At 70.6% G+C, this 114,157-nt stretch carries 99 protein-coding genes (1 of these 99 cut by a window edge); 47 read left to right on the forward strand and 52 right to left on the reverse strand.

The window, feature by feature from the left end:
• Window positions 1-77 precede the first annotated feature (77 nt).
• The 3 genes from ACIPY5_RS04675 to ACIPY5_RS04685 all read right to left on the reverse strand — a co-directional run bounded on the left by ACIPY5_RS04675 (window position 78) and on the right by ACIPY5_RS04685 (window position 4,050).
• Window positions 78-1,139, reverse strand: a complete 1,062-nt coding sequence (locus ACIPY5_RS04675; RefSeq protein ID WP_400967259.1) for a hemolysin family protein — start codon at window positions 1,137-1,139, stop codon at window positions 78-80.
• On the reverse strand, window positions 1,136-2,449 hold the full coding sequence (locus ACIPY5_RS04680; RefSeq protein ID WP_400968468.1) for a hemolysin family protein: 1,314 nt from the start codon (window positions 2,447-2,449) through the stop codon (window positions 1,136-1,138). The genes ACIPY5_RS04675 and ACIPY5_RS04680 overlap by 4 nt, the downstream gene beginning before the upstream one ends.
• Window positions 2,450-2,586: 137 nt before the next feature.
• On the reverse strand, window positions 2,587-4,050 hold the full coding sequence (locus ACIPY5_RS04685; RefSeq protein ID WP_400967262.1) for a GuaB1 family IMP dehydrogenase-related protein: 1,464 nt from the start codon (window positions 4,048-4,050) through the stop codon (window positions 2,587-2,589).
• A gap of 227 nt (window positions 4,051-4,277) precedes the next feature.
• On the opposite strand from ACIPY5_RS04685, the gene ACIPY5_RS04690 reads away from it, so the two are divergent.
• Complete coding sequence (locus ACIPY5_RS04690) at window positions 4,278-7,964, forward strand: multifunctional oxoglutarate decarboxylase/oxoglutarate dehydrogenase thiamine pyrophosphate-binding subunit/dihydrolipoyllysine-residue succinyltransferase subunit (RefSeq protein WP_400967265.1); 3,687 nt, start codon at window positions 4,278-4,280, stop codon at window positions 7,962-7,964.
• Between the two features lie 9 nt (window positions 7,965-7,973).
• Here the strand turns inward: ACIPY5_RS04690 and ACIPY5_RS04695 are convergent, their stop codons facing one another.
• Genes ACIPY5_RS04695 through ACIPY5_RS04710 form a run of 4 tightly spaced genes read right to left on the reverse strand, consistent with a single transcriptional unit; the run spans window position 7,974 to window position 11,571 of the window.
• The gene (locus ACIPY5_RS04695; protein WP_400967268.1) at window positions 7,974-9,314 is read right to left on the reverse strand and encodes an APC family permease; all 1,341 of its coding nucleotides are present in this window, start codon (window positions 9,312-9,314) and stop codon (window positions 7,974-7,976) included.
• A gap of 30 nt (window positions 9,315-9,344) precedes the next feature.
• Entirely contained in the window at window positions 9,345-10,652 is a 1,308-nt protein-coding gene (locus tag ACIPY5_RS04700) for a GNAT family N-acetyltransferase (protein ID WP_400967271.1), read from the reverse strand.
• A gap of 59 nt (window positions 10,653-10,711) precedes the next feature.
• Window positions 10,712-10,957: a mycothiol system anti-sigma-R factor gene (gene rsrA, locus ACIPY5_RS04705; RefSeq protein ID WP_309340870.1), complete on the reverse strand. Its 246-nt coding sequence runs from the start codon at window positions 10,955-10,957 to the stop codon at window positions 10,712-10,714.
• Window positions 10,954-11,571: a sigma-70 family RNA polymerase sigma factor gene (locus ACIPY5_RS04710; protein ID WP_233310625.1), complete on the reverse strand. Its 618-nt coding sequence runs from the start codon at window positions 11,569-11,571 to the stop codon at window positions 10,954-10,956. Before ACIPY5_RS04710 ends, rsrA begins: the two co-directional genes overlap by 4 nt.
• Before the next feature lie 118 nt (window positions 11,572-11,689).
• On the opposite strand from ACIPY5_RS04710, the gene aroA reads away from it, so the two are divergent.
• From aroA to bcp, 3 genes are all read left to right on the forward strand, one after another.
• Entirely contained in the window at window positions 11,690-13,027 is a 1,338-nt protein-coding gene (gene aroA / locus ACIPY5_RS04715) for a 3-phosphoshikimate 1-carboxyvinyltransferase (RefSeq protein WP_400967275.1), read from the forward strand.
• Window positions 13,024-14,085, forward strand: coding sequence for a ribosome small subunit-dependent GTPase A (rsgA, locus tag ACIPY5_RS04720; protein ID WP_309340872.1), 1,062 nt, complete (start codon window positions 13,024-13,026; stop codon window positions 14,083-14,085). Before aroA ends, rsgA begins: the two co-directional genes overlap by 4 nt.
• A gap of 94 nt (window positions 14,086-14,179) precedes the next feature.
• Window positions 14,180-14,656, forward strand: a complete 477-nt coding sequence (gene bcp / locus ACIPY5_RS04725) for a thioredoxin-dependent thiol peroxidase (protein ID WP_309340873.1) — start codon at window positions 14,180-14,182, stop codon at window positions 14,654-14,656.
• 2 nt (window positions 14,657-14,658) lie between these two features.
• Here bcp and ACIPY5_RS04730 read toward each other — a convergent pair whose 3' ends face one another.
• A complete protein-coding gene (locus ACIPY5_RS04730; protein WP_400967280.1) occupies window positions 14,659-15,069 on the reverse strand; it encodes a hypothetical protein in 411 nt (136 codons plus the stop codon).
• Between the two features lie 252 nt (window positions 15,070-15,321).
• On the opposite strand from ACIPY5_RS04730, the gene ACIPY5_RS04735 reads away from it, so the two are divergent.
• Window positions 15,322-15,570: a WhiB family transcriptional regulator gene (locus ACIPY5_RS04735; protein WP_045249333.1), complete on the forward strand. Its 249-nt coding sequence runs from the start codon at window positions 15,322-15,324 to the stop codon at window positions 15,568-15,570.
• Between the two features lie 127 nt (window positions 15,571-15,697).
• On the opposite strand, the gene ACIPY5_RS04740 is transcribed toward ACIPY5_RS04735, so the two are convergent.
• The gene (locus ACIPY5_RS04740; RefSeq protein WP_309340875.1) at window positions 15,698-17,188 is read right to left on the reverse strand and encodes a histidine kinase N-terminal domain-containing protein; all 1,491 of its coding nucleotides are present in this window, start codon (window positions 17,186-17,188) and stop codon (window positions 15,698-15,700) included.
• A 61-nt stretch (window positions 17,189-17,249) separates the two neighbouring features.
• A complete protein-coding gene (locus tag ACIPY5_RS04745; RefSeq protein WP_396652892.1) occupies window positions 17,250-17,633 on the reverse strand; it encodes an Rv3235 family protein in 384 nt (127 codons plus the stop codon).
• 136 nt (window positions 17,634-17,769) lie between these two features.
• Here ACIPY5_RS04745 and ACIPY5_RS04750 point away from each other — a divergent pair, with 136 nt between their 5' ends.
• Window positions 17,770-18,366 carry a hypothetical protein gene (locus tag ACIPY5_RS04750; protein ID WP_309340877.1) on the forward strand — a complete coding sequence of 199 codons (597 nt, stop codon included), beginning with the start codon at window positions 17,770-17,772 and terminating at the stop codon, window positions 18,364-18,366.
• A gap of 223 nt (window positions 18,367-18,589) precedes the next feature.
• Here ACIPY5_RS04750 and ACIPY5_RS04755 read toward each other — a convergent pair whose 3' ends face one another.
• On the reverse strand, window positions 18,590-18,868 hold the full coding sequence (locus tag ACIPY5_RS04755; RefSeq protein WP_400967286.1) for a helix-turn-helix domain-containing protein: 279 nt from the start codon (window positions 18,866-18,868) through the stop codon (window positions 18,590-18,592).
• Between the two features lie 96 nt (window positions 18,869-18,964).
• On the opposite strand from ACIPY5_RS04755, the gene ACIPY5_RS04760 reads away from it, so the two are divergent.
• Window positions 18,965-19,582, forward strand: coding sequence for an SAF domain-containing protein (locus ACIPY5_RS04760; protein WP_400967289.1), 618 nt, complete (start codon window positions 18,965-18,967; stop codon window positions 19,580-19,582).
• Complete coding sequence (locus tag ACIPY5_RS04765) at window positions 19,579-20,832, forward strand: CpaE family protein (protein ID WP_400967293.1); 1,254 nt, start codon at window positions 19,579-19,581, stop codon at window positions 20,830-20,832. The genes ACIPY5_RS04760 and ACIPY5_RS04765 overlap by 4 nt, the downstream gene beginning before the upstream one ends.
• Before the next feature lie 17 nt (window positions 20,833-20,849).
• Here ACIPY5_RS04765 and ACIPY5_RS04770 read toward each other — a convergent pair whose 3' ends face one another.
• Genes ACIPY5_RS04770 through ACIPY5_RS04780 form a run of 3 tightly spaced genes read right to left on the reverse strand, consistent with a single transcriptional unit; the run spans window position 20,850 to window position 23,787 of the window.
• A complete protein-coding gene (locus ACIPY5_RS04770) occupies window positions 20,850-22,073 on the reverse strand; it encodes a pyridoxal phosphate-dependent aminotransferase (protein ID WP_309340885.1) in 1,224 nt (407 codons plus the stop codon).
• A 49-nt stretch (window positions 22,074-22,122) separates the two neighbouring features.
• The gene (locus tag ACIPY5_RS04775) at window positions 22,123-22,791 is read right to left on the reverse strand and encodes a GntR family transcriptional regulator (RefSeq protein WP_400967297.1); all 669 of its coding nucleotides are present in this window, start codon (window positions 22,789-22,791) and stop codon (window positions 22,123-22,125) included.
• A gap of 51 nt (window positions 22,792-22,842) precedes the next feature.
• On the reverse strand, window positions 22,843-23,787 hold the full coding sequence (locus ACIPY5_RS04780) for a carbamate kinase (protein ID WP_309340889.1): 945 nt from the start codon (window positions 23,785-23,787) through the stop codon (window positions 22,843-22,845).
• A gap of 145 nt (window positions 23,788-23,932) precedes the next feature.
• Here ACIPY5_RS04780 and ACIPY5_RS04785 point away from each other — a divergent pair, with 145 nt between their 5' ends.
• The 7 genes from ACIPY5_RS04785 (at window position 23,933) to ACIPY5_RS04815 (ending at window position 30,523) form a co-directional block, all read left to right on the forward strand.
• The gene (locus tag ACIPY5_RS04785; protein WP_400967301.1) at window positions 23,933-24,928 is read left to right on the forward strand and encodes a DUF2877 domain-containing protein; all 996 of its coding nucleotides are present in this window, start codon (window positions 23,933-23,935) and stop codon (window positions 24,926-24,928) included.
• The gene (locus tag ACIPY5_RS04790) at window positions 24,928-26,235 is read left to right on the forward strand and encodes a purine-cytosine permease family protein (protein WP_400967304.1); all 1,308 of its coding nucleotides are present in this window, start codon (window positions 24,928-24,930) and stop codon (window positions 26,233-26,235) included. Before ACIPY5_RS04785 ends, ACIPY5_RS04790 begins: the two co-directional genes overlap by 1 nt.
• Window positions 26,232-26,840 (forward strand): ankyrin repeat domain-containing protein, encoded by a 609-nt coding sequence (locus tag ACIPY5_RS04795; RefSeq protein WP_400967307.1) that lies wholly within the window; start codon window positions 26,232-26,234, stop codon window positions 26,838-26,840. The genes ACIPY5_RS04790 and ACIPY5_RS04795 overlap by 4 nt, the downstream gene beginning before the upstream one ends.
• Window positions 26,841-26,858: 18 nt before the next feature.
• Window positions 26,859-28,406, forward strand: a complete 1,548-nt coding sequence (gene fdrA / locus ACIPY5_RS04800) for an acyl-CoA synthetase FdrA (RefSeq protein ID WP_400967310.1) — start codon at window positions 26,859-26,861, stop codon at window positions 28,404-28,406.
• Window positions 28,406-29,827: a DUF1116 domain-containing protein gene (locus ACIPY5_RS04805; protein WP_400967312.1), complete on the forward strand. Its 1,422-nt coding sequence runs from the start codon at window positions 28,406-28,408 to the stop codon at window positions 29,825-29,827. The genes fdrA and ACIPY5_RS04805 overlap by 1 nt, the downstream gene beginning before the upstream one ends.
• Before the next feature lie 144 nt (window positions 29,828-29,971).
• Window positions 29,972-30,229, forward strand: coding sequence for a hypothetical protein (locus ACIPY5_RS04810; RefSeq protein ID WP_400967315.1), 258 nt, complete (start codon window positions 29,972-29,974; stop codon window positions 30,227-30,229).
• A gap of 21 nt (window positions 30,230-30,250) precedes the next feature.
• Entirely contained in the window at window positions 30,251-30,523 is a 273-nt protein-coding gene (locus tag ACIPY5_RS04815; protein ID WP_400967318.1) for a hypothetical protein, read from the forward strand.
• A 70-nt stretch (window positions 30,524-30,593) separates the two neighbouring features.
• Here the strand turns inward: ACIPY5_RS04815 and secA are convergent, their stop codons facing one another.
• Window positions 30,594-33,395, reverse strand: coding sequence for a preprotein translocase subunit SecA (secA, locus tag ACIPY5_RS04820; protein WP_400967321.1), 2,802 nt, complete (start codon window positions 33,393-33,395; stop codon window positions 30,594-30,596).
• Between the two features lie 220 nt (window positions 33,396-33,615).
• Here secA and ACIPY5_RS04825 point away from each other — a divergent pair, with 220 nt between their 5' ends.
• From ACIPY5_RS04825 to ACIPY5_RS04840, 4 genes are all read left to right on the forward strand, one after another.
• Window positions 33,616-34,242 carry a PadR family transcriptional regulator gene (locus ACIPY5_RS04825; RefSeq protein WP_400967324.1) on the forward strand — a complete coding sequence of 209 codons (627 nt, stop codon included), beginning with the start codon at window positions 33,616-33,618 and terminating at the stop codon, window positions 34,240-34,242.
• Window positions 34,239-34,955, forward strand: coding sequence for an ABC transporter ATP-binding protein (locus ACIPY5_RS04830; protein WP_400967327.1), 717 nt, complete (start codon window positions 34,239-34,241; stop codon window positions 34,953-34,955). The genes ACIPY5_RS04825 and ACIPY5_RS04830 overlap by 4 nt, the downstream gene beginning before the upstream one ends.
• Window positions 34,952-37,825 (forward strand): FtsX-like permease family protein, encoded by a 2,874-nt coding sequence (locus ACIPY5_RS04835; protein ID WP_400967330.1) that lies wholly within the window; start codon window positions 34,952-34,954, stop codon window positions 37,823-37,825. The genes ACIPY5_RS04830 and ACIPY5_RS04835 overlap by 4 nt, the downstream gene beginning before the upstream one ends.
• Window positions 37,826-37,927: 102 nt before the next feature.
• Window positions 37,928-39,271: a hypothetical protein gene (locus ACIPY5_RS04840; protein WP_400967333.1), complete on the forward strand. Its 1,344-nt coding sequence runs from the start codon at window positions 37,928-37,930 to the stop codon at window positions 39,269-39,271.
• A 154-nt stretch (window positions 39,272-39,425) separates the two neighbouring features.
• Here the strand turns inward: ACIPY5_RS04840 and hpf are convergent, their stop codons facing one another.
• The 5 genes from hpf to mtrA all read right to left on the reverse strand — a co-directional run bounded on the left by hpf (window position 39,426) and on the right by mtrA (window position 45,203).
• On the reverse strand, window positions 39,426-40,079 hold the full coding sequence (gene hpf, locus ACIPY5_RS04845) for a ribosome hibernation-promoting factor, HPF/YfiA family (RefSeq protein ID WP_400967336.1): 654 nt from the start codon (window positions 40,077-40,079) through the stop codon (window positions 39,426-39,428).
• 178 nt (window positions 40,080-40,257) lie between these two features.
• Window positions 40,258-40,950, reverse strand: a complete 693-nt coding sequence (locus ACIPY5_RS04850) for a ComF family protein (protein ID WP_400967339.1) — start codon at window positions 40,948-40,950, stop codon at window positions 40,258-40,260.
• Window positions 40,951-41,049: 99 nt separating this feature from the next.
• On the reverse strand, window positions 41,050-42,783 hold the full coding sequence (locus ACIPY5_RS04855) for an LpqB family beta-propeller domain-containing protein (protein WP_400967342.1): 1,734 nt from the start codon (window positions 42,781-42,783) through the stop codon (window positions 41,050-41,052).
• Window positions 42,780-44,453, reverse strand: a complete 1,674-nt coding sequence (gene mtrB, locus ACIPY5_RS04860; protein WP_400967345.1) for an MtrAB system histidine kinase MtrB — start codon at window positions 44,451-44,453, stop codon at window positions 42,780-42,782. The genes ACIPY5_RS04855 and mtrB overlap by 4 nt, the downstream gene beginning before the upstream one ends.
• A 69-nt stretch (window positions 44,454-44,522) precedes the next feature.
• Entirely contained in the window at window positions 44,523-45,203 is a 681-nt protein-coding gene (gene mtrA, locus ACIPY5_RS04865) for an MtrAB system response regulator MtrA (RefSeq protein ID WP_045270195.1), read from the reverse strand.
• 201 nt (window positions 45,204-45,404) lie between these two features.
• Here mtrA and ACIPY5_RS04870 point away from each other — a divergent pair, with 201 nt between their 5' ends.
• The 8 genes from ACIPY5_RS04870 to ACIPY5_RS04905 all read left to right on the forward strand — a co-directional run bounded on the left by ACIPY5_RS04870 (window position 45,405) and on the right by ACIPY5_RS04905 (window position 54,950).
• Entirely contained in the window at window positions 45,405-46,820 is a 1,416-nt protein-coding gene (locus ACIPY5_RS04870) for a glycerophosphoryl diester phosphodiesterase membrane domain-containing protein (protein ID WP_400967350.1), read from the forward strand.
• Window positions 46,817-47,518 carry a DUF4129 domain-containing protein gene (locus ACIPY5_RS04875; protein WP_400967352.1) on the forward strand — a complete coding sequence of 234 codons (702 nt, stop codon included), beginning with the start codon at window positions 46,817-46,819 and terminating at the stop codon, window positions 47,516-47,518. Before ACIPY5_RS04870 ends, ACIPY5_RS04875 begins: the two co-directional genes overlap by 4 nt.
• A complete protein-coding gene (locus ACIPY5_RS04880) occupies window positions 47,515-48,765 on the forward strand; it encodes a DUF4350 domain-containing protein (RefSeq protein WP_400967355.1) in 1,251 nt (416 codons plus the stop codon). Before ACIPY5_RS04875 ends, ACIPY5_RS04880 begins: the two co-directional genes overlap by 4 nt.
• 134 nt (window positions 48,766-48,899) lie before the next feature.
• Window positions 48,900-49,823: a MoxR family ATPase gene (locus ACIPY5_RS04885; RefSeq protein ID WP_309357174.1), complete on the forward strand. Its 924-nt coding sequence runs from the start codon at window positions 48,900-48,902 to the stop codon at window positions 49,821-49,823.
• Complete coding sequence (locus ACIPY5_RS04890) at window positions 49,824-51,134, forward strand: DUF58 domain-containing protein (protein ID WP_400967358.1); 1,311 nt, start codon at window positions 49,824-49,826, stop codon at window positions 51,132-51,134.
• 173 nt (window positions 51,135-51,307) lie between these two features.
• A complete protein-coding gene (locus ACIPY5_RS04895) occupies window positions 51,308-51,727 on the forward strand; it encodes a Fur family transcriptional regulator (protein WP_400967361.1) in 420 nt (139 codons plus the stop codon).
• 93 nt (window positions 51,728-51,820) lie between these two features.
• Window positions 51,821-54,034 (forward strand): catalase/peroxidase HPI, encoded by a 2,214-nt coding sequence (katG, locus tag ACIPY5_RS04900; protein ID WP_400967365.1) that lies wholly within the window; start codon window positions 51,821-51,823, stop codon window positions 54,032-54,034.
• 139 nt (window positions 54,035-54,173) lie between these two features.
• Window positions 54,174-54,950, forward strand: coding sequence for an aquaporin (locus ACIPY5_RS04905; RefSeq protein WP_309357154.1), 777 nt, complete (start codon window positions 54,174-54,176; stop codon window positions 54,948-54,950).
• A 34-nt stretch (window positions 54,951-54,984) separates the two neighbouring features.
• Here the strand turns inward: ACIPY5_RS04905 and ACIPY5_RS04910 are convergent, their stop codons facing one another.
• Window positions 54,985-55,977, reverse strand: coding sequence for a stage II sporulation protein M (locus tag ACIPY5_RS04910; RefSeq protein WP_400967369.1), 993 nt, complete (start codon window positions 55,975-55,977; stop codon window positions 54,985-54,987).
• A gap of 16 nt (window positions 55,978-55,993) precedes the next feature.
• On the opposite strand from ACIPY5_RS04910, the gene ACIPY5_RS04915 reads away from it, so the two are divergent.
• Window positions 55,994-56,842, forward strand: coding sequence for an RDD family protein (locus ACIPY5_RS04915; RefSeq protein WP_309357152.1), 849 nt, complete (start codon window positions 55,994-55,996; stop codon window positions 56,840-56,842).
• A gap of 42 nt (window positions 56,843-56,884) precedes the next feature.
• Here the strand turns inward: ACIPY5_RS04915 and ACIPY5_RS04920 are convergent, their stop codons facing one another.
• On the reverse strand, window positions 56,885-57,091 hold the full coding sequence (locus ACIPY5_RS04920; RefSeq protein WP_309357151.1) for a DUF3499 family protein: 207 nt from the start codon (window positions 57,089-57,091) through the stop codon (window positions 56,885-56,887).
• A gap of 106 nt (window positions 57,092-57,197) precedes the next feature.
• On the opposite strand from ACIPY5_RS04920, the gene ACIPY5_RS04925 reads away from it, so the two are divergent.
• Complete coding sequence (locus ACIPY5_RS04925) at window positions 57,198-57,641, forward strand: hypothetical protein (protein WP_400967373.1); 444 nt, start codon at window positions 57,198-57,200, stop codon at window positions 57,639-57,641.
• A 36-nt stretch (window positions 57,642-57,677) separates the two neighbouring features.
• Here ACIPY5_RS04925 and ACIPY5_RS04930 read toward each other — a convergent pair whose 3' ends face one another.
• The 3 genes from ACIPY5_RS04930 to ACIPY5_RS04940 all read right to left on the reverse strand — a co-directional run bounded on the left by ACIPY5_RS04930 (window position 57,678) and on the right by ACIPY5_RS04940 (window position 62,853).
• Complete coding sequence (locus ACIPY5_RS04930; RefSeq protein ID WP_400967376.1) at window positions 57,678-59,078, reverse strand: DUF5719 family protein; 1,401 nt, start codon at window positions 59,076-59,078, stop codon at window positions 57,678-57,680.
• A complete protein-coding gene (locus tag ACIPY5_RS04935; protein WP_400967378.1) occupies window positions 59,075-62,380 on the reverse strand; it encodes a glycosyl transferase in 3,306 nt (1,101 codons plus the stop codon). The genes ACIPY5_RS04930 and ACIPY5_RS04935 overlap by 4 nt, the downstream gene beginning before the upstream one ends.
• A 155-nt stretch (window positions 62,381-62,535) precedes the next feature.
• The gene (locus tag ACIPY5_RS04940) at window positions 62,536-62,853 is read right to left on the reverse strand and encodes a WhiB family transcriptional regulator (protein ID WP_292718093.1); all 318 of its coding nucleotides are present in this window, start codon (window positions 62,851-62,853) and stop codon (window positions 62,536-62,538) included.
• 210 nt (window positions 62,854-63,063) lie between these two features.
• Here ACIPY5_RS04940 and ACIPY5_RS04945 point away from each other — a divergent pair, with 210 nt between their 5' ends.
• The 4 genes from ACIPY5_RS04945 to ACIPY5_RS04960 all read left to right on the forward strand — a co-directional run bounded on the left by ACIPY5_RS04945 (window position 63,064) and on the right by ACIPY5_RS04960 (window position 67,455).
• Window positions 63,064-64,470 carry an O-antigen ligase family protein gene (locus tag ACIPY5_RS04945; RefSeq protein ID WP_400967382.1) on the forward strand — a complete coding sequence of 469 codons (1,407 nt, stop codon included), beginning with the start codon at window positions 63,064-63,066 and terminating at the stop codon, window positions 64,468-64,470.
• Entirely contained in the window at window positions 64,467-65,762 is a 1,296-nt protein-coding gene (locus ACIPY5_RS04950) for an O-antigen ligase family protein (RefSeq protein ID WP_400967385.1), read from the forward strand. Before ACIPY5_RS04945 ends, ACIPY5_RS04950 begins: the two co-directional genes overlap by 4 nt.
• 112 nt (window positions 65,763-65,874) lie before the next feature.
• A complete protein-coding gene (locus ACIPY5_RS04955; protein WP_309357143.1) occupies window positions 65,875-66,849 on the forward strand; it encodes a glycosyltransferase family 2 protein in 975 nt (324 codons plus the stop codon).
• A gap of 6 nt (window positions 66,850-66,855) precedes the next feature.
• Window positions 66,856-67,455 carry a hypothetical protein gene (locus tag ACIPY5_RS04960; protein ID WP_400967388.1) on the forward strand — a complete coding sequence of 200 codons (600 nt, stop codon included), beginning with the start codon at window positions 66,856-66,858 and terminating at the stop codon, window positions 67,453-67,455.
• Window positions 67,456-67,501: 46 nt separating this feature from the next.
• Here ACIPY5_RS04960 and ACIPY5_RS04965 read toward each other — a convergent pair whose 3' ends face one another.
• Genes ACIPY5_RS04965 through glf form a run of 4 tightly spaced genes read right to left on the reverse strand, consistent with a single transcriptional unit; the run spans window position 67,502 to window position 72,277 of the window.
• Window positions 67,502-68,242: an ABC transporter ATP-binding protein gene (locus ACIPY5_RS04965; RefSeq protein WP_400967391.1), complete on the reverse strand. Its 741-nt coding sequence runs from the start codon at window positions 68,240-68,242 to the stop codon at window positions 67,502-67,504.
• Window positions 68,242-69,036: an ABC transporter permease gene (locus tag ACIPY5_RS04970; protein ID WP_309357140.1), complete on the reverse strand. Its 795-nt coding sequence runs from the start codon at window positions 69,034-69,036 to the stop codon at window positions 68,242-68,244. The genes ACIPY5_RS04965 and ACIPY5_RS04970 overlap by 1 nt, the downstream gene beginning before the upstream one ends.
• Before the next feature lie 38 nt (window positions 69,037-69,074).
• Entirely contained in the window at window positions 69,075-71,144 is a 2,070-nt protein-coding gene (locus ACIPY5_RS04975; RefSeq protein WP_400967395.1) for an acyltransferase family protein, read from the reverse strand.
• Window positions 71,141-72,277, reverse strand: a complete 1,137-nt coding sequence (gene glf / locus ACIPY5_RS04980; RefSeq protein WP_309357138.1) for a UDP-galactopyranose mutase — start codon at window positions 72,275-72,277, stop codon at window positions 71,141-71,143. Before glf ends, ACIPY5_RS04975 begins: the two co-directional genes overlap by 4 nt.
• A 252-nt stretch (window positions 72,278-72,529) precedes the next feature.
• Between glf and ACIPY5_RS04985 the strand changes: the two genes are divergently transcribed.
• The 4 genes from ACIPY5_RS04985 (at window position 72,530) to ACIPY5_RS05000 (ending at window position 76,838) form a co-directional block, all read left to right on the forward strand.
• On the forward strand, window positions 72,530-73,420 hold the full coding sequence (locus tag ACIPY5_RS04985; protein ID WP_309357137.1) for a glycosyltransferase: 891 nt from the start codon (window positions 72,530-72,532) through the stop codon (window positions 73,418-73,420).
• Between the two features lie 63 nt (window positions 73,421-73,483).
• The gene (locus ACIPY5_RS04990) at window positions 73,484-74,620 is read left to right on the forward strand and encodes an NAD-dependent epimerase/dehydratase family protein (RefSeq protein ID WP_400967400.1); all 1,137 of its coding nucleotides are present in this window, start codon (window positions 73,484-73,486) and stop codon (window positions 74,618-74,620) included.
• Window positions 74,617-75,720 (forward strand): acyltransferase, encoded by a 1,104-nt coding sequence (locus tag ACIPY5_RS04995; protein WP_309357134.1) that lies wholly within the window; start codon window positions 74,617-74,619, stop codon window positions 75,718-75,720. The genes ACIPY5_RS04990 and ACIPY5_RS04995 overlap by 4 nt, the downstream gene beginning before the upstream one ends.
• 11 nt (window positions 75,721-75,731) lie before the next feature.
• Window positions 75,732-76,838, forward strand: coding sequence for a glycosyltransferase family 1 protein (locus tag ACIPY5_RS05000; protein WP_309357133.1), 1,107 nt, complete (start codon window positions 75,732-75,734; stop codon window positions 76,836-76,838).
• A gap of 52 nt (window positions 76,839-76,890) precedes the next feature.
• Here ACIPY5_RS05000 and ACIPY5_RS05005 read toward each other — a convergent pair whose 3' ends face one another.
• From ACIPY5_RS05005 to ACIPY5_RS05015, 3 genes are read right to left on the reverse strand one after another with little or no spacing between them, the layout of a single operon-like run.
• The gene (locus ACIPY5_RS05005) at window positions 76,891-78,126 is read right to left on the reverse strand and encodes a hypothetical protein (protein ID WP_400967405.1); all 1,236 of its coding nucleotides are present in this window, start codon (window positions 78,124-78,126) and stop codon (window positions 76,891-76,893) included.
• Complete coding sequence (locus ACIPY5_RS05010) at window positions 78,119-78,517, reverse strand: DUF2304 domain-containing protein (RefSeq protein WP_309357130.1); 399 nt, start codon at window positions 78,515-78,517, stop codon at window positions 78,119-78,121. The genes ACIPY5_RS05005 and ACIPY5_RS05010 overlap by 8 nt, the downstream gene beginning before the upstream one ends.
• On the reverse strand, window positions 78,514-79,251 hold the full coding sequence (locus tag ACIPY5_RS05015) for a glycosyltransferase family 2 protein (RefSeq protein ID WP_309357129.1): 738 nt from the start codon (window positions 79,249-79,251) through the stop codon (window positions 78,514-78,516). Before ACIPY5_RS05015 ends, ACIPY5_RS05010 begins: the two co-directional genes overlap by 4 nt.
• A gap of 198 nt (window positions 79,252-79,449) precedes the next feature.
• Here ACIPY5_RS05015 and ACIPY5_RS05020 point away from each other — a divergent pair, with 198 nt between their 5' ends.
• From ACIPY5_RS05020 to ACIPY5_RS05030, 3 genes are all read left to right on the forward strand, one after another.
• Window positions 79,450-80,442 (forward strand): GDP-mannose 4,6-dehydratase, encoded by a 993-nt coding sequence (locus ACIPY5_RS05020; RefSeq protein ID WP_309357127.1) that lies wholly within the window; start codon window positions 79,450-79,452, stop codon window positions 80,440-80,442.
• Window positions 80,439-81,374, forward strand: coding sequence for an NAD-dependent epimerase/dehydratase family protein (locus tag ACIPY5_RS05025; protein ID WP_400967410.1), 936 nt, complete (start codon window positions 80,439-80,441; stop codon window positions 81,372-81,374). The genes ACIPY5_RS05020 and ACIPY5_RS05025 overlap by 4 nt, the downstream gene beginning before the upstream one ends.
• A gap of 116 nt (window positions 81,375-81,490) precedes the next feature.
• A complete protein-coding gene (locus ACIPY5_RS05030) occupies window positions 81,491-83,077 on the forward strand; it encodes a DUF2142 domain-containing protein (protein WP_400967413.1) in 1,587 nt (528 codons plus the stop codon).
• Here ACIPY5_RS05030 and ACIPY5_RS05035 read toward each other — a convergent pair.
• Both ACIPY5_RS05035 and ACIPY5_RS05040 read right to left on the reverse strand, forming a co-directional pair.
• Window positions 83,011-84,852, reverse strand: a complete 1,842-nt coding sequence (locus ACIPY5_RS05035) for a glycosyltransferase (RefSeq protein WP_400967415.1) — start codon at window positions 84,850-84,852, stop codon at window positions 83,011-83,013. The two genes, ACIPY5_RS05030 and ACIPY5_RS05035, sit on opposite strands and share 67 nt — an antisense overlap.
• A complete protein-coding gene (locus tag ACIPY5_RS05040) occupies window positions 84,849-85,781 on the reverse strand; it encodes a glycosyltransferase family 2 protein (protein WP_400967418.1) in 933 nt (310 codons plus the stop codon). The genes ACIPY5_RS05035 and ACIPY5_RS05040 overlap by 4 nt, the downstream gene beginning before the upstream one ends.
• A 59-nt stretch (window positions 85,782-85,840) precedes the next feature.
• Between ACIPY5_RS05040 and ACIPY5_RS05045 the strand changes: the two genes are divergently transcribed.
• Entirely contained in the window at window positions 85,841-87,979 is a 2,139-nt protein-coding gene (locus tag ACIPY5_RS05045; protein WP_400967421.1) for a hypothetical protein, read from the forward strand.
• Here the strand turns inward: ACIPY5_RS05045 and ACIPY5_RS05050 are convergent.
• The 5 genes from ACIPY5_RS05050 to rfbA all read right to left on the reverse strand — a co-directional run bounded on the left by ACIPY5_RS05050 (window position 87,966) and on the right by rfbA (window position 94,903).
• Window positions 87,966-89,162, reverse strand: a complete 1,197-nt coding sequence (locus ACIPY5_RS05050; protein ID WP_400967423.1) for an ABC transporter ATP-binding protein — start codon at window positions 89,160-89,162, stop codon at window positions 87,966-87,968. The two genes, ACIPY5_RS05045 and ACIPY5_RS05050, sit on opposite strands and share 14 nt — an antisense overlap.
• Before the next feature lie 19 nt (window positions 89,163-89,181).
• Entirely contained in the window at window positions 89,182-89,961 is a 780-nt protein-coding gene (locus ACIPY5_RS05055) for an ABC transporter permease (protein ID WP_400967425.1), read from the reverse strand.
• A gap of 192 nt (window positions 89,962-90,153) precedes the next feature.
• Window positions 90,154-92,091: a rhamnan synthesis F family protein gene (locus tag ACIPY5_RS05060; protein ID WP_400968472.1), complete on the reverse strand. Its 1,938-nt coding sequence runs from the start codon at window positions 92,089-92,091 to the stop codon at window positions 90,154-90,156.
• Complete coding sequence (locus ACIPY5_RS05065; RefSeq protein ID WP_400967428.1) at window positions 92,088-93,968, reverse strand: rhamnan synthesis F family protein; 1,881 nt, start codon at window positions 93,966-93,968, stop codon at window positions 92,088-92,090. The genes ACIPY5_RS05060 and ACIPY5_RS05065 overlap by 4 nt, the downstream gene beginning before the upstream one ends.
• A 44-nt stretch (window positions 93,969-94,012) precedes the next feature.
• Window positions 94,013-94,903, reverse strand: a complete 891-nt coding sequence (gene rfbA / locus ACIPY5_RS05070; protein ID WP_309357115.1) for a glucose-1-phosphate thymidylyltransferase RfbA — start codon at window positions 94,901-94,903, stop codon at window positions 94,013-94,015.
• A gap of 91 nt (window positions 94,904-94,994) precedes the next feature.
• Here rfbA and rfbB point away from each other — a divergent pair, with 91 nt between their 5' ends.
• Together rfbB and rfbD are read left to right on the forward strand one after the other, a co-directional pair.
• Complete coding sequence (gene rfbB / locus ACIPY5_RS05075; RefSeq protein WP_400967432.1) at window positions 94,995-95,993, forward strand: dTDP-glucose 4,6-dehydratase; 999 nt, start codon at window positions 94,995-94,997, stop codon at window positions 95,991-95,993.
• Entirely contained in the window at window positions 95,993-97,402 is a 1,410-nt protein-coding gene (gene rfbD / locus ACIPY5_RS05080) for a dTDP-4-dehydrorhamnose reductase (RefSeq protein WP_400967435.1), read from the forward strand. The genes rfbB and rfbD overlap by 1 nt, the downstream gene beginning before the upstream one ends.
• On the opposite strand, the gene ACIPY5_RS05085 is transcribed toward rfbD, so the two are convergent.
• Genes ACIPY5_RS05085 through ACIPY5_RS05095 form a run of 3 tightly spaced genes read right to left on the reverse strand, consistent with a single transcriptional unit; the run spans window position 97,369 to window position 102,275 of the window.
• Complete coding sequence (locus tag ACIPY5_RS05085) at window positions 97,369-98,880, reverse strand: DUF2142 domain-containing protein (protein ID WP_400967438.1); 1,512 nt, start codon at window positions 98,878-98,880, stop codon at window positions 97,369-97,371. The two genes, rfbD and ACIPY5_RS05085, sit on opposite strands and share 34 nt — an antisense overlap.
• 57 nt (window positions 98,881-98,937) lie before the next feature.
• Window positions 98,938-101,250 (reverse strand): hypothetical protein, encoded by a 2,313-nt coding sequence (locus ACIPY5_RS05090; RefSeq protein ID WP_400967441.1) that lies wholly within the window; start codon window positions 101,248-101,250, stop codon window positions 98,938-98,940.
• Window positions 101,202-102,275: a glycosyltransferase gene (locus ACIPY5_RS05095; protein ID WP_400967444.1), complete on the reverse strand. Its 1,074-nt coding sequence runs from the start codon at window positions 102,273-102,275 to the stop codon at window positions 101,202-101,204. The genes ACIPY5_RS05090 and ACIPY5_RS05095 overlap by 49 nt, the downstream gene beginning before the upstream one ends.
• 143 nt (window positions 102,276-102,418) lie before the next feature.
• Here ACIPY5_RS05095 and galE point away from each other — a divergent pair, with 143 nt between their 5' ends.
• Window positions 102,419-103,438, forward strand: a complete 1,020-nt coding sequence (gene galE / locus ACIPY5_RS05100; protein ID WP_400967447.1) for a UDP-glucose 4-epimerase GalE — start codon at window positions 102,419-102,421, stop codon at window positions 103,436-103,438.
• A gap of 51 nt (window positions 103,439-103,489) precedes the next feature.
• Here galE and ACIPY5_RS05105 read toward each other — a convergent pair whose 3' ends face one another.
• The 8 genes from ACIPY5_RS05105 to ACIPY5_RS05140 form a co-directional block, all read right to left on the reverse strand.
• A complete protein-coding gene (locus ACIPY5_RS05105; RefSeq protein WP_396652919.1) occupies window positions 103,490-104,947 on the reverse strand; it encodes an LCP family protein in 1,458 nt (485 codons plus the stop codon).
• Window positions 104,944-105,411, reverse strand: coding sequence for a 5-(carboxyamino)imidazole ribonucleotide mutase (purE, locus tag ACIPY5_RS05110; protein ID WP_045270228.1), 468 nt, complete (start codon window positions 105,409-105,411; stop codon window positions 104,944-104,946). The genes ACIPY5_RS05105 and purE overlap by 4 nt, the downstream gene beginning before the upstream one ends.
• Window positions 105,412-105,533: 122 nt before the next feature.
• On the reverse strand, window positions 105,534-106,658 hold the full coding sequence (locus tag ACIPY5_RS05115; protein ID WP_400967451.1) for a 5-(carboxyamino)imidazole ribonucleotide synthase: 1,125 nt from the start codon (window positions 106,656-106,658) through the stop codon (window positions 105,534-105,536).
• Between the two features lie 135 nt (window positions 106,659-106,793).
• On the reverse strand, window positions 106,794-107,357 hold the full coding sequence (locus ACIPY5_RS05120; protein ID WP_309357104.1) for a PH domain-containing protein: 564 nt from the start codon (window positions 107,355-107,357) through the stop codon (window positions 106,794-106,796).
• Window positions 107,358-107,480: 123 nt separating this feature from the next.
• The gene (locus ACIPY5_RS05125; protein ID WP_400967455.1) at window positions 107,481-108,149 is read right to left on the reverse strand and encodes an O-methyltransferase; all 669 of its coding nucleotides are present in this window, start codon (window positions 108,147-108,149) and stop codon (window positions 107,481-107,483) included.
• Window positions 108,150-108,180: 31 nt separating this feature from the next.
• Window positions 108,181-109,281, reverse strand: coding sequence for a lysostaphin resistance A-like protein (locus ACIPY5_RS05130; RefSeq protein ID WP_400967458.1), 1,101 nt, complete (start codon window positions 109,279-109,281; stop codon window positions 108,181-108,183).
• Window positions 109,278-110,351, reverse strand: a complete 1,074-nt coding sequence (locus tag ACIPY5_RS05135) for a DUF1648 domain-containing protein (RefSeq protein ID WP_400967460.1) — start codon at window positions 110,349-110,351, stop codon at window positions 109,278-109,280. Before ACIPY5_RS05135 ends, ACIPY5_RS05130 begins: the two co-directional genes overlap by 4 nt.
• 13 nt (window positions 110,352-110,364) lie before the next feature.
• A complete protein-coding gene (locus tag ACIPY5_RS05140) occupies window positions 110,365-110,712 on the reverse strand; it encodes a GntR family transcriptional regulator (protein ID WP_400967463.1) in 348 nt (115 codons plus the stop codon).
• A gap of 101 nt (window positions 110,713-110,813) precedes the next feature.
• On the opposite strand from ACIPY5_RS05140, the gene ACIPY5_RS05145 reads away from it, so the two are divergent.
• Together ACIPY5_RS05145 and ACIPY5_RS05150 are read left to right on the forward strand one after the other, a co-directional pair.
• Window positions 110,814-111,284, forward strand: coding sequence for a DUF4442 domain-containing protein (locus ACIPY5_RS05145; RefSeq protein WP_400967466.1), 471 nt, complete (start codon window positions 110,814-110,816; stop codon window positions 111,282-111,284).
• A 69-nt stretch (window positions 111,285-111,353) separates the two neighbouring features.
• The gene (locus ACIPY5_RS05150; protein WP_400967469.1) at window positions 111,354-112,604 is read left to right on the forward strand and encodes an APC family permease; all 1,251 of its coding nucleotides are present in this window, start codon (window positions 111,354-111,356) and stop codon (window positions 112,602-112,604) included.
• Here ACIPY5_RS05150 and ACIPY5_RS05155 read toward each other — a convergent pair.
• Window positions 112,558-113,346: a helix-turn-helix domain-containing protein gene (locus tag ACIPY5_RS05155; RefSeq protein ID WP_400967472.1), complete on the reverse strand. Its 789-nt coding sequence runs from the start codon at window positions 113,344-113,346 to the stop codon at window positions 112,558-112,560. The two genes, ACIPY5_RS05150 and ACIPY5_RS05155, sit on opposite strands and share 47 nt — an antisense overlap.
• A gap of 115 nt (window positions 113,347-113,461) precedes the next feature.
• Between ACIPY5_RS05155 and ACIPY5_RS05160 the strand changes: the two genes are divergently transcribed.
• A complete protein-coding gene (locus ACIPY5_RS05160; RefSeq protein WP_400967475.1) occupies window positions 113,462-113,983 on the forward strand; it encodes a VOC family protein in 522 nt (173 codons plus the stop codon).
• On the opposite strand, the gene ACIPY5_RS05165 is transcribed toward ACIPY5_RS05160, so the two are convergent.
• A protein-coding gene (locus ACIPY5_RS05165) for an SGNH/GDSL hydrolase family protein (protein ID WP_400967477.1) crosses the window boundary here: on the reverse strand, window positions 113,964-114,157 show its 3' portion. It continues 661 nt past the right edge of the window; 194 of the gene's 855 nt are visible here — the last part of the coding sequence; its start codon lies beyond the right edge, outside the window; its stop codon occupies window positions 113,964-113,966. The two genes, ACIPY5_RS05160 and ACIPY5_RS05165, sit on opposite strands and share 20 nt — an antisense overlap.

Below are 114,157 nucleotides of genomic sequence, written 5' to 3' on the forward strand. Positions count from 1 at the left end.
AGCGAGCGCAGCGCCCTTCGTCTCGCCTGCGGCTCGCTCAGGGACCGATCTCAGCACGGTCCCTGGGCGAGCGCAGATCAGCGCCCGAAGCCGCGGCGGGTGATGTCGCGCACCTCGCCGACGAGCTCCTCGATGATGTCCTCCAGGAACAGGATCGCCGTCGTCCGACCGGCCTCGTCGCGCACCTGGGCGAGGTGACGGCCCGCGCGCCGCATGATCGCGAGCGCGTCCTCGAGGTCGGTGTCCTCCTGCATCGGCACCATCTGGTGGATCCGCTTCGCGGGGATCGGCGCGACCGCGCGCGCCGCCGCATCCGGTCCCTCCGCCGAGCGGATCACGTCCTTCAGGTGCACGTAGCCCACCGGCACGCCCTCGGGGTCGACCATGACGTAGCGCGAGAATCCGTGCTTCGCGACGGCTCTCTCGACGTCGTCCGGGGTCGCGCCGAGCGGCAGCGTCACGAGCCCGGCGAGGGGCACGGCGACGTCTCGCGCGTCCTTGTCGGTGAACTCCACCACCGCGCTGACCGTGCCCGCCGAGTCGGCGAGCACGCCCTCGCGCCGGGACTGGTCCACGATCGTGGCGACCTCGTCGAGCGTGAACGTCGAGGCGGCCTCGTCCTTCGGCTCGACGCGGAACAGGCGCACGACGCCGTTGGCCGTGGCGTTCAGGCCGCGGATCACCGGGTAGAAGACCTTGGAGATCCACACGAGCGGTGTCGCGAGGATGAGCACGGCCCGGTCCGGCACCGAGAACGCGAGGTTCTTCGGCACCATCTCACCGAAGACCACGTGCAGGAACGACACGATGATCAGGGTGATGATGAACGCGATCGCGTCGACCGCGCCCTCGGCCAGTCCGAGCGCGCCCAGGGGGGCCGCGAGCAGGTGGTGCATCGCCGGCTCGGAGACGTTCAGGATCAGCAGCGAGCAGACGGTGATGCCCAGCTGCGAGGTCGCCAGCATGAGCGTGGCGTGCTCCATCGCGTACAGCGCGGTGCGCGCGGAACGGGATCCGCGCTCGGCGAGCGGCTCGATCTGCGAGCGGCGCGCGGAGATGACCGCGAACTCCGCCCCGACGAAGAACGCGTTGAAGGCGAGCAGCACGAACAGCCATGCGATTCCGGCCCAGTCGCTCATCGCTCGCCCCCTTCCTCGGTCGCCGCTTCCGGCGTGAAGCGGATCCGATCCACCCGACGGCCCTGCATGCGCACGACGTGCAGGACGCCGCCCGGCACGGGCACCTCGTCACCGGCCTTGGGCAGGCGCTCCAGCACGCTCATCACGTAGCCGCCGACCGTGTCGTACACGTCGCCCTCCGGCACCTCGATGCCGGAGCTGGCGCGCAACTCGTCGGGGCGCAGCTCGGCGGGGAAGGTGATCCCGTCACGGCCCTTCACGACACCGGCCCTGCTGCGGTCGTGCTCATCGGACACCTCGCCGACGATCTCCTCCACGAGGTCCTCGAGGGTCACGATGCCGGCGGTGCCGCCGTACTCGTCGACGACGATCGCGAGCTGGTAGCCGCCGCCACGCAGCTCGGCCACGAGCGCGTCCAGGTGCACGGTCTCCGGAACCCGCAGCGGCTCGGAGGCGAGCGCGCCCACCGGCACCTCGGTGCGCCGGTCGCGCGGCACCGAGACCGCCGCCTTCAGGTGCACGACGCCGGTGATGTCGTCGAGATCCTCGTCGAACACCGGGAAGCGGCTGTGTCCGGTGCGCCGGGCGAGGCCGATCACGTCGCCCGCGGAGTCCGCCGCCGCGATCGCGTGCATGCTGGGCCGAGGGGTCATCACATCGCCCGCGGTCAGCCGGGCGAAGCCGAGGCTGCGATCCAGCAGGGTCGCGGTGTCCTCCTCGAGCACGCCGGCGCTCGCGGAGCGGCGCACGAGCGAACTGAGCTCCTCCGCCGAGCGGGCTCCGCTGAGCTCCTCCTTGGGCTCGATGCCCATCGCGCGCAGCACGCCGTTGGCGCTCCCGTTCAGGACGGCGACGACGGGGCGGAAGACCATCGTGAACGCGGTCTGGAACGGGATGACGACCTTGGCCGTCGCCACCGGCAGCGCGAGTGCGAAGTTCTTCGGCACGAGCTCGCCGAGGATCATCGACAGCATCGTGGCGACCGTCATCGCGACGATCACGGCGATCGTGACGGTGACCGGCTCGGGGATCCCCCATGAGCTCAGCACCGGACGGAGCAGGTTCGACAGCGCCGGCTCCATCGTGAAACCGGTCAGCAGCGTGGTGAGCGTGATGCCGAGCTGCGCCGAGGACAGATGCGTCGAGGTGATCCTGAGCGCGGCGATGGTCATGCCGAGGCGGCTCTCGCCGCGATCCCGTCGCGCCTCCAGATCGGCGCGGTCGAGGTTGACCAGTGCGAACTCGCTGGCGACGAACAGGCCCGTCCCCACGATGAGCAGAAGCCCCACGCCCAACCAGATGTAATCCATCACGGTGTCACCTCCGACGATGCGGAGAGCGGGCAGTGGGGCGATGTACTACACGAGGGAGGGTCGTCCATGGTGCGCACGATTCTACTGTGACGCGGAGGGGATGAAGCTGAACGGATGCCTGATCGCCGTCGCGCTCACCAGCTGACCGGCAGCGCCTTGCCCTCTTCGTACCCCGCGGCGGACTGCAGCCCGACCAGCGCGCGCTCGTGGAACTCCGGCACGGACGAGGCGCCCGCGTAGGTGAACGAGGAGCGCACGCCCGAGGTGATCATGTCGAGCAGGTCCTCGACACCGGGCCGGAGTGGATCCAAGTAGATCTTCGAGGAAGAGATGCCCTCCGCGAACAGCTCCTTGCGTGCGCGCTCGTAGGCGTCGAGGCGGCCGAAGCGCGCCTGCACCGCCTTCGTCGAGGCCATGCCCCAGGACTCCTTGTAGAGGCGCCCCTCGGCGTCGAGCTGCAGCTCCCCCGGCGCCTCGATCGTGCCGGCGAACCAGGATCCGACCATGACCGAGGCGGCACCGGCGGCGAGAGCGAGCGCGACGTCGCGCGGGTAGCGCACTCCCCCGTCCGCCCAGACGTGCGCGCCGAGCGCGGCGGCGGCCTGCGCGGTCTCCAGCACGGCGGAGAACTGCGGGCGTCCGACCGCGGTCATCATGCGCGTGGTGCACATCGCGCCGGGCCCGACGCCGACCTTCAGGATCGACGCGCCGGCCTCGACGAGATCGCGCACGCCGTCGGCCGTGACGATGTTGCCGGCGACGATCGGGATGCCGAGCTCGAGCGCGGACACCGTGCGCAGCGCCCGGAGCATCCCCTCCTGGTGCCCGTGCGCGGTGTCGACCACGAGCACGTCCACGCCGGCCGCGGCGAGGGCCTTGGCCTTGGCGGCGACGTCTCCGTTGATCCCGACCGCCGCGGCCACCGCGAGGCGCCCCGAGGCGTCGACCGCGGGGCGGTACAGCGTGGAGCGCAGCGCACCGCGCGCGGTCTGCGTGCCGACCAGGTGCCCGTGCTGGAGCACGCACACCATCTCGGCCTCCACGGCGGTGATCGCGTCGAACGCCGCACGCGGATCGGCAACGTCCTCGGCGTCGAGCGACGGGGAGTCCGCGCGGACCAGGTCGCCCAGCTTCGCATCCCGCAGCGCGGTCGCGAGGCGGACGGCGGGCAGGATTCCGCGGATGGCGTCGACGTGCAGGCCGTCCGGACCGCCCGGCGCATCGGCGACCACGATGCCGTGACCGTCGGTGGCGGGCAGCAACCGCAGCGCGTCCTCGACCGTGGCGAGCGGCGAGAGCACGAGCGGGGTGTCCCAGGACACCGGCTGGCGCTTGACCCGGCGGATGGCCTCGTCGAGCTCCTGGAGCGGCATGTCCTGCGGCAGCACGCCGATGCCGCCGCGGCGGGCCAGGGTCGCGGCGAGTCGAGGGCCGGTCACCGAGTTCATGTTCGAGGACACGAGCGGGATGGTCGCGGGCGTCCCGTCCTGCGGCGCGAGATCGACCTGGAGCCGGCTCGTCACATCCGAGCGACGCGGCACCAGGAACACGTCGGAGTAAGTGAGGTCGACCATGGGTCCTTCGCCGGAGAACTGCATGCTCTCAGGGTAGCCGTCCGTGCCCCGAACGCCTCGGGATCGCGATGACAGGGCGGTCCGGCGCGGCCTCGATGCGAGGCGTCGGCGAAAGCTCCCGCCCCGCGCCGCGATCCACGCCCGCACCGCACCTCCGACACGTTAGGCTTGACACCCGGATGAGTGGCCATACCCGGAGACCACCGGGGACGGATCCCACCAGATTCAGCGATGAAAGAGGGCGATCGAGCGTGTCGAGCCAGGTGACCGGCGTCGGGACTTCTGGAGATGGAGAGTTCGGGGCCAATTCCTGGCTCGTCGACGAGCTGTACGAGCAGTTCAAAGTCGATCGCAACTCCGTCGACAAGGAGTGGTGGCCGGTCCTCGAGAACTACCGTCCCTCCGAGCCCTCTGCGGCTCCCGCAGTCGCACCCTCGGCCGCACCGGCCGCCGCGGCCGCCGCGCATCCGGTGACGGCGCCGATCCCGGTGATCGGTCAGCAGCCGGTGGCCCGCACCACGACGAAGCCCGCGCGCCAGGCCCCGATCCCCGCCCAGGCGCAGGACCGCGCCGCCGCGGAGGCCGGCACCGAGCAGCACGAGGACGTGGTCACGCCGCTGCGCGGCATGCCGAAGACGCTCGCCGCCAACATGGACGAGTCGCTCACGGTCCCGACCGCGACGAGTGTGCGCACGGTGCCCGCGAAGCTGATGATCGACAACCGCATCGTCATCAACAACCACATGTCCCGCACGCGCGGCGGCAAGGTGAGCTTCACGCACCTCATCGGCTGGGCGCTGATCCAGGCGCTCAAGGAGTTCCCGAGCCAGAACGTCTTCTACGCCGAGGTCGACGGCAAGCCCAGCGTCGTCGCCCCCGCGCACGTGAACCTCGGCATCGCGATCGACATCCCGAAGCCGGACGGCACCCGCGCCCTGCTCGTCCCGAGCATCAAGCGCGCCGAGTCGCTCACCTTCAGCGAGTACCTCTCCGCCTATGAGGACCTCATCAGCCGTGCGCGCGGCAACAAGCTGACCGCCGCCGACTTCCAGGGCACCACGCTGTCGCTCACGAACCCGGGCGGCATCGGCACCGTGCACTCCGTGCCGCGCCTGATGAAGGGTCAGGGCTGCATCATCGGCGCCGGCGCCCTCGAGTACCCGGCCGAGTTCCAGGGCTCGAGCCAGAAGACGATCGACGTGCTCGGCATCGGCAAGACGATCACGCTCACCTCGACCTACGACCACCGCGTCATCCAGGGCGCAGGCTCGGGCGAGTTCCTGAAGAAGGTGCACGAGCTGCTCATCGGCGAGCGCGGCTTCTACGAGGGCATCTTCCGCGCCCTCCGGATCCCCTACGCGCCGATCCGCTGGAACAAGGACATCGCGGTCGACCTCGCCGAGCGCATCGACAAGACCGCGCGCGTGCAGGAGCTCATCAACTCCTATCGCGTGCGCGGCCACCTGATGGCCGACATCGACCCGCTCGAGTACGTGCAGCGCACGCACCCCGACCTCGAGATCGAGACCCACGGCCTCACCTTCTGGGATCTGGACCGCGAGTTCGTCACGAACGGCTTCGGCGGTCAGCGCCAGCTCAAGCTGCGCGAGATCCTCGGTGTGCTCCGCGACTCCTACTGCCGCACGCTCGGCATCGAGTACATGCACATCCAGGACCCGGAACAGCGCCGCTGGTTCCAGGACAAGGTCGAGGTCAAGTACGTCAAGCCCGGCCACGACGAGCAGCTGCGCGTGCTCAGCAAGCTCAACGAGGCCGAGGCCTTCGAGACCTTCCTGCAGACCAAGTACGTGGGTCAGAAGCGCTTCTCGCTCGAGGGCGCGGAGTCGCTCGTCCCGCTGCTGGACGAGATCCTGCAGGGCGCGGCCGGCGCGGGCCTCGACGGTGCCGCGATCGGCATGGCGCACCGCGGCCGCCTGAACGTCCTCGCGAACATCGCGGGCAAGACCTACGGTCAGGTGTTCCGCGAGTTCGAGGGATCCATGCAGCCGGGCAACCAGCGCGGATCCGGAGATGTGAAGTACCACCTCGGCAAGGAGGGCACCTTCGTCGCCGACGACGGCGCCGAGCTGCCGATCCTCCTCGCCGCGAACCCCTCGCACCTGGAGACCGTCGACGGCGTGCTCGAGGGCATCGCCCGCGCCAAGCAGGACCGCAAGCCGATCGGCACCTTCACCTGGCTGCCGATCCTCGTGCACGGCGACGCGGCCTTCGCGGGCCAGGGCGTCGTGGTGGAGACCCTGCAGATGTCGCAGCTGCGCGGCTACCGCACCGGCGGCACGATCCACGTGGTCGTGAACAACCAGGTCGGCTTCACCACGCTGCCCAACGACTCGCGCACCTCCGTGTACGCGACCGACGTCGCCAAGACGATCCAGGCCCCGGTCCTGCACGTGAACGGCGACGACCCCGAGGCCGTCGTGCACGTGGCCCAGCTCGCGTTCGAGTACCGCGAGCGGTTCCACCGCGACATCGTGATCGACCTCGTCTGCTACCGCCGCCGCGGTCACAACGAGGGCGACGACCCGTCGATGACACAGCCGCTGATGACCGACCTGATCCAGGCGAAGCGCTCGGTGCGCAGCCTCTACACCGAGTCGCTCGTCGGCCGCGGCGACATCACCCAGGAGGAGTACGACCAGGCCAAGGCCGACTTCCAGAACCGCCTGGAGATCGCCTTCGCCGAGACGCACGCGGCGGAGACCGGCGCCACGCCGATCGCCCCCGACCTCGCGCCGGTGGATGACCAGATCGGCTCCCCCGACGTCACGGGCGTGCCGCTCGAGGTCGTTCACCTCGTCGGCGATGCGCACGCGAACAAGCCCGAGGGCTTCACGGTGCACCCGAAGCTGCAGCAGGCGATGGACAAGCGCGTCGACATGAGCCGCAACGGCTCGATCGACTGGGGCTTCGGCGAGCTGCTCGCCTTCGGCTCGCTGCTGGTCGAGGGCACCCCGGTGCGCCTCGCCGGTCAGGACTCCCGCCGCGGCACGTTCGTGCAGCGCCACGCGGTCCTGCACGACCGCGCGAACGGCCAGGAGTGGCTGCCGCTCGCGAACCTCTCCGACAACCAGGCCCGCTTCTTCGTCTACGACTCCCTGCTCAGCGAGTACGCGGCACTCGGCTTCGAGTACGGCTACTCGGTGGAGCGGCCCGAGGCGCTGGTGCTCTGGGAGGCGCAGTTCGGCGACTTCGTGAACGGCGCGCAGTCGGTCATCGACGAGTACATCTCCGCCGCCGAGCAGAAGTGGGGCCAGCAGTCGAGCGTCGTGCTGCTGCTGCCGCACGGCTACGAGGGCCAGGGGCCGGACCACTCGTCCGCCCGCATGGAGCGCTTCCTGCAGCTGTGCGCCCAGGACAACATGACGGTGGCGCGTCCGTCCACGCCGGCGAGCTACTTCCACCTGCTGCGCCGCCAGGCGTACGCGCGCCCGCGCAAGCCGCTCATCGTGTTCACCCCGAAGGCGATGCTGCGTCTGCGTGGCGCGACCAGCCCGGTGGAGGACTTCACGCAGGGCCGGTTCGAGACGGTGATCGACGACAACCGCCCGCTGGACCGCAACGCCGTCAAGCGCGTGATCTTCCACTCCGGCAAGGTGCACTGGGACCTGGTCTCGGAGCTCGACAAGAACCCGAACCCCGAGATCGCGCTCGTGCGCGTCGAGCAGCTCTACCCCGTGCCGCTGCGCGCGCTGAAGACCGTCGCCGACACGTACCCGAACGCGGAGATCGTCTGGGTGCAGGAGGAGCCGGAGAACCAGGGCGCCTGGCCGTTCCTCGCGCTGCACTTCCAGACCGTGCCCGGCCCGCGCGTCGTGCGCCCGATCACGCGTCCCGCCTCGGCGGCGCCGTCGACGGGATCCTCGAAGGTGCACGCCGCGGAGCAGGCCGACCTGCTCTCGCGGGCACTGACCCTCTGAACCGTCCGCTCAGCCGATCGACGCGGTGTCCCGGTCCTCCGGGGCACCGCGTCGTCGTTCCCGCGCCCTGCGCACCGCGGTCACGGCGAGTGCGATGACCGCCACCGCCGCCGGGACCACGAGCGCGGCTCCGGCGAGCAGCAGCAGTCCGATCGTGCAGACCGCGGCGATCACCGCCATCCACCAGCCGGGCGTGCGCCGCGGCAGGATCCGGATCGCCGCGATCATGCCGATCGTGTAGACCGCGACCATGCTCGCGGTGTGGATGAGGATGAACGGCTGCAGGTCGAACCCCGTCGCCCACGACACCGCGAAGTAGGCGAGCACGAGCGCCATGGAGAGCAGCAGCGCGCGCCGCGGCACCGCACCGGGCTCGGCGCCCTTCGCGAACCAGTGCGGCAGGTCGCCGTTGGAGGCGAGGGACGCACCGAGCTTGCCGAAAGCGGCGAGGTAGACGTTGAGCACCCCGAGCGCGACCACCGCCGACACCACGCCGATCAGGGTCGGCGCCGCGCGCACTCCGCCCGCATCGGCGAGGTCGAGCAGGACGACGTCCCCGTGCCCGGCGCGCTCTCCGAGGGCTCCGACGGTCACGACCTGCAGCGCGAGATAGCATCCTCCGGCGAGCACCAGGGTGATGGCCGTCGCCAGCGGGATCGTGCGCCGCGGCCGTGCGAACTCCCCGGAGATGTGCGTCCCGACCTCCCAGCCCGCGAACGCCCACACGAACATCACGATCGCGGTTCCCACCCCGCCCCAGCCGTGCGGCAGGAACGGTGTGAAGCTCTCCGGCCGGACGGCGGGCGCCGCGACCGCGACCACCACGACGACGATCGCGAGCAGCAGGCCGGTGAGCACCAGCTGCAGCCAGCCGGTGAGCCGCACGCCGAACAGGTTGGCGACGAACGGCGCCACGAGGAACCCGAGGGCGAGCCACGGGACGCCGGCGCCGTCGATCCCCACCGCGGTCGCGATGTAGCGCGCGCCGAGCACCGACACGACGGGGCCTCCGGCCGCGACGCCGAAGAGGAACCAGTATCCGGTGGCCCTCGCCGCGGTCGGCCCGAGGGCGCGACGCGCGTAGCTCGCGACGCCGCCCGGATCAGGATGGCGGGCCGCGAGGGCGGCGAACGCGCCGGCGAGCGGCACCGCCAGGAGCGTGATCACGCCCACCGCGATGAGACTGGCGGGGCCGGCCGTCTTCGCCGCGAGCCCGGGGAGCACCAGGAGTCCCGTGCCCAGGACCGCGGCGAGGTACAGCGCGATCCCCTGCGCGAGTCCGAGCCCTGACGGCGCGTGCGCGCCGAGATCGGTGCCGTCGGATCCCTCGGCGGGGCGGAGTGCGGTCATGCCCTCACGGTAGCGAGGGCATCGGACATCTCAGTACCAGATGGTGAGCGCGGGCTCCACCGCGGTGCCGAAGGCGTTCTGGATCGTCGCCGCCGCCTCCGCCGAGGCCGAGATCCGGCCCGCCGCGCGCAGCGTCGGCGCGCTCACACCGCCGAGGTACAGGGAGGACAGCGCATCGACGCCGAGCTCGACATCCGGCGCATCCGTCGTGGCGTCCACGACGCCCTTCCCGTCCGGACCGACGCTCAGCCGCCAGGATCCCTCGGCGAATCCGAGCGGATCCGACACCCGCAGCACGAGATCCAGCGGGGCGCGGTATGTGCGCGCGCCGAGCACGGCCGGCACGTCGAGGATCCGCAGCCAGCCGTGATCGTGCACCGTGACCTGCACGGCGCGCTGGTTCGCGACGAGCCACGGCAGCGGATCGTCGACGGGGCGGAGATCCGCGTGCACGGTGCGGATCAGGTCGTGGTTGACCGCGAAGGCCCAGAGCGCGCGCAGGGCCTCGGGCGTCTCCGCGTCGAGGTGGCGGACCGCGAGGTCGGCGCCGAACTCGTCGGGGAGTTCGTCGAGCGTGTACGCCAGGACCCCGCGGGTGGTGCCCTCGGCGTCGACCGCCCTGACTCCGCGGACGGCGCGCGACCTCTCGTCGCCGGGTGCGAGCCCGGCCATCCGACGCCACCGCAGCGGCCAGCCGGGGATGTCGCCCGGCCGATCGAGACGAGCGCGCTCATGCACCTCGCCGAGCGCCGCGAGCAGCGCGTCGGGCTCGAGGTACTCGACCGTCGTCGCACCGTCCGCCGCCGGCAGCGTGACGCCGCCGGCGCGGTGCGCGTCGACGCGCACGCGCGACACGGGGATCGCGGGGCCGAAGCCGTAGCGCCCGTAGATCGTCGCCTCGGTGGCGGTGAGCCCGGCGATCGGGACGCCGGCCGAGGCGGCGGCACGCAGCTCGCCCTCCAGGAGGTTGCGCGCGATCCCGCGCCGACGATGCGTCGCGGCGACCGTGACGATGCTGATCGCCCACATGTCGACATGCGCTCCGGCCTCGCCCGGCACGGTCATCGGCGTCACCCACGAGTCGACGGTCGCCACCGGGATATCGATGCCCGGTGCGTACACGCCGATGTTGCGCCGCCCCGACATCATCTCGCCCATGACGCGGATCGTCTCGTCGTCCGGCTCCTTGTCCAGGAAGCCGCGCGCGTCGGCGCGCGCGAACCCGCGCAGGTGCACCGGATCGGACACGTCGACGATGCGGTACTCGAGGTTCGAAGCGCTCAGGCGCTGCTGCGAGGTCGGGTCGACGGGGACGTCACGGGCGTCGAGGTCTGCCATGCCCCCAGCCTAACCACGACCGCCGACGCTGCGGCGGCCGCAGGAAGCGGTGCGACGCGTCAGTGGACGGCGGCCTGCACGGCGCGCAGCCGCGCCAGGACCTGATCGCGCAGCTCCTCGGGAGCCGTCTCCTTGCACGCCCGCGACACGACCTCGGTCAGCGTGGTCGCGACCAGCGCCTCCTCCGCGCAGGACGGGCAGTTGTCGAGATGCTCGCGGATGTCGGAGTGCTCCGTCTTGCACATCTCGTTGCGGAGGTACTCCTCCAGGTCCTGCCGCGCCTTGGCGCATCCGCAGTCCGTCATTTCGTGCTCCTCGTGCCGGCCGTGGCGATTCCTCGCTCCGCGGCGTAGTCCGCCAGCAGCTCCCGCAGCATGCGGCGCCCGCGGTGCAGGCGGCTCATGACGGTGCCGATGGGGGTCTTCATGATGTCGGCGATCTCCTGATAGGCGAAGCCCTCGACGTCGGCGAGGTACACCGCCAGCCTGAAGTCCTCCGGGACCGCCTGCAGCGCCTCCTTGACGACCGACGCGGGCATCCGGTCGATCGCCTCGGCCTCGGCCGAGCGGCTGTGCGAGGCCGTGGTCGATTCGGCGCCGCCCAGCTGCCAGTCCTCCAGCTCGTCGATCGTGCCCTGATAGGGCTCGCGCTGGCGCTTGCGGTAGATGTTGATGTAGGTGTTCGTCAGGATCCGGTACAGCCACGCCTTGAGGTTCGTGCCCTGCGTGAAGCTCGACCACGAGGCGAACGCCTTCACGAACGTCTCCTGGACGAGGTCCGCGGCATCGGACGGGTTGCGTGTCATGCGCATGGCGGCGGCATACAGCTGATCCATGAAGGGGATCGCCTGCTCCTCGAATTCCCGGCGCGCGGAGGATTCCGCGTCCGGCTGCGCGTCCAGCGGTGCGTGATCGTTCATCGCCAGCCAGTTTAGGCCGATCTCGTCGACCACCACCGGTTCGAGAGTCGCGAGCATGCGCACTGCCTTCCGTCTTCCCGCCCTCCGCTGCCGGAGGCCTTCAGTAGGGTAGGAACCGATGAGCGCCTCCACGTATTCCCCCGCACCGCGCGGACGCTGGTCCGCGCCGCTCGCCGCAGGCACCCTGAGCGCGCGGCTTCGCGTGCCGGGATCCAAGTCGCTCACCAACCGCGAACTCGTGCTGGCGGCGATCGCCGACGGGCCGGGTCTCGTCTCCGCACCGCTGCACTCGGACGACTCCGCCCGGATGATCGACGCGCTGCGCGCCCTCGGCGTGGGCGTCGAGGAGCAGCAGGGCACCGGCGGGTTCGGACCGGACCTCCGGATCACCCCCGCGCGGCTCACCGGCGGCACCACGGTCGACTGCGGTCAGGCCGGCACCGTGATGCGCTTCATCGCGCCGCTCGCGGGACTCGCCCGCGGCGACGTGCTGCTGACCGCGCACGAGACGGCGCTGCACCGCCCGATGGGGGCCATGATCCATGCGCTCCGCGACCTCGGCGTCGACATCGAGGACAACGGCAGCTGGTCGCTCCCCTTCACGATCCGCGGCCGAGGGCACATCCGCGGCGGCCGCGTGGAGATCGACGCCTCCGCCTCCAGCCAGTTCGTCTCGGGCCTGCTGCTCGCCGCGCCTCGCTTCGACGTAGGCCTGCACCTCGTGCACACGGGCGAGCGGCTGCCGAGCATGCCGCACATCGACATGACTGTCGAGGCCCTGACCAGGCGCGGGATCAAGGTCTCCCGCCCTGCTCCGGGGGAATGGATGGTCGAGGGCGGAGTGCCGCGGTCCAGGGAGATCGCGATCGAACCGGATCTGTCCAACGCCGCGCCCTTCCTCGCGGCCGCGCTCGTCGCCGGCGGCGAGGTGTCGGTCGAGGGCTGGCCGGCGCGCTCCACGCAGCCGGGCGCTCTGCTGCCCGAACTGCTCCAGCACCTGGGCGCCGAGGTGCACCGCGCGGACGGCGTGCTCACCGTGCGCGGCACCGGCCGCGTCCGCGGCGGCGAGTTCGACCTGTCCGCGGCGGGCGAGCTCGCGCCGACCTTCGTGGGCCTCGCCGCGCTCGCCGACGCACCCACCACCATCACGGGCATCGGTCACATCCGGCTGCACGAGACCGACCGGATCGCCGCGCTGGCCGGCAATCTCCGCGCGCTCGGCGGTGAGGCGGAAGAGCTCGAGGACGGCATCCGCATCGTGCCCGCCGCGCTGACGGCCGGCACCTGGCCCGCGCATCACGATCACCGGATGGCGACCACCGGCGCGCTCATCGGCCTGCGCGTGCCCGGCGTCGAGATCGACGAGATCGGCACCACGGCGAAGACCCTGCCCGAGTTCACCCAGCTGTGGGAGCGCCTGCTCTCCGTCGACGCCGCGGGGAGCGCCCGCGCGTGAGCTGGCTGGACGACGACGGCGACGACGAGCTCGACGACTTCGACGAGTCCCAGATCCGGATGCGCCCCAATCCGAAGGCCAATCGGCCGCGCACCAAGCGCCGTCCCGCGCACAGCGACGCCGAGATCGGTCGCGTGCTGGGGGTCGACCGCGGTCGCTACACCGTCCTGCTCGGCGAGGGCGGCGACGCGGACGACGAACGCACGATCACCGCGGCGCGCGCCAGAGAGCTGCGCCGCACCCCGATCGTCACGGGCGACGCCGCTCGTGTGGTCGGCGACGTCTCGGGCGAGGACGGGACCCTCGGCCGGATCGTCGGCATCCTCGAGCGCTCCTCCCTGCTGCGCCGCAGCGCGGATGACACCGATCAGGTGGAGCGGGTCATCGTCGCCAACGCCGACCAGATGCTCATCGTGGTCGCCGCGGCGGACCCGGAACCCCGCGAGCGCCTGGTGGACCGCTACCTGGTCGCGGCGCTCGACGCCGGCATCCGCCCGCTGCTCGTCGTGACGAAGACGGATCTGGCGGATCCGTCCGAGTTCCTGAAGCACTTCGAGGGCCTGGATCTCCAGGTCTTCACGAGCGCGCAGGGCGAGATGCCGGTCGACGAGATCGGCCGTGCGCTCATCGGGCACTCCACCGTGTTCGTCGGACACTCCGGCGTCGGCAAGTCCACGCTCGTGAACGCGCTCGTGCCGGGAGCGGGACGCGCCACCGGGCATGTGAACGAGGTCACCGGCCGGGGCAGGCACACCTCCTCGTCGACCGTCTCGCTGCGCTATGTCGCCCCCGCCCCGACCCCCGGATCCGGCTGGGTCATCGACACCCCCGGTGTCCGCTCGTTCGGGCTGGGCCATGTCGACCCGCAGAACATCCTCGCCGCCTTCACCGAGCTCGCCGCGATCGCGGAGAACTGCCCCCGCGGCTGCACGCACCGCGCGGACGCCGAGGACTGCGCACTCAACGAGGCCGCGGCCGACGGAGCGCTCGGCGACGCGGGTCTGGCGCGGCTGGAATCCCTGCAGCGGCTGCTCGCGACCTTCGCGGACAAGCTCTGAGCGGATCGGCTCCAGGCCGGCTCCGCGGCGGACGGGCTCCGAGCGGACGGGCTCCGAGCGGATCCTCTCCCGTGCATGCGGGTAGCCTGGGACCGTGACTGCGCAGCGCCTCGAACCCGGATCCCTCGCCCCCGACTTCACCCTGCAGGACCAGGACGGCGCGTCCGTCTCGCTGCACGATCTGCGCGGCAGGAACGTCATCCTGTACTTCTACCCCGCCGCGATGACGCCAGGGTGCACGACCGAGGCCTGCGACTTCCGCGACAGCCTCGCCTCGCTGCAGGGCGCCGGGTACACGGTGCTGGGCGTCTCCCGCGACGACGTGGCCAAGCTCGCGCAGTTCGCCGAGCGCGACGCGCTGTCGTTCCCGCTGCTGAGCGACGCCGACCTCGCCGTCCATCACGCCTACGGCGTGTGGGGCGAGAAGAAGAACTACGGCAAGGTGATCCAGGGAGTGATCCGCTCGACCTTCGTCATCGACGGGGACGGCGTGATCGCGCACGCCCTCTACAACGTCAAGGCCACCGGACACGTCGCCCGGATCCGCAAGCTCGTGGGGCTCGCGGCGTAACCTCAGTCGTCCCGGTGCTCGGCGTCGGCGCTCCGGCGGGCCTCGGCCCCCGCGCGCCGCGTCAGCAGGAACAGCAGCGCAGCGCCGATCGCGCCGGGGACCACCAGCGCGAGCACGAACACGACCGGGAACGGCCGGACCGTCAGAGCGCTCAGCGCGACCGCGATCGCGAGGGTCTGCACCACCATTCCACCGCTGCGCCCGAACGACCGCCCGCGCAGCACGGCGAAGGACAGCGCGCCGAGCCCGACGGCGCCCACCGCGCTGAGACCGATCAGCCCGAGGGCGGAGGGCAGCGATGTCGCGGCGCCGGAGCTCAGCCCGAACACCTCCATGAGGGTGACCACGAGCAGCGCCAGCGCCTCCAGGGCGAGCACGGCCGCCGCCGCGATGGTCAGTCTCGACGGGCGCATGCGGGGCTCCTGAGGGGGTTTCGGGACGATGGCGTTCGCTCGCGGTTCGCCTCCCGTTCACACGGAGTGCAGAAAATCCTTGATCGTTCGCCTTTCATGTAAGAGAATAGATCACAGCCATGTGCTCCCACAGCGGCGTGGGGCGAGCATCCGCTCGCATCACCGATGGGCGTCGACCCCCCGAACGCCGCCTTCGAATTCCGGGCACGCGAGACTCGCGCGCCCATGACATTTCCACACTGAGGAGCCCCCATGGATTGGCGCGACAAGGCCGCCTGCCTCACCGTCGACCCCGAACTGTTCTTCCCCGTCGGGAACACCGGTCCGGCCGTCGATCAGATCGAGAAGGCGAAGGCCGTGTGCGCCCGGTGCACCGTCACCGAGGTCTGCCTGCAGTACGCCCTCGAGTCCAGCCAGGACTCGGGCGTGTGGGGCGGACTCAGCGAGGATGAGCGCCGCGCCCTCAAGCGCCGCGCCGCCCGCGCCCGCCGCGCGGGCTGACCCCCGCCGGGGTCGAACTCGGGAGGGGCGAGCAGCGCGCAGGCTCCGGCTTGCGCCCGTGCGCGTCCCCGTCCCGCCAGGAGCCGGCACGTCGCAGGTCCGCCGAGCGGACGGACGTCGTGTCGGCTCAGCCGTTCACCCAGCGCATCGGGAGGTCGATCGTGACCCTGGTGCCCTCGCCGTCCGAGCCCTCCCACACGATCGTCCCGCCGAGCTCGCCCTGGATGAGCGTGCGGATGATCTGCGTACCGAGGCCCTGACCGATCCGCCCTTCCGGCAGACCGTGTCCGGTGTCGCTGACGATTACGCGCAGGTTCTCATCGGTGCGCTGCGCCTCGATCGTGACCAGGCCCTCCTGCCCCGCGAGACCGTGTTCGACGGCGTTCGTGACGACCTCGGTGAGGGCGAGCGCGAGCGGGGTCGCGTACTCGCTCGGCAGCACGCCGAACCGTCCCGTCGACTGGGTGCGCGCCCGCGTGTTCGGCGCGGAGGCGACCTCCGCGACGAGCTTCAGCACGCGCGCGAACACCTCGTCGAAGTCGACCTTCTGCGCCAGGCCTCCCGCGAGGGTGTCGTGCACCACGGCGATCGACTCGACGCGGCGCATGGCCTGGGTCAGCGCGTCGCGCGCCTCCTCGGAGTGCGTGCGGCGAGCCTGGATCCGCAGCAGCGACGCGACCGTCTGCAGGTTGTTCTTCACCCGGTGGTGGATCTCGCGGATCGTCGCATCCTTGGTGATGAGCTCCTGCTCCTGGTGACGCAGCTCGGACACATCGCGGCACAGCACGATCGCGCCGATCCGGGTGCCGTGGTCCTTGAGCGGGATGGCCCGCAGCGAGACGGTGACCCCGCGCGCCTCCACATCGGTGCGCCACGGTGCGCGCCCCGTCACCACGACGGGCAGCGACTCGTCGACCTGCCGCGAGGGCGGCACGATGCGCGTCGTGACCTCGACCAGGGACTCCCCCTCGAGCTCCTCGTCGAAGCCCATCCGATTGAACGCGCTCAGCGCGTTCGGGCTCGCGAAGGTGACGACGCCGTCGACGTCGATGCGGATCAGGCCGTCCGAGGCGCGCGGGGCGCCACGGCGCGGCGAGGTCGGCGCGGACAGGTCGGGGAACTCCCCGCCGGAGATCATCCGGAACAGGTCGTCTGCGGCCTCGTTGAAGGTGATCTGCTGCCTCGAGGGCGTGCGCGCCTCGCCGAGGTTCGTGTGCCGCGTGAGCACGCCGACCGGTCGCGGGCGCTCGCCGTCGGTGCCGCTCTTGCGGCTGCGGACGATCGGCACCGCCCGCACCCTCGTCGGCGTCTCCTCGAACCAGTCGGGATTCGCCGAGTCCACGATCTCCGCGGTGTCGAACGCGCCCTGCACCTGGGTGCGCCACTGCGGCCGCACCCGCTCCCCCACGATGTCGCGGTAGAACAGGGTCGCCGCACCGCTCGGCCGGGTGTGCGCGACTGCGATGAAGGATCCGTCGGCGGTCGCGATCCAGATCACGATGTCCGCGGAGGCCAGATCCGCCAGCAGCTGCCCGTCGCTCGCGAGTCGGTGCAGCCATTCGACGTCTTCGTCTTCGAGGCAGCCCTGGGCCTGGGCGAGATCACTGAGTGTCGACACCCTACACAGCCTAAGGCGTATCCCCCGCCCCGCATGCGCGGGCAGGGGCGCGGCAGAGCGCTCAGAGCATCGCCAGCGACGTGGCCCGCCAGCGCCGATCCAGCCCTTCCAGCCGCACCGCCACGGCCCGCGTGCGCCCGGGGGTCTGCACGATCAGCGTGGCCTCGACGACCCCGTCCGCGGGCGAGGACACGTGCGTGGAGAGGATGCGGAAGACCGGCCTCGCCGGCGTCACCCCTCGTGCGCTCCTCGCCCTCGCCGAGAGGTTCGCGCGCGTCGTCAGCACGACGAACGCGTCCTCGGTGAACCAGCGGGCGAGCTGATCCGCCTCGCGCACTCCGGCCAGCACCTCGAGGACGCCGCGCGTCAGGCTCTGCAGAAGCGGAGTCGGATCCGGCAGTTCCGCACTCGGCGTGGGCTGCGGCGCGAAATCCTCGAGCGTCATCATCGGCGTTCTCCCCCTCGAGACTCGGATGGCGTGACTCGCATTCGAGCACGCCCGCCGGCGCTCCGGGGCGTATCCGCCCAGTCATGTGGACAACCCGTATGCCGTCGGCGGCGCATCCCCTAGCCTCGACGGCATGGAGTGGGACCGGCTGTTCGAAGACCTCGAGGACCAGGTGGCCTCGGGCTGGGAGGCGGAGCGCGCGGCCCTGGACGCCGAGTCCGAGCGTCTGCGCATCGCCCGGCTCGACCTGCGCACCCGGCTGGGCGCGCTCACGGACGAGGGCGGGACGGTCGCCGCGGTGCTCGCCGACGCCACCCGCGTGCACGGCCGCCTGCGCGCGGTCGGCGCCGACTGGACGGCCGTGCAGCCGCAGGGCGCGCCGGGGATCGTCCTGCTGCCCGCGCACGCCGTGGAGTCGTGGGCGCTCGACCACGGGGCGCTGCTGAGCAGCAGCGCCGCCACCGCACCGCTCTCGCCCTTGCGCGAGCGGATGACGTTCGGGTTCGTGCTGCGCGACCTCGCGCGGCGCCGCAGCGGGGTCACGGTGCGCACCCGCTCCGGCACGGTGCTGGCGGGGACGATCGACCGCGCAGGCTCCGACCACCTCGATCTCGCGCTGCACGACGCGGGCTCGCCCCGGCGGGCGCGCGCGGTCGCGGGGTTCCGCATCCTGCCGTTCGCCTCGGTGCTCTCGCTCAGCACCGACGCTCTCGCCGCCGCCCTCCGCTGATCCCCCTCCCCGGTTCCTCCTCCGTCCCTCCCCCGTTCCTGCCCGCTCCGCCCCTTTCCGAGTCGTCCCCACCAGCGCACGCCAGAGGCCCCGCTCACAGGGACGCCCCGAACGCGGCGACCCCACCTTTCCGAGTCGTCCCCACCAGCGCACGCCAGGGGCTCCCCTCACGGGGACGATCCGATCGATGCGGCCGGGTCGCGCCGGGCCCGGTCGCCGGGGTTCAGTCGGCGAGGCGGACCGGCGGGCCCCACAGCTCGGGGAAGCTCGCCGCATTCGCCTGCCGCCACAGCGCCCTGCGCCGTGCGTCCTCCGCCTGCTCGGAGAGGTACTCGGCGATCGAGGCCTCCTCGACCCGCCACACGGCGGGAGCACCGAGCCTCGCGCCGCGCAGCCGGCTCTGCATGATGAGCTCCACGATCTCGTCGACCTGCACCCCGAGCAGCTCGGCCACCTGTGCCGGGGCGAGAAAGCGCACGGCATGCGCGGAGGCGTCGGGCATGCCTCCATTGTGCTCCGCGTCGGCGCATCGGCGGCGACGGCCGGGATGCTGTGGATAACTTCCTCGTCCGGATCCGGATTCTGCGACCATGGGCGCATGAGCACCGCACGCGCCGCTCGCCGGCCCTGGACCGATCTGCGCTTCTTCATCGGCCTCGCCCTGATCGTCCTGTCGGTCGCCGGCGTCTGGCTGATCGTGGGGGCGGCGAAGCAGACCCGTCCCGCTCTGCAGGCCGCGCGCACGATCGTCCCCGGGGATCCGCTCACCTCCGCCGACGTGCGCGTGGTCGAGGTCGCGCTCGGCCCTGTCGGCTCCGGCTACCTCACCCCCGCCACGCTCGAGCCCGGCCTGATCGCGACCCGCACGATCGCCGAGGGCGAGCTCGTGCCGGCGACCGCCGCCGCCGGCGCCGATGCCGGGCGCACCACCTCGGTCGTGGTGCGCAGCACCGTGCCGGTCCCCGGCTCGATCGGCCGGGGCTCCGTGGTCGAGCTGTGGGCGGCCGACCCGCGCGCCGAGGGCAAGGGCTTCGAGGCGCCGCACGTACTGCTGCCGGAGGCGATGGTCGCCTCGGTCGATCGAGACGACGGACCGCTGTCGGCGAAGGCCACGACGCTCGAGCTCGTGGTGAGCCGGACGCAGGTCGGCGAGGTGCTCGGGGCGCTGACCGGCGGATCCTCCCTGTCCGTGGTGCCCGTCCGGGCTCGCTCGTGACCGGGGTCGTCCTGGCCCTTCCCGCGGAGCGCGCCGAGACGCTCGCGGGCGAGCTGGAGCTCGCCGGCGTCGCCGTGATCGCGCGCCTGCCGCCGGCCCAGGCCGCGCGCCTGGTCGCACACGCCGAGGAGCTCCGCGATGCCGAGGCGCTGCTGATCCCGGCGGAGCGGGCGTGGCTGAGCCCGGCGCTGCGCGGGGCCTGCGACCGCGCCGGCGTGCGGATCCTGACCCTGGGCGACGGGCCGGCCGCGGCCCGCCTCGCGCACCGCCACGGCCTCCGTGCGCCGCTGCCCTCCTCCGCGAGCGGCTGGCAGGTCGCGGACGCGCTCCACGACGGGGACCCGGACGGCGACGAGGCGAGGGGGAAGCCACCCACCGCAGCAGCCTCGCCGCACCGGCTGATCGCAGTGTGGGGTCCGCACGGCGCGCCGGGCCGCAGCACGGTCGCCGTGCAGCTCGCGGCGCTCCTCGCCGCCCCGGACCGCGGGGTCGCCCTCGTCGACGCCGACACGCACGCGCCGGCGCTCGCGCTCATGCTGGGCCTCACCGACGACGGCCCCGGCATCGCCGCCGCCTGCCGACGCGCGGAGCTCGGCCTTCTCGACGGCGCCGAGCTCAGCAGGCTCTCCCGCCCGGCCGAGTCCTCCGGCGGCACCGTCGACGTGCTGGTGGGCATCAACCGCCCTTCGCGCTGGCCCGAGCTCTCCGCCGCGCGCCTGCACGCGGCGCTCGAGGCCTGCCGGCGCTGGAGCGCGGTCACGCTGGTCGATGTCGCGGCTTCGCTCGAGGCCGACGAGGAGATTAGCAGCGACCTGGACGGTCCCCGGCGCAACGCCGCGACGCTCACCGCCCTGCGCAGCGCGGATCGCATCGTGGCGGTGGCCGCCGCCGACCCGCTCGGGATCGCCCGCTTCGTGCGCGGCTACGCGGAGCTGCGCGCCGAGGTCGGGGACGTCCCCGTCACGGTCGCCGTGAACAAGGTGCGCCCTGGCCCCCTCGGCATCGACGCCCGCGGTCAGATACGGCGCGCCCTGGACCGGTTCTCCGGCATCCACGACGTGCGATTCCTGCCGTACGACCGGCGCGCGCTGGACGCCGCGGCCCTGCACGCCAGGCCTGTGCCGGAGGTGGCGGGACGCTCCGCGTTCACGGCCGCGGTGCGCTCCCTCGCCGCGGCGCTGCTGCGCGACGAGCGCAGCCCCGGGACGCGGCGCGAACGGCGTCTCGGGGCTGCGGCGGCGACGGCCTGACCCGGTCCGGCTCCGGGCTACTGCCGGTAGCTCGCGAGGAAGTTCCCGAGGCGTTCGATCGCCTCGGTGATCACGCGCGGCTCGGGCAGCGTCACCACGCGCAGGTGGTCCGGCGTCGCCCAGTTGAAACCGGTGCCCTGCACGAGCAGGATGCGCTCCGCGACCAGCAGGTCGTAGATGAGCTTGGCGTCATCGTGGATCTCGTGCACGTTCGGATCCAGCTTCGGGAACGCGTACAGGGCCCCCGTGGGCTTCACGCAGCTGACGCCGGGGATCGCGGACAGCCCCTCCCAGGCGGCGTCGCGCTGCAGATGCAGGCGTCCGCTCGGGGCGATCAAGGACTCGATCGACTGCACGCCGCCGAGCGCCGCCTGCACCGCGTGCTGCGCGGGCACGTTCGGGCACAGTCGCGTGGACGCGAGCAGGGTGATCCCCTCGATGAAGCCCTTCGCATGCTGCTGCGGACCCGTGATGACGAGCCAGCCGGACCGGTATCCGGCGACCCGGTAGGTCTTGGAGAGTCCGTTGAAGGTCAGGCAGAGCAGGTCGGGCGCGAGCGTCGCGGTGGGGATGTGCTGCGCGTCGTCGAAGAGGATCCGGTCGTAGATCTCGTCCGACAGCAGCAGCAGGTCGTTCTCCCTCGCGACCTGCACGATGCCCTGCAGCACCTCGCGCGAGTACACCGCACCCGTCGGGTTGTTCGGGTTGATGATGACGATCGCCTTGGTGCGCGGCGTCACCTTGGAGCGCAGATCCTCCAGATCCGGATTCCAGCCGTTCTCCTCGTCGCACAGATAGTGCACCGGGGTGCCCCCGGCGAGGCTGGTCATCGCGGTCCACAGCGGATAGTCCGGGGCGGGGATGAGCACCTCGTCGCCCTCGTCGAGCAGGGCCTGCATGGTCATCGTGATGAGCTCGGAGACCCCGTTGCCGAGGTAGACGTCCTCGGGGTCGACGAGCGGGAAGCCGTCGACCTGCTCGTAGCGGCTGACCACGGCGCGGCGCGCGGAGATGATGCCCTTGCTCTCGCTGTAGCCGTGCGCGGTGGGCAGCGTCGCGAGCATGTCGCGCACGATCTGCTGCGGCGCCTCGAACCCGAAGACCGCGGGGTTGCCCGTGTTCAGCTTGAGCACCGAGTGGCCTGCCGCCTCCAGCCGCGCCGCCTCGACGAGTGCGTTGCCGCGGATCTCGTAAAGGACGTTCTTCAGCTTGGACGACTGGTCGAAGGTTCTCGGTGTCATCGGGCAAGATTACCGCCCGCGCGAGGCCTCCTCGTGCACGCGGGTCGCGCTACTCGACGCCGGCCGCGCCCGCGCGGACCGCCTCGACATGTGCGATGCGCGCCCGGCGGCTGCTCTCCACATGAGCCGCGGCGAGCGCCGCCGCCCGCTCCGCGTCGCGCGCCTTGATCGCCTCGAACAGCTCGACGTGCTCTCCGCTGATGTGCTGCAGGTCGTCGTGCTGGGAGAGCGCCCAGCGCAGCCTGCTGCGGATGCCCTTCATCATGTCGCTCAGCAGCCGGTTCTCGGCGAGATCGGTCACGATCTCGTGGAAGTCGGCCGCAGCGCGACGGGATCCGATGCCGTCCCCCGAGCGGGCGCCCGTCTCCTCCTCCTCGAGCGACCGCTGCAGCAGGGCGAGGCCTTCGCGCCGGTGCCGCTCGGCCGCGAGCCGGAACGCCAAGGGCTCGAGCACCGCGCGCACCTCGTCGAGGTCGGCGAGGTCGGCGTCCGTGAACTCGCGGACCACGGCCCAGGTGTGCGGGCGCAGCTCGACGAGCCCCTCCGCGACGAGCACCTTGAGCGCGTCGCGGACCGGCACCCGGCTCACGCCGAACTCGGCGGCGAGGTCGCGTTCGATCAGGCGCCCGCCGGGGGCGCGCACGCCGTCCAGGATCGCGTCGCGCAACCACGACGCGATCCGCGTGGATTCGAGCTGACGTTCATCCGTGCTGGTCACGGGCCCATTCTTCCATCGCGCGGTCCGTGTCCCGTGACGATGGCGCGCCGGTCAGGCCTTCGCGGTCTCCACCCAGCGGATGCCCTCCTTGAGCGTCGGCACGATCTCGGTGCCGATCCTGCGCGCGAGCAGGTCGTCCAAGCGGTCGAGCGGACCGATGAGAGTGCGGCCCCCGGCCCGGGCGACGCGGATCGCGGCGTCGATCTTCGGCTGCATGGATCCCTCGGCGAAGGACATCGCGGCGACCGCGTCGGCCGACGCCGTGTGGATGTCGCGCTGCTCGGGGGTCCCCCAGTTCTCGCTCACGTAGTCGCCGTCGGTGAGCATGATGAGGGTGTCGGCCTGGATGTCCGCGGCGAGCGCGGCGCTCGCGAGGTCCTTGTCCACCACGGCCTGCACCCCGATGTGGCGGCCCTTCGCGTCCACGCGCACGGGGACTCCGCCGCCGCCCACGCACACAGCGAGGCTGCCGGCCTCCAGCAGACGACGGATGAGCGGCGCCTGCACGATCGAGAGCGGCATCGGCGAGGGCACGACGCGGCGGAACGCGTTGCCGTCCTTCGCGATCGTCCAGCGGTATTCGGCGGCGGCCTCGGCGGCGTCGTGCGCGGAGTACTGCGGGCCGATGAGCTTGGTGGGGCGCACGAAAGCCGGATCCGCCTCGTCCACGACGGTGGTGGTGATGATGCCCGCGACCTCACGCTCGCCGCCCAGCGCATTGGAGAGCTCCTGCTGCACGACGTAGCCGATCATCCCCTGCGTCTCCGCCCCGAGGATGTCGAGCGGGTACGCGGCGACGTCCTGGTAGGCGAGGTTCTGCAATGCGAGCAGGCCGACCTGGGGGCCGTTGCCGTGCGTGATCACGACCTCGTTGTCGCGCGCGAACGCCGCGAGGGCCTCGCACGCGGCCTTGACGTTGGCACGCAGGTATTCCGCCGTCATGGGCTCGCCCCGGCGGGCGAGGGCGTTGCCCCCGAGTGCCACTACGACACGCATCTGGTCTCTCCTTCGCTGGGGCCGCAGAAGCGACCCGCTCGATCTGAAATGGTACTCCATTTGAAACAATGGTATACATTCGAGAGAACAGTTTGATCGCCTTCTCCGACGCCCACCTCGTCCGGAAGGCCTCGGAGAGAAGACGATGACCCCTGTCGCCACACCGATCGCGCTGCGCGCGATCACTTGGGACGCCGCGCTCGCGGAGACGCTCTCGCGCGCCGCCGCCGACGTGCATCCCCCGTCCGTGCTGGCCCGGCGCCGCCCCGACCGGGCGGCGCCGGCCGCCGCCGCCGTGCGGGTGCACTCGGTGCATCGTCGCGCCGTGAACCTCCGCGTCGGCGACGAGCTCGTCGCCCTCGTCTCCGCCGCGCTCTACGACGCACCCTCGACGGTCCGCGTCCCCGTCGAGGACTGGACGGCGCTGGCGGTGCGTCAGGGCGATCCCGCCTCGATCGGTCCGGACGGGTTCCGCATCGAGACCGTCCACGGACCGATCGCCGTGCTCACCTCATCGGCCACCGCATGGGCGCCGTCCGAGATCTGCCTGTGCGCGCTCTCGGGCGCGCAGCTGCTGCGCGCGGAGGAGCGGATCGCGGCGATCCCCGTACCGCCGCCGCAGTCCGCGTTCGGCATCGCCGCCGCCACGCTGCTCGCCGCACGGGTGAGCGCCCTCGAGGACGCGCTGCGGCAGCGGGATCCCTCCGCCGTCACCGCGGCAGCGGCACGGCTGCTCGGACTCGGCGAGGGCCTGACGCCGTCCGGGGACGACGTGCTGACCGGGCTCGCTTTCGTGAGCGCTCACCGCGGGACCAGGCTCCACGGCGCGCTCGCATCGCTCGCGGCGGCACTCGACGACGAGGAGGAGCGCACGACCCTCCTGAGCGTCGCGACCCTCCGCCACGCGCTCGAGGCCCGCGCGCAGCAGGGTCTGCACGACCTGATCCGGGCCGTCCGCGACGGCGACGGCGAACGCATCGGCGACGCGGCGCTGCGCGTCGCGCGGATCGGGCACACCTCCGGCACGGACATGCTCTCGGGCGTCCGGCTCGCCCTGCGCACCGAGGCGGCACTGCGCTCCGCCTCCACACCCCTCCCCGCGACCGCGTCGTCCGGGATCGTTCCGAAGGAGCATGCGTGATGACCGAGACCGTCCCCGCGGAGACCGCAACGGGTGAGTTCGAGCACGAGCCCGTGCCGCTCAGCCACCGGAAGTCGCTCTTCACCGTCTCGGCGGTGTGGTTCGGCTTCCCGATGATCCTCACCAACGCCGTGCCCGGTGGACTCGTCGTCGCGATGCTGGGCTTCTGGCCCGGCGTCGGCGCGATCCTCACCGCGAACGCGATCATGTTCGTCTACGTGAGCCTGCTCAGCTGGCGCGCGGGCCGCACCGGCAAGAGCTTCTCGCTGCAGGCGACCGAGACCTTCGGCACGGCGGGCTACGCGATCGCGTCCGGATTCCTCTCGACCGTGGTGGTCGGATGGTTCGCGTTCAACACGGGCGCGACCGGCGACAGCCTCAGCACGGCGTTCGGATGGAACGAGTCGCTCGTCGCCGCCCTCGCGGGCCTCGTCTTCATCGCGGTGACCTACCTCGGCATCCGCGCCCTGTCCGTGCTGGGTGCGATCGCCGCACCGCTGTTCATCGCGGCCGTCCTCATCGCGATCGGCATCGCCGCGCAGAACCACGACTTCTCCGCCGTCTTCGGCTACACCGGCGTCGGCGGCGGCGCCATGTCGTTCGGCGTCGCGGTGACCGCGATCATGGCGACCTTCGCGGACTCCGGCACCATGACCGCCGACTTCACGCGCTGGGCGCGCACCGGCAAGCAGGCCGTGATCGCCACCGTCACCGCCTTCCCGGTCGCGAGCCTGGTCGCCCAGCTCAGCGGGGCGCTCTTCGTCGCCGCGGGCGCGATCGCGTCCCCGGCCGTGAACGGCGGCAACTTCGCGCCCATCCTGACCGGCACCCGCAATCCGCTGCTGGACGTGTTCCTGCTGCTGTTCGTCGTGATCAACCTCGGATCCGTGTGCACGCACTGCCTCTACAACGGCGCGCTGGGATGGTCCCATCTGACGCGTTCGAAGATGCGCGTGCTGACCCTCATCCTGGGCGTGATCGGCACCCTGGTCGCCGTGCTCGGCGCCTGGCACTACTTCGTGAACTGGCTCGCCCTGCTCGGAGTGCTGGTGCCGCCGCTCGGCGCCGTGCTCATCGCCGACCAGATCATCCTCGCGAAGCGCAATGCCGGCCGGCCGCCGCAGCGGTTCCGGCTCACCGCTCTGGTGGCCTGGGCGATCGGCGCCGGCGCCGCGCTGCTCTCGCACTTCTTCGCCCCCGTGCTGAGCGATGCCGTCGTCGGCCTCGTCGTCGGGTGCCTCGCCTATCTCGCCCTCGAGCGGCTCACCCGCTCGCAGACCGACCTCATGAAGGAGACGATCCGATGAACGCTTCGAACAGCGCCGACGAACGTTACCTCGCCGCCGCCGCGGCGGGCGACCTGGAGGGCGTCCGCGCCGCCCTCGCCGAGGGCGCGGACCGCGACGCCGTGGACCGCGAGGAGGCGACCGCCATCCTGGCCGCCGCGCGCGGCGGCCACCTCGACGTGGTGCGCGCGCTGATCGCGGAGGGCGTCGACATCGACGCCCAGGATCAGACCTGCTCCAATCCGTTCCTGTTCGGCTGCATCGCCGACGACCTCGAACTCGTACGGACCATGACCGAGGCCGGAGCCGATCTCAAGCGGCTCACCCGGATGGGTGGCAACGGGCTCACCCCGTCGGCGGAGAAGGGGCACCTCGAGGTCGTCCGCTACCTGCTGGAGAACACGCGCATCAACGTCAACCTCACCAACAACCTGGGCTGGACCGCGCTGATCGAGACGATCATCCTCGGCGACGGCGGGCCGGTGCGCCAGCAGATCGTCGAGCTCCTGCTCGCGCACGGCGCCAAGCCCGGCATGCCCGACCCGTGGGGCACGTCCCCCGCCGACCTGGCCCGCGAGCGCGGATACGACGAGATCGTCGCCATCCTCGAGCGCCCGCGTGCTTGAGACCCCGAAAGGAACACGATGACCCGGCACATCGAGATCAGGAAGAACACGTACCTCGACTCCGTCTCGCTCATGTCGATGAGCACCAGGGCGAACGCGGTCGACGGCGTCACGCAGGCTCTGCTCGGCATGGCGACGCCGATGAACAAGGAGGTCCTCCTCAACGTGGGCGTGCAGGACGCCGCGATCGACGAGGCCAGGCCCAGCGATCTGATGATCGTGATCGACGCCTCGGACGACACCATCGCCGCGGCGATCGACGCGGTCGACGGCATCCTCGCCCGCAAGGACAAGCGCACCGCCGGCGCCGCCGAGGTGCGTTACCGCACCCTGGACGGCGCCTTCGCGGACATCCCCGACAGCAACCTCGTGCTCATCTCGGTCAACGGCGCGTTCGCGGCCCGCGAAGCGCGCAAGGCGCTGAACGCCGGCAAGCACGTCATGATCTTCTCCGACAACGTGTCCGTGGAGGACGAGCGGGCCCTCAAGACGCTCGCGCACGAGAAGGGCCTGCTCGTGATGGGCCCGGACTGCGGCACCGCGATCATCAACGGCACAGGCCTCGCCTTCGCGAACGCCGTCCGCCGCGGCTCGATCGGCATCGTCGGCGCCTCGGGCACCGGAAGCCAGGAGCTGAGTGTGCGGATCCACGACTTCGGCGGCGGCGTCTCGCAGCTGATCGGCACGGGAGGTCGCGACCTCAGCACCGAGATCGGCGGCATCTCGATGGTCGACGGCATCGCCGCGCTCGACGCGGATCCGGAGACGACCGTGATCGTCGTCGTCTCGAAGCCCCCGGCCGAGGAGGTCGCCGACACGGTGCTCGCCGCTGCCGGGGCCGCGTCCAAGCCCGTCATCGTCACCTTCCTCGGATCGACCCGCACCGAGAGCGGCTACGACAACGTGACGCTCGTGTCCGGGACCAAGCCGACCGCGATCGCCGCCGTGGTGGCGAGCGGCATCGAGGAGTCCGCGCTCGACACGCGTCCGCTGAACCTCCCTCTGATCGAAGAGGTGCGGGCGAAGCTCGCGCCGGAGCAGCTCTACGTGCGCGGGCTCTTCTGCGGTGGCACGCTGTGCGACGAGGCGATGTTCGCGGCCCTCGCCGTGTACGACGACGTGTACTCGAACATCCAGAAGGACCCGGCGCGCATCCTCGGCGCGAGGGACGCCTCCCGCGCGCACACCTTCCTCGACATGGGCGACGACGACTTCACCAACGGCCGTCCGCACCCGATGATCGATCCGACCCTGCGCCTGCAGCGACTGGTGCAGGAAGCCGATGACCCCACCGTGGGCGTGATCGCGATGGACTTCATCCTCGGCTTCGGCTCGCACGAGGATCCGGTGGGCGTCACGATCCCGGCGATCCGGGAGGCCAAGGCGAAGGCCGCCGCCCGCGGGCAGCATCTGGAGATCCTCGGCTACGTGCTCGGCACCGACCTCGACACCCCGGCGATCACCGCCCAGGTCGAGAAGCTCGAAGCCGCCGGCGTGACCATCGCCTCCTCCTCCACCAACCTCGGGCTGCTGGCCCGCGAATTCGTCGCGAAAGGTGCCCACTGATGAGCGTCAACGAACTGTTCGGATCCGCGCTGAAGCCGGTCAACCTCGGCCTCGACATGTTCGCCGAGGACCTCGAGGCGCAGGGCGTGAGCCCCGTGCTCATGGACTGGACCCCGCCGGGCGGCGGGGACCCCGAGGTCATCGCCGCGCTCGGCCGCCTCGAGGATCCGGACGTCGCCGCGAGGATCGACGCCGCCAACCAGGAGGCGCTGAGCCGCATCCTCGCCGCGCAGCCGTTCCTGGAGGGCTTCGGCCAGGCCATCGACGTCATCCCGGGGATGACCGCGAAGACGATCCTGCACGCGGGGCCGCCGATCGCGTTCTCCCGCATGTCCGGACCGATGAAGGGGGCCGTCACCGGAGCCCTGGTCTTCGAGGGGCTCGCCAAGGGCCTGGACGAGGCGTTCGAACTCGCCTCCTCCGGGGAGATCACGTTCTCGCCGTGCCACGAGCACCAGTCGGTCGGATCCATGGCCGGGGTGACGAGCGCGAGCATGTGGGTGCACCAGGTGCGCAACCGCACGCACGGCAACCTCGCGTTCACGAACCTCTCCGAGCAGCTCTCGAAGATCCTGCGCTTCGGCGCCAACGATCAGTCGGTCATCGACCGCCTGACCTGGATGCGCGACGTGTTCGGCCCCGTGCTCGCGGGAGCCATGTCTCTCAACACCGACGGCATCGATCTGCGGCTCATGCTCTCGCAGGCGCTGCACATGGGCGACGAGGCGCACAATCGCAACGTGGCCGGCACGACCCTGCTGATCCAGGCGCTCGCGCCCTACATCCTGGAGACGGACTTCACGACGAAGCAGAAACGCGAGGTGTTCGACTTCGTCGCCTCGTCGGACTACTTCTCCGGCCCGACCTGGATGGTCACCGCGAAGGCGTCGCTGGATGCCGCCAACGGCATCGAGAACTCCACGGTCGTGACCACGATGGCCCGCAACGGCGTCGACTTCGGCATCCGCGTCTCCGGAACCGGCGGCCTGTGGTTCACCGGCCCGGCGCAGCAGGTCGTCGGCCCGATGTTCGCCGGGTACACCCCGGCCGACTCCGGCCTCGACATGGGCGACTCCGCGATCACCGAGACCTTCGGCATCGGCGGCTTCGCGATGGCCGCGGCGCCCGCGATCGTCGCGCTCGTCGGCGGCACCGTCGATGAGGCCATGGGCTACTCGCGCACGATGAACGCCATCACGACGGGGAACAACCCGAACGTGACCATCCCGGCGCTCGACTTCATGGGCGTGCCCACCGGCATCGACGTGCGCAAGGTCATGGAGACCGGGATCCTCCCGATCATCAACACCGCGATCGCGCACAAGGATCCCGGCATCGGCATGATCGGCGCCGGCATCACGCACCCGCCGGTCGAGGCGTTCCAGCAGGCGCTCCTGACGCTCGCCGACCGCATCGCCTGACCCCGGACAGCCGGTGCGGGCGTCCGATCGTCCGCACCGGCCGCCGCCCCGGCTCGGAACGCCGTCCCGGGGGGTCATCACCGCTGCGCGCCGCCTCCCACCCCGCACGTGCGCCGCACACCGTGCCGACAGATATGGATGAGGATGTCCACGACCCCCCTCGATCCCGCCCTGGTGGATCCCGGCGCCGAGCGCGTCGCGGAGTACTCGCGTCGCGGATTTGCAGATGACGTGCTGCCGATCCGCCCGCAGGACCGCACCTGGAGGACCACGCAGTTCCTCACCGTGTGGATGGGCCCGATCCACAACATCCTGATCAAGAACCTCGCGTTCTTCGCCGGGCTGTTCATCGGGTTCGCCGGATACGCGCTGCTCACCCTGGCCGCCCGCCGGCGCGACTGACCCGGTCGAAGGAGAAAAGTCATGACCCCCGCCACTCCCCCGGCCGACCTGCTGGACCGCTACTTCGCGCCCGCCGTCGAGGCCACTCTGGAAAGTCTGCGCGCCGGAGGCGGCGGGCCGTTCGGCGCCACGCTCGCCGACCCCACCGGACGGATCGTCGTCGCGGTCGGCAACACCGTCCTGCGCCGCCATCTCGACGGCAGCGACACCTCCGCCCTCGACATGATCCACCTCACGAGCGGCCGCGAGGACTGCGCGGGGATCTGGACGGAGTTCCAGCGCAGGAAGGCCTGACCAGCACGACGACAGGAGGCCGGCGCCCTGGACGGGCGCCGGCCTCCTGTCGTGTCCCGTGAGGCGGGAGCTACTTCTTCTTGCCCTGGGCGCGACGCTCCGCGCGGTTCGCCGGAGCCGCGTGGTCGCCCTCGACGCGCTGCCCGAAGGCGCCGCGCGCGGCGGGCGCGGCCGGCTCCTCGCTCTCGGACTGGGCGCGCGCAGCGGCCTGACGGAGGCGATCCGTCGCCGCCTGCTGCACCTGGCCGCGGTCGTTGCGGACCTCGACGTCGCCCGCGTCGTTGGGTGCGGAGTACTCGAGGCGCTGATCGCCCGCCGACTCGGCGAGCCCCTTGGCCTCGACCTCGGTGATGCCCTCGTCGCCGGCCTGACGCACCTCGACCTCGAGGTTGTAGAGGTAGCCGACCGACTCCTCCTTGATCTGGCCCATCATGGCCTGGAACATGGAGTAGCCCTCGCGCTGGTATTCGACCAGCGGGTCGCGCTGCGCCATCGCGCGCAGGCCGATGCCGTCCTTGAGGTAGTCCATCTCGTAGAGGTGGTCGCGCCAGCGACGGTCCAGCACCTGCAGCACCACGCGGCGCTCCAGCTCGCGGGTCGCGGCGTCTCCGAGCGACGTCTCGCGCGTCTCGTAGGCGACCATCGCGTCCGAGACGAGCTCGCGCTTGAGGCCCTCCGCCGTGATCCCGCCCTTGCGTCCGCCGGCCTCGGCGACCACCTCGTCGATCGTGACGTCGACCGGGTAGAGCGTCTTGAGCTCGGTCCACAGGCTGTCGAAGTCCCAGCTCTCGGTGTGTCCCTCTGCGGTGTGGTCGTCGACGACGGCGCCGATCGCGTCCTCCACGAAGTGCTTCACCCGGTCGGCGATGTCGTCGCCCTCCAGGATGTGGCGGCGGTCCGTGTAGATCGCCTCGCGCTGACGGTTGAGGACGTCGTCGTACTTGAGGACGTTCTTGCGCATCTCGGCGTTGCGCGCCTCGACCTGGCTCTGCGCGCTGCGGATCGCGCGGGTCACGAGGCCGGACTCGATCGGCATGTCCTCGGGGAAGTTCGTGCGGGCGAGGATCGCCTCGGCGGCGCCCTGCTGGAAGAGCCGCATGAGGTCGTCGGTGAGGCTCAGGTAGAACCGGCTCTCGCCGGGGTCGCCCTGACGACCAGAACGACCGCGCAGCTGGTTGTCGATGCGGCGCGACTCGTGGCGCTCGGTGCCGAGCACGTAGAGGCCGCCGGCGTCGACGACCTTGGCGCCCTCGGTCGCGACCTTCTCCTTCATCGCCTCATAGGTCTCATCCCACGCGGCCTCGTACTCGTCCGGCGTCTCCACCGGATCCAGGCCCTTGGCCTTGAGGTCCTGCACGGCGAGGAATTCGGCGTTGCCGCCGAGCATGATGTCGGTGCCGCGACCGGCCATGTTGGTGGCCACGGTGACCGCGCCCAGGCGCCCGGCGCGGGCGACGATCTCGGCCTCGCGGGCGTGGTTCTTGGCGTTCAGGACCTCGTGCTTGATGCCCTTCTTGCTCAGCAGCCGGGAGAGATACTCGCTCTTCTCGACGCTGACGGTGCCGACCAGCACCGGCTGCCCGTTCTCGTGGCGCACCGCGATGTCCTCGACAACCTGCGCGAACTTGGCCGTCTCGTTCTTGTAGACGAGGTCGGCCTTGTCCTGGCGGATCATCGGCCGGTTGGTCGGGATCGGCACGACGCCGAGCTTGTACGTGGACATGAACTCCGCGGCCTCGGTATCGGCCGTTCCGGTCATGCCGGCGAGCTTGTCGTACAGGCGGAAGTAGTTCTGCAGCGTGACGGTGGCGAGGGTCTGGTTCTCGGCCTTGACCGGAACGGCCTCCTTGGCCTCGATCGCCTGGTGGATGCCCTCGTTGTAGCGGCGCCCGACCAGGATGCGCCCGGTGTGCTCGTCGACGATCATGACCTCGTCGTTCATCACGACGTAGTCGGTGTCGCGCTTGAACAGCGCGAGCGCCTTGATCGAGTTGTTCAGGAACGAGATCAGCGGGGTGTTCGCCGACTCGTACAGGTTGTCGATGCCGAGGTAGTCCTCGACCTTCTCGATGCCGGGCTCGAGCACGCCGACGGTGCGCTTCTTCTCGTCGACCTCGTAGTCCTCGCCCGCCTCGAGCGTGCGGGCGATCTTCGCGAACTCGGCGAACCAGCGGTTCGCCTCGCCCGACGACGGGCCGGAGATGATCAGCGGCGTGCGCGCCTCGTCGATGAGGATCGAGTCGACCTCGTCGACGATCGCGAAGAAGTGCCCGCGCTGGACGAGATCCTCCTTGCGCCACGCCATGTTGTCGCGCAGGTAGTCGAAGCCGAACTCGTTGTTCGTGCCGTAGGTGATGTCGGCGTTGTACTGCTCACGGCGCACCTCGGGCGTCTGCCCCGAGACGATCACGCCGGTGGTCATGCCGAGGGCGCGGTAGACGCGGCCCATGAGCTCGGACTGGTAGGTCGCGAGGAAGTCGTTCACGGTGATGACGTGCACGCCCTGTCCGGCGATCGCGTTGAGGTAGGACGGGAAGGTCGCGACGAGGGTCTTGCCCTCACCGGTCTTCATCTCGGCGATGTTCCCCTCGTGCAGGGCCGCGCCGCCCATGATCTGCACGTCGTACGCGCGCATGCCCAGGGTGCGCTTCGCGGCCTCGCGGACGGCGGCGAACGCCTCCGGCATCAACTGGTCGAGGGTCTCGCCCTTCTCGAACCGCGCGCGCAGCTCGACGGTCTCGTTGCGGAGGTCCTCGTCGCTGAGCTTCGCGAAGTCGTCCTCGAGCGCGTTCACGGCCTTGACGACGCCGTTCAGGCGGCGCAGGATCCGTCCCTCACCCGCGCGCAGCAGCTTCTCAAGAGGATTCGCCACGGATTCCATCTCCCTATGGGTCTGACCCGCGCGCGACGCGCGCACGGCATACGGACCCATGTTACCGGGCCGTGACCTGTCGATCCCCTGCACCCGGCCCGTGGATCGGATCCGAGCCGGCCCACGGCGTTGCAGGCGACGACACACCCCGCGACGGAGACAGACAGATGTTTCCGGGTATGCATATACTCGGAAACAGATTCCGGGAAAGGAAATACCGATGTCCGTTCGCCAGAGCCTCCTCGCCATCCTCGACCAGGGTCCCTGCTACGGGTACCAGCTGCGCGCCGAGTTCGATCGCCGCACCGGCTCGACCTGGCCGCTCAACGTCGGCCAGATCTACAACACCCTCGAGCGCCTGGAGCGCGACGGTCTCGTCGAGCGCGGCGAGGCCGACGAGCAGGGACACGTGTACTGGGCGATCACGCCGGCCGGATCCGTCGAGGTCGCCGGGTGGCTCTCCTCCCCCGTCGAGCGCGGCACGGGCACCCGCGACGAGCTCGCCATCAAGCTCGCGGTCGCCGCGACCCTGCCCGGCGTCGACGTGACGGCCGTCATCCAGTCGCAGCGCAGGGCCTCCCTGGCGCAGCTGCAGGAGCTGCAGCGCACGAAGTACGCCGGCGCCCAGCCGGACAGCCCGCAGGAACTGGCCTGGACGCTCGTGATCGACAGCATGATCTTCCAGGCGGAGGCGGAGGTGCGCTGGCTCGATCACACCGAGCAGCGCCTCGCGCAGCACCCGCGGCATGCATTGGAGCTCGAGCTCTCCACCGAGCACCCGAAGCGCGGGAGGCCCTCCGCCCGATCCCTCAGCGCCCATGCGGCCTCCGGGAGCGCGGACGCATGACCGCCCCGGTGCTGCAGCTCATCGGCGTGTCGCAGCAGTACGGGCAGGGCGCCACCTCGGTCAGCGCGCTCTCCGGCGTGGATCTCACGGTGTCCTCCGGCGAGCTGGTCGCCGTCATGGGGGCCTCCGGATCCGGCAAGTCGACGCTGCTCGCGATCGCCGGCGGACTGCAGACGCCGACCGCGGGCGAGGTGATCGTCGAGGACACCTACCTCAGCTCCGCGTCCCCGAGGGAGGTCGCCGCCCTCCGGCGCCGCTCCCTGGGATTCGTCTTCCAGGACTACAACCTCATCCCCACGCTCACCGCGATGGAGAACGTCACCCTCCCGCTCGAGCTGGACGGGATCTCGGGCAGGGCCGCACGGCGAGCCGCCCACGACGCGCTCGCCGCGGTGGGTCTCGACGTCAAGGCCTCCTCCTACCCCGACGACCTCTCCGGCGGTCAGCAGCAGCGCGTCGCGATCGCCCGCGCGATCGTAGGCGGACGACGGCTGATCCTCGCCGATGAGCCCACGGGCGCCCTGGACTCGGTGACCGGGGAGGCCGTGCTCCGCGTGCTGCGCGAGCGCATCGACGGCGGAGCGGCCGGGATCCTGGTCACGCACGAGGCGCGGCACGCGGCCTGGGCGGACCGGATCGTCTTCCTCCGCGACGGGCGGATCATCGACCAGACCCGGCGCGACGACGCCGCCGATCTGCTGGTGGTGCCGTGAGCGGGACGCGCGCGACCCGGCGCGGCCCGTCGACCCGGCGCGCCAAGGCGGCGCGCCCCAGGCGCCCCGGACCGCGCCGAAGCGACGCCGCGGCGCTCGGCCCACGGCGCTTCTGGCCTCGCCTGAGGGCCGACCTGCGCCTGGCCCGGCGCCAGGTACTGCGGACGAAGGCCTCGTCCATCCTGGTGGCGCTGCTCGTGGCGCTCCCCGTGGCGGGGCTCTTCGGCGCGGCCGTGTTCCTGGAGAGCCGGACCGCGACCGCGGAAGAGGCGGTGACCCTGCGGCTCGGGCACGCGCAGTCGCTGCTCGAGCCGATCTCGCCGCTTCCGGAGGGCTACCGGCAGGCGATCGACGAGCCGTCCATGTCGCAGTCCGAGGGGGTTGTGACGTCGGGCGCCGGGCCTCGTCCACTGGATCCGCCACCCACCGAGATCAGCGCTCGCGTGCCCTCGAGCGCGCACGTGATCCCCGTCGAGCAGGGCACGGTCCGGCTCGCCACGCCCAACGGGAGGGCGAACTTCGCCGTGATGAGCGGGAGCACCTGGGATCCGGCGCTCTCCGGCGCCTTCCGGATCGCGTCGGGCTCCGCGCCGTCGAGCACGCACGAGGCGATGGCCGCCCCCGCGCTGCTGACCAGGCTGGGGATCGCCGTCGGTGACCGGGTGACGCTGCCCGACACCGGGACGACGCTCACCATCACAGGCGCGCTGCAGGAGGTCGACGCGCAGCGGTACGACGAGACCACCCTGTACGCGCCCCTCGGCGCGATCCCCGCGGAGGCCGCCGGTCCGGGGACGCGCTCCTGGTACATCACGGACTGGCAGCCGCGCTTCGAGGACTTCGCCGCGTTCAACCGCGACGGCTACGGCGTGTACGCGCGGGACGTCGTGCTGGATCCTCCGGCCGGAGCCCTCACCGCGAACGACGCCCGCTCGCCGCAGGCGCGCTGGGCCTCGTACGCGGCCGGCGCGGTCTTCGCGGTCGCCAGCGGTTTCCTGGTGACCCTGCTCGCCGGTGCCGCGTTCGCGGTCGCGACCCGGCGCCAGCAGCGCGCCCTCGCGGTCGCGGCGAGCGTGGGCGCCGCACGAGGGGACCTGTTCCGGGTCGTCGTGCTGCAGGGGCTCTCGCTCGGCCTCGTCGGCGGGTTCGCCGGCGCCGTGCTCGGCGGCGCCGCCGTGGCGGTCGCCCTGCGCGTGCTGGATCCCGGCGTGCAGGGGCTCTTCTGGTCGAGCTTCGGATTCCGGATCCCGTGGGACGCCGCGATCGCGATCGTCGTGTTCGCGGCCCTCGTCGGAACGCTCTCCGCGCTCGCCCCCGCCCGCAGTGCGACCCGCGGCGACACGCTCGCGGCGCTCCGCGGAGCGCGGAGGCCCGCCGTGCTGCGCAGGAGGTTCCCGGTCTTCGGCGTCGTCCTCCTCGCCTCAGGAATCGCGATCAGTCTCGCGGGCGGCGTGATCGCCGCCGTGTTCGCCGCCCCGAGGACCTTCGCGGTCTACGTCCCCGCGGACGAGGCGGCGAGCACGGAGGTCCTGCAGGGGGTGCTCCGCGCGGTGTCGCTCTGGATGATGATCGGCGGCCCGATCCTCATCCAGATCGGGATCATCCTGACCGGGCATACTCTTCTGCGCGGCGTCGCCCGGATCCTCTCGCCGATCGGACTCGCACCGCGCCTCGCCGCCCGCGACTCCGCGGCCAACCCCGCGCGCACCGTGCCGGCGTTCACCGCGATCACCGCGAGCGTGTTCATCGCGACCTTCGTCCTCTCCGCCCTCGCCATGACGTCCGCGTCGGGTGCCCGGCAGTACATGTGGACCGGTCCGCTCGGATCCGTCACCGTATCGTTCGGCGGCGACGACGCCCGCCGCGCGCAGATCGAGCAGGACGCGCGGACGCTGCTGGCCGGCACGGATCCGGAGGCGGTGTTCACGATCTCCTCGCCGTCGTCGCCGCCCTACGACCCGGCGACAGGACTGCCTGAACCCACGGATCTGCAGGAGTACCGGGCCTCCGTGCCGGACTGCGCGAGGTGCGCGCCCGGCGGCACCGGGATGCTCGTCATCGCGGAGCCCGAGGCGGCGAACGCGATGTACGGCGACCGGCTCGGCGAGGAGCAGCTGAGCGCCCTCCGCTCCGGAGCCCTGCTCACCCCGATTCCTGACACCGTCGCCACCGTCCCGCGCACGGCGCGCATCGACGCCTACCCCGCCGGCACGTTCGGCGGCGCCGCCACCGGCGGGGAGAAGCCCACGTCCTCGGAGGAGCTCCCGCTCGTCGGAGTGCCGATGGCGCACTCCCGATTCGACGCCGTGATCACCCCGGCCACCGCGGCCCGGCTGGGCATTCCCACCGTCGCCGCCTCGCTGATCGGCGTCTACGACACCCCGCCGGACACGGCGACGATGGACCGACTCACGGCCGACGCCGACGGCATGAGCGGGCGCGGCTCCAGCATGTCCGTGATGCAGGAGAAGGGACCGGCCCCCGCGACGCCATGGCTCGCACTGGTCGCGGGCGTCGCCGGCGGGATCGTCGCCGGCGCCGCCGCGATCAGCCTCGGGCTGAGCCGTTTCGAACGGCGACCGGACGACGCGACGCTGGCCGCCGTCGGCGGGAACCGCATCGTACGCCGCAACGTCAACGGCTGGCAGGCGATCATCATCACGGGGCTCGGCGCGCTCCTGGGGGTCGCGAGCGGACTGGTGCCGGCGTGGAGCATGGCGATCGCCGATCCGCGGAGCGTCTCGCCCGCAGATCTGCCGCTGCTCTGGCTGCTCGTCCTCGCGGTGGGGCTTCCCCTGCTCGTCGCGGCGCTCGCCTGGCTCGTGCCGCCGCGCGCGCCGGAACTGACGCACCGCGCGGCGATCGCCTGACGACTCGCCGGCGGCCCGTGCGCGCGGGCTGCCGGCATTCTGATCGCCCAGGGCGTAGCGGATCCACAGCCCGCGCACGGTCCGGGACCATAGGATCGGCGCATGGCCGGATTCTGGGGCAGACGCAAACGTGAACAGGAAGAGCTGCAGGCGCAGGACGCGGATCTCGCGCGGCGCGCCGAGCAGGCGATCGTCGCCGCCGACGAGCGGATCCGCACCTCCTCCGATGAGCTCGCCTTCGCCACGGCCGAACTCGGCGACGAGATGACCGCGGACTTCCACTCCGCGCTGGAAGCGGTGCGCTCGCACATGGGCGAGGCGTTCCAGCTGCATCAGTTGAACCACGACGAGATCCCGGACACCCCCGAGGAGCTCCGCACCCGCAACGCCCGCATCGTGCAGCTGTGCCAGTGGGCCGAGGACCTGATCGACGAGAAGTCCGCCGCGATCGCCGACGCCGTCGCCCGGGTGCGCAATGCGCCGCAGGTCGTCGCCAAGGTGCGCGCGGACGCCGCCGCGCTGGAGGGCAGGGTTCCGCAGGCGCAGGCGTCCGTGGAGCGTCTCGCCACGCGCTACTCCGACACGGCGATGCAGCGCGTGGCGAAGAGCGCTGAGGAGGCCGCCCAGCTCGTGGTGTTCGCGAACCACGGCGCCGACGTGTTCGAGCGTCGCCGCGACGCCGGCCGCAACCAGGAGGCCGTGCTCGCGCTCGAGACGGCGACCGAGGCCACGCGCCGGGCGTCCGCGCTCCTCGACGCCGTGGACGACTTCGAGATCGAGGCGCTGCGGGCCGAGTCCACGCTTGCGGAGGTCGTCGCCGACTCGCGCGGCGATCTGGCCGCCCTGCCGATGGCGCCCGATGCCCCGGCCGTCGCCGCCGCGGCCAGCGAGCTGCAGCGCGCGCTGAACGCCCTCGCACCCGCCGGGAGCCGCAGCGACCCGTTCGGCGAGCTCACCCGTCTGCGTGCGGCCAACACCGCTCTGGACGCCGCGATCGCTGCCGCGCGCTATCGCGCGGAGCACCCGCTGCCCACGATCGACACCGTGCAGCATGCGCTGGACGACGCGGACCGGCAGCTCGGCGTCGCCCGAGGCCTTATCGAGGGCCACCGCGGCTGGATCGGCGCCGACGCCCGCACCCGCCTCGCCGAGGCCGAGCGGCTCCGCGTGGACGTGCCGGGGATGCTCCCCGCAGAGGAGACCCGCGAGCAGGCGCTCAGCACCGCGCGTCGCGTCGCCCAGCTCGCCGCGGAGGCCCTCCAGCTCGCCCAGCACGACATCGACCGGTCCCGCCCCGACCAGGGCTGGGGCGGCGGCGGAGGGAACGGCTGGGGCGGCGGGAACGGCTGGGGCGGCGGCGGCCGCGGCTCCGGCGGCGGAGACGTCGTGACCGGCGTGCTCGGCGGCCTCGTCATCGGCGGCCTCCTGGGCGACATCTTCGACTAACCGTCTTCGGCCCCACTTATCTTCGAGTCGTCCCTGTGAGCGCACCCTATGGCGTGCGCTCGCAGGGACGACTCAGTTCTGCGGAGGTCGCCGCGGACAGTGCTGCGCCCCGGTCCTCCGGGACCGGGGCGCAGCCTCGTCTGTCCGGAGCGCGTCAGCCGACGAGCTCCTCGGCGGGGGCCGCCTGGGTGGTGAGCGAGATCACGCCGTAGTCCCAGCCCTTGCGGCGGTAGACCACGCTCGGGTGGTCACTGCGCGCGTCCACGAAGAGGAAGAAGTCGTGCCCGACCAGCTCCATGCGATCGACGGCCTCTTCGACGGTCATCCACTCCGCATCGAAGTTCTTGGTGCGGATGACAACCGGGGAGTACTCCTCCTCGACCTCGAGCGTCGGGATCGCGCCGGTGGACACCGCATGCAGCGTGTCCGCGGAGACGGGGTGCACGTCGATGCCCGCGAGCTCGCCGGTGCCCTTCTCGAACCGCGCGCCGCGCGGATGGTGCCGGCCGTCGATGCGGCGCTCCTTGGCGCGCCGCACCTGCTCGATGAGCTTGTCGACGGCGAGGTCCAGCGCCACGAACTTGTCCGCGTCGCGAGCCTCCGCGCGGACCAGCGGGCCCCTGCCGATGAGAGTGAGTTCGACGGTCTCGTCCTCCACATGACCGCCGCGATAGGAACGATGAGTGACCTTCACGTCCAGGCTCTGAGCCTTCGTCGCGATAGTCGCGATCCGCGCGGTCTTCTCCTCGACCACCGCTCGGAATCGATCGCTGATGCCGACTCCGACACCGACGATGTTCGTTTCCATCCTGACCTCCTTGTTCCGGTCCGCCCGGCCAAGGGCGGACCGTGGTCGCCTTTGTGAGTCCCCACCGTAGTCGCCCGACCCCGACATGTCATCCACAATTCATCTGCGTGTCGTGCGGATCCGCTACGAGCCTCCTCAGGCCCCGTGCGCGGGTCCTCCGCGCCCGGCCCCTGACCGCTCACCCGCGTCGCAGGGTGGCGGCGACGGCCACCGCGCCGACGACCGTGAAGCCCGCCGCTCCGAGCGCCCTGGCCGCCTCCGCGCAGGTCGCGCCGGTCGTGATCACGTCGTCGACGATCAGCGCCGACGCTCCCCCTCCGGCGCGGGACGCGATGAGACCGCCGGCGAGGTTGATCCGGCGCTCGCGCGCGCCGAGTCCGCGCTGATCGCGCACCCGGCGCGCAGAGGACAGCGCGCGCAGGAGCGGGATGCCGGTGCCGCGGGCGAGGATCTCCGGCACGCGATATCCCCGCCGCCGGAAGGCCGCTCGCGTGGTGGGCACCGGCACCACGACGTCGATGCGGCGGGGCGCGGACGCCCCCGCGCACAGGTCGTCCACGGCCGCGGCGAGCGCCGGCCGCAGGGTCCGGATGAGCGAGGTCTGCCCGTCCTCCTTGACCGCGCGCAGCACGGACGCTGCGACGCCGTCGAAGGCGAGGCCCGCGCGCAGCGGAACGACGTCGGACCGGGGACGCAGCACGCGCGGCGCGAGCTCGGCCTCGCAGGAAGCACACAACGCCGTCCCCGCGGCTCCGCACCCGGCGCACACCGAGGCGAAGACGAAGTCGGCGATCTCCCGGACGAGGCGGCGCGCGGCGGACCGCGGAGCGACCGGCGCGCCCGTGGCTGGGGGCGGTGTCTTCTGAGGCATCCCGCGAGTATGCGCGCCGCGGCGCACCGTCCGGCGGAGCCTTCCGCGATCAGTGCACATCCGCCCCGGCACGGGGCCGTGCAGGACGATCGCGTCGACTCAGCCGCCGGGCTGCCCGCCGAGCTGCACGGCGAGCACCTTGACGTTCGTGCTGACCTGTGTGGGGGCCGGCCCGCTGCGCACCCACAGCACGCCGTTGCCGAACAGCTGCACGGCGGTGGTCGGCGAGGCCGGCGCGATCGCCTGGGTCGCCTCCGGCACGTCGACGCTCTTCCCCGGTCCGCCGACCTGCTGCTGGCGCAGCAGAGGGGACGACCCGTCGGTCGCGAGCACGCCCACGGTCGTGTCGTCCAGCCAGGCGAGATCGAGCGCCGCAGCGGGCCAGGCGATCACGTTCGGATCCGCCGAGCCGATCGCCGTGGGCGCGCCACGGTCGTCGCGCGTGATCGAGACGACCTCGATGCGGACCTGACCGTTCGCGCTCACCGCCATGGCGAGCCTGGCGCCGTCCCTGCTCACCGCCATCGCCGTGATCTGCCCCGCGTCGGAGGGGCCGGGGATCGAGCGCGACGCGGAAGCCGAGCCCGAGCTGGAATTCGACCAGGCGAGGATCGACGAGGGCGAGGTGCGGGGCACGGTCCAGATGTATCCGAACGGATCCAGGGCCGGCGGGATGAGCCCCGGACGCCCGTCGATCTCGTCGATCCTGCCGTCGCTGACCGCGTAGACGACGCCGCTCGCCCCCTGCACGGCCACGCGCTGCGCACCGCTCGCCGCGCGGATCGCGGCGATCGGCTCGGGGAAGGTCGCCAAGGGCACCGAGACGCCGGCGATCGGGGCGAGCTCGCCCCCGGCCAGATAGCCGAATCCCTTGTCCGTGAGCACGAGCGGGCGCGGGTCGACCGTGGTCGGGGCGACCGGGAAGGATCCCGCGTTCAGATCGCGCCCCGAGGACGTGAGCCTGACCTGCAGCACTCCGACGCCGCTCAGGCTGCGCTCGAGCTGGGTGCGCATGCGCTCGAGCGTGACCGGATCGGAGCTGCCCCCGACGTCGTTGAGCGCGACCTCGGCGACCTGGGAGTCGAGTGTGACCGCATTGCGGCCGAGTGCGACGTCCCCCGTGAAGGCGGTGCGCACGGCCCCGGTCAGCCAGGGACTGGGCTTGCCGCTGACGAGGGACTGCACGATCCGGCTGACGGTGTTCTCCCGTTTCGGGAACCAGCGCACATCGGGCACCAGGTAGGTCCAGGTCGGGTCGAAGTACTGCAGCACGTAGGGGGCGAAGACGTCGACGGCGGCGAACGAGTCCGCGTCCAGCACGATGCCGTCCGGCGCCGCCGAGATGCGCCACTGGCCGTCCTTGTTCTTGGCGAGCGTGAACATCAGCTCCGCCGCGCGGTTCACGGGGGCTCCGGAGTAGGCGCCCGTCTCGTCGACCGCACCGGTCTGCTGCAGCGCGAGGTGCACGCTGGTCGAGGTGGCCTCCTTCGGGACCTCCGGCACGTCGAAGCGGCGCTCGGCGGGTCCGGTGTCGATCGTGACCCCCAGGTCGGGCTTCCACTTCTGCGCTTCGTCGGAGGTGAGGAACTGCCGCGCGATGCCCCAGCTGTCCTTGGGGCTCGAGGCCGCATCGATGAAGCCGCGGACGATGTCCTTGGGATCCATGCCGTTCGAGGGGCCCTGCGGCACGAAGGCGAGATCCGAGCCGCCGTCGCTCTGCTGCGCGGCGAGGCCCGGGCGCACGTCCCCCGTGACCGGCAGCGACGCGCAGGCCGTCAGCCCGAGGAGGGCGAGCGCGATCGCCGCACCGCGCAGGATCCGTCCGATTCTCATGACTCCTCCTGCGGGTCCGCCGGGGGCACCGGCCGTGCATCGCTCGGCTGGACGATCGGCGCCGTCGTGACGCCGATCTCGGCGATCGCCTCGACCGGCTCCAGGGGCACGGGCGACGCCCCGTCGAGCGGGCGGGATCCGCGCGGAAGGGTCAGCACGAAGTTGGTGCCCTCCCCCGGCTGCGACCACACCGTCAGGGTGCCCCGGTGCAGTCGTGCGTCTCCCAGGGCGATCGACAACCCGAGCCCGGTGCCGCCGATCGTGCGCTTGCGCGAAGGGTCGGCCCGCCAGAACCGGTCGAACACGCGCTCCGCGTCCTCCGGGGTCATGCCCATGCCCCGATCCCGCACGCCGACGGCGACCGCGTTCTGGCTGCTGTCGACCGTGATGACGATGGGATGCCCTTCGCCGTGCTCGATCGCGTTCCCGACGAGATTGCGCAGGATGCGGCGCACCCGGCGCGGATCGAGATCCACCGGCGTGTGCCCGCCGGGGGCCACGAAGCGCAGCTCCGTGTCATGCGTCTCGGCGAGCGGGCGCATCTCGTCGACCATGTCCTCCGCGAGGTGCGCGAGGCTCACCGCCTCGGTCTCCAGCTGCACGGATCCGGCGTCGTAGCGGCTGATCTCCAGCAGGTCCGCGAGCAGGGTGTCGAAGCGGTGCACCTGCGTCTGCAGCAGCTCCGCGGTGCGCGCGGTCGTCGGATCGAACTCGTCGCGACGGTCGTTGATCATCTCGGCGGCCAGCCGGATGGTCGTGAGCGGCGTGCGCAACTCATGCGAGACGTCCGAGACGAAGCGCTGCTGCACGAGCGAGAGCTCGCCGAGCTCCTTGATCTGCGCCTCGATGCTGTCCGCCATCGCGTTGAAGGACCGGCCGAGAATCGCCAGCTCGTCCTGCCCGCGCACGGGCAGGCGCACGTCGAAGTCTCCGCCGGCGAAACGGGCGCTGGACTCCGCGGCCTCGGTGATCGGCTGCACCACGGTGCGCAGCGAGAACCAGGCGATCACGCCGATCAGGGCGACGAGCACGATCCCCGCGATCCATAGGCTCGACTGCACGAGCACGAGGGTCTGCTCGGTGTCGGCGAGGTCGTATGCGATGTACAGCGCGTACGCGCCCGCATCCGGCACATTGAGCTGCTGGCCGACCAGGATCCCGGCGTGGACGGCGCCATCGGCATCGCGCAGCGCGACCGGCTGCCACCACTGCTTGGTGGCGTCCTTCGTGACGCGCTGCGTCAGTTGATCCGAGACGAGCTCCTGGCTGAAGCCGGTCTGGGTGAATCCGACGCCGGCCTGCGAGCCGAGCGAGATCACGCCGTACAGCGGGGATGCCGAGACCGACTGCACCTGCACGCTGACGTCGCGCATGAGGCTGGTCAGCGCGGTGCGGTTGCCCTGGGTGTCGGCCGAGTACAGCAGCGACTGCGCGGAGTTCGCCGCGCGCATCGCGTCCTTGAGCGCCTGGTCCTTCCGCGACGCCCAGAGGTTGTTCTGCACCGCGAGCGCCATCGCCACGCAGGTCACCAGCACCGCGATGCTGGTCAGGGCGAGGGCGATCACCATCGTGCGGAACCGCAGCGACTGCCGCCACAGCTGCGCCGTGCGGCGCCCGCCGCCGCGCATTCCGCGCACTGCCGCGTTGGCGAGCGCCACGGTGTTCGTCATCGGCGGACTTTCAGCATCGGCAGGGGCCGCTTCTTCTCGGCGGAGGCGTCGGCGCGACCCGCACGCGGGTCAGACCACGCTCCCCGCGCGGTATCCGACGCCGCGCACGGTCGTGACGATGCGCGGGTTGTCCGGGTCGACCTCGACCTTGGCGCGCAGGCGCTGCACGTGCACGTTCACGAGCCGGGTGTCAGCCTTGTAGTGGTAGCCCCAGACCTGCTCGAGCAGCATCTCGCGGGAGAAGACCTGCTGCGGCTTGGAGGCCAGGGCGACGAGAAGCTGGAACTCGAGCGGCGTGAGCGCGATCGGGGCGCTTCCGCGCCGCACCTCGTGCGCGTCGACGTCGATCGTCAGGTCCCCGATGCGCAGCACCTCGCTGGTCGACTGCGGGGTGGGACGCAGCCGGGTGCGGATGCGGGCCACGAGCTCCTTCGGGTTGAAGGGCTTGACCATGTAGTCGTCGGCGCCGACCTCGAGGCCGCGGACCACGTCGGCGGTGTCGCTGCGGGCGGTGAGCATGATCACCGGAACGCCCGACTCGGCGCGGATCCGGGTGCAGATCTCGATGCCGTCCATGCCCGGGAGCATGAGATCCAGCAGGACGAGATCGGGGCGCTGCGCACGCCACTCGTCCACGGCCTTCGCGCCGTCCGCGCAGAACACGGGCTCGAAGCCCTCCGTGCGCAGCACGATGCCGATCATCTCGGCCAGGGCCGTGTCGTCATCGACCACGAGGATGCGTGAGGTCATGGGCGGGCAGTCGTCTTTCGGATCTCGCGGTGTTCGGATCTCTTGCGGGACGTGGGCGCGCATGAGCGCCCCCACGTCGGTCCAGCGTACTTCACGACCCGTGGAAGTCGGCCGAAGGGCGCCGCACCCGCGCCGTCGCGTCGCCGATCCGAGCGTCGCGGCGGTATGACACGATGGACGCACACGCGAACCGGAGGACTCGTGAGCCAGCACAGTGTGAATGCGCAGGGCTGGACCCCCGCGCCCAAACCCGGACTGATCCCGTTGCGCCCGCTCGGGTTCGGCACGATCCTCGGGAAGTCGTTCGCGGCCCTGCGGCACAACCCCAAGGTGCTCTTCGGCTTCGCTGTCGTCGTGCAGCTGATCGTGATGGTCGTGATGCTCGCGGTCATCGGCGCCGTGTCCTTCGCGACGCTGAGCCGGCTCAGCACCGTGCGCCCCGGCAGCGACGAATGGCTCACCCTCTACCTCGGCTCGATGGCGTTCATCGGCCTCGCCGGCCTGCTCATGGGCCTGTTCTCCGTCGCCTTCACCGCGATCGTGCAGGGCATCGTCGCCGCGGACGTGCGTGCGGCGGTGCTGCGCGAGAGCGCGACGCTCGGCGTCCTCTGGCGACGCGTGCGGCCGGCGGTCTGGCGCCTCATCGGCTACACGCTGCTCTACGGCGCCGCGGGCGTGGTCGCCGCCGTGCTCATCATCGGCGTGCCGTTCGTCGCGATCGCCGTGCCGACGGGCTTCGACGGCCCCGGCATCGCCTTCGCGATCATCGCGATGCTGGCCGGAGTGGCCGGGCTCGTGGTGCTCTCGGTCTGGATCGGCACCAAGCTCATGCTCGTGCCCTCGCTCCTGGTGCTCGAGGGCGCCGGAGTGCGCGCGGCGATCGTCCGCTCCTGGCGGCTCACCCGCGGGCGGTTCTGGTTCGCCTTCGGGATCGTGTTCCTCATCGGCGCGATCATGTACGTCGGAACGCAGGCGATCAGCGGGATCGGCGGCCTGATCACCTCGCTCTTCGGCCCCGTGCTCAACCCCACGGGCAGCACCGAGCTCTCCCTCAGCGTGAGCATGGTCGTGGGCCTCGTGATCACCCAGGTCCTCGTCGTCGTGCTGCAGTCGATCAGCTCCGTGGTGCAGGCCACGGCCGGTGCGCTGGTCTTCATCGACTGCCGGATGCGGTACGAGGGCCTGGATCAGGATCTGATGGCGGCCATGGAGCGCCGTGCGGCCGGCTACGACGACGGGACCGACCCGTTCCGGGTGGATCCCGCCAGGGCCGTGCGCGCCGGCTTCCGCCCCGCCCCGACCGTCGTGCCGTACCCGGTGCCGCCCGGCCCTGTTCCGGGTCATCCCGCACCGCAAGGCTATGCCGGGGCGCCTGCACCCCAGGGCTACTCGACCATGCCCGCGGGCTACCCGGTCGCGCCGCCCGCCTATCCGGCCGCTCCTCCGGCGTATCCGGCCGCGCCGCCCGCCCCCGCTCCGGCCGCGCCGCCGCCGGGTTCCGCCGCTCCGGCGACGCCCCCCGCGCCGCCCGCCCCGATCCCACCGGCGCCGCAGAGCCCTGGGGTCGCACCGGCGCCGGACGAGGGGTGGACCGCGCCGGGATCCGATCGGCCATGATCGGCGGCGCCCTCCGCGTCGCGCTGATCGCCCTCCCTGCGGCGCTCGGCGCGAGACTCTCCGCGACCCCGCTGATCCCCGACGGCGACAGTGCTCGCCGTCTCGCGGAGCAGGAGCTGTCCAAGTCCGCGTATCAGGAGGCGAAGCCCACCCTCATCGACCAGTGGGCGCGCGCCGTGATCGACTGGCTCGTCGCCCTGTTCACCCGGCAGCACGCCGTGGACCTCGGCCCCTGGGCCGCGATCGTGATCGGCGCCCTGCTCGTCGCCGCGCTCATCGCCGTGCTGCTGATCTGGGGACGTCCGCGCCGGTCGCGGACCGGCCGGACGGGGACCGTCCTGCTCGGCTCGGCAGACGATCGCACCGCCGCGCAGCTGCGCGCGGATGCCGACCGCGCCGCGCGCGAGGGCGACTGGACCGAGGCGATCGTGCTGCGCTATCGCGCCATCGCCCGGTCGCTCATCGAACGCGACCTCATCGCCCCGGCTCCCGGCGCGACCGCGCAGACGATCGCCCGCGAGGCGGCGGCGCCGTTCCCCGCCGAGGGAGAGGCGTTGCACGCCGCCGCGGTGGCCTTCGACGATGTGCGCTACCTGGGGCACCCCGGCTCGGCCGCCCGGTACCGCGCCCTCGCGGAGACCGACGACCGCCTGGGCGCCCTGCGCCCGCTGGCGCTGCCCGAGGCGGTGTCCGCATGAGCGCCGCCGCTCCCCCGTCCGCGCCCCAGACCGCGGCCGGCGGCGACGGAACCGACTTCCCCGCTTCCGACGCTCGTGGCGCCGGGACGCTCGTACGCGCGCCGCGCCGGCTGCGCCGTGCACTCGGCTGGGTGCTCGTCTCCGTCCTCGTGCTGGTCGTCGCGGCCGCCGGTCTGCTGCTCACGACCCCCTCGCCCGCGCAGCGCGACGCGCTCGATCCGGAACGCCCGGGCCCCGGCGGCATGCAGGCGCTCGCGGAGATCCTCCGGCAGCAGGGCGTGAGCGTCGACGTGGTGCGCTCCCGCGCCGATGCCGCCGGCCGGCTCGACGCGAACACGACGCTGGTGATGAGCGATCCCTACCCGCTCAGCGACGCGGCGGTCACCGAGCTCACCGACGCGGCGCACGACATCGTGCTGATCTCTCCGAGCGCGCGGATGCTCCGGATGCTGCAGCTCGGCACGTACGGGCCGGCGTCTTCACCCGCGAGCGCGAAGGCCGACTGCGACGTCCCCGCCTTCGCGCACGTCGGAACCATCGCACCGGGACAGCTCTTCCTCCCGGATCAGGGCGTGACCACCTGCTTCGGCGACGCGACCGACGGCGCGGCCGTGCTGATCGCGGAACAGAACGGCGCCGGCCGGGCCGTCGTCGACGGCGCGGCGCTGTTCACGAACGAGCACCTCGCCCAGAATGGCGATGCGGCGCTCGGGCTCGCGCTCCTCGGCGCGCAGCCCCACGTCGTCTGGTACGTGCCCTCGTTCGAGGACTCGGACCGCACCGACATCGACGTACCGAAGAGCCTGGCCGACCTCACCCCCGGATGGGTGACGCCCGTGATCGCCCTCGGCATGATCACCGCCCTCATCGCCGCGGCATGGCGCGGACGGCGCTTCGGGCCGCTCGTGGCCGAGACGCTGCCGGTCACGGTGCGCGCCTCCGAGACCATGCTCGGCCGAGCACGCCTCACGGCGAAGGCCGCCGACGCCGCACACGCGGCGGACGCGCTGCGCACGGGCACGATCTCCCGTCTCGCCGCGCGCCTTGGGCTCGCCGCCAGGGCGGACGCCGGCGCGGTCGCCGACGCGGCCTCCGACCGGATCCGCGTGGATCGGGCGGGCCCCCGCGCCCTCCTCACCGGCCCGCTGCCCGGCAGCGACGCCGAACTCGTCCCCTACGCCCGCCGTCTCGCCGAGCTGGAGACCGCCGTCGAGCACGCCGTCCGCATCGAAAGGAGCACCCCGTGACAGACCGTCCCGGCACCGACCCCGCAGGATCCGCCCCGCTCGGATACCCTCCGGCGCCGCCCGCACCTCCTGCGGCCGCGCACCCCTCCCCCGCGGCGGACTCCGGATCCGACGATGCCGCCCTCCGCCAGGCCATGCAGCGCGTGCGCGCCGAGGTGGACAAGGCCGTGGTCGGCCAGGCCGGCACCGTCACCGGACTGCTCGTGGCGCTGCTCGCCCGAGGGCACGTGCTGCTCGAGGGCGTGCCCGGCGTCGCCAAGACCCTCGTCGTGCGATCCTTCTCCCGCGCGCTGGGACTCGACACCAAGCGCGTGCAGTTCACCCCCGACCTGATGCCGGGCGACGTCACCGGATCCCTCGTCTACGACGCGCGCACCGGCGAGTTCGAATTCCGCCGCGGCCCGGTGTTCACGAACATCCTGCTCGCCGACGAGATCAACCGCACCCCGCCGAAGACGCAGGCGGCGCTGCTCGAGGCCATGGAGGAGCGCCAGGTCTCCTCCGACGGGGCGAGCCTGCCGCTGCCGGATCCGTTCCTCGTCGCGGCGACGCAGAACCCGATCGAGCACGAGGGGACGTACTCGCTTCCGGAGGCGCAGCTGGACCGCTTCCTGATGAAGCTCGTCGTCGGCATGCCGGAGCGGGACGCCGAGGTCTCGGTGCTGCGCCGGCACGCGGACGGCTTCTCGCCGCGCGAGCTCACGGATCTGCGCCCTGTGGTGAGCGCCGAGGAGATCCTCGCCGCGCAGCGCGCCGCCGGGCGCGTGCAGGTCACGGATGACGTGCTCGGCTACGTGGTCGACCTCGCCAGGGCCACCCGGCAGTCGCCCTCCGTGCAGCTGGGCGCGAGCCCCCGCGCCTCGACCGCGCTGCTGGCCGCCGCGAAGGCGTGGGCGTGGCTGAACGGATCGAGCGCCGTCACCCCCGACCACGTGCAGACCATGCTCATCCCGGTCTGGCGGCACCGCCTGCAGCTGCGCCCCGACGCCGAGATGGAGGGCGTCTCCGCCGACGCCGTGCTCACCAGCGTGGTGCAGCAGACCAGGGTGCCGATCTGAATGTTCCTCACCGGTCGCCTCGTCATCGTCGCCGCGCTCGGCGTCGTGCCGCTCGTGCTGCTCGACGCCCTCGGGGTGCCGCCGTGGTTCGTGCTGCTCGGCTGGCTCGCGCTGTGCGCGCTGCTCGTCGGCGTCGACGTGCTGGTGGCGGCCCCGCTCGGCACGCTCCGGGTGACGCGTGAGGTGCCGAACCGCGCACGGCAGCACGAGCCGGTCGCCACGACCGTGCTCGTGCAGAACCTCGGCGAGCGCCGGCTGCGCGGGCAGCTCCGCGACGCCTGGCAGCCGACGGCCGGGGCCGCGGAGCGGGGCAGGGCCGCACTCGACCTGCCCGCGGGCGAGCGCCGGCGCGTCCCGATCATGCTGCTGCCGCGCCGCAGGGGCGAGCTGGCGAGCGAGTTCGTCGCGATCCGCTCCCGGGGCCCGCTGGGGCTCGCGGGACGCCAGGGACGCCACCGGGTGCGCGGGGCGATCCGGATCCTGCCGCCGTTCACCTCCCGGCGGCACCTGCCGTCGCGCCTGGCTCGGCTGCGCGAGCTCGACGGCAACACCAGCGTCCAGGTGCGAGGGCAGGGCACCGAGTTCGATTCGCTGCGCGAGTACGTGCGCGGCGACGACGTGCGCTCGATCGACTGGCGCGCCACCGCCCGCGCCGGCACTACCATGCTGCGCACCTGGCGCCCGGAGCGGGACCGGCAAGTCGTGATCCTGGTCGACACGGGCCGTACGGCCGCGGCGCGCGTGGGCGACGGCACGCGGCTCGACGCGGCCTACGAGTCCGCGCTGCTGCTTTCGGCGCTCGCCCAGCGCGCCGGCGACCACGTGCACCTGCTGCTGTTCGACCGTGCGGTGCGCGGCAGGGTGAGCGGCGTGGACGGGCCCGCCCTGCTGCCTGCGCTCTCGGATGCCATGGCCCCCGTGCACGCCCGCCTCGTCGACACGGACTGGGGCGCCGCGTTCGCCGCGATCCGCTCCCTCACCACACGACCGTCGCTCATCGTCGTGCTGACCGCGCAGGATGCGGTGGAGAGCGCGCGCTCTTTCCTCGGCGCCTTCCCGAACGCCTCGCGCGCGACGACGATCCTGGTCGGATCCGCGACCGACGTCTCGATCGACGCCCTGGCCCGCGCGCGCGACTCCCGCGAGGACGTCTACCTCGCCGCGGCGGCCGAGCGCACCCTCGCGGATGCCGCACGCGTCGCCGACGCGATCCGGCGAGCGGGCGGCGAGCCTCTCGCCGCGGATCCGGACGACCTCCCTCCCCGCATCGCGGACCGCTACCTTGCTCTCAAGGCCGCCGGTCGCCTCTGACCGCCCCGCCCCGCCTCACCCCTACTTCCGCGAGACTCCAACTCCGCGACGAGACTGCGCTCGCGCACTGCAGTCTCGTCGCGGAGTTGGAGTCTCGCGGTCAAAGGGCGGGTGGGACACGCCAGCGGGGACCGGGTTTTCCTGAATCATTCAGGAAAAGCTACCCTGGAGTCATGGACACGTCGGCGATCCTCCGCGGGGCGGGACTGCGCGTCACCGTGCAGCGGATCGCCGTGCTGCAGGCCCTCGCGCTCGCCCCGCACAGCTCCGCGGACCGGATCCACGCCGCCGTCGACGGCGCCGGGATCGCCCTGCCCACCGTGCACGCGATCCTCGGAGACCTCGCCACGACCGGCATCATCCGGCGGGTGAGCCTGCCCGACGCCGACCGCGCCCTCTTCGAGGTCGAACCCGGCGACAACCACCACCACATGCAGTGCGTGCGCTGCGGCCGCCTGGAGGTCGTCTCCTGCGCCGTCGGCGCCTCGCCCTGCCTGCATCCGGCCGAGGATCACGGCATGAGGCTGCTCGAGGCCTCCGTCACCTACCGCGCGGTCTGCCGTGCGTGCGACGAGGTGCTTCCGGCCGCCTGACCGAGACTCGCGCCGCACCCGCCCGGGGACCACCGCCTCGGAGCGGTGATCGGCGTGCCATCGACCGACCAAAAGAAGAGGAAAGGATCAGCCTTGTCTGAGAACACCTGCCCGATCGACCACGCCGGCAGCACGTCTGCCCCGCGCCCCGCGGGCGGCCGCACCGGCAACACCGACTGGTGGCCGGAGCGTCTGAACCTGCGCCAGCTCGCGAAGAACCCCGCCGTGGGCGACCCGCACGGCGAGGACTTCGACTACCGCGCCGCATTCGAGGCGCTCGACCTCGACGCCGTCAAGCGCGACATCGCCGCCCTGCTCACCGAGTCGCAGCCGTGGTGGCCCGCCGACTTCGGCAACTACGGCCCGCTCATGATCCGCATGGCCTGGCATTCCGCGGGCACCTACCGCGTGTTCGACGGACGAGGCGGCGGCGGCACCGGCCAGCAGCGCTTCGCCCCGCTGAACAGCTGGCCCGACAACGTGGGCCTGGACAAGGCGCGCCGCCTGCTCTGGCCCGTGAAGAAGACCTACGGCAAGGCGCTGAGCTGGGGCGACCTGATGATCCTCGCCGGGAACGTCGCACACGAGCAGATGGGCATGCCCACGTTCGGCTTCGCGGGCGGGCGCCCCGATGTGTGGGAGCCCGACGAGGATGTGTACTGGGGCTCGGAGAAGGTCTGGCTCGACTCCAGCGCCCGCATCGGCACGGACGCGCAGGGCGAGCGCTCGCTCGAGAAGCCGCTCGCGGCGACCATGATGGGCCTCATCTACGTCAATCCCGAGGGGCCGGAGGGCAACCCGGATCCGGTGCTCGCCGCGAAGGACATCCGGGAGACCTTCGGCCGGATGGCGATGAACGACGAGGAGACGGTCGCGCTCATCGCCGGCGGCCACACGTTCGGAAAGACGCACGGCGCCGCGCCCGAGGCCGGCAATGTCGGCGAGTCGCCCGAGGGCGCACCCATGGAGCAGATGGGCCTGGGCTGGAAGAGCAGCCATGGCACCGGACACGGCATCGACACGATCGGATCCGGCCTCGAGGTCACCTGGACCTATCACCCCACCCGCTGGGACAACGAGTTCTTCCACATCCTCTTCGCCTACGACTGGGAGCTCACCACGGGCCCCGGCGGCGGAAAGCACTGGAAGCCGACCGACGGCGCCGGCCTCGACATGGTGCCGGAGGCGCAGGGCGAGGGCCGCCGGGAGCCGCGCATGCTCACGACCGACCTGGCGCTGCGGGAGGACCCGATCTACCGGGAGATCTCGCTCCGCTTCAAGGACGACCAGGCCGCGTTCACCGACGCGTACAGCCGCGCGTGGTTCAAGCTGACCCACCGCGACCTCGGCCCCAAGGCCCGCTACCTCGGCGCCGAGGTGCCCGCGGAGGACCTGCTCTGGCAGGATCCGGTGCCCGCGCCGGAGGGTGCTCCGATCGGCGCCGCGGAGATCGCCGACCTGGAGCAGCGCATCGCCGCGACGGGCCTCAGCGTGTCCGACCTCGTGTCGACCGCATGGGCCGCGGCGGCCTCGTTCCGCGGCAGCGACAAGCGCGGCGGCGCGAACGGCGGCCGCATCCGGCTCGAGCCGCAGCGCAGCTGGGAGGTCAACCGCCCGGCCGAGCTCGCGCGGGTGATCGCGGCACTGGAGGGCGTGCAGGAGGCGTTCAACGCGCAGGGCGGCGCGCAGGTGTCGTTCGCCGACCTCGTCGTGCTGGCCGGCAACGTCGGCGTGACGCAGGCCGCGGCCGCCGCCGGGCGCGCCGTCGAGATCCCGTTCACGCCGGGACGCACCGACGCGACGCAGGAGCAGACGGACGTCGACTCGTTCCGCTACCTCAACCCGCAGGCCGACGGCTTCCGCAACTACGTCAGCGACGTCGCCAGGGCCATCCCCGCCGAGGTGCTGCTCGTCGACCGGGCGGGGCTGCTGACGCTGTCCGCCCCCGAGATGACGGTGCTCGTCGGAGGCCTCCGCGTGCTCGGCGCGAACTGGGACGGATCCGCCTACGGCGCGTTCACGCGCACCCCCGGCGCCCTCACGAACGACTTCTTCGTGAACGTGCTCGACCTGAACACGACCTGGAAGCCGCTGGATCCCGGATCCCACGCCTTCCAGGCCACGGACGACGCGACGGGTGAGAAGACCTGGGTCGGCACGCGTGCGGACCTCGTGTTCGGCTCGAACTCCGAGCTGCGGGCACTGGCCGAGGTATACGCGAGCGACGATGCCACGGAGAAGTTCGTAGACGACTTCGTGAAGGCCTGGGTCAAGGTCGCCGAGCTCGACCGCTACGACGTGCGCTGAGCGGATCCGACCGACCGACGGCCCGCCCCGATCCCGGGGCGGGCCGTCGGCGTTGCGGCACCGGATGCGCCTTCGCCGGTAATGTCGCTGACGGACCGCGGCGCCCGACCTCCCCCGGCGCCAGAGAGCAAGGAGACCCATGTCCTCCTCCCCCGTCGACGCACCGGCCGCTCCGGCCGCCACGCTCGCTCCGCGCCTGGTCGCGGAGGGCCTCGGCACGTTCCTGCTCGTGGCGGCCGCGATGGGCACCGCCCTGTTCGCGTCCAGCCACTTCACCGATCCGGGCGCGCAGGGCTCGGTCTACCTCGCCGTGGCGCTCGCCGTCGGCCTGTCGGTGCTCGTCGGCGTGTACGCCTTCGGGCCGATCTCGGGCGGGCATTTCAACCCCGCCGTCACGCTCGGCGCCGCCGCCGCGGGACGGATCGCATGGCGCGATGCCGGCCCGTACATCGTCGCGCAGTGCGTCGGCGGCGTCGTCGCATCGACGGTCCTGACCCTGATCGGCACCTTCGGCCCGGACGGCTGGCTGCCCCGGGCGCAGGACGCGGGCTTCGCCAGCAACGGCTGGGGCGCGCTCTCCCCCGGCGGCTTCGGGGTGTGGGCGGCGATCATCGCCGAGGTCGTGTTCACGGCGCTGTTCCTCTTCGTGATCCTCGGCGTCACGCATCCGACGCGCGGCACGCCCTTCGCGGGCGTCGCGATCGGGCTGACCCTGACGCTCGGCGTGCTGGCGACCCTGCCGATCGACAACGCGTCGCTGAACCCCGCGCGCTCGCTGGCCACGGCGATCTATGGAGGGATCGCCCCTCTGGCACAGCTGTGGGTGTTCCTGATCTTCCCCGTCCTCGGCGCGCTGATCGCCGGGTTCACGTACCGCGCGCTGTTCGACCAGCCGAACCCCGCCGCGAAGGACTGACCGCGAGAGAGGCTCGCCGGCGCGGGGGCGCTCCTCAGCCGGCCACGAGCGTCGGCGTCCCGGCCTCGAACTCGGTGAGGTCTCCGCTCTCGCCCCTGCGCTGCGCGCGGCGGCCCACGATCAGCATGTAGGCGAGGAAGACCGCGAGCGCCAGCGCGCCGATCCCGATCTTCACGGGCCACGGCAGACCCCAGCCGGTCACGAACCCCTCGACCATGCCGGAGAGCCCGAGCGCGAAGACGAGCCCGATGGCGACGGTGCCGAGCGATCTCCCTGCCGACGCGAGCGCCTCGCCGCGGGTGCGCTCCCCCGGCACGAGCCAGGCCCAGAAGATGTGCAGTCCCGCCGCCGCCGCGACGAAGATGCAGGTGAGCTCGAGCATGCCGTGCGGCAGCAGGTAGAGCACCACGACGTCGCCGCGTCCGAAGGCGAACATGACGCCGACCGCGAGACCGACGTTCACCGCGTTCTGCAGGAGGACCATGACGGGCCAGATGCCGGTCACCCCGAGCAGCACGCACTGCGCCGCGATCCAGGCGTTCTTCGACCACACCAGTCCCGCGAACTCGGCCGCGGGATTCTCGGTGTAGTAGTCGGTGAAGGCGTGCTCGGTGTAGTACTGCAGGTCGGCCTTGGATCCGAGCGCGGCGACGAGAGCCGGATCCGAGGCGATCCAGATCGCGACCCCCGCGATCACGGCGAGGCTCGCGAGCGCGATCACGAGGGTGGTCCAGCGCAGTCGGTACAGCGCGGCGGGAAGCTGCAGGGCGAAGAAGCGCGCGATCTGCCGGAGGACGTTGTCGCCCTGCCCCGTCAGCCGCAGTCGCGCCCTGGCGAGGATCGTGGAGACGTGCGCGCTCTGCGGCGAGGAGCCCACCGAGCTGCGCAGGTCGGCGAGGTCCGCCGAGGCCGCGCGGTAGCGCGTGATGAGCTCGTCCACCCCTGCGCCGTCGAGCGGCTGCCGGCTGAGCTCGTCCAGGCGCGCCCACTCACGGTTCCTGGCATCGGCGAGCGCGTCGGCATCCACGTGTTTTACTGTACCCATGTCGGATGCCAGCGCCTCGAACGCCGTCGGCGCCGCTCACTCGTACGCGGCCCTCGACGGCGACGACGAGGTGCTGTCCGGCGAGGCGGTCGCGATCGAGGTCCAGCCGGTCGGCCTCTTCTTCCGCACGCTCGGCGCGCTGATCGACGCCGTCCTGAGCATCGCGGTCTTCGTCGCGTACATCGCCGTGCGCTACTGGATGCTGGGCGCTTTCGGCGATCCAGCGCTGGACGGGATCCTCTCCGTGCTGGCCCTGGTCACCGCGTTCCTGATCGTGCCCTGCACGATCGAGACCATCACCCACGGCCGCAGTCTGGGCAAGCTCGCGGTGGGCGGAAGGATCGTGCGGATCGACGGCGGCGCGGCCGGCTTCCGGCACGCCCTCATCCGCGCCCTGATCGGCGTGTTCGAGACCTATCTGACGTTCGGCGCGGTGGCCTTCCTCACCGCGGCCTTCACCGCGCGCTCGCAGCGCCTGGGCGACCTCGTGGCGGGCACGTACAGCCAGAAGGTGCGCACACCGCGCCTGGTCGCACGGGTGCTCGTGATGCCGCCGGGGCTCGAGTCGTGGGCGGTGATCGCCGACGTCGCGCGCATGCCCGACCGGCTCGCGCGGCGGATCTCGCAATTCCTGGACAGCACGCCGCAGCTGCTGCCGGCCGCCAGGGCGCGGATCGCGCACGACCTGCTGACCGAGGCGTCCGCCTACATCTCGCCGGTGCCCGCCGCTCCCCCGGAGGCCGTGCTCGTCGCGGCGACGGTGCTGCGCCGCGAGCGGGAGCGGAGGGCGCTGGCCCTCGCCGACGCCCGCGTGCAGCGCCTCAGCGGCGTCGACGTCGGCGTGTGATCAGGCCTGCCGGTCCCTGAGCGAGCGCAGCGGGACGAAGGGTCAGGCCTGCAGGGTCTCGTGCCGGACGACGATCCAGCCCGACGGCACCGAGAGGCGCTCGGCGTGGATCGCGCACAGGTCGTGCGCGTGCGGGTCGTTCTCGGCGCCGAGCGGTCCGAGTGCCGCCATCTGATCGCCGTAGTCGTAGGTGAGGGTCGCCACGGCCTCGCGTGCGCAGCCCACCTTGGAGCAGAGTCGTCCGTACATCCCTCTCAGGCTAGGCGCCCTGCTCCGCGGATGCCGGAGGCCGCGCGCACGACCGCCGGATCCGCCTCCCGCCGCACAGCGTCCCCGTGACGCCTAGACTGGCGGCATGCGCCGTGCCCGCCCCTCCCGCCGCGCGGTCGCCCCGCGTCGTGGCGACCGGCACGGTCGGCACGGCCGCCTGGGCCGCAGCTCGGTCGTGCGGCCGCCGCTCCCGCCCCTCGACGGACGGCTCGACTCCTTCGACCTGCACGTCGGATCGGCCGTCGAGCTGCTGCGCTCGATGTGGCCGGATCTGCGCCCCGTGCGCATCGAGATCGCCGCGATGCCCACCCACTCGGATCCGGACGGGCTGCCGCGCTGGCTCGTGGACACCCAGGCGCAGCGGATCGTCCTGTTCCGCGTGCCCATCGAGCGGCTGCTCGAGCCCGGTCACGACGACGCGTCGCACCGTCGGGTCGCGATCGAGGGCGCCGTGTTCCGCGCCGCCGCGCAGTACATCGGACGCGAGCCGTGGGAGATGGATCCGCGCGGCTTCGACACCGACGAGTGACGCGTCCGGCGCTTCCGCGCCTGTGCCCTCCGGCCCTCAGCGCTGGTAGACCGTGATCGGGGCCGCCGCGGCGTCCGTCGCCCAGACCGGGTATCCCGCGAGCAGGCCGATGCCCGAATAGACCACCGCGGCGCGGACGGCTCCCGGCGACGAGAGCGTGTACGTCGTCGAGGGGCTGAGGGCGACCGTCGCCGCACCATCCGGCTGCAGTGCGACCCGCTGGGTCGCCCCGCCCTGGATCGGCGTGAGCTCGACGGTGGCGGTCTGGGACGACGCGTTCTGAAGATGCAGCTGCGGCGCCGGTCCATCGGCGACCGCGAAGGCCGTGGTCCCGGTCAGGACCGGGGCGGGCGTCATCCACGCGAAGTCGGATCCCTTGGCGGTTCCCGTGGTCTGCCAGGCCGCGGCGACCACCGGGGTGCTCGCCTTCACGTCGATCGCGTACAGTCCCGGCTTGAGCGCGGAGAAGTTGACGGATCCGACCTGACCCGCGGTGAGCTTCACCGTCTTCGGATCGCCGGCCTTGCTGCCGTCGGCGGCGTTGCGGGGCTGCAGCGTCACGGTCGCGTCGGCCTCCGGAGCGAGCAGGCGCACGGCGGTGGAGGCGTTGTCGTCGTCGTTCGAGCCGACCAGGGCACGCACGCCCAGCAGCGAGAAGTCCTTCTGCGGCTGCGCGATCGCGTCCTGCACGTCGATGCCGACCGGATCCAGGGTGCGGATCAGGCTCGACTGCAGCGCCGCGCGCACCGGGGCGCCGCTCGACGTCACCTTGACGACCGGGCTGCTCTCCCCCGCGGATCCGGCGACGAGCGGCACCGTGGACTGGGTCCGCGCAGGCACGACGATCTCCGACGAATGCGACCCGCCCGTCGAGCCGTACTCGGTGAAGGTCACGGTCGCCGTGACCGCCCCCGGGTTCGCGATCAGCAGGATGTCGCTCGACCCGGTCGTCCCTGCGCCGCCCACGATCCAGGACTCCATGCTGGGCGGACGGCACGCGGATGCCGCGAAGCCGGAGAGGTCGTCTGCGGAGACCGTCACGGACTGGGCCGCGGCGACGAGCGGAGGCTGCCTGTCCCGCGGGGAGGCCGTGAACCCCGGCGCGACACTGGTGCCGACCACGTCCGACATGCCGAGCTCGGTCGAGGTCAGATCCGCGCCATCGGCGGCGCCGCTCACGACCTTCGGCGTGCCGGCGACGCTGAGCTGGGAGGCCTGGGTCGCGTCGCGCCCGAGCGCGAGGAAGGACCCTGCGCAGCTGAGCAGCGTATCGCCCGGGACGGGCTTCACGGTCGTGTGCGCCGGTGCGCTCGCGATCGTCGGCCAGGCCGCGGGGACCGCGATGACCGCGCCCGCGACGCAGGCGGCCGAGACCACGATGCCGGCCGTGAGCCGGGCGCCGGTGGCGACGAGACGGACAGAGGTCCTGCTGCTCATGCGTCTGCCTCCTTCGCGGGCGTGGATGCGGTCTCGACGGGTGCGGATCCCGGATCCTGAGGATCGGATCCGTCCCCGGGATCGGGACGGGGTTCATGGCGATCCTGTTCTGGGCCCGCGGGATCCGGGACGGCGTCCACGACGTCCTGACCGGGTGCGGGGTCCGCGGGTTCGCCCTCGACCGGCTCTGCCGCGGTCTCCGTCGCACTCGCCTCGTGCGCGGCAGGGGCCGCGTCGGGCGTCACCGGGGCCGCGTCGGGCTCGGCCGGAGCCGCGTCGGGCTCGGCCGGAACCGTGTCGGGCGCCGCCTCCCGTCCCTCCTCGGCGGTGGCCTCGGCGGTGACCGGAGCTTCGGCCTCGATCCCGGCGCCGGACACCGTCCCGGCACCGGACGGGGCGGCATCCGCGGTCGCGGCCGCGACGGCGGGCACCACGACGGATGCGGGCGCCGGCTTGCGCTTCTTCGAGGCGCGCGGGGGGCGCTCGCGTGCGGGCTTGACCGGCCGCGGGGCCCGCTCCGGCAGCACGCCGACCGCGCGGGGGACCGCACGAGCGGCCCGGCGCGACGCCCGGGTCGGAATCGAGAGCAGGAGGGCGGCAAGCAGCACGATCAGCTCGATCGTCACCACCAACTGCGCCGTGGCGCGCTGTCCGACGCTGAGCCCTTCGCGGGCCGCCGGCTCCGCGTCCATGCGCCACAGCACGCCGCGGGCCGTCTCGCCGACGCGCACGAACCCTGCACGCTGGTCCAGGGCGGTCGCGGACTGCAGTCGCAGCGCGCGCTCCGCCGAGGTCTCCTTATCGGATCCCGCCTGCAGCAGGACGAAGCGCACGCCGAGCGCGCCGAGCGCCTTCGGCGCGTCGAACTGTCGCGCGGAGACGAGGTCGACCGTCAGCTCGGAGTAGTCCTTGCCCGGCACGGAGGTCGCGGTGTTGATGATCGTGGACTGCGCGCCGAGCGTGGCGCTCGCCCCCCAGACGACCGTGCTGGCGAGCGCGCCGTCCGGCTGTGCGCTGAGCACGAGGGTGCCGAGCTCGCGATCGGCGCGGGCCTGCGCGCTCACGTAGGCGGGCAGCGTGGTCAGGTCGCCTCGCTGGATGGTCGCGGTCCCCGCGACGAAGGACACGGCGGTCGGCACCGCGCACACCACGACGCCGGCGGCGGCGATGAGCGCAGCCGCGCCGCGCAGGGCCGGGCGGGTGATCGCGCAGTCCAGGGTCACGAGCGCTCCGCCCAGCACGCCGATCCAGGCGAGGCTCAGCCCGGTGCCGGGCCAGAGCGGCACGGCCTGCGACTGGGCGAACGCGACCGTGACACCGACCGCGGCGAGCGCGGTGGCGAGGCCGGAGGCGGCGACGAGGAGGGATCCGATCCCGACGATCCAGCGGCGCGTGATCGTGGAGACCAGGGCGAGCAGAGCGAGCGGGGAGGCCAGCCAGAGCACCCAGGAGGCGTCCTTCGTGCCCAGGAGACCGGGCCAGCCGGCCTGGTCCATGGTCGGCAGGCCGGCGAGCAGCGACAGGCGTCCTGCCGCATCCGCGGCCGCCTGCGGCGCGACGACGATCGCGCCGGGATCCGACAGCAGTGCCCACAGGGTTCCGTGCGCGGCGTGCCAGATCGCGAGCGGGGCGAACACGACGACCGCGGGCACCAGCACCCAGACCATGCGCACGGCGCCGCGCACCGAGCGGCGCGCGAGCAGCCACACGATGGCGATGAGCCAGAGCAGCACGAATGCGGGGGCGAGCGAGGGCGCGCAGGCCAGCGCGGCGGCGGTCAGCAGAGAAGCCGCCCCTGCTGCACCCCAGGAGCGCTGGGCGACGAGCGCCGTGTGGAACACCCACGGCAGCAGCAGGTGCAGCAGCACCGCAGCGGGGCGGCCCTCGGCGAGACCGATCAGGAAGGTGGGCGCGAGCGCCCAGATCACACCGGCGAGGATGCGCAGTCCCGGCTTGTCGGTGATACGGGTGGCGGCGAACCAGCCGCCGAGGAGGGCGAGCGGCAGAGCCGCGACCCAGAGCAGCAGCAGCGCGTAGGACGGCGATCCCGGCCAGAGCGAGCCGAGCAGGGCCAGCACGCCCGAGAACGGATCCGCGGGTCCTGCGACGCCGACCCCGAAGCCGCGCTGTCCGTAGGCGGCATCGCGCCACAGTGCTGCGACGGTCTCCCGCAGCGGCAGCAGCGCGCCACCGCCGAGCGCGGGCCAGGCCAGCAGCGAGGCGAACAGGGCGACGCCCGCCACCAGTGCGGCGAGCACGGCCCAGGCGCCGCCGCCGGAGAAGAATCCGAGGTCCTCGTGCACGCCGGCCTCGGTGCCGTGGCCGTCGTCGAGGCGCTGGCGGAGCTGCGCGCGGGTGACCCGGAGCGGCGCGATGCTGGCCCAGCTCGCGCTGCGGTCGGCGTGGATCGCCCGGCGGGAGCGCGCGACGGCGGATCCCGAGACCATGGCGACGCCGGCCGCGCCCCACTCCGGAAGCACGGCCGCGGGGCGCTTGCCGGTCAGATGCGTGATCGAGCGCCAGAGCGCGAGCGGCAGCAGGGAGAGCCAGTGCAACGGCACCACGGCGGCGGGAGCGTAGCTCAGGCGCCGGTGCAGCTGCGCGCGGCGCCGGGCGAAGGCGTCCGCGGCGGTGCCCTCCGCCTCTGCGCCGTCGTCGACGACGATCCGCGCGCCGGCGGCGAGCACGAGGCGTCCGCCGGCGAGGCGCGCGCGGATGCCGAGGTCGAGCCCCTCATCGCGTCCGCCCAGACCGGCATCGGGGCGCAGTCCGCGGCCGGCGCGCAGGAGCAGACCGCGCGCATCGGCGCCGAGCGCGTCGTCCATCCCGTCGTGCTGGCCCTGGTCGAGCTCCCCGCGGGCGGGGTCGACGGCGCGGCCGAGACGGGTCATGCTCTGCCCGAACGACACGAGGCGGTGCTCGTCGAGGGCGCTGATCAGCTTGGGCGCGGCGATCGACGCCGCGGGTGAACGCTCGAGGGCCCCGGCGAGCTGCGCGAGAGCGGCGGGAGCGGGCGCGCAGTCCTCCGTGAGGATCCACAGCGCCGCGTCGTCGGCGATGCGCGGGAGTGCGAGGGCGACCGCCGCGGCGAGCGTCGTGGAGGCCCTGGTCTCGATCACCGCTTCCGCGGCCTCGGCGACGCGGGCGCTGGCCCGGAGCGCGCTCGAGGAACCGCACGCGACGATCGTCAGCGCATCCGGCCGGCGCGTCTGCGCGGCGAGCGCATCGAGGGCGCGCAGCAGGCGCGCGAGGGAGGTCGCACCCGGACGGGCGACGAGGACGGCGTGTACTCGGGCAGACATGACGGGGTCAGCCTAAGCGGGTCATCGCCGGCAGGCGGGCTGGGACGCGGGCGCGTCCCGGTTTTCCCGGCGTACGCATTGCTCGGATCACCCGACGGCACTCCCCTGGCATCGCTGGCCTGTCGAAGTGCGGTCGCCGATCCTGCGGACGTGCGTCAGCCGGCGCGGCGCTTGAGCTTGCGGCGCTCGCGCTCGGAGAGACCGCCCCAGATCCCGAAGCGCTCGTCGTTGTTCAGCGCGTACTCGAGGCATTCGCCGCGCACGTCGCAGGAGGTGCAGATGCGCTTGGCATCGCGGGTCGAGCCACCCTTCTCCGGGAAGAAGGCCTCTGGATCGGTCTGCGCGCACAGCGCGTCGCTCTGCCACGCGAGTGCGTTGTCGTCGCCCTCGGTCGGGCGACGGACGCCCGGCACCCCCAACTGGACCGGATCAACGAACCAGTCGTCGGGAACGTCTGAACGGTATGCCGTCATGTCGCCCTCTCCCTCGTATCCCCCCGGGTGCCCCGCGGGCCGCGTTGCACTACTAATTACACCCGTGTCATTCGCCCTGGTCAAGTCGCGGATCGTAAACCCTCAAGCAGGCGTTGAACGTTCTTCGCCGCCTCCGGCGTGTCGCGCCGGCGTGTCGGGGACCCGGCCGCGCTCCCGAGGTCACAGGGCGCGGGCGGTACTCTGAACCCGATGGCGCAGCACTCCAGACTCTCCACGGCCCCTCCGCCGAGCGCTCCGGCGCGCGAGTCCACCGGACATCTCTTCCTGCGGGCGCACATCGTGCTGCTGCTCTTCTGCGTGTTCGCGCACACCGCGATCTTCAACCTGCTCGGCGTGGACGGCGCCGGCGTCGTGCTGGGCGTGCTGCTCGTCGGCACGCTCGGGCTCGCGATCCCCCGCATCGCACTGGCCAGGCCCGCACGATTCCCGTGGCGCCGGATGCCGTGGACGGCCCTCGGGTACACGGCGCTGGCGCTGCTGTCGGTCTTCTGGTCGGGATGGCCGTGGGCGACCCTGCTCACCTGGACCCTGCAGGCGGCGATCACGCTCGTCGCCCTGTTCATCGCCTTCACGCTGAGCTGGCACGAGATCGTGCGCGCGCTCTCGAGCGCACTGAAGTGGATCCTGGGGCTCTCGCTGCTGCTCGAGCTGTGGGTCGCGCTCGTGCTGCGCCACCCGCTGCTGCCCTTCTTCTCGGATCTGCCCGCGGGCAAGCCGGATCCGCACTGGTACTGGGTGCGCGGCGACCTGTTCGACGGCGGCCGCGTGCAGGGCATCGTCGGCAACTCGAACACGCTCGGGATCCTCTGCGCCTTCGCGCTCGTCGTGTTCGCGCTGCTCTACGCGCAGGGAGCGCGGCGCAGGCCCGCCCTGCTCGTGTGGATCGTGCTCGCCGCGTTCTTCTTCCTCCGGGCGGGATCCGCGACGGCGTACGCGTCGTTCGCGGTCGGCGCGCTCGTGCTCGTCGCGGCCCTCCTCATGCGCCGCACGCGCACACCGCGCGGGCGCACGCGGATGTACGCGCTGTTCGCGGCGGTCGCCGTGGCGGGGGCGGTGGTCGCGTGGTTCGCCCGCAACGCGCTCTTCGGCGCCCTGGGCAAGTCCTCCGACCTCACAGGGCGCCTCGAGATCTGGCGCAAGGTCTGGACGAGGGCGGTGCAGCACCCGGTCTTCGGCAACGGATTCTCGTCGCCGTGGGTTCCCTGGGACCCGGCGTTCCACGACTGGATCATCGACCACCGGATCACGGTGTTCATGGCGCACAATATGTGGCTCGACGTGTTCCTGCAGCTGGGCGTCATCGGCGTGCTGCTCATCGCGATCGCCTTCGTCGCGTTCGCGTGGCGCGCCTGGTTCTTCGCCGTCGACCGCCCCCGCTGGGACCTCGTGCAGGACCGCCCCTATGCCGCGCTCTCGCTGCTGCCCACGGTGCTCGTCGCGATGCTCCTCGTGCTGGGGCTCGCCGAATCGACGCCGATCATGCTGTGGGGCTGGATGCTGCTGATCCTGCTCTCGTTCAAGATGAAGATCTCGCCGTTCGTGGGCTCCGGCCCCGGCGAGGGCGCGCCGCCGCAGTCGCGCCGGCGGACGGCATGACCACTCCCCGCCGGCGCCTGGCGAGGACGCTCGCCTCGGTCGAGATGGCCCGCGCCTACTCGGCCTGCGCGCTGCTGAGCGTGTTCGGGTCGTTCGCGATCGCCGCGTTCACCTCGTCGGCGACCCTCAACACGATCATCGCCGTGCTCTGCGTGATCGGGGTCGGGATCCTCTGGGTGCGTCGCGAGGAGCTCAGCCCGCTCCGGCTCGCGCCGTCGACGCTGCTCGCGTTCCTCGCCTGGACGCTCGCGAGCACGGTCTGGTCGACCGCGTCCGCCGCCTCTCTGAAGGCGTGGGCCGCCCTCGCCGGATACGCGGTGATCGCGGTCGTCGTCGGGCACATCAGAGACACCCTGCAGACCGTGCGGGCGCTGGGGGACGCGCTGCGCATCCTGCTCGGCGCATCGCTGATCGCCGAGATCATGAGCGGGATCCTGCTGGACATGCCGTTCCACTTCCTCGGCATCCAGGGCGAGCTCGCCGCCGGAGGTCCGATCCAGGGTCTCTTCGGGACGCGCAACATGCTCGGATTCGTGGCGGTCATCGCCGTCATCACCTTCGTCGTCGAGTGGCGCGCGCAATCGCTCTCGGCGGCGGTCGCGATCCCGTCGGTCGTGGTCGCGGGCTTCCTGGCGCTCTTCTCCGCCTCCCCCACCGTGCTCGTGCTCGCGGCGGCCGTGGGCGCGGCGAGCGTCGCGCTGGTGATCGTGCGCCAGGCGCCCGCCGCCCGCAGGCGCCCGCTGCAATGGGCGATCGGCGGGGTCGTCCTCGCGGTGCTCATCGCGATCGCGATCTTCCGCAGCCGGGTGATCGCCCTGCTCGACGCGGGCAGCGACTTCAACATCCGGGTCGAACTGTGGAGCAACCTCCTCACCTACGTGCAGCAGCGCCCCGTACAGGGATGGGGCTGGTTCGGCCTCTGGAGCGACGCGCTCTACCCGTTCAACTCGATCAACTACTTCACCAACGACCACCACGGCAGTGCGCTCAACGCGTTCTTCGACACCCTGCTCCAGGTCGGCGCGGGAGGCCTCCTGCTGTTCTGCCTGCTCGGCGGCGTCGCCCTCGTGCGCTCCTGGCTGGTGGCGAGCGTGCGCCGCTCGGTCGTGTACGCCTGGACGCCCCTCGTGCTCGTCACCCTCGCGGTCGATTCGATGTTCGAGAGCTTCACGCTCGTCAACGCCGGCTGGTTCCTGCTCGTGCTGTGCGCCCTGCGCGCCGGCCAGTCCCGGTCCTGGCGGGAGAACATCGACGCCGTGCAGACCAGCTCGACGCCGCTGCCGGACCGCTGACCTCCGCCCCGCCGCGAGCGGGCTGCGAGGCGCGCGCACGCGTTCGCAGGGTTGCACGGGCTTCCGCGGGTAGGCTGAAGGCCTCCCCTTCACCCTCTCTGGAGCGACATCCGTGACCCCTGACCGCCAGAACGGCGCCGCCGGCTTCGACCCGGCCACCGCGACGATCGTCGTCGTCACCTACAACCGCTCGCATCTGCTGCAGGGCCTGCTGGACAGCATCGTGCAGATGGACCCGAAGCCGGGACGTGTCGTCATCATCGACAACGCGTCCTCGGACGACACCACGGACGTCGTCGACTCCTACCGCTCCCGGATCGGCACGGAGATCGTGTACCGGCGGCTGGAGACCAACACGGGCGGATCCGGCGGCTTCAGCGAGGGCATGCGCACCGCGTACGAGCTCGGATCCGAGTGGATCTGGATGATGGACGACGACGTCGAGGTGCTGCCCGACGGCCTGGCCCGCATGGGCGCGTGGGCGCCGCGGTTCAAGAGCATCCAGGGCCGCCGCTACGACTACGACGGCAGCGCCTTCTACTGGCAGTACCGGATCGCCGAGCGCATGGGCATCCCGATCCCGTTCGCCCCGGCCGGCTTCGACGCCACCGGGTTCAAGCCGATGAACAGCGGCTGCTTCGAGGGCATGTTCATCCACCGCTCGATCGTCAAGGAGATCGGTCTCCCGGACCCGCGGTTCTTCATCTACTGGGACGACCAGATGTACGGCTGGCTCGCCTCCCGGCGCACCCAGGCCGTCATCGTCGACGAATTCGTGCTGCGACGCACGCGCGAGATCAAGCAGTGGGACATGGGCATCCGCCACATGAACGCGTCGAGCAACGCCTACCGGTACTACATCATGCGCAACCGCGCCTACCTGAAGCAGTACTACCGCGTGCACCACGTCTACAACCCGGCGCTGTTCGGCCTCGGCACCGCGATGACCTTCGCCAAGGAGCTCATCCGCCTGGTGTTCGTCGAGCGGACCGTGCGCGGCACGAGCAATCTGTTCCGCGGACTGCGCGACGGCGGCCGGATCGGCCGCGATCGCAGCTGGCGCCCGATGCCCGCCCTGGAGGACTGAGGACTCATGAGCGATCAGAAGCCGGAGGCCGTCTGGGTCTTCCCCGACGAGCCGAAGAAGCGCGGCGGCCGCATCGCCCTCATCATCGGGCTGGTGGTGGCGGCGCTCGTGGTCGCGGCCGTCGTCGTCCTGTTCCTGATCCCCCGCGGCGACGGCGTCCCGACCCCGAGCGCGAGCCCGACGGCGTCGAAGACGGCGACCCCGAAGCCCACTGCTTCGCCCTCGCCCTCGTCGACGGCTGTTCCGACCGACCTCCCGACGGCGCCGGTGACGACGCCGCCCCCGGTCCCGGATCCCTCCATCGACGCGTTCCGAGGACAGGTGCAGCCCCGGCTGGACGACGCGTCCACCGGCCTCGAGCTGGTGCAGGGCCAGAGCGGCGACGCCGCGGTGCAGGTCGTCGACTCGCTGCAGAACGACGCGCAGAACCTGGCGAGCCAGCCCGCTCCGGGCTCGATCGCGACGCAGTGGGGTGAGGCGGTGAACGCCTACGCCGCCAAGCTGCAGTCGCTGCGCTCGGCGTATTCCGGCGGCTCCGACCCGTCCGGCGCGCTCGGCGACACCAAGGCCGCACTCGGCCAGCTGCGTTCGCTCGTCGGACTCTGATCGGACGCAAGGCCGTGCTCGGTCCCGACCGCGGTCGGGACCGAGGTCAGGAGTTGTCGCCGTTGTAGCGGTCGAGCACCTCGTCGATCGGCGCGTCCAGCACGAGCCCGCCCTTGTTCAGGTACAGGCCGCGCGTGCAGAACCGGCGCAGGTCCTTCTCGTTGTGTGAGACGAAGAACAGCGTGCGACCTTCGGCGAGGAGCTCGTCGATGCGCTGATAGCACTTGTCCCGGAACGCCTTGTCCCCCACCGCGAGCACCTCGTCGACGAGCAGGATCGGCTCCTCGAGCTGGGACACGACGGAGAACGCCAGGCGCACCTTCATGCCGTTCGAGAGGTGCTTGTAGGGGGTGTCCTGGAACTTCTCCAGTTCGGCGAAGTCGATGATGTCGTCATAGCGCGCGGTGACCTCGGCGCGGCCCATCCCGTGCAGGCCCGCGGTCAGTCGCACGTTCTCACGCACGGTGAGGTCTCCCACGAAACCGCCCGTGAGCTCGATCAGCGGCGCCACGCCGCCGTGCACGCGCACCTGCCCCTCATCCGCGAGGAGGACGCCGGCGACGAGCTTCAGGAGCGTCGACTTTCCCTGGCCGTTCCGGCCCACCACGCCGATCGCCTCGCCCTGTCGCACGCGGAAGGAGACATCGCGCAGCGCCCAGAACTCGCCGGGGCGGTTGCGCCGCTTCTTGCCCGCGAACAGATCCTTGAAACTGCGCCGGCCGCGCCGGCCGAGCCGGAATCGGACGCCGAGACCGTCGACCTCGATCGCGGACTGCTGCTCGGTCATCACAGCTCCTTCAGCACGTCGCGCTCGAGCGAGCGGAAGGTGAACAGTCCGAGGACGAGGAAGATCACCGTCACGATGGCGCCGATGATGACGGGCTCCGGCTGCCACTGCCCCGGGAACAGCCCGACGCGGTAGAGCGTGAAGATCCCCGACAGCGGGTTCAGCGCACCGATGATGTGCAACTGGTGCGGCAGGTCCTTGAAGCCGTAGATGATGGGAGACACGTAGAACAGCGCGCGCAGGATCAGCGCGGTCGTGCGCTCCAGGTCCGCCCAGAGCACGCACAGCGGCGCGACGAGCAGTCCGAGGCCGATCAGCAGCACGGTCTGCCAGATCATGGCGACGGGGAACAGCAGCAGCGACCAGTTCGGCTTCGCGCCGGCGAACACCGCGAAGAGGACGAGCACGGGGATCGCGAACGCGAACTCCATCCCCTTGGTCAGGATGACGCGGATCACCCAGATCGACCGCGGGATCGCCGTCGAGCGGATCAGGCGCGCATCCTTCTTGAACGCACGGGTGAACTCCCCCACCGCCGTGTTGAACCACACCCAGGGCAGCAGCGCGACGATGAGGAACACGATGTACGGCTGCTCCCCCACCTGACCGCGGTGGAACACCTGCGTGAACACGAACCAGTAGATCGCGCTCATGACGAGCGGATCCAGCACCGACCAGAGATAGCCCAGCACGCTCGTCGCGTAGCGCACGCGCAGGTCGCGCGCGGACAGCAGCCACAGCGAGTGGAAGTAGCGCCGGGGCGTTCCGGGTGCGCCGGCCGTCGTGTGACTCACGGTTTCGAGTCTAGGCGGCGGCGATGACCATCCCTGTGTCACGGCTTCAGGAAGTCGCCGAGCTGCCCGCTGAGCGCAGGAGCGAGGGACTTCACGAACGGGAAGCTCAGGTGATTGTTGTCGAGATACACCGACACATGCCCGAGCTCGGTGTAGCACGTGCCGTGCGGGCAGATCCACGGGGTGAAATCGATCAAACCGATCCGATCGGCCAGCGGCGCTGCGGGGTTCGTCTCTGCCAGCGCACCCGAGAGCGGGAAGTCGCAGGGTTCCTTGTTGTAGGCGCATTCGTAGTAGTTGTAGATGCTGCTGCGCGGGTTGTCCCGGACGCCGTACATCGGGATTCCCGCGGCGGTCGCCTCGTCGATCACCTCGTCGATGCCATTGAGGACGCGTTCGTCCGGGCTATCAGGAGCCGCTGCCGTCACGATCGTGAACATCGCATCCGGGTGGATAGCGATCAGCTTGTCCATAGCCGCCCGCTGCCAACCGCCGCAGTATCCGTCGGCTTCCGTGCCCTCCTCATGCTTGTCCAGCGAGCACCAGGGCCGCATCAGCATGACGATGCCCCAGTCCCTTTCGCTGGCGACCGGCTGGAGCGCACCGGCGAACTCATTCGCGTGGGAATCGCCGATCACCACGACGAGATGCTTCGCGGTGTCGGCATTCGAGGTCTGGGTGCAACTCTCCTGCACCTCGGGGATATCCGAGGCGAAGCGACCGGAGCATGCCTCATCGAGCTCGGCCCAGCGGCCGGCGTCGTCGCCGGGAATGGGGATCACCGGGATGCCTTTGCCATCGCGGGCTGTGTCGCCGCCCATCGCCCCCGTGTACTCGTCCGCATAGGCCGCTTGCTCAGCCGCGGCCTTGGAGGTCGTCAGTATCTGCCAAGGAACCAGCACGGAGGCAACCACAACAGCGCACAGGAGCACGACACCTGCGTTGCGCCAGACGGACCCGCGTTGTCCACCGGCAAGACGCAGGGGGCGCTCGACGAACATCGTGACCAGTCGTGCAAGCACCAGGGAGATCGCAATGATGGCGAGCCCGTCCAGGAACGAAGCCTGGGGGCGCTCCCTCACGTTCAGCCAGAGGATGAGGACGGGCCAGTGCACCAGGTACAGCGCATAGGCGTCGCGTCCGAGGAACAGCACGGGACGGGTCGCGAGGAATCGACCAGGGCCGAATTCCCCGAGTTCGGGGTGTTCGCCCTGGGGGCGGGTTCCGGCGACGATCACCAGCGCCGCCGACACGATCGGCCAAAGGGCCAGGTACCCGGGGAATCCGCCACGGACGTCGATGACCATGCCGCACACGACGATGCCGGCCAGTCCGATCCATCCCAGCGCCGCGCGCAGGAAGCGGTTCAGCCGGAGGCGGGGAACGGCGAGCGCCAGCAGGGAACCCGCGGCGAACTCCCAGAGCCGCGCGCGGGTGTCGAAGTAGGCGAAGGTCTGCAGATCCGCCGTCTCCCAGATGGAGAAGGCGAGCGAGCCCACGAAGACCAGTCCGAAGAGCCACGCCATGACCACCGTCGGCGACTTCTTCGTCCACCGCACGATGAGGGCTCCGAGCAGAAACAGCAGGGGCCAGAGCACGAAGACCTGCCCCTGCACCGACAACGACCAGAAGTGCTGCAGCGGCGAGGCCAGGGCCGAGTCGTGGGCGTAGTAGTCCACTCCGTCGGCCGCGAGCACCCAGTTCTGCACATATCCGAGGGATGCCCACCCCTCTTTCCAGAGCTGCGGCCATGCGGTCTGAGGCAGAAGCAGCCAGCACGCACCCAGGGTCGCCGCCAGCACCACGGACGCCGCCGGCATCAGCCTGCGGAACCGGCTCAGCAGGAAGGAACCGACGGCGAGCCGCTTGCCCGCCTCCATCCTGCGCACGAACGACCCCGTGAGGAAGAACGCCGAGATCATCAGGAAGACGTCGACGCCTCCGGACACCCGCCCGATCCATACGTGGTAGACGACGACGAGAAGGATCGCGACGGCGCGGAGCCCGTCGATGTCGCGACGATAGCCTGGCGCCTGCGCACTCGCGGTGGCACGATCTCGTGCCGCCGCTGCCCGGTGGGCCCGTCGGGATTCTGCGTCGACCGTCATGCCAGCTGGTTGTTCCACATCGACAGGGCGGATCCGATGGCCATGTGCATGTCGAGGTACTGGTAGGTGCCGAGGCGCCCGCCGAAGTGCACGCCCTGCTCGTCCTTGCCGAGCTCGCGGTACGCGAGCAGCCCCTCGCGGTCGGTCGACGTGTTCACCGGGTAGTAGGGCTCGTCGCCCCGCTCGGCGAACCGGGAGAACTCCCGCATGATCACGGTCTTGTCGGTCGGATACCGATCGGCCCGCTCGGGGTGGAAGTGCCGGAACTCGTGGATGCGCGTGTACGGCACGTCCGCATCCGGATAGTTCATGACGCTCGTGCCCTGGAAGTCGCCCACGTCGAGGACCTCCTGCTCGAGGTCGATGGTCCGCCAGCCCAGCTCGCCCTCGGCGTAGTCGAAGTAGCGGTCCACCGGACCGGTGTACACGATCGGCAGCTGACCGACGGTCGCCTTCTTGCTCAGCGGCTGCGTCTCGTCGAAGAAGTCCACGTTCAGCTTCACGTCGATGTTCGGGTGATCCGCCATGCGCTCCAGCCACGCGGTGTATCCGTCGGTGGGCAGCCCCTCCCACGTGTCGTTGAAGTAGCGGTTGTCGTAGTTGTAGCGCACCGGCAGCCGGCTGATGATCGATGCAGGGAGCTCCCTGGCGTCGGTCTGCCACTGCTTGGCGGTGTAGTCGCGGATGAACGCCTCGAACAGCGGGCGTCCGATGAGCGCGATCCCGCGCTCCTCGAGGTTCTTCGCCTGGTGCGCGTCGAACTCGCCCGCCTGCCCTGCGATGAGGGCTTTCGCCTCATCGGGTGTGTAGGCGGAGCGGAAGAACTGGTTGATCGTGCCGAGGTTGATCGGCAGCGGATAGACCTCGCCACGGTGCGTCGAATACACCCGGTGCACGTAGTTCGTGAAGGTCGTGAACCGGTTCACGTACTCCCACACGGTCGGATTCGACGTGTGGAACAGGTGCGCCCCGTACCGGTGCACCTCGATACCCGTCGTCGGCTCGTCCTCGCTGTACGCGTTCCCGCCGATGTGATGGCGACGGTCGATGACGGTGACCTTGCGTCCCGCTGCTGCGGCGCGCTCGGCGATGGTGAGGCCGAAGAAACCCGACCCGACGATGAGGAGATCCATCCCCTGCCCTTCTAGACGATGCGGTTCTGCGAGCATCGGGAGCGATCGCAAAACACTCCCAGCCTACGGGTGTTCCCTCAATAGTGTCTGGGCTGCGCCACGGATCCAAGGGGGCGGTATCGCGCTACGGATCGGTTCCCCCGTCATACGGACGATTCCCCCTGCGTACAGGCTGCGCGCGACGCCTCCCGATAGCATTGAGACCCGTTCAGGCCGACTTCCCACCAGGCGGCCGCCGACGAAGGAAGTTTCATGACCCTGGAGATCTTCTGCCCGTTCTGGGGCGATCCCGACCTGCTCTTCGAGACGGTCGATTCGGTCCGCGCCCAGAGGAACGGCGACTGGCGACTCATCGTGATCGATGACTGCTACCCGGATGAGTCCGTCGCGGGGCGTTTCGCCCGGATCGATGACGAGCGCATCACGTATGTGCGGAACGAGAAGAACCTCGGCATCACCGAGAACTACCGCGAGGCCATCCGCCGCGCAAGCACGCCGCACATCGCAATCCTGGGATGCGACGATCTGATGCATCCGAATTACGTCGACGTGGTGCTGCAGGCGATCGCAGACGCCCCTCAAGCGGATGTGATCCAGCCCGGCGTCCTCGTCATCGATGAGCATGGCACGGTCGTTTCTCCCCTGGTCGACCGCGTCAAGCAGGGCCTGCTCGCACCCAAGACGAAAGGCACGACGGCGGTCCTGAGCGGCCAAGAGATGGCGACGTCCCTCATCCGCGGTGATTGGCTGTACTGGCCCTCGCTGGTCTTCCGCACGGAGACGTTGAAGCGAATCGACTTCCGAGAGGGCCTGCCGATCATCCAGGACCTCGCCCTGCTGATGGACATCGCGTTCGACGGCGGCACTCTCGTCTACACGCCTGAAGTCGCGTTCTCGTATCGACGCCACGGCTCCAGCGCCTCGCAGAAGACGCTCATGGATGGGCGGCGCTTCCGGGACGAGCGCACCTACTACCGCACGGCCAGGAGTCTCGCCAAGACCAAGCGCTGGTCGCGCACGGCTCGCGTCGCCGCTGTACGACTGATGTCCCGCCTGCACGCGGTGACCGAGCTGCCGGGGGTCATCCGGCACGGGAACAGGGCTGCGCTAAAATCGACCCTGGCACATATCTTCGCGGGCTGAGGCCTTTGCCGACGCGTCGAACACCGCCGAGCATTGTCTGACCGCCCCGAGGAGAGCAAATCGATGTCGGAACACGTCCTGATCACCGGGGGAGCCGGTTTCATCGGCACCCGTCTCGCCGCGAGGTTCGCGGCTGACGGTCACACCGTCACCGTGCTCGACTCGCTGATCCCGCAGGTGCACGGAGAGGATCCCGCGACGACGTCGCCCCTGCTGCGGTCGCTCGACGGGGTTGCCCGCCTCATCACGGGCACCGTGACGTCGAAAGACGACCTGCGCCGCGCGGTCGTCGATGCGACCATCGTGATCCACCTCGCCGCAGAGACGGGGACGGGTCAGTCGATGTACGAGATCGACCGCTACGTCGACGCCAACGTCGGTGGCACGGCGAAGCTTCTCGACATCCTCACGAACGAGACGAATTCCGTGCGACGGCTGGTCATCGCCTCGTCCCGATCCATTTACGGAGAAGGGGCGTACGAGACCGAGGACGGCCGGCGCGTATATCCCGGCCACCGCGCCGACGAGGACATGTCGGCCGGGGACTTCGACGTCCACGCCCCAGGCGAGGGCGACCTGCGCCTCATCCCCACCGACGAGTCGGCCCTAGTCCATCCCTCCTCGGTGTACGGCATCACCAAACAGATGCAGGAGTCACTCATCATGACCGTCGCGCCGACTATCAACGTCGAGCCCGTGTCCGTGCGGTATCAGAACGTCTACGGTCCCGGTCAGTCGCTCAAGAATCCCTACACAGGGATCCTGTCGATCTTCTCGACCTTGATCCGCCAGGGCAAGGAGATCAACATCTTCGAGGACGGTGAGGAGAGCCGCGACTTCGTCTACATCGACGACGTCGTCGAGGCCACTTTCCTTGCCGCGACCGTGCCCGCTGCCGCCGGGGGCATCTTCAACGTCGGCTCAGGGGTCGCCACCAGCGTCAACGAAGTCGTCGCCGCGCTGTTCGAGGCCTACGGCACCGAGGTTCCCACCCATATCTCCGGCAACTACCGCTTGGGGGACATCCGGCACAACGTGGCCGACACCACGGCGCTGCAGGAGGTGCTCGGTTTCGCCCCGCGCGTCTCGTTCGAGGACGGCGTCAAGCGGTTCGCGGAGTGGGTGCTGACGGAGCCGATCGAGGCGGACGGCTACGAGCGCTCCCTCAGGGAGATGTCGGATCGGAAACTGCTCAAGTGACCATCGCCGCCCTGCGCGGCCGGCCGTTCCCGTACCGTGACAACAGCCTGAACCTGTTCCGGCTCATCCTGGCCGGCCTGGTCCTGATCGCCCACTCGTTCTACACGACCGGCAACGGTGTCGGCCCTCAGCTGCATGGCGAGAACATCGGCGGATGGGCCGTGGCGGGCTTCTTCGTGATCAGCGGATTCCTGATCACCCGATCGCGCCTGCGCAGTAGGGCGGGCGACTACCTCCTTCACCGCATCGTGCGGATCTTCCCTGCATTCCTGGTCTGCCTGGTCGTCACCGCCGTGGTGTTCGCGCCCCTCGCGATCCTGGTCCAGTACGGCACGCTCCGGGGCTACCTCTCCACGCCGGTCACTCCACTTCAATTCGTGTGGAGCAACATCACGCTCTTCATGAACCAGTACGGCATCGGGCGCTCCCTCAGCACGGTGCCGTACCCCTCGGTCTGGAACGGCTCTCTGTGGACTCTCTATTACGAGTTCCTCTGCTACGTCCTGGTCTGGTTGCTCGGCGCGCTCGCCTGGTTCCGCCGCAATGCCCTGCTCGCGGTCATCGCATTCGTGCTCGCGACCACCGCGCACGCACTGGAGCCTCTGGTCGCGCGGATGGGGCTCGACGTGAGCTTCCTCCTCTTCCTGAAGCTCGCCCCGTTCTTCCTCGGCGGCGCCGTAGTCTACTTCGTGATCGACCGATGGGGCGTGAACCGGTGGGTCGGCGCGGGGTCGCTGATCGTCGCGGCCGGATTCGCCGTTGGCGTTCCCGGTTGGGGCGGCCAGGCCGGAGCTCCGTTCATCGCTTACGGCCTCCTGTGGCTGTCGACGGTCGTGCCGCAGCCGGCATGGATCTCGCGCAACGATGTCAGTTACGGCTTCTACATCTATGCCTGGCCCGTGCAGCAGCTGCTGGCGCTCATCGGCTTCGGGGTCAGCGCCGGTGCACTCGGGCTGCTTGCCTACGATCTCGTCGCGATCGTCATCACCTTCGTCCTCGCCTGGCTGAGCTGGGTACTCATCGAACGTCGCGCGATGGCCCGCGTGCGCCGCTCACCGCACTCGCGGTCACCGCTCCCCGCGCTCGACCCCCGATCCTAAGGCTTGCTCCGATGCCCCGCGTCCTCGTCGATCTCCTCTCCTACACCGGCACCAAAGGTGGAATGGAGACATATGCCAGGGAGCTCTACCGCACTCTCGGGACCATGCCCGGCGACTGGGAGTACGTCGGCTTCATCTCGAAAGAGGGCGCGAAGCTAGACCTGTCCTGGTTCCCCGGGAGGATTGTGGAGTCCGGGATCAGCGGCGAGAACAGGTTCGCCTGGGCCTGGGGCGAACTCACGCAGGTGGCGCGCGCGGCGGTGCGCGAACGCGCGGACCTCGTGCACTCCCCCGCGACCCTCGGCCCGCGCCGTACGAAGATGCCCGCTGTCGTCACGATGCATGACATGCTCTATTGGAGCCACCCGGAGCTGATGACCACGCCGCTGTACACCGAGCCGGTGAAGTGGATGGAGAAGCAGACCTCCCGCAATGCCACCCGGATCGCCACGATCAGCCCGACATCGAAGAACGAGCTCGTGAAGTATCTGGGCGTCCCCGCCGACCGCATCGATGTCACGCCTCTCGCCGGTCAATCGCCCGAGAACGTCGACCGTACGCTGGCCGGCACCGAAGGACCACTGATCCTCGCGATGGGGAACCGCCGGCCGCACAAGAATTGGGGGGCCCTGATCCGCGCCGTCGCGCTCTTACCCGAACCTGAGAGACCGCGCATCGTGATCACGGGCGGCCGCGGAGAGGACCCGCTGGCCCCGCTCGTCGACGAGCTCCAAGTCGGACGATGGATCGACCTCCGAGGATGGGTGAACGACGCCGAGATCGCGCACCTCTATTCGACAGCGACCGCGTTGGCGATCCCCTCATTCGCGGAAGGATTCTCGCTCCCGACGATCGAAGCGATGGCTGCCGGGATCCCCGCGCTTCTCAGCGACATCGAGGTGCACCGCTATGTCGGCGGAGACGCCGCACGCTATTTCGACCCGTCGGATGATCAGTCCATCGCAGACCTGCTCGCGCGGATCTCCTCGGATCCGGTGCTCGTCGCCGACATGGTCGCCGCTGGCTTCGAGCAGGCGAAACTGTTCACCTGGCAGCGCACGGCGCGCGAGACGCGTGCCGTCTTCGAAGCCGCACTGCGCGATTTCTCGCGTACCTAGAGAACGCCTCGCACGGAAACCCCCGGGTCGGTCGCAACCGAGTCTCCGTGCCTCAGTCGACGTGGCTCGGCGCGGTGGTCTTCGTGCGCGCGAGGCCTATCGTGTGCACCACAGCCCCCGCCACCGGGGCGAAGACCAGCGCGATCAGGATGCGCGCCAGCGCGTCGCCCGGGATGGACAAGAGGACGACCGTGCCGAGCGCGCTGAGCATCCAGCCCGCGACATACCAGCGATGTCTGCTCGCGGCGAGCAACGCGGGGCCCGTGACGCAGAGCACTCCGGTGAGCCCCGCGCTGGCGACGATCGCGGCGAAGACCGTCCCGGGGAGAGGATCGAATCCGGGGTAGATGGCGTGCAGGATGAGCGGTCCCAACCACGCGGAGAGCGCGGACAGCACGGCGACCGCGACAAGCAGGGCACCGATCCAGCGCAGGACGACCGCGGCGTGACGCCGACTCTCCCTGAAGTGCACGAGCAGATAGCCCTGCAGAGCGACGAGCGGCACGACCAGCGGAGCACGCGTGAGTGAGATGACCAGGACCAGCGAAGCAAGCAGGCCCTCCCCGGCATCCGGTGCGAGCACGCGCAGCAGCAGGGGCAGACCGCTGATCAGAGCGCCGGTCGCCAGTGATGCGAGGAGCGTCGCGGAAGTGTTTCGGAACAGCCGGGCCATTCCCACATCGAGCTGAAGATGACGGGAGATCCCCTTGCCACGCCATACCCAGATCAGAAGCACGGCGATAAGGAAGGGCACCGCGACAGCCCACCCCATCAGAGTGGCGCTCCCGCCCAGCAGAACGGCCAGCGCGAGGGTTACCGCCCGGATCACCGAGTCAGAGATGGTCATGCCGCCCACACCTCGCCAGTCCTGAATTCCGTACAGGGCCCCGCTCACTGCCGCGATCAGACTGTATCCGAAGGCGGCGACCGAAATGGCGAGCACCAGCGAGACGGTGTCGGACGGGAAGATCCGAGGCCCGATCACGGTGAAGATCGCGGCGACGGCCACCGCGGCGATGAGCGCGACGGCCACGGCGAACACACGCCACAAGCGATAGCCGCTGCCGTCCGGCCCCGAGCGCGAAGCACGGGTGAGTTCCTGCTGCACCCCTGCGAGACACGACACGATGAGGTAGGTCGCAGACCAGAAGGTCGTGAAAGCGAGGTAGTCGCCCTTTGCCAGCAGAGGCGGGACGACGGCCTGGATGAGGTATCCGATCCCGCCGGCGAGGACGGTCGCGAGCAGGACCGTCCTCAGGCCGCCGACGGGCCGTGCCTGGTCAGTCATCGCCGGACGAGACACCCGGGGACTTGCTTTCGCCGGACTCCAGCGCCTCGATGCGACCGGCAAGGCCGTCGTGGTCGGCGCGCAGGATCGCGAGCTCCTCCGCCGCGCGACGTATCTCATCCTCAGCCTGGGAGAGCTCCCACGACAGGTGGAGCGCAACGCCAAGAAGCAGAAGGATTGCCATGGCGAAAAGCAGGTTCGCCGGCAGGACCACACCGAATGCCGATGTGAGCCCCAAAAGGAGACCAGGGAAGGCCCCCAGGATCAACATCCCTAGGCCGATGATGATCCACAGCGCCGCGTACTTCTCCCGTAGGCGTCGGGTCAGCAGCAACGTCGTGACGATCACGAGCATCGCGAGCGCCAGGACGACTCCGGTGATGGCGATCATGCTGTCTCCTCCGCACGGCGGGGCGGGCGAGGACGTCGCAGCAGCGCGAGTCCCAGGGCGAGTACGGATCGGGCGAGATAGATCGTCGAGCCGATCGGCCCCTGGCTCGGCGTGCCATGCACACGGGGTCGCATTGCGACAGGAACCTGCGTCACCGTAAGACCGGCATGGCACGCGACGACGAGGGAGTCCAGGGTGTCCCCCAGATATTCGGCCGGGTAGTAGCGCACATACTGGTCGATCGCCCGCGAGTTCGCGGCCCGGAATCCGCTCGTGACGTCGGTGAGCCGTGTGTGCGCGACGCGCGAGACGATCCCCGCGAGCACGACCATCGCCCATCGCCGGGGTCCGCGGACCTTGTAGTCCCCTACCTCGCTGAATCGCGCTCCGATCGAGATGTCCGCATCCGCGAGGCCCTCGAGTACTCGCTCGATGTCTGCAGGATTATGCTGTCCGTCGGCATCGACCTGGATCGCTCGCCGATAGCCCTTGCGCTGTGCGTACGTGAATCCGGTGCGCATGGCTCCCCCGACACCCAGGTTGAAGGGCAAGGTGAGGACCTTGGCTCCCGCATCCCTGGCGACGCGGGAGGTGGCATCGACCGAGCCGTCGTCGATCACCGCGACGTGATAGTCACGTCCGGTGGCGAGGATCTCGCGCACCGTGTTGCCGACGTTGCGCTCCTCGTTCCAGGCCGGCACGATCACCAGAACGGTGTCAGGAGTCTGCGTCATAGTGTCGCCAGTCTATCGAGGCAGATTCCCCGGGCCGAGCCGAGCGTCAGGGCCGCCACCGTGTTCCGACACCGATCCGGCTCAGCATCCGAGGGAATCGCCGCTGGTAGTGTGTGGGGCGCGTCGAGCGATCCCGACACGCCTCGTGTCGGCGACTGCGCCCGCATCGCACAGGATCACCCCGGAGGAGAAGCAGTCGTGAGCAAGCGCGCATTGGTGACAGGGATTACTGGCCAGGACGGGCATCATCTCGCCGAGCAGCTCCTCAAGAACGGGTACACGGTCTACGGCCTCATCCGCGGTCAGAACAATCCGAAGCGCACGGCGTTCGAGGCCGCCTTCCCCGCAGTCCGTCTGCTCGAGGGAGACCTCACCGATCCCGCCGCACTTGTGCGGGCCGTCGAGGACTCGGACCCGACGGAGCTGTACAACCTCGGAGCCATCAGCCACGTCGGCTATTCGTTCAAGAACCCCTCCCTCACCGCCGATGTCACGGGCAAGGGTGTCCTGAACATCCTGGAGGCGGTGCGCGTCACGGGGCGCGCCGAGACCACGCGCGTCTACCAGGCCTCGACGTCGGAGATGTTCGGCGGCCTCGACTATAACCGCCCCGGCAGCGGCTACGACGAGAACTCCCTGTTCCACCCGCGCAGCCCGTACGGTGTGGCCAAGCTGTACGGTCATTGGATCGCGCGGAACTACCGGGAGAGCTACGGCATGTTCGTCTCCTGCGGCATCCTCTTCAACCATGAGGGAGAGCATCGAGGCCCCGAGTTCGTCACTCGCAAGATCACTCAGGCTGTGGCCCGGATCAAGCTCGGGCTGCAGAACAAGATCGTTCTCGGTGACCTGTATCCGAAGCGCGACTGGGGATATGCCGGCGACTACGTCCGCGGTATGTGGCAGATGCTGCAGCACGACGAACCTGACGACTTCGTGCTCGCGACCGGTGAGACCCATTCGATCGAGGACTTCCTCACTGGCGCATTCGCCGAGGTCGGGATCGACGACTGGCGCCCGTACGTCGTGCAGGACCCGGCCTTCATGCGCCCTGCGGAGGTCGACATCCTGCTTGGCAACCCGGAGAAGGCCGAGCGGGTGCTCGGCTGGCGCCGTGAGACGTCATTCGAGGGGTTGGTCTCCCTTATGGTGAGGAACGACCTCGCGCTCGAGGCCGTCCACGCCCGATGACGACGTTTCAGAAGCGTTCGATCGTCGTCACCGGCGCTTCGGGTTTCGTCGGACGGCACGTCATCGCGGACGCGCTCGATCGCGGCTACGATGTCCACGCGGTGATGCACGCCGACGTGTCGTGGCCCGGACGGGAGCGTCTGACGTCCTGGCACATCGCCGATCTGCGAGAGGACTGGCCTGACGGTCTGACGGCCGATACCGCGATCCATCTTGCGGGGCTCGCCGCCGTCGGTCCCTCCTTTGCGCATCCGCAGCGCTACATCACCGCGAACAGCGCCATGATGACCGCCGTCGGGGAAGCCGCGATCGCCGGCGCGATCCGGGGCCGCGTCGTGGTCGTCAGCACCGGTGGCGTGTACGCCGGAGGCGGTGCCGTGCCGCTCACCGAGGACTCCCCTCTCGCCGCGAGTTCGCCGTACGCGGTCAGCAAGATCCTCGTCGAGCAGCAGGCCGACTACTACCGTCGGCGCGGCGTCGACGCCATCGTCGCAAGGCCCTTCAACCACATCGGTCCTGGTCAGGCGCCGGGATTTCTCGTCCCCGACCTCCGCGCAGCGCTGGATGCGCTTCCCGCCGACGCGCCTCTGGCCGTCGGAAACCTCACCACCAGGCGCGACTACACGGATGTGCGGGATATCGCCCACGCCTATCTCGATCTCATCGACGCCACCACTCTGCGAAACACCACCTACAACGTCAGCACTGGGCGCTCCCTGTCGGGAGCGGAGATCCTCGCGCTCTTGTGCGAAACGATGGGCCGCGACATCCCGTCCCTCGTGGCGGATCCGGATCGGTGGCGTCCCACTGATCTTCCCGAGGTCATCGGCTCCAGCCGACGTCTGCACGACGAGCTGGGATGGTCACCCCGGCGGACACCGCTGACCGCCATTGCCGACTTCGTGAAGGGCCTGGACACCGAGTCCGCCTGACGCTCTCTCCAGCGCCGCTCGCGACTCGACGCGCTGGCTCCGAGTCGTCCCTGCCGTGGCGGCTCCCGCGCGCGTCTGAAGGCAGGGCCTTCAGACGACATCGGTAGCATGGACGCGTGTCCCCATCGCGTTCCCGCTCCCGTTCCGTGCGCCTGGCCGCTGTCATCGCCATCCCGCTTCTCGCGGTGCTGACGCTGTTCTCATGGTCGTTCAGCTCCGCAGTCGGGTCGAGCCCCGACGATGACTTCCATCTCGCCTCCATCTGGTGCGGTCTCGGCGATCGTCCAGGACTCTGCGAGGAACCCGGCGGAACCACCGGGTCGGTGGAGCGAATGGTGCCGGCCCCGGTCGCCCAAGCGATCTGCGCAGCACAGCATGCCGACGTCAGCGGGAGCTGCTGGAACGGGAACGCTCCCGGACTCGCACTCGTCAAGCGCGCGAACGTCGACCATCTGTACCCGCCTGTCTTCTACGGCGCGATGTCCGTCTTTGCGAGCAAGGATGTGGCGGCGTCCGTGATCGCGATGCGCCTCGCGAACTCGGTCATCGCCGTCGGCCTCATCACAGCGGTCTTCCTGTTCCTGCCCCGGCGCCTCCGGCCGGCACTGACCATCTCGGTGCTCGCCGCCTCGGTCCCTCTAGGGTTGTTCGTCTTCGCCTCGACGAATCCGTCGTCCTGGGCCCTCTTGTCCGCCGCAACCGTCTGGGTGTCGTTGTACGGTGCTCTGATCGCTCCGACACGAAGGCAATCGATCGTCCTGACATCGCTCGCCGTGTTGGCCGCCGTGCTCGGCGCGGGCGCGAGGGCGGACGCCGCACTCTTCGCCGTCTTCGGCGCGATGATCGCTCTCTGGCTCGGTCTGCGCCGCGGCCGTGGCCTTCTCGTTCCGCTCGTCGGTGGAGCCGCGATCCTCGTCATCAGCGTTGCCCTGTACTTCTCCGCAACGCAGAGCAGCGCCGCTACAGGAGGACTCGGCGGATACGGCGCCCGCCTCAGCGGCGGGGAGCTCGTCCGGAACGTGCTCGACATCCCGAGTCTGTGGATCGGTATCTTCGGCTACTGGCCGCTCGGATGGTTCGACACCGGCGTCCCCTCCGTCGTGTGGGTGCTCGGCTCCGCCGTCTTCGGCTTCGTGCTGCTCGCCGGCCTTCACGGCGCAACGCGCCGTCGTGTCGTGGCGTCGCTCGCCGCGCTCGCCGCGATGTGGTTCGTGCCGTTCTACATTCTGTGGCAGTCCGGCGCGCATGTCGGCGAAGGGGTGCAGCCCCGCTACATCATGCCGCTGATGATCATCGCCCTCGGCGTGTCCGCGGCGAGCGAGAGGACCGCGACCCTGTGGCGCGGCTGGCCGCTGATCGTCGCCGCTGCGGCTCTGGCACTCACCAATGCGGTTTCCCTGCACATCAACATCCAGCGCTACACCACCGGTCTCGACAAGACGAGCCTGGATCCTGGTTCCCACGCCGAGTGGTGGTGGGGATGGGCGCCGTCTCCGATGGGGGTGTGGCTGATCGGCTCCGTGGCGTTCGCCCTGCTCCTCGCCGGACTCCTCTGGGCCAACCGTCAGTACGGCGACGAAGCGGAGACGGAGGTTGCCGATGCCGGCGCGTCGTCCGCCCCGGCGGCAGACGCCGACTACGAGTCGTCGAAGACAGAGGACCAGGTCTCGGCGCTCGAGAGCGATCGCGCGTCAGCACGGTAGCGCCGCGCCAGCGCGGGCCACTTCCACCACAACTCGAGCACGGCGCGGCCTGCTCCCAGGAGATGCCTCGCCGCTGCGCGCCGATCGCGTCTGAGCAGAAATCCGCTGACTCCGGCAGCACTCTGCAGGAACGCCTCATCGACCAGTCCGAGAGACCACCACTTGCCGTGCTCGCGTCGGAGGACGATCAGCGTGCGCTCCGGAGTCGGCTCCGTCGCGCGCGGCGATCGGCGGAGCTGATGGGACAGGACGCGCAGAAGTCGTCCCGCGGAAGCCGCAGCGCCCCGGGGCGCAACCGGCAGCGACACCGTCTCTGCGACGGACAGCCCGTCACGGTTCTTCAGAGTCTGTCCCTCTTCGGCGAGCACGGACCTGACTCTTCCCGGTGCGCTCCGAAGCCCGGTCACGAGATGCTCGGGCCCTCCGAGCACATCGCGCATGGCGAGCCGCCGCACCGCCGCGGAACCGTACTGCAGGCACAGCACGTGGTTGACATCGAGCGCCAGCACGTCCCGCAGCAACGAACCGCCACGACGATGCGGTGAGTGGATCAGAGCGGCGACGAGCCGATTGCGCAACTGATAGTAGGCCTGCCAGTCGAGCCCGTCATCTTTGGCCGTCCACGGCACGTGCCAGAGCGCCGCACCGGGCAGCGTGATCGTCGCGTGCCCGTTCTCCGCGGCACGCAGTCCGTACTCAGCGTCATCCCACTTGATGAACAGCGGAAGAGACGCCCCTTCCGTCTGGATCACCGAGACCGGGATGAGGCACATCCACCATCCGTTGAAATCGACAGGGCACGGCTCGCTCAGAATCGGCAGACGATCGGGCCCCGCCACGGCGAGGTCGAGACCGGCGAGCTCAGGATGCACCGGCTCCCACCAGAAGCGACGCCGGTCGAGTCTCTCGCCCCAGGAATGAAGCCGGGTCGGTTCCGTGAGCCGCAGCATATGAGCCCCGATCAGCGGCTCGTCCGGCGCGTGTTCGACGCGCGCGAGCATGCGCATGATGGATTCTGGCTCCAGGTTCACGTCATCGTCGAGCAGCAGCACGTGACTAGCGGCGGTGCGGCCGGCTTCCAGCATCCCTCGGCTGAACCCTCCCGACCCGCCGAGGTTGTCCTGCTCGATGACGCGGAGCTCGTCCCCCCACGGCGCGGCCGCCTCCGCGAAGCCGGGGTGGCTGCGGATGCGCTGGGTGCCCTGATCGGCAACGACCACTTGCAGGATCCTGTCCTTGACCGTGGGATCCGATGCCAGGCGGGCGATCAGGGACACACAGTCATCGGCACGGTTGAAGGTCGTGATCGCGATCGAGACGGTCGCGTCGGGTCTGGTCGGCTCCGGAGCCGACCAGCGGGCGTCGTGGAGGACCGCCGACTCCGTCGCTTCGGCCTCGAACCAGATCCATCCGGCGGAGCGCTCATCGAGCGGGAGATCGAACGCCCAATCGCCGGATGCCACCCTGTCGGCGAGTTCCCGCACAGTGCCGCCCGCGTCCGTTCCGAGCACCCGGATTCGCACTGCGCCGTCGATGCGCAGCGAGAGCCGAAGGCGGTCGACAGCGGTCTCGGTCCACGCGACGCGCGGGAACCCCCCGAAGTACGTCCCGAACGACACGCGCGCGTTCGCAGCCAGCCGGAGCGAGGTGCGGCCGAGGATCTCCACCTCGCCCTCCGCTCTCACGTAGAGATCCTGTGTTCCGGGAGGGACGGCGTCGTCGGGCAGCACGATCCGCTGGACCGTGCGCCACGTCGTCTCCGGACGGTCGCTCATCGCATCCGCCGTGCGCGCCACCGGCGACGTGCGGCTTCGGTGATCCGCTGCCCGAGCGACCGCCTCTCGTCCAGCTGCCTCGCGACCTCGTCCTGCACGTAGCGCGCGAGGAACAAAGGGAGGCCGTTCCCATGTCCCGCAACATAGCTGCGCAGCGCCTCATCTCGGATTCGGCCGTCGTAGTACTCGTGCTCGTGCTCGAGAACGAACATGCTGTTCCCGAGGGACCCGATGGCGTGCGGCCGCTGCATCCAGAACGCCAGGACCCGCTCGCCGAGGAAGCCGATCGGATATCGTGCGGCCACGCGCAGGTTGAACTCCCAGTCTTCCGCCGCGTGGACGTCTTCGCGGTAATACCCGACCTCGTCGTGCAGGGCGCGCCTGTAGAGATACGCAATCGGCACGAAGCGGTTGACCTGCAGCAGGCCCGCGTAGGTGATGGCTGTCAGCTCCGGCCAGAACGGCACTCTGCCGGTCTCTTCGAACCCGTCCGCGGTCTGGCGCTCGTAGACGATCTCGGTGCGGGCCACGACTCCGCCGTCCTCCGTGTTCCGATCGAGCCAATCGACGGTCGCGCCGAGGAAGGCGGGATCCCAGAGATCATCGTCGTCGTGCAGCACGACGTACTCCGCGACGACGCCGCGAACACCGGCGTTCGCGGCGGCGGACCGTCCGGCGCTGTGGTGATGGTGTATCGCAGTGATGCGCCCTCGCGCCTCGTCCTGCACGCCCTCGATGACGCGATCGACGGCCGCGACATCGCCGCCATCGTTGACCACGACCGCGCGCCAGTCCGAGAATCGCTGGGACAAGATGTCATCGAGCGCCCGCGCCAGCATGGCCGGCCGATCCTTGGTGCGCACAACGATGCCGACGCGAGCGGACGCTGCGTCGGCCGGTGCGGCCTCGTCCTCGGATCTGTTGCTCACAGGCGCTTCCCTCCTGGCCGACCGACCGTCCGAGGCTATCATCCGCATAGACTTCCACAGTGCTGAGCATGCTTCGGGCGCTGTGGCGCCGGTCCCGGTCCCTACCCGTCACGGGGAGCCTGCTCGCAGCGGCTGACCGGCTCTGGTGGGCGCGGACGATCCGTCGCGCGCACGTGGTCGACCTGGAATTCCTGCGGGCCCGGCATCCGGGTCGTCGGATCGGCGTGCGCAAGGCCGTTCGAGCGTACGTCCGAGGCGGCTACCGCACGGGGCTCGTCCTGAATCCCCTGTTCCTCGAGGGTCTGGTCTCCGCGCAACTGCCGGACTCGGACCGCGTTCCCGCGCTCTATGCCTATCTCGTGTCCGACCCGGAGCGGATCGAGACGACCGTGGCGTGGAGCGCGCCGGACCATGCGCGAAGGTATCCGGACGCCCTCCGTGCTCCTGGAGGACCGCTGGGACATGCGTGGCGGATGCTGGCGGCGGGGGCGTCCCTCTCGATGCGATCGGGCTCGCGGCTCGACCGGAGCGCGGTCCGACTGATCGCGACCGATGTGCTGAGGCGCAGCTCCGCTCCCGAGGCACCTCGCCGGTCCGATTCGTCGGCGGAGGTGCCCGACACCGTCCTGGAGATCGGACTGGGGCCGGGCGATCGCGACGGTCGAATCCTGACCGTCCTCCTCGCGTTCCTCGAGCGCTTCGGCGGGAGTCGAACGCGCGCAGTGCTCGAGGTCGACCTGGCACCCCCGGAGGTCCGCGTCGCGGCCCGGCTGCTGGCCCTCGCCGATGACCGTGTCCAACTCCTGGACGACAGCACAGTGCAGCACGAGGGCGGAACGGTGTTGCTCCGCCGGGAGCCCGGGGCCGACATCGAGGCTCCGGGGCTTGCCGCGCTGCGCGACGCCGCGCAGCTGGGGCCCGTCGAGCCGCTGCTTCTCGCGGACGACGGAACCGTGGCGTCCGCAGGTGTCGTCACGCACGCCGGGCAAGGATTCCCTCTGCTGGCCTCCTTCCCCGCCGAGGACGCGCGCGCGCTCGGCGAGAGCGTGCCATCCGCCGCGTTCCATGCACCGGTGTCCGCTCGACGAGCCGGCGATGCCGCGCCGCCGCGCGTTCTGCTCGGCGTGGACGCGATCATGACGCAACCGGTGCCCCGCCGGCCCCTCCCCCTGCCCGGCCTGATCGACTCCCCTGCCCCTGCGCTCGCACGATCCCTCGCCTTCGGCACGTGGACCGTCCAAGGTCCCTCGATCCTTCGGACCTCGGGCGTCTTCGACCTCCCGGACGGCACGTCAGTGCCTCGGCTGCGCTGGGCGATCAAGACGGCCGCGCCGGCGGGACCGAGAGGCGAGAGCTGGGGGGATACGCATTTCGCCCGCGCCCTCGCCGCCGCGCTCGAGCGGATCGGCCAGTACGCCGCCGTCGATGCGCGTCCAGCGGCTCAGCGCACGACGGCCCGTTTCGACGACGTGACCGTCGTCCTTCGCGGCCCTCACCCCATCGCGCCTCCGCCGACCGGACGGCGGATGCTGTGGATCATCAGCCACCCGGATGAGATCACCTCGGACGAGCTCTCTGGATTCGACCGCGTGTACGCCGCCTCCCGCCCGTGGGCGCGCGACGCGAGCCTGCGCTTCGACCGTCCCGTGGAAGCGCTGCTGCAGTGCACCGACCCGACGCGGTTCCACCCCACGGGCGCGTCCCGGGACGGGTCTCTCGTCTTCGTCGGGACAGCGCGCGGGCTGCACCGGCCGGCGGTCGTCGCCCCGATCTCCGCCGGCATGCCGCTGAAGGTGTACGGCCCCGACTGGCGCGGGTACATCCCGGCGTCACACATCATTGCGACCGGGATCGCCAACGAGGACCTGCCATCCCGCTATGAGACCGCGGGAGTCGTCCTCAACGACCACTGGCCGGCGATGCGGAAGCACGGGTTCATCTCGAACCGGCCGTACGACGTGCTCGCCGCCGGCGGCCGCGTCATCAGCGACGAAGTCGAAGGCATCGCGCAGGAGTTCGAGGGAGCCGTGCCGACGTTCCGGAACGGCGACGATCTCGTGGCGCTGCTGAGCGGCGATCCGGACGCCCTGTTCCCCGGCGGGGAGCAGATGGCGAGGATCGGCGCCCTCGTTCGAGAACGAGACTCCTTCGACGCAAGAGCCAGAACGCTGCTGAACGACGCACTCAGCGAACGCTGACCGCGCCCCCGACGGGTCCGATGGTCTGCGCCGATCCCACGACGGTGAAGCTCGCCCCGCCCTCGAGCGAATGCGCGCTGGGCGTGCTGAAACCCGCGACATTGGCGTTGACGACGTAGTGCCCTGAGCCGAGGCTGGCGTCGCTCACCCGGAGCTGGACCGTGCGATCCCCCTCGATCGGCTCGAGCTGAGCCCCGGCGAGATCGGTGTTGGACGCCAGTGCCATGTGACCGGACCCGGTGTCGATGCTGAAGCCCAGGGCCCATGACTCGACCCGCACGTCCGAATGCACTCTGATCCGCACGTTGAACGGCGTCCCGGCGCTGATCTCCTCGACCTTCTGGCCGGACTCGTCGCAGATCTCGACACCGAGGACCTTCATCGCCTGCATCGAGAGATTGTGCTGTCCCTCGCGTTCCGAGCCCTCCTTGAGGATCTCGCGGAAGCGCTCGACAGCAGTCTCCGGGATGCCGTCGAAGACGACCTTCCCGTGATCCAGCAGCAGCACCCGATCGCAGAGCTCCTCGATCTGGCCGAGCGCATGGCTGACGAAGATGATCGAGCGTCCCTCCCTCTGGAACTCCTCGATCTTGTCCATGCACTTCTTCTGGAAGGCCTCGTCGCCGACGGCCAGCACCTCGTCGACGAGGAGGATGTCGGGGTCGGTGTGGACGGCGACGGCGAACGCGAGCCGGACATACATGCCGGAGGAGTAGAACTTCACCTGCGTGTCGATGAAGTCGCCGATCCCGGAGAACTCGAGGATCTCGGCGAAGCGCGAGTCGGTCTCCTCCCGCGTCAGACCGAGCAGCGAGGCGTTGAGATAGACGTTCTCCCGTCCTGTCAGATCGGGATGGAAACCCGCACCGAGCTCGAGCAGCGCCGCCACACGGCCGCGCTGGCGAACCTCGCCCGAGGTCGGCTGGATGATTCCGCCGATCACCTTGAGCAGCGTGCTCTTGCCGGAACCGTTGTGCCCGATCAAGCCCAGAGTGCTGCCCGCGCGGATCTGCACGGAGACGTCGTTCAAGGCCCAATAGTCCTCGCGGTGCCGACGACCGGCCTTGCCGAGGGTCACGATCCTCTCCTTGAGAGAGGAGTCCTTGCGCACGGTGAAGCGCTTGGAGACATCGGCGACGTCGACCACGACGGGTCGTTCCATCGTCGCCTGCGCGGTGCTCATCATCTCTACCATGCCGTCCTCACAGCTCCTGCGCGAAGTTGCCCTGCAGACGCAGGAAGACTCGATGACTCAGCACCAGAAGCACCAAGCCGATCAACAGCGCCACCAACTGGCGCAGGAGCAGGTCGTCCGGCTGCGGCAGAGTGTCACCGGCGACCCAGAACGCCTTCTGGAAACCGATCACCGCCAGGGTCAGCGGATTGTTCGTGTAGATGTCGAGGATCCACGCGTGGTGGATGATCCCCTTGACCATAGACCACGCGTACACGACGGGCGATGCCCAGAACAGCAGCATGGTCGCGACCTCGACCAGGTACTGGACGTCCCGCAGATAGACGTTGAGCGCCCCCAGCAGCAACGCGAACGCGAGACCGTAGACGATGATCAGCGCCAAGGACGGGATGATGTAGGCGAGCTGCGGGTGGATCGGCGGCTTGCCCGCCACCACCGTCGCGACCAGCAGGACCAGGAGCTGCACCCCGAAGTTGAAGAGCGCCGACCCCGTGGAGGCGAGCGGGAAGAGCTCGCGCGGGACGTAGACCTTCTTCACGAGCCCGGCGTTGGCGAGGATCGATCCGGTGCCGCCGACGGCGATCTCGGTGAACAGCCCCATCGCGGTGAGCCCGGAGAAGATGAAGATCGCGAAATCGGGGATCCCCCTCGCCGCCCCGATGAACTGTCCCAGCACGACGAAGTAGATCAGGAGCTGCACCAGCGGGCGGGCGAGGGACCATAGGAAGCCGAGCGCCGAGTCCTTATAGCGAGACTTCAGGTCGCGCTTGACAAGGAGATCCAGCATCTCTCGATGAGCGAGGATGTCGCGTATCGATCCGACGAAGCCTCGGGGGGTGAACGGACGAAGCCCCCCGACTTCGCGGAGGGGAAGGGCGCTCAAGCGCGTGTAGCGCTCCGAGGCCGATCCGGGTTGGGCCACAGACATAGCGTGCAGTTTACCGATCTGATCGTGGAGGATGCGTGAGACGGACGGCTGTCAGCCGCGCCGCCAGGATGACGGGTGGCGAAGCCGCCACAGGAGTCCCCGCACGCTCTGGGTGCGATGATAAAGGCCCTTCGCGCGATCTCGCAGATGCGGTGCGTGAAGCGTGACGAACATGCGGCCGAGATCTCTCGCCGTCCCGTAGTCCCACTCGCCGAGGCGCCGAAGCAACTGGATCTTGTCCATCGTGGTGCCCGGCATCGTCATCGAGATCTGATCGAGGTTGTAGCTGAGCGCGGAATAGCTCATCGAGAGATATTCGGAGGTCGCGATCGTCCGCGTGTGATAGCCGCGCTCTCCCGCCGCATAGGACGGGACCCGCTCCAGCACGTGAGCCAGTCCCCCGTCCTGATAGGCGTCCGCGCCGCCGAAGTCGTCATACGTCCAGGGATGCTCTACCAGTGTCCGGAGCGCTTCGGGGCGGGCGAAGTACATGGATCCGAAGGGCGCCAGCGGCGATCCCTCATCGAGCGGCACGCGGATTCCGAGCGTGCGGCACCATTCAGCGAAAGCGGGCTTGTTCTCCCACCAACCATGACCGATCGTCGGATGGCCGAGATGCACCGTCGGCGGATAGGCCAGCCCGAGCCCGGGCTCGCGCTGGAAGAGCCCGACGACGTTCGCGACGTACCCGGGCGAACTCAGGAGGTTCCCGAACTGCTGCTCCTTGAAATGGGCGCCCACGGCGGGGGCGTCTTGCGGAGTCTTCTTGGAGTGGATCTTGACCAGCAGGTCGTACCCGCCGCTCAGGATCTCGTCCCGGCAGCCGACGAGGAATGCCCCCTGATCCCGGCCGTTGTTCGACTCCAGGACGCGAACCTGGACGTCGCCACGCAGACTCCTGCCGTCGATCCGACGCCGGATCTCGACGGCGCGGGCCTCTTCAGGAGTTGTGATCAGCAGGTCGTACGCGCCAGGGAGGCAGTCCGCGCGATCGAGCATCTCCTCGATCATCTCCGGATAGAAGACGTGGGCGACCACGAGCGTGCGCAGCGGCGTCGCCGGATCATAGCCGGCTTCCTCCTCCGGCAGCACGGAGAGCAGCGCTGCGCCGGCGTTCATGACGCGCGGAGCCACATTGCGCGCCATGTCGGCGTAGATCAGGTCGACAGGGTAGCCGTACTCCGCCGCAGCATCGAGGGTCCAGCGGCTGACCACGCCCGACTGATCGAGATACGGCGGCCACTGGAAGAAGGCCCGACGCTTGAGAGTAGGACACCCTGCGTCGAGCAGCTGCCGCGCGTACAGCACCGGGTAGTTCTCCGGGGTATCCAGCAGGAGGGGGAACGCGACATCGCCCACGAATCCATGTCCGGTGAAGTGCTCGGTGAACACCCCTTCGTGTTTGACGACCGCATCCGAGTAGGTCACCATTTCGGGCAGCTGCCGCCAGTACTCCTCCCATTCGTCGGAGACGATCATGTCCCGACGTACGGCGACCCAGTAGGACTGGAGGTGGTACGGAAGATAGCCCGTGTGGGTGAACGGGTGCGGCTCCACGCGCGCATGGTCGGTGAGTCCCCAGAAATGCACGGCTCGCTCGTCCATGCGGTCGAAGACATCCGCGAAGGAACGCACCGGTCCGTACCAGGTGTCGTTCGCGATCACGACCTCGTCGTACTCGTGAAGACCCTCGCCCATGTGATCCAAGCCATGCTTGTATCCCCAGATGTCGTATCCGCGGTTCTCCCGCTCGACGACTTCGTCGCTGACCGCGGCGATCCGCTCCCGTCCGCTCGGGGTGAGGGTTCCGTTGACGACGATCAGGATCCGCGACATGTGCGGGCGCAGGGCCGTCAGCGCGTGCAGGACATAGTCCTCGACATCGCCCCGGGGATCGTAGACCACATAGATCAGCAGCCGTCTGCCGTCCGCCGGGAAGGTCTGAGCCACGCGGGGGTATGCCGGGATCAGCTCGCTCGTCGCCGTCATCGGTCGCTCCCGTCGTCCTGGTGCTCGTTGCGGACGGCTGCGAGGACCCGCTTCGCCATCAGCCCGGCATTGCGCGCCGCGCGGTACAACGGCTGAGTGGCGGCCGCGATCCGAGGATGGTTGAGGTTGATGTACATCCGGGTCAGGGCGACCACGCCTCCGTAACCGGTCCACCCGGCACGGCGCAAGAGGTGGATCTGTTCCACCGGATAGCCGCGGATCGTCGTCGACAGCTCGTCGAGCTTGAACTCAAGAGCAGTGTGCGAGATCTGCGCGTGCTCGCGGTTCATCACGGTGCGGCAATGGAAGCCGGCTTCCGCCGCAGCGAGACCGAGCAGCCGCTCCTGGACACGGGTGAGCTCGACCCAGCGCACGCGCCGGCTGCGGTGGTAGTCGCCCACGGTCCAGTTGTGCTCGGCGAAGAGTCGAAGGGCAGACGGCCGACCGATCCACATGCCTCCGTAGGGCGCGAGCGGCGAGACCTCGTCGAACGGGACGGCGATACCGAGTTCGCCCGCGAGGTCCTCAGCTGGTTCGCGATAGGCGCCCCATCCCCGCCCCATCGTCCCGTAGCCGATGTGCACGATGGGCGGGAACACCATGCCAAGGCCGGGTTCACGTCGGAAGAGGTCGAAGATCCGCTGCACGTAGCCGGGGCTGCTCAGCAGGTTCTCCAGCTGATATCGGCGGCCGTACTCCCTGATGTTGAGGGTCTTCCGCCGTGGTTCACGTCCGTGGACACGAACGATGACGTCGTAGCGATCCGACAGCAGGATGTCCCGGCACCCGATGAGCAGTGCGCCCATGTCGCGCCCTCCGGGCACCCAGGTCACACGCACCTCGGCGTTCCGCGCCCACGCCTGCGCACTCGTCCGCAGGCGGCTCTTCAGCTTGGCCGCCTTGCGGCCGTCCGTCGTCGTGATGATGAGATCGAACTCACCGGGGATCTGCCGGAGCCGATCGGCGAGCTCGTCCACGAAGCCGAGGTGCGGCACATGAGCGAGGACGACGACGCGCAGAGGTGCTTCGTCCTCCGACCTGTGCGAGGCTGCCGGCACGGCGTCGGGCAGGATCTCGAGCATGGCGCCCAGCGCGTTGAGCGCGGCCGGAGGCGTCGTACGGACGACGGCGCGCCAGAGGAGTTCCACCGGATACCCGCGCCGGCCCATCTCCGTCACGATCGGTCGCACCAGCACCGCGAATCGATCGAGCAAGGGCGGGAACTGCGCGAACACCGTTCGCAGCAGCACAGGACAGCCGGCATCGAGCAGCGCCCCGGGAGCGAGAATCCCCGGGTTTCCCCGCGGCCCGAGGGTCGCGGGGAAGGCCGCGGAACCGGATACGCCCTGCGCGATCAGTGCCTCGGCGAACGCATCCTCGCTGTCGTCGCGGCTCACCGCCCAGTACTCACGCCAGGCCGGAGAGCTGACGACGTCGGCTCTGACCACCGTCCACGTCCATGGCGTCAGCGCCCGGGGGAAGCCCTCCATGGGAAAGACCTCCGGTGCGCGATCGGTCGTCTCGATCAGCCTCCACACACCCGCATTCGAGGCCGCCATGCGGGCAAGGACTTCATCGAACGATCCGATGGGGCCGAACCATCCGTTGCCGGTGAAGAGGACCTCGTCGTACGACGCGACATCGTCGGCGTCGAGCGCCACCCGGTATGCCGCGGAGCCGGTCGCGATCCCCTCGTGATGAACGATCTCATCGCTCCTCGCCGCGACCGCGGCGAGGTCTTCCGCCGTGAGCGAGGGCTCGACGATCACGATGAGCCGCGCTGCCAGCGGACGCAGTGCGTCGAGCTGATACAGGGTGGCATCGTCAGCGTCGCCCCGCTCCGAATGCAGGGCGAAGAGGATGACGCGGCGCTTCACCGAGGCGGTATCCGCGACGCGCTCCACGAGGGGCGGCCCGCCGATCATGCCTGCTGTGCGGGCAGCTGACGGCCCTGAGCGAGGGCTTTCAGCAGGTAGGCACCATAGCCGCTCTTGACCAAGGGCTCCGCACGCTCGCGCAGCTCGTCGTCAGTGAGGAAGCCCATCCGCCACGCGACCTCTTCCGGGCATCCGATCGAGAGGCCCTGACGCTTCTCCACGGTGCGGATGAAGTCGGTGGCTTCTGCGAGCGAATCGAACGTCCCGGTGTCCAGCCAGGCGGTGCCGCGGGTGAGCAGCTGCACCTGGAGCTTCCCCCGGTCGAGGTATTCGCGGTTGACGTCGGTGATCTCGAGCTCTCCGCGCGGGGAGGGCTTGAGGTTCTTCGCGATCTCGATCACGTCGTTGTCGTAGAAGTAGAGGCCTGGCACGGCGTAGTTGCTCTTCGGCTGGGCGGGCTTCTCCTCGAGCGAGACCACGCGGCCTGCGTCGTCGAACTCGACCACGCCGTAGGCGGTCGCATCGTCGACCCAGTAGCCGAAGACCACACCGCCGTCCAGGTCGGTGTACTTGCGCAGCTGCGTACCCATCCCCTGGCCGTAGAAGATGTTGTCACCGAGCACGAGCGCCGCCGAGTCGGATCCGATGTGCTCCTCGCCGAGGATGAACGCCTGCGCGAGTCCGTCGGGGGACGGCTGGGTCTTGTAGGTGATCGACACCCCGAAGCGGGAGCCGTCGCCGAGCATTCTCTGGAACGCCTCGGCGTCATGAGGCGTCGTGATCAGCAGGATGTCGCGGATGCCCGCCAGGATCAGGGTCGACAGCGGGTAGTAGATCATCGGCTTGTCGTACACCGGGACGAGCTGCTTCGACGTGCCGAGGGTGATCGGGTGCAGCCGGGAGCCGGTGCCACCGGCCAGGATGATTCCACGCATGCACCTATTCTCTCGCATGACGTGCCCTTTCCTGTGAATTCACCGCCGCCCGACGCATGTTCCCGCGGCGGCCGCCACTACCCTGGAAGTCATGCAGAGACTGCTCGTCACCGGCGGCGCCGGCTTCATCGGCTCGAACTTCGTCCACCACGTCGTGGAGAACACCGATCACCACGTCACCGTCCTGGACGCGCTCACCTACGCCGGCAACCGCGCCTCCCTCGACGGGCTCCCCGCCGACCGGGTGACGTTCGTGCACGGCGACATCACCGACGCCGAGCTCGTCGACACGCTGTTCGCCGACGCCGACGCCGTCGTGCACTACGCCGCCGAGTCGCACAACGACAACTCCCTGCACAGCCCGCGTCCGTTCCTGGACACCAACATCGTCGGCACGTACACGCTCCTCGAGGCGGCCCGCAAGCACGACCGCCGCTTCCACCACATCTCCACGGACGAGGTCTACGGCGACCTCGAGCTCGACGATCCGGAGCGCTTCACCGAGAACACGCCCTACAACCCGTCTTCGCCCTACTCGTCGACCAAGGCCGGATCCGACCTGCTCGTGCGGGCCTGGGTGCGCTCCTTCGGCGTGCAGGCGACGATCTCGAACTGCTCCAACAACTACGGCCCCTACCAGCACGTGGAGAAGTTCATCCCGCGTCAGATCACCAACGTGATCCGCGGAATCCGCCCCAAGCTCTACGGCGCGGGCGAGAACGTGCGCGACTGGATCCACGCCAACGATCACTCCTCCGCGGTGCTGACCATCCTGGACAAGGGCCGGATCGGCGAGACCTATCTCATCGGCGCCGACGGGGAGCGCAACAACAAGGACGTCGTCGAGCTCATCCTCGAGCAGATGGGACAGCCCCGCGACGCGTACGACCACGTGACCGACCGTGCCGGTCACGACCTGCGCTACGCGATCGACTCCACGAAGCTCCGCACCGAACTCGGCTGGACGCCGCAGTACGCCGACTTCGAGTCCGGCCTCGCCGCCACGATCGACTGGTACAAGGCCAACGAGGCGTGGTGGGCGCCGTCCAAGGACGCGACCGAGGCGTTCTACGCCACCAAGGGGCAGTGATGGCGGTCGAGTTCGGCAAGCAGCTCACGGTCGTCGAGACCCCGATCCCCGGGATGATCGCCCTCGAGCTGCCGGTGCACGGCGACGCCCGCGGATGGTTCAAGGAGAACTGGCAGCGCGAGAAGATGACCGCGCTGGGCCTCGCGGACTTCGGCCCCGTCCAGAACAACATCTCGTTCAACGACGCGGTGGGAACGACGCGGGGCATCCACGCGGAGCCGTGGGACAAGTGGGTCTCCGTCGCCACGGGGCGCATCTTCGGTGCCTGGGTGGACCTCCGCGAGGGCGAGAGCTTCGGCACCGTCTTCACGATCGAGCTGGATCCCTCCCGCGCGATCTTCGTGCCGCGCGGCGTCGGGAACTCCTATCAGACGCTCGAACCCGACACGGCGTACACCTACCTCGTCAACGACCACTGGTCGCCCGATGCGAGCTACTCGTTCCTCAACCTCGCCGACGAGACGGCCGCGATCGCCTGGCCGATCCCGCTCGCCGAGGTGGAGATCTCCGAGAAGGACAAGAACCATCCACGGCTGGCGGATGTCACGCCCATCGCGCCGCGCAAGACGCTCGTGGTGGGCGCGAACGGGCAGCTCGGGCTCGCCCTGCACGCTGCGCTCGGAGACGCCGCGCACATCGAGTACGCGACCCGCGCCGATCTCGATCTGGCCGACCCGTCGCTCGCCGGCGCCCGGCGCTGGCGCGACTACGGCACGATCATCAACGCCGGCGCCTACACGGCCGTCGACCTCGCGGAGACCCCCGATGGCCGCCGCGACGCGTGGGTCGCGAACGCCGAGGGGCCTGCCCGTCTCGCGCGCATCGCCGCCGAGAACGGCATCACGCTCGTGCACGTCTCGAGCGACTACGTCTTCGACGGCACGGCCGATCGCCCCTACCGCGAGGACGACGCCCTGGCACCGCTGGGCGTCTACGGGCAGTCGAAGGCCGCCGGTGACGTCGCCGCGGCGACCGCCCCGCGGCACTACATCCTGCGCACCTCGTGGGTCATCGGCGAGGGCAAGAACTTCGTGCGGACGATGGCGTCGCTGGCCGAGCGCGGGATCGACCCGAAGGTCGTCGACGATCAGACCGGTCGCCTCACCTTCACAGACGACATCGCCCGCGCGATCGTGCACCTGCTGGCCTCGGAGGCGCCGTACGGGGTCTACAACGTCACCGGATCCGGAGAGCCTGCGACCTGGGCGGACATCGCCCGCGCGGTGTTCTCCGCGACCGGGCACGACCCGGCCAGGATCACCGGGGTGAGCACCGCGGAGTACTTCGCGTCCGCGACGAGCCCGGTGGCGCCGCGACCGGCGTGGAGCGTGCTCGACCTCGCGAAGATCGAGGCGACCGGGTTCTCCCCGTCGAACTACGCCGAGGCGCTGGCCTCGTACCTACGCTGACCGCCATCCTCCTGCGCTCTGGCCGAGATCCGGGCGCAGGAGGCGACCAGCATCGCGAGCGCGGCACCGAACGAGAGCGCGCCGACGGCTAGCGCGGTCATCGGCGATGGTCCCACCTGCCACCACCAGTCGATATGCGGGTCGAGGTAGAGATAGTCCGGCGCCACGTAGCGACGCATCGTGAAGAGGAGTGCCACGGCGTTCGCAGCGACGAGCAGCACGGCGCCTACGACGAGCTGCATCGCACTCATTCGCTGTCCTAGTCGCGCCGTCAACGCCGCGTCCTCCGAAGGCGCCAGGGCGACCGCCACGAACACGGTGAGCAGAGGCAGAAGATAGCGCGGTTGGACCTGCGATCCGACCAGAACCCCAGAGCTCACCAGGATGTACATGGGGATCACGACGAGCGCCCCGCCAACGCCGGCGAGTGCCAGCGCTTTTCGCCACCCTTGCCACCTCAGCGTCGCGAACACGGTCCCGGCCACCACGAAAACGACGAAGGCCCACACCAGCGGAGGCATAGTGGTCTCGAGCCAGCCGAGACCCCACGTCTGTCCGAAGGCGCCCGCGATGAGCGAGGGCAGGTTGAGCAGATTCTGCACGATCAGCATCGAACGCGACCCGACGGGCTCGGTGGTGCTGAGTCCGCCCAATGCGCTGCCCACCTGGCCCGCAGAGACCGTGGCGACGCCGGCCGCGACGACGATGATCGCGGGCAGTACCGCTCGCTTCAGGAAGGATCGATCGGCGCGGAACACGAGAACGAGAGCAGCGAGAACGGAGACGGCAGCATACGTCGCTGCGTCGCCTCGGGAGCTGAAGGCCATGAGCGCGGCGCTGCCGGCCAGCGCCCCGAGGACGATTCTCCGCTTCCCTGTCGTACACATGTAGCCGAGCACACTCGGGAAGAGAACCGCCAGCGACGTGATGGCCCAGGAGCTCGGATTGATCGAAGCGATGAGGAACATCCCCAACGGAACTGCCGTGACGGCGACCGACCAGCCCAGGACCGGGCGTAGCCGGCGCGGCAACGCGAACCACGTACCGACGGTGAGGGCCGCGAAGAGTGCGGCGTTGGTCAGACGTATCGCCAACGTCGTGACAGCGACGTTCGGAGTCACGAAATGGGAGTAGACCCAGTAGTAGCCCGGGGGGTACAGTCCCTTCGAATTGACGTTCTTCGTCGGCACCATGTCGTCTGTGACGACGAGGTGCTCCTCGGTGCACTTGCCTGTCACCGTGGGCTGCGCAACGTAGCACAGGCCGATCGAGAGCTCGTGGGGCACCAGTCTCCACGGCTCCTTGTCCCCCTTCTCACACAGGCCTGGCCGCTCTCCCTGGCCGCACCAGATGCTCGCGAGATGGAAATTGTCGTCCGGCGAGGATCCGACAGGAGAAGCAAGTGACCACGCACCCAGAGCCAGGAAGATCCCCAGCGCGGAAGCGATCCCCCAGAGGACGGATCGAGCTCGGTTCACGGACGACTCCTCACAACGACAGCGCGAAGCACAATGCTATCGAGCACACGGACGCGCCTAGAACGAGCGGCACCCCAGGAGCGGGTTGTTCCCGGGCGCATCATTGATCGCGTACGCGCAGACCGTGTGACTCGACGGTCCGGCCGGAATCATCGTCGAGAATCCGTGCTGAACTCCTGCGGAGGGATATGCGGCCCCCACATCGGGACGTGCTTGATCCGCCATCCTCGGGACGCCGACCCCATCGATGTAGAAGTGCACGGCGATCGGCGCGGTGGTGTCGGGATCGATCGCCCATCCGCTGACCTGAACGCCACCGCTCACCGCGACCGCGGACTCGAAGTTGCCGAACGGCTGTGCGGAGAGCGTCGGGGCGACGAACTGGCAACCCAGCATCGTGTTCGCCCCTCGGCCATTGTTGATTCCGTAGGCGCAGACCTGCGCTCCCCCCGGGGGCAGCGTTCGTGTCACCGCGAAACCGTGTGCATCTCCGTAACCGGGGAAGGCCGCAGCGATATCGCCGCGACTCAGGTCGGCCTGATACGCGACCCCGGAAGAACCCACGTAGACGTGCACGGGGATCGAAGCGTTCGTGTCCGGATCCAAGGTCCAGCCTGCGACCGTCACCTGATCGCCCTTGACGATGAACGCATCGACCCGGCCGATCGGCGCCGTTCCGGGATCAGTTGCCGGTGGCACGAAAATCTGGCGACACGGCATGAGCAGGACATTGCTACCCGACGCCACGTTGATGCCGTACACGCACACCGTCTGATAGCCCGCCGGCGCCGGTACCGTGCTCTGATATCCATGGGCGGCACCGTATACCGGGAAGACTGCCCCTACGTCCGTCCGCTGCTGGTTCGCCGTGGTCGGATAGCCCACTCCCGCGACGTATACATGCACGGCGATGGGATCCTTGGTGTCCGGATCGAACGCCCACCCGCGGACGCTGACAGTGCCGGGTCCGGACGTCAACGAGTCGATCGTGCCCACGGGAGACCCCCCGTAGGAGGTGACGGAGGTACATCCGAGGAGTTGGTTTGTCCCCGGCCCGCGGTTGATCCCATAGACGCACACATCGGCCGCCCCCCACGTGGTGGGCGGGACTGCGACATCGAAGCCGTGATTGATACCCAGCTTCGGGTAGTGCGGGCCGAGATCGGGCCGGGCGAGCTTGGCCGTCGACGGGTATCCCACGCCATTGACGTAGACGTGGACGTCGATGGAGTCCGAGGTGTCAGGGTCCAAAGCCCATCCTGTGACCCGAATCTGACCGGGGACCGAACTGACGCTCTCCACGAAACCGACCGGATTGTTGGCGGTCGAGCCGCCCTGCGTCGATCCGAACCAGTCCGTGAAGTAGTTGTAGAAGTTGCGGTTGCCGTAGGCGGAGCAGGAATCGCCCTCGCCGTAGCCGGCGCGCAGGGCTGCGGCATTGGGCTGATACGGCGTGTAGTAGTACAGCGCGGCCGTCGCCTTGTTCGCGATGTAGACCGGCCCGGATCCGCAGCCCTGGTTCGGGTTGTAGAGGATGTTCCAGGTGTTGCCCGGCGCGTACCAGGTGAACCAGCGGCCCTCCATGTAGATCTGCATCTGACGCGCGGCGCCGTAGATCTGCTGGAAGAAGCCGACGTAACTGGGGTCGCAGGGGGCGTCATCGGGACAGCCCTGGCCGAGCGCGCTGTCGTAGCGCCAGCCGCTGGGCCAAGTGTGCGTGACGAGACCCTGCTCCTTCTGGAGCATGACGATCAGCACCTGGGGGTTGATGTTGCACGACTGCGAAACGCGGTAGATGATGCTCGCCGCGCTCTCGTTCGCCGTCCCCGAGTACCCGCTGCAATAGGAATCCGCGGGGCGGTTCTGCGACGTGACGCGGAAGTCCTTGAGGCACGTGTAGCCGCTCTGACACGACGGGACCTTGGCGTTGAAGAAGTCCTGGATCTGCTGGGCCGACATCGTCGACTTGTTCGTGAACGTCCCGTCGCTGATGATGTTGCCCGCGTTCCAGCCGTCGAGCGTCATCGGCCTGATGGACGCGGCCGCCGCTCCGGCACCGGTCACCGACGACGTGACCGGGGTCGCAGCCTGTGCAGCTGCGGGAGCCGCATCCGCGACCGATGGGACCAGCACGGAGAGGAAGACGGCGGCGATGGCGAGCATGCCGATCATCCAGCGTCGGGGCGCGTGAGCGCGCGCGGGACCCGGGGCATGTCCAGTCATGCTGATATTCTGCGGCTTCGGACGTCGAATGGCACCCCTGACACGCACAGTTCTGCGGGAAATCACGGATGAACGCCGTCCGCAGGCGCCGCCTCGGTTCAGAGCTCCGCGTGCAACGTCCAGACCCTCTCGGCGGATCCGTTCCACGAGTAGGCCCGCGAGCGATCCGCGGCGAGAACCGACAGCCGTCGCGCGCCCTCCCCCGCGGCGTCGCGCAGAGCGTCGCTGAATCCCGCCTGGCTCACGAGCAGTCCTCCCTCGGCCAGCACGTCATGATGCACGCCGCTCTCCGCCGCGATCGCGGGAACGCCGAGCACGAGCGCCTCGACGAGCCGCCACGGCCACACCGGCGCGGAGTCCGCCGCGACGAAGGCGAGTGCGCCGGCGAGCAGCGCGGCGCGGTCCTCCGCGGCGAGCCGCCCGAGCACGTGCACGCGCGGCGCGGCGAGTCCCTCCGCCACCGCGGCTTCCGCGATCGCGGGCGCGGAGCCTGCAGCCGCGTCCGCCACGAAGACATCGGCGTCCTGGTCGACCGCGGCGGCGAACACCGCGGGAAGGGTCTCCGCCGTGCCCGTGGCCACGATGTACCGGTCGGGGGCGCCGAGCGCGATGCGCCGCTCTGCGGCGTCGAGCGGAATCGCGAAGCCCGTCGGCGCAGCACCGGGGATCACGCGGATGCGATCGGCGAAGCGGCCGAGGCCGGCGAGCTCCTCCGCCATCGCGTGCGTGGGCACCACGACGGCGTCGGCGTGCTTGGCGGCGCGCTTGAGCATGCTGCGCTGCCACAGCACGCTCGCCCGCGACAACTGCTCGGGCGCGGTCCACGCCCGAAGATCCCAGACCGTGGCGACCGTCTGGTCGTAGTCGTTGGCCCTGTCGTGCTTCGCGAGCGGGGCGAAGAGGGAGGGGGCGTGGATCATGCCTCCGCCGACGCCGGCGACCACGCCGAGCTGCCAGGCGGCGCCGAGCTCGCGACGTGCCAGCGACAGACGGTGCAGTGTGTCGGCCCCGTCCACGGCGAGGTCGCCCGCTCCTCCGGGCACGATCGCCTCGATCGTGCATTTCTGAGGCGCCGTCGCGGCCAGCCCCCGGAGGAGCGAACGCGCGGCTTCGGCCTGATCGGGGTCGACGACGTCGTTCACCTGATCCAGCACAACCCGCAGCACAGCCATGCTCCGAGCCTATCCAGCGGCGGGCGCAAGTCGGCTGAGGCGCTCCCTGCGCACCCCGGTGCGGTCCGAGGCCGGGCGCCGGCACGGCAGGTCGACGAGGCCCAGTAGCATCGTGACGAACGCCGAGGCCCTAAGGAGCACACATGCGCGTACTCGTCACCGGCGGGGCCGGCTACATCGGATCCCACACCGTGCTCGCCCTTCTCGAGCGCGGGGACGACGTGATCGTCGTCGACAACTTCGCGAACAGCTCCCCCGTCTCGCTCGAGCGCGTCGCCCGCATCGCGGGACGCGCCCCGCAGGTGCACCGACTCGACGTCGCGGATGCGGCCGCCCTCGACGCGGTGTTCGCCGCGGAGAGGCCGGAGGCCGTGATCCACTTCGCCGGGCTCAAGGCGGTCGGCGAGAGCGTCGCCGAGCCGCTGCGCTACTACTCCGAGAACCTCGGGACGACGTTCGCGCTGCTCGCGGCCATGCAGCGCCACGGGGTGCGCACGCTCGTCTTCTCCTCTTCCGCGACGGTCTACGGCGACCACCAGCCCGTCCCCTACCGCGAAGACGGCGGACTCCTCGACGCCTCCAACCCGTACGGCCAGACGAAGGTCATGATCGAGCGCATCCTCGAGGACGTCGCGCAGGCGGATCCGCAGTGGCGCATCGCGCTGCTGCGCTACTTCAACCCCATCGGCGCGCACGAGAGCGGGCTGATCGGCGAAGACCCGCGCGGCATCCCGAACAACCTCGCGCCGTACGTGGCCCAGGTCGCCGTCGGTCGTCTCGCCGAGGTCGGCGTCTTCGGCGACGACTACCCGACCGCGGACGGCACCGGCGAGCGCGATTACATCCACGTCGTCGACCTCGCCGCGGGACATGTCGCGGCCCTCGAGCACCTGCGCACGCGGGACGGTATCCGCGCCTGGAATCTCGGCACCGGCCGGGGGACCTCGGTCCTCGAGCTCATCGCCGCCTTCGAGAAGGCCTCGGGGCGGCCCATCCCCCGGCGCATCCTGCCCCGGCGAGGAGGCGACCTGGCCCAGACCTGGGCCGACACCGCCCGGGCGGAGTCCGAGCTCGGCTGGCGCGCACAGCGCGACATCGTCGACATGGCCGCGGACAGCTGGCGCTGGCAGTCGGGGAATCCGCAGGGGTACGACTCCGAGTAGTCCGGATCCGGCCCGCCGGTGTCCGGCGAGCCGGCACCTCGGACCGCCGGATCAGCTCGTGGGCGTCGGCGACGGCTCGGGGTGCAGGGTCGCCTTGACCATCGCGTGGATCGCGTTCCAGTCGGGCTCGAACTCGTCCACGCCGTTGGCGGGGGTGAGATCGATCGTGGTGAGCTTCTGCTTCTTCGCCTTCATCATGAGGTCGAAGAACTCCGGCAGCTTGTCCTGGGGCAGGTCGGTGTCGACCGCGGACGTCCCCGCCGCGGCGATCTCGCTGAAGTGCGCGGCCACGTTCTGAGGAGTGAACTGCTTCAGCAGCGCGTCCTGCAGCTCGCGCTGACGGCGCATCCGGTCGAAGTCGCTCGTCGTGTAGCGCGAACGCGCGTACCACTGCGCGGTGTCGCCGTTCATGTGCTGCTGCCCGGGCTCGATCCAGCCGGTCGCCCACTCCTCGGCGTTGTCCGGACCGCCCCACTCCGGGACGTTGCCCTCGGGCAGGCGCTCCTTGACGTTGATGTCGACCCCGCCCAGCGCGTCGATGAGCTTCGCGAAGTCGTTCATGTCGAGGAACACGTAGTACGGGACCTTGATCCCCAGCACGCCCTCGGCCGCGGCCTTGGTGGCCTCTACCGCGGGGCGCGAGCCGTGCTTCTCCGCGTCGGGGTAGAGCGAGGGGCCGGTGTGGCAGACCTCGACGGCGTTGGTGAGCTGGTTGATCCCGCTCCCCCAGCCGCACTCCGCGTCGTCATGGGCCTGCAGACCGTCGGGGTACAGGTCGTGCATGGGGCCCGGCGCGAACGGCACATGCGGCATGTCGCGCGGGATGCCGAAGATCGTGGTCTTTCCGGTCTCGGCGTTCACCGACACCACCGAGATGCTGTCGTAGCGCATCGAGTCGCGGCCCAGGCCGCTGTCCGCGCCGAGCAGCAGCACGTTGTAGTAGCCGTCGCTGGGCGGCAGGCTCGGACCGCCGGAGCCGAACAGGGTGCTGATCGCGCTGCGGCTGGAGCCGAGGACGTTCGCGGCATAGGCGGCGCCCGAGCCGCACAGGGCCAGCACCAGCACCGCGACGAGCGGGATCGCGATCCTCGCGTAGTTCTTGGTGCGCACCAGGCGCACGATGCGCAGCGTGTCGAAGGTGAGCACCACCCACAGCACGGCGTAGGCGATGCAGAGGATCTGGATGAGCGTCAGCACGAGCCAGCTCACCCAGCCGCCGCCGACGGTGAGCCAGAGCAGCGCCTGGTGCCAGAGCAGCGCGCCGAGCACGCCGAGCACGATCAGCGCCCACATCGTGAGCGTCGCGCCGAGGCCGAAACGGCCCAGCCTGCGATTGCCCGCCAGCACCTGGGCGGATCCGGGGATCAGCACATTGAGCACGACGAGCCACCAGCCGCGGCGGGTCATGACGTCCGGCGACCCGAAGTCGGGGTCGCGCATCGGCCTCGTGCGGATGAGCCCCGCGCTCTGCGCGGAGACCCCGCCGGGCCGGGCCAGGACCTGGGTCACAGGCTGTCCTTCAGCCGCCGGTTCTTCTCCTCGACCTGCGCCTCGAGGTCGCGGGCGTAGGACTCGATGCGGTCGGCGAGGGCCGGATCCGCGGTTCCCAGGATGCGTGCGGCGAGGATGCCCGCGTTGCGCGCGCCCCCGATCGAGACGGTCGCGACGGGGATGCCCGCGGGCATCTGCACGATCGAGAGCAGCGAGTCCATGCCGTCGAGATAGGCGAGCGGGACGGGGACGCCGACCACGGGCAGCGCGGTCACGGAGGCCAGCATGCCCGGCAGGTGGGCCGCGCCTCCGGCTCCGGCGATGATCACCTTGAGCCCGCGCTCGCGCGCCTCGGTGCCGTAGCGGTGCAGCTTCTCCGGCGTGCGGTGCGCGGAGACGACCTCGACCTCGTGCGGGATGCCGAACTCGGTCAGCGCCTCGGAGGCGGCGCTCATCACGCGCCAGTCGGAGTCGGATCCCATCACGACGCCGACGAGGGGCGCGGCGGATGCGTGCAGTGTCCCAGTCACCCGTACAGGCTACGGGCGACGGCTGGGAGAACCCCGCTGCGGCGCGCCCTCGCGGCCGAGAACCCGGCTCCGGCTCAGGCGAAGGCGTCCGCGGCGGCCCTGGCCTCGGCGAGCACAGCGTCGAGGTCGGATCCGCTCGCGTTCACGTGCCCGACCTTGCGGCCGGGGCGCGGCGCCTTGCCGTAGGTGTGCACCTTGGCCTGCGGGCTCGCGGCGAGCGCGGCCGGGACGCGATCGAGCATCCCGGCATCCGCGGGCCCGCCGAGGATGTTGATCATGACGGACCAGTCCGCGTGCGGAGTCGTCTCCCCCAGAGGCAGGTCGGCGACCGCGCGCAGGTGCTGCTCGAACTGCCCGGTCACCGCGCCGTCCTGGCTCCAGTGGCCGCTGTTGTGCGGGCGCATCGCGAGTTCGTTCACGAGGATCCGGCCGTCCTCGGTCTGGAACAGCTCGACGGCGAGCATGCCGGTCACGCCCAGTCCCTCGGCGATCTCCCGGCCGATCCTGGCGGCCTCGGCGAGGTGCTCGGCGTCGACGCCGGGCGCGGGGGCGATCACCTCGGCGCACACCCCGCCCTTCTGCACGGTCTCCACGACGGGGTAGGACACGGATTCGCCGTTCGGACGCCGCGCGACCTGCTGCGCGAGCTCGCGCACGAACGGCACGAGCTCCTCGACGAGCAGGGCGTCGCCGTCGGCGAGGCCGGAGAACCAGTCCGCGGCCTCCTCGGCCGCGGAGACGACGCGCACGCCCTTGCCGTCGTAGCCGCCGCGGGGCGTCTTGACGACGCCGCGGCCGCCGTGCGCGTCCAGGAAGGTCTGCAGTTCGCCGGCGTCGGCGACGCGGGCCCAGTCCGGCTGGGGGGCGCCGAGATCCGCGAGGCGGGCGCGCATGTCGAGCTTGTCCTGCGCGAACCGCAGCGCGTCGGGTCCGGGGTGCACGGCCACGCCGTCGGCGACGAGCGCGCGCAGCACCTCCTGCGGCACGTGCTCGTGGTCGAACGTGATCACGTCCACGTCGGCCGCGAACCGGCGCACGGTGTCGAGATCGCGGTAGTCCCCCACCGCGGTGGCCGCCAGCTGCGCCGACATGCCCTCGTCCTCCGCCAGCACCCGGATGTCGATGCCCAGCTCGACCGCCGGGGCGATCATCATCCGCGCCAGCTGTCCGCCGCCGATCACACCCACACGCAACGCCATCGGTTCTCCGTTCCTCGCCCCCATTCTCCCGCACGTTCCACCCCCGCTCTCACCGCCCTCCCTTCGGGTCGTCCCCCTCAGCGCACGCCAGAGGCTCCGCTGACGGGGACGACGCGAAGGAAGGGCGGGCGCGGGTCAGGCGGGGTAGGGGTTCTGGGCGGCCTGGGCGTCGCGATGGGCGAGGATCTGCCCGACCTCGACCTGGTCCGCGAGGGTCTCCTGCACGAGAGCGACGTTCGGCACGTCGCGGATCCGCAGCGGCGCGTCCACGCCGTTGGACAGCAGCACCGTCCCTGCGCCGACGAGGCGCTGCAGGGGTCCGCGGCGCACCGAGATCGTGTACCCGCGGGCGTGCGACATCTCGATGCTGTTGCGGGATCCGACGCCGTCGCGCACGATCACCCGGCGCGTCGTGATCGTGACCCGCCGCGAGAGCCAGGTCAGGAACGGCACCACCACGAGCAGCAGCACGAGCGCACCGGCCGCCGCCCAGAGCATCCAGTCCTTGGCCCACCCCGCGAGGGGTGCCGGGAGATTGCCGGTGAAGTATCCGGTGGCGCCCGCCACGACGATGAGCACGAGCGCCGACCAGAACAGATGCCGCGCGTGCGGGTGGAACCGGGCGATGAGGCGCTCCTCCGCGGGCACGCCGGGCGGCGGCGTCATCGGCCGCCCGCCCAGACCCATCGGTTGCGTCACGCGTCCATTGTGACCCGCGGCGTCGGGATCCGCACGGCCCGTCCCGGGTGTGTCCTGATGCGGATCCGCTCCGCCGCGCTGACTCCGCTCATGCCGAAGGCGCTTCCGCTCCCGCCGCGCGCGTCACACCACCAGCGCGATCGCGACCCCGTCCCAGCCCTTCACGCCGACGGTCTGCAGCGCGGTCGCATCGAAGCGGGGATCGCGTCCGAGCATCTCCAGCCCCTCGCGCGTGCCGACCACCATCGAGTCGGACGACGCGGGATCCACGATGTCGCCCTCGCGCCCGATGTTGTCGACCACGACGACGGATCCGGGGTGCCCGAGCCGTGCGGCCCAGTCCAGGTAGATCGTGTTCGACTCCTTGTCGGCGTCGATGAAGATCAGATCGAAGGGCTCGTCGTCCTCGAGCGCGGGCAGCACCTCTGCCGCACGCCCGAGACGGATCTCGACCCGCTCTCCCACGCCCGCGGCGTCGATGCTCGCGCGCGCGACTGCGGCGTTGTCCGGCTCCGCCTCGATCGTCACGACGCGGCCGCCGTCCCCCACCGCCCGCGCCATCCAGATCGTGGAATAGCCGCCGAGGGTGCCGATCTCCAGCACCCGGCGCGCCCCCGCGATGCGGGCCAGCAGGTTCAGCAGCTTCCCGCTGACCGGCGCGACCTCGATCGCGGGCATCCCCGCCGCCTGCTGCGCGGCCAGGGCGGCCTCGAGCGCGGGGTCGTGCCCGACGAGGGTCTCGGAGAGGTAGTCGTCGGCGGCGCGCCAGTTCGCGAGGTTCGGTTGGGCCATGCGCCCAGCTTCGCCCCTCTCGGCACGGCGATCAAGACCGTTCCGGCTCCGATCCGGCCGTCGTCGACGAACCGGCCCCCGCTCCCGTGCCCGCGCCCTCGCTCGGCGGATTCTCGGGCAGTGGCGCGGGGAACGGAGCCGGGAGCGTCCGCGGCAGGTCGGCCGCGAGCGCGGGCTGCCGGCGGAACTGGCCGGTGAGGATCAGCACCAGGATCACCGCGGCGCCGACGATCCAGCCCGCCACGCCCAGGGGCAGGACGAGGGCCGGATCCACCCGCGTGCCCGCGGCGAAGAACCAGGCGTACATCCCCGCCGAGGCGTTGAGCGCTCCGTGCGCGAAGACGGCGGGCCACATCGATCCGGAACGCAGCCGGAGCCACCCGAGCAGTACGCCCCACACGACGCATCCCCCGGTCATGAGGAGCACCCCGCTGAGATCGGTGCGCCCGAAGTTGTAGCCGAGCAGGATGATCGGCGCGTGCCACAGCCCCCAGACCACGCCGCTGACCAGGAGGGAGGCCCAGGTGCCGTAGCGGCGCAGCGCCGGCACGAGGAACCCGCGCCAGCCGAGCTCCTCACCGAACGCGGCGAGCGCGTTGACCGTCGACGCGGCGACCGGGATGCTCGCCGCCTGTGCCGCGATCAGCACGCCCGTCGGCGGGAGCGGGGTGCCGGCCGGAACCCTCGCCGCGATCAGCGCGGCGAACCCGGAGAAGCCGGTGAGGTCGACCGTGAGCCAGCCGCACAGGGCGGCGATCGCGGTGGAGAGCGCGACCAGCAGCGGAGGGACGAGCAGTCCGATCACCATGAGCCACACGACGCGCTTCACGGGGCGCAGGGGCCAGAGGCCCAGGAACCGCAGCCGCCGGCCCTTCGGGATCGGCCGGAGCACGAGCAGCACGAGCACGACCGCGACGGCCGGCATGTACATCATGACGGTCATGAGCGGGAGGGCGTACGGCTCCCGCAGCCCGTCGCCGAGCCACAGCGGCAGCGCCACCAGCCAGGCGAGCCCGCAGGCCAGCACGACGTAGAGGATGATGGCGCCGAGCCCGATGCGCACCGGCGCACCCTGCAACGGCTGCTCCCCGTCCCTCTCGACTCCCGTCGTCCCGCCGATCTCCTCGCTCATCGCCCGCTCCGATCGCTCTCATCGCCCGCGCCTGCGGCCGCTCCGCGGTCGAGGTAGGCCTGCAGAACGCCCGCGCCGACCGCCGCTCCGTCGACCGTGATGACCAGCGGGCGCTTGTCCCGGCGCTCGACCTCGATCGCCGGGCCGCGGCGGAGCACGATGCCGGTGCGCCCGTCGAGGCCGAGTCGCCAGCCGAAGCCGCCGAACTCGCCGAACGGGTTGCACTCCACGGCACGCACCGAGACGACCTCGTCGAGGGGGACGTGCACGCGGGGGAAGCCGATCTGGGATCGCACCGAGAGCCCGTCGGGACCGACGCGCACCCGGAACGACGCGGAGGACGCGAACGCGCCCCCGATGAGCACCAGGGTGAGCACCGGCACCCACATCCGGTCGGTGAACCGGATCGCCATGAACGCGGTGATCCCGACCACGACCACCACGAGCAGCGAGATGAGGATCATGGCGCGGCGGGACAGCGACGCGGTCGCCAGCCAGACCACCCGCTCGCCGTTCGTGATCGCGGCGACATGGGCGGGCTGCAGCGGCGCAGCCGGTGCGGGACGGATGTGCGGCTGCAGCAGCCAGCCGATCCCGATCAGCACCACGAAGGCGCCGAACCCCAGCAGCATGAGACCGCCGAGGTCCTCCGCCTGCTTGGCATCGGCGATCCCCCGCTGCGTGCCGACGGCGCCCAGATTGATCACCGCGCTGAGACCGGAGATCCCGAGGGCCATCCCGACGATGAGCCTCGCGCCGCCGCCCCAGTGGTCGCGCACCCCGACGACCGTCGTGATCGTGAGCGCCGCGGGCAGCACGAAGCCGAGCAGGATCGACAGCCAGATGAACGTGGCGGGGGGTCCGAAGCCGTCGACGCCCGAGGGCCCCCAGTGCGTCGCGGCGGGCGAGGGCAGCTCCGGCAGCCAGGCGAGGACCAGGGCGAGCACGACGGCGGAGAGCACGAGCGGCACCACGGCGCCGAGGGTCAGGGCGATCAGCCGGGCCCGGCGCAGATCACGGGCCGGGATCGCGGTCAGGTCCTGCGCAGCAGGAGCGGAACGTGCGTTCATGATGGGATCCTCCTCATTCCTGGGCGGCGATCAGCGCGGCGAGGGTCGCGGGGCTGACGCCGAGCGCCGCACCACGACGGACGAGCGCCCCGATGTCCTCTGCGAGGTCCGCGAGGGGCGCGGCGGAGGCCGAGAGCACGGCGCCGCGCCCTCGGCGCAGATCCAGGAGTCCCTCGTCGCGCAGCTCCTGATACGCCCGCAGCACCGTGTGCACGTTGACCTCGATGGCGTCGGACAGCTCGCGGGCGGCGGGGAGGCGGTCGCCCGGGCGCAAGCGCCCCGCGAGCACCTCCGCCCGCACCGAGGCCGCGATCTGCGCGAACAGCGGCTGTGCGCTGTCGGCGTCGATACGGATCAGCATCGGGCTCACCTCCTGTCTATTTATTCTAGGTCAACTAGATCAATTGTGGAAGGGATCCAGTCGATTCATCGCGGAGGGCGCGCACCGGGAAGACTGGCCGCATGCGCATCACTCCCCGCCGGCTGGCCGTCGGCATGAGCCTGTGGATCCCGAACCTGTTCAGCGGCATCAGGGTGCGCGGGTTCAGCGCCGACTGGACGCGGGCCGTGGTCGAGCTGCACGTGAACGTCTTCACGCGCAACTACGTCAAGACCGCGTTCGGCGGATCCATGCAGGCGATGACGGACCCGTACTTCTTCATGCTCGTCATGCACCAGCTGGGTCGCGACTACGTCGTGTGGGACACCCGCGGCGAGATCGAATTCCTCACGCCGGGCCGCGGCGTGCTCACCGCGCGCTTCCACGTGCCCGCGGAACGGGTCGCCGACATCCGAATGCGCGCCATCGGCGGCGCGAAGGTGCTCGAGTGGTTCGAGACGGAGATCACCGACCGCTCGGGCGAGGTCGTCGCGCGCGTGCGCCGCGAGGTGTACGTGCGGGAGAAGAAGCGCGTCACCGCGGCGAAGGCCTGACCCCCGGACGGAGCGGATCCGCCTCGACGCGGGGCCGGTCGGGGCCGGATCGTCCGCGATGATGAGAGCATGCCTCTTGCGCGCCGTCTGACGCTCGCCGATGCCGTCGCGATCGGCCTCGGATCCATGATCGGCGCGGGGGTCTTCACCGTCTGGGGTCCCGCCCTGGGCGCCGCCGGATCCGGCCTCCTGATCGCGCTGGTTCTGGCAGGCGTCGTGGCGTTCTGCAACGCCACCTCCTCCGCGCAGCTCGCGGCCGCGCATCCGGTCTCCGGCGGCACCTATGCCTACGGACGCGCCGAACTCGGACCGTGGTGGGGCTTCATCGCCGGCTGGTGCTTCGTGATCGGCAAGCTCGCGAGCGGCGCCGCCATGGCGATGACCGTCGCGGCCTATGTCGCCCCGGCCGGATGGCAGAAGCCGGTCGCGGTCCTCGCGGTCGCCGCCCTCACCGCCGTCACCTGCGTCGGGGTGACGCGCACGGCCCGCGTCACCCAGGTGCTCGTCGCCGTGACGCTGCTCGGGCTGATCCTGGTCCTCGCGGCAGCCGGGTCCGCACTCCCGCACGCCGCCCCCTCGCCGCTCCCGCCCGGATCCCCGTACGGCGTCCTCCAAGCGGCGGGCCTGCTGTTCTTCGCCTTCGCGGGGTACGCGCGCATCGCGACCATGGGCGAGGAGGTGCGGGATCCCTCGCGCGCCATCCCCCGGGCGATCGGCATCGCGCTCGCCGCCGCGCTCGTCGTCTACGTGCTCGTCGGCGGCGCGGTCGTCCTGACGCTCGGCGGCGCCGCGGCGAGTTCGTCCGCTCCCCTCGCCGACGTCGTCTCGGCCGCCGGCTGGACGGCCGCGGGGCCCGCGGTGCGGGTCGCGGCCGCGACCGCCGCGACCGGGGCGCTGCTCGCCCTGCTGTCCGGGATCGGGCGGACCTCCCTGGCGATGGCGAGGGAGCGCGACCTCCCCCGGTTCCTCGCCGCGGTCGATCCGCGGCACAGCGTCCCTCGAAGCGCGCAGCTGGCCGCGGGGGCCGTCGTCGTGGCGGTCGTGCTCGTCGCCGACCTGCGGGGAGCGATCGGGTTCTCCTCCTTCGGCGTCCTGCTCTACTACTTCGTCGCGAACGCCGCGGCGCTCCGGCAGGGCGGGTCCGCGCGCCGGTACCCGAAGGCGCTGCAGGTGCTCGGCGCCCTCGGCTGCGTCGCACTGGCCGTCTCCCTGCCGCTGCCCTCGGTGCTGATCGGGACGGCCGTCGTGCTCGTCGGCGTCGCCCTCCGCGCGATCAGGCTCCGCGGGGACCGGAGACGGCGCGATACGCCGAGGGCGTGAAGCCGAGCACCGCACGGAAGTCGTTCGCGAGGTGCGCCTGGTCCGCGTAGCCGAGGTCGGCGGCGACGGTCGCGAGATCCGTGCCGGGATCCGAACGGATCCGCTCCGCCGCCTCCTGCAGGCGGCGCCTGCGGATCATGGCGGCGGGAGACAGCCCGACGTGACGGTGCGCCATGCGCTGCAGGGTGCGCACCGAGACCGCGAGACGGGCCGCCGCCTGCTCGGGCGTGCGGACCGCGGGATCCGACATGAGCAGCTCGGCCATCGCGTTCGCATGCCGCCCGGGCGCCGTGACCTCGCCGACGCGCTCGCGCAGCCAGGCGCACAGCACCGCCACGGCGCGCTCCCGATGCCCCTCGCCCGAGGACATCGCGTGCGCGACCGCCTCGGGGAGCCCCGGCGCGGGGAAGTCCTCGACCCGGTCGAGCAGCGCCGAGGGGGTCTCGGTCAGCACGGCCACCGCGGCCGGGCGCAGCAGCGCACCGACCGCCCACCCCCTGCCCGTCAGCTCCCGTGCACTGGCGCGCGTCGTCGCACCCGACAGCACGGCGCCCCCTTCCTCGACCACGAGGTTCAGCGCGGGGAACGACACCAGGTCCTGCCGCGAGGAGCGACCGGGTTCGATGTCCCATTCCGGGATCCAGCACCACTCCACGAGCTCGGCGGCGTCGGCGGGCGGCGGGAGCCGGTGGAACTGCGGCAGGCGCGCCGGATACAGCACGCCTCGCGTCGGATCGACCATTCCTCGAGCGTAGAAGGCGTCGCCGACATCGGCTCGACGCCGCCGGCCGCGGGCCGGAGGAAGGTGGCGCGAATCTCCAAGAGCCGCACCCCGACCTCGGCCTAATGTCGGGGTCATGAGCGAAGACACCTCCACGACGACCACCGGCGTCACCGGCGCGTACACGACGAACGGCCGCCCGAACGCGGCGACCTCCCTCACCCCGTTCCTGGCCATCCCCGACTCCCGGTCCGCGATCGAGTTCTACCGCGAGATCTTCGGCGCCCGCGTCGTCGAGATCACCGAGTTCGGCGGCGTGGTCGCGCACGCCGACCTCGACTTCGGGCTCGGGATCCTGCAGCTCGGCGACCCCAATCCGGAGTACGGGCTCATCGCGGCCCCCGGCGGCGACGCGGACTGCTACTCGATGGGACTCTACGTGCCCGATGTCGACACGGTCGTCGAGCGCGCCGTCGCCGCGGGCGCCACGATCCGCGAGGCGCCGTCGACGTTCGTCTCCGGCGACCGCTTCGCGAGCATCCGGGACCCGTTCGGCGTGCGCTGGTCGATCATGACGCGGGTCGAAGACCTCTCGGAGTCCGAGAGCGCGGCCCGCATCGCCGAATGGGCCGCGTCCTTCACCGCATCGGAGAGCTGAGCGCCTCGCCGGCCACGCTCGCCGCGGCCTCCTGGGCCGCCGCCGTCACCGCGGGCAGCAGCGCCTCCGCGGTGCGGCGGTAGCCGAGGGCGCTCGGGTGGAACCGGTCGAGGCTGAACATCTCCTCCGGCTCGTCGAAGAACATCGGCCCCACGGCGCGGCGCAGGTCGACCG

Source organism: Microbacterium sp. NPDC089698 (assembly GCF_044749045.1).
GTDB lineage: Bacteria > Actinomycetota > Actinomycetes > Actinomycetales > Microbacteriaceae > Microbacterium.

Bases quoted from the DNA above. Each gene is read 5' to 3' on its own strand.
- ACIPY5_RS04675 (WP_400967259.1), bottom strand. From the start codon at position 1,139: ATGAGCGACTGGGCCGGAATCGCATGGCTGTTCGTGCTGCTCGCCTTC.
- ACIPY5_RS04680 (WP_400968468.1), bottom strand. From the start codon at position 2,449: ATGGATTACATCTGGTTGGGCGTGGGGCTTCTGCTCATCGTGGGGACG.
- ACIPY5_RS04685 (WP_400967262.1), bottom strand. From the start codon at position 4,050: ATGCAGTTCTCCGGCGAAGGACCCATGGTCGACCTCACTTACTCCGAC.
- ACIPY5_RS04695 (WP_400967268.1), bottom strand. From the start codon at position 9,314: ATGACCGCACTCCGCCCCGCCGAGGGATCCGACGGCACCGATCTCGGC.
- ACIPY5_RS04700 (WP_400967271.1), bottom strand. From the start codon at position 10,652: ATGGCAGACCTCGACGCCCGTGACGTCCCCGTCGACCCGACCTCGCAG.
- rsrA (WP_309340870.1), bottom strand. From the start codon at position 10,957: ATGACGGACTGCGGATGCGCCAAGGCGCGGCAGGACCTGGAGGAGTAC.
- ACIPY5_RS04710 (WP_233310625.1), bottom strand. From the start codon at position 11,571: ATGAACGATCACGCACCGCTGGACGCGCAGCCGGACGCGGAATCCTCC.
- aroA (WP_400967275.1), top strand. From the start codon at position 11,690: ATGAGCGCCTCCACGTATTCCCCCGCACCGCGCGGACGCTGGTCCGCG.
- ACIPY5_RS04730 (WP_400967280.1), bottom strand. From the start codon at position 15,069: ATGCGCCCGTCGAGACTGACCATCGCGGCGGCGGCCGTGCTCGCCCTG.
- ACIPY5_RS04735 (WP_045249333.1), top strand. From the start codon at position 15,322: ATGGATTGGCGCGACAAGGCCGCCTGCCTCACCGTCGACCCCGAACTG.
- ACIPY5_RS04745 (WP_396652892.1), bottom strand. From the start codon at position 17,633: ATGACGCTCGAGGATTTCGCGCCGCAGCCCACGCCGAGTGCGGAACTG.
- ACIPY5_RS04750 (WP_309340877.1), top strand. From the start codon at position 17,770: ATGGAGTGGGACCGGCTGTTCGAAGACCTCGAGGACCAGGTGGCCTCG.
- ACIPY5_RS04755 (WP_400967286.1), bottom strand. From the start codon at position 18,868: ATGCCCGACGCCTCCGCGCATGCCGTGCGCTTTCTCGCCCCGGCACAG.
- ACIPY5_RS04760 (WP_400967289.1), top strand. From the start codon at position 18,965: ATGAGCACCGCACGCGCCGCTCGCCGGCCCTGGACCGATCTGCGCTTC.
- ACIPY5_RS04770 (WP_309340885.1), bottom strand. From the start codon at position 22,073: ATGACACCGAGAACCTTCGACCAGTCGTCCAAGCTGAAGAACGTCCTT.
- ACIPY5_RS04780 (WP_309340889.1), bottom strand. From the start codon at position 23,787: ATGCGTGTCGTAGTGGCACTCGGGGGCAACGCCCTCGCCCGCCGGGGC.
- ACIPY5_RS04785 (WP_400967301.1), top strand. From the start codon at position 23,933: ATGACCCCTGTCGCCACACCGATCGCGCTGCGCGCGATCACTTGGGAC.
- ACIPY5_RS04790 (WP_400967304.1), top strand. From the start codon at position 24,928: ATGACCGAGACCGTCCCCGCGGAGACCGCAACGGGTGAGTTCGAGCAC.
- ACIPY5_RS04795 (WP_400967307.1), top strand. From the start codon at position 26,232: ATGAACGCTTCGAACAGCGCCGACGAACGTTACCTCGCCGCCGCCGCG.
- fdrA (WP_400967310.1), top strand. From the start codon at position 26,859: ATGACCCGGCACATCGAGATCAGGAAGAACACGTACCTCGACTCCGTC.
- ACIPY5_RS04805 (WP_400967312.1), top strand. From the start codon at position 28,406: ATGAGCGTCAACGAACTGTTCGGATCCGCGCTGAAGCCGGTCAACCTC.
- ACIPY5_RS04810 (WP_400967315.1), top strand. From the start codon at position 29,972: ATGTCCACGACCCCCCTCGATCCCGCCCTGGTGGATCCCGGCGCCGAG.
- ACIPY5_RS04815 (WP_400967318.1), top strand. From the start codon at position 30,251: ATGACCCCCGCCACTCCCCCGGCCGACCTGCTGGACCGCTACTTCGCG.
- ACIPY5_RS04825 (WP_400967324.1), top strand. From the start codon at position 33,616: ATGTCCGTTCGCCAGAGCCTCCTCGCCATCCTCGACCAGGGTCCCTGC.
- ACIPY5_RS04830 (WP_400967327.1), top strand. From the start codon at position 34,239: ATGACCGCCCCGGTGCTGCAGCTCATCGGCGTGTCGCAGCAGTACGGG.
- ACIPY5_RS04840 (WP_400967333.1), top strand. From the start codon at position 37,928: ATGGCCGGATTCTGGGGCAGACGCAAACGTGAACAGGAAGAGCTGCAG.
- hpf (WP_400967336.1), bottom strand. From the start codon at position 40,079: ATGGAAACGAACATCGTCGGTGTCGGAGTCGGCATCAGCGATCGATTC.
- ACIPY5_RS04850 (WP_400967339.1), bottom strand. From the start codon at position 40,950: ATGCCTCAGAAGACACCGCCCCCAGCCACGGGCGCGCCGGTCGCTCCG.
- ACIPY5_RS04855 (WP_400967342.1), bottom strand. From the start codon at position 42,783: ATGAGAATCGGACGGATCCTGCGCGGTGCGGCGATCGCGCTCGCCCTC.
- mtrB (WP_400967345.1), bottom strand. From the start codon at position 44,453: ATGACGAACACCGTGGCGCTCGCCAACGCGGCAGTGCGCGGAATGCGC.
- mtrA (WP_045270195.1), bottom strand. From the start codon at position 45,203: ATGACCTCACGCATCCTCGTGGTCGATGACGACACGGCCCTGGCCGAG.
- ACIPY5_RS04875 (WP_400967352.1), top strand. From the start codon at position 46,817: ATGATCGGCGGCGCCCTCCGCGTCGCGCTGATCGCCCTCCCTGCGGCG.
- ACIPY5_RS04880 (WP_400967355.1), top strand. From the start codon at position 47,515: ATGAGCGCCGCCGCTCCCCCGTCCGCGCCCCAGACCGCGGCCGGCGGC.
- ACIPY5_RS04885 (WP_309357174.1), top strand. From the start codon at position 48,900: ATGCAGCGCGTGCGCGCCGAGGTGGACAAGGCCGTGGTCGGCCAGGCC.
- ACIPY5_RS04890 (WP_400967358.1), top strand. From the start codon at position 49,824: ATGTTCCTCACCGGTCGCCTCGTCATCGTCGCCGCGCTCGGCGTCGTG.
- ACIPY5_RS04895 (WP_400967361.1), top strand. From the start codon at position 51,308: ATGGACACGTCGGCGATCCTCCGCGGGGCGGGACTGCGCGTCACCGTG.
- ACIPY5_RS04905 (WP_309357154.1), top strand. From the start codon at position 54,174: ATGTCCTCCTCCCCCGTCGACGCACCGGCCGCTCCGGCCGCCACGCTC.
- ACIPY5_RS04915 (WP_309357152.1), top strand. From the start codon at position 55,994: ATGTCGGATGCCAGCGCCTCGAACGCCGTCGGCGCCGCTCACTCGTAC.
- ACIPY5_RS04920 (WP_309357151.1), bottom strand. From the start codon at position 57,091: ATGTACGGACGACTCTGCTCCAAGGTGGGCTGCGCACGCGAGGCCGTG.
- ACIPY5_RS04925 (WP_400967373.1), top strand. From the start codon at position 57,198: ATGCGCCGTGCCCGCCCCTCCCGCCGCGCGGTCGCCCCGCGTCGTGGC.
- ACIPY5_RS04930 (WP_400967376.1), bottom strand. From the start codon at position 59,078: ATGAGCAGCAGGACCTCTGTCCGTCTCGTCGCCACCGGCGCCCGGCTC.
- ACIPY5_RS04935 (WP_400967378.1), bottom strand. From the start codon at position 62,380: ATGTCTGCCCGAGTACACGCCGTCCTCGTCGCCCGTCCGGGTGCGACC.
- ACIPY5_RS04940 (WP_292718093.1), bottom strand. From the start codon at position 62,853: ATGACGGCATACCGTTCAGACGTTCCCGACGACTGGTTCGTTGATCCG.
- ACIPY5_RS04945 (WP_400967382.1), top strand. From the start codon at position 63,064: ATGGCGCAGCACTCCAGACTCTCCACGGCCCCTCCGCCGAGCGCTCCG.
- ACIPY5_RS04950 (WP_400967385.1), top strand. From the start codon at position 64,467: ATGACCACTCCCCGCCGGCGCCTGGCGAGGACGCTCGCCTCGGTCGAG.
- ACIPY5_RS04960 (WP_400967388.1), top strand. From the start codon at position 66,856: ATGAGCGATCAGAAGCCGGAGGCCGTCTGGGTCTTCCCCGACGAGCCG.
- ACIPY5_RS04965 (WP_400967391.1), bottom strand. From the start codon at position 68,242: ATGACCGAGCAGCAGTCCGCGATCGAGGTCGACGGTCTCGGCGTCCGA.
- ACIPY5_RS04975 (WP_400967395.1), bottom strand. From the start codon at position 71,144: ATGACGGTCGACGCAGAATCCCGACGGGCCCACCGGGCAGCGGCGGCA.
- glf (WP_309357138.1), bottom strand. From the start codon at position 72,277: ATGGATCTCCTCATCGTCGGGTCGGGTTTCTTCGGCCTCACCATCGCC.
- ACIPY5_RS04985 (WP_309357137.1), top strand. From the start codon at position 72,530: ATGACCCTGGAGATCTTCTGCCCGTTCTGGGGCGATCCCGACCTGCTC.
- ACIPY5_RS04990 (WP_400967400.1), top strand. From the start codon at position 73,484: ATGTCGGAACACGTCCTGATCACCGGGGGAGCCGGTTTCATCGGCACC.
- ACIPY5_RS05000 (WP_309357133.1), top strand. From the start codon at position 75,732: ATGCCCCGCGTCCTCGTCGATCTCCTCTCCTACACCGGCACCAAAGGT.
- ACIPY5_RS05005 (WP_400967405.1), bottom strand. From the start codon at position 78,126: ATGACTGACCAGGCACGGCCCGTCGGCGGCCTGAGGACGGTCCTGCTC.
- ACIPY5_RS05010 (WP_309357130.1), bottom strand. From the start codon at position 78,517: ATGATCGCCATCACCGGAGTCGTCCTGGCGCTCGCGATGCTCGTGATC.
- ACIPY5_RS05015 (WP_309357129.1), bottom strand. From the start codon at position 79,251: ATGACGCAGACTCCTGACACCGTTCTGGTGATCGTGCCGGCCTGGAAC.
- ACIPY5_RS05025 (WP_400967410.1), top strand. From the start codon at position 80,439: ATGACGACGTTTCAGAAGCGTTCGATCGTCGTCACCGGCGCTTCGGGT.
- ACIPY5_RS05035 (WP_400967415.1), bottom strand. From the start codon at position 84,852: ATGAGCGACCGTCCGGAGACGACGTGGCGCACGGTCCAGCGGATCGTG.
- ACIPY5_RS05050 (WP_400967423.1), bottom strand. From the start codon at position 89,162: ATGAGCACCGCGCAGGCGACGATGGAACGACCCGTCGTGGTCGACGTC.
- ACIPY5_RS05055 (WP_400967425.1), bottom strand. From the start codon at position 89,961: ATGCTGGATCTCCTTGTCAAGCGCGACCTGAAGTCTCGCTATAAGGAC.
- ACIPY5_RS05060 (WP_400968472.1), bottom strand. From the start codon at position 92,091: ATGACGGCGACGAGCGAGCTGATCCCGGCATACCCCCGCGTGGCTCAG.
- rfbA (WP_309357115.1), bottom strand. From the start codon at position 94,903: ATGCGTGGAATCATCCTGGCCGGTGGCACCGGCTCCCGGCTGCACCCG.
- rfbB (WP_400967432.1), top strand. From the start codon at position 94,995: ATGCAGAGACTGCTCGTCACCGGCGGCGCCGGCTTCATCGGCTCGAAC.
- rfbD (WP_400967435.1), top strand. From the start codon at position 95,993: ATGGCGGTCGAGTTCGGCAAGCAGCTCACGGTCGTCGAGACCCCGATC.
- ACIPY5_RS05095 (WP_400967444.1), bottom strand. From the start codon at position 102,275: ATGGCTGTGCTGCGGGTTGTGCTGGATCAGGTGAACGACGTCGTCGAC.
- galE (WP_400967447.1), top strand. From the start codon at position 102,419: ATGCGCGTACTCGTCACCGGCGGGGCCGGCTACATCGGATCCCACACC.
- purE (WP_045270228.1), bottom strand. From the start codon at position 105,411: ATGGGATCCGACTCCGACTGGCGCGTGATGAGCGCCGCCTCCGAGGCG.
- ACIPY5_RS05115 (WP_400967451.1), bottom strand. From the start codon at position 106,658: ATGGCGTTGCGTGTGGGTGTGATCGGCGGCGGACAGCTGGCGCGGATG.
- ACIPY5_RS05125 (WP_400967455.1), bottom strand. From the start codon at position 108,149: ATGGCCCAACCGAACCTCGCGAACTGGCGCGCCGCCGACGACTACCTC.
- ACIPY5_RS05130 (WP_400967458.1), bottom strand. From the start codon at position 109,281: ATGAGCGAGGAGATCGGCGGGACGACGGGAGTCGAGAGGGACGGGGAG.
- ACIPY5_RS05135 (WP_400967460.1), bottom strand. From the start codon at position 110,351: ATGAACGCACGTTCCGCTCCTGCTGCGCAGGACCTGACCGCGATCCCG.
- ACIPY5_RS05140 (WP_400967463.1), bottom strand. From the start codon at position 110,712: ATGCTGATCCGTATCGACGCCGACAGCGCACAGCCGCTGTTCGCGCAG.
- ACIPY5_RS05145 (WP_400967466.1), top strand. From the start codon at position 110,814: ATGCGCATCACTCCCCGCCGGCTGGCCGTCGGCATGAGCCTGTGGATC.
- ACIPY5_RS05150 (WP_400967469.1), top strand. From the start codon at position 111,354: ATGCCTCTTGCGCGCCGTCTGACGCTCGCCGATGCCGTCGCGATCGGC.
- ACIPY5_RS05155 (WP_400967472.1), bottom strand. From the start codon at position 113,346: ATGGTCGATCCGACGCGAGGCGTGCTGTATCCGGCGCGCCTGCCGCAG.
- ACIPY5_RS05160 (WP_400967475.1), top strand. From the start codon at position 113,462: ATGAGCGAAGACACCTCCACGACGACCACCGGCGTCACCGGCGCGTAC.